The organism is Speluncibacter jeojiensis (assembly GCF_029589495.1).
In the GTDB taxonomy this organism is placed as follows: Bacteria; Actinomycetota; Actinomycetes; order Mycobacteriales; family Mycobacteriaceae; genus Speluncibacter; species Speluncibacter jeojiensis.
This window is the reverse complement of the sequence record NZ_JAAIVF010000003.1, coordinates 1-115,343: the sequence shown is the minus strand read 5'-3', so window position 1 is coordinate 115,343 and position 115,343 is coordinate 1. Positions and strand designations below refer to the sequence as shown.

Here is a 115,343-nt window from a genome sequence, read left to right as displayed (position 1 = left end):
AGCACCGCCAGCGACACCACCACACCCAGGCTCCGGGCGAGCGCGGCCCTGCCCGCCGGTACCGCCAGCACCAGCGCGGAACCGGCCAGCGGCACCAGCCACAACACGCTCAGCCACGGGAACCCGTTCATGACCACCCCACCAGGACGATGACCACGATCAGCGCGACGGCGCCGACGAACGTCGTCAACGCATACGACCGGACGAAACCGGTCTGCAGGCGGCGCATCGCGCTCGACGCGGCGGAGACGAAGGCGGCCAGCGCACTCACCGCACCGTCGATGCCCCGGTCGTCGACCTGCACCAGCGTACGGGTCAGCGCGCCGCCGCCGTGCACGAACATCGACTCGTTGACGGTGTCGCCGTACAGGTCCCGGCGGGCCGCGGTCGTGAGCGCCGACACCGGTTCCGGTGCGGTGACCGGGATCTCCCGGCGCGCGTACTGCCGGTAGGCGACCGCCACCCCGGCCAGCACGACCACCAGCGTGATCACCGACACCAGCCACGACGGCATGCCGCCCGAGTGCGGCGGCGGCGCGCCGACGACCGGTTCGAGCCAGCGCTCCAGCGACGACCCGAGGGCGAGCAGTCCGCCGGCGGCGATCGACCCGACCGCCAGCACGACCATCGGCGCGGTCATGACGGTGGGCGACTCGTGCGGGTGGGCCCGGGACTTCCAGCGCCGCTCGCCGAAGAACGTCATCAGCATCACCCGGCTCATGTAGTAGGCGGTCAGCCCGGCGCCGAGCACCGCGACGATCCCCAGCGCCGCCCCCTTGCCGTCGCCCGCGGCGAAACTCGCCTCGATGATCTTGTCCTTGGAGAAGAAGCCCGAGAACGGGGGGATCCCGATGATCGCCAGGTAGCCGAAACCGAACGTGGCGAACGTGATCGGCATGACCGTGCGCAGCCCGCCGTACCGCCGCATGTCCACCTCGTCGTCCATGGCGTGCATGATCGAGCCGGCCCCGAGGAACAGGCCGGCCTTGAAGAACCCGTGTGTGAGCAGATGCATGATCGCGAACACGTACCCGGCCGGGCCCAGGCCCGCGGCGAGCACCATGTAGCCGATCTGGCTGATCGTCGACGCGGCCAGCGCGCGTTTGATGTCGTCCTTCGCGCAGCCGATGATCGCGCCGAACAGCAGCGTGATCGCACCGACGATCGCGACCGCCAACCGCGCGCCGGGCGCGTGGTCGAAGATCGGGTTGGACCGGCAGATCAGATACACCCCGGCGGTGACCATCGTCGCGGCGTGGATCAGCGCCGAGACCGGCGTGGGACCCTCCATCGCGTCGCCGAGCCACGACTGCAGCGGCACCTGCGCCGACTTCGCGCACGCGGCGACCAGCAGCATCAACCCGATCGCGGTCGACGTGCCCTCACCGATGCGCGCGGCGGCCGGGAACACGTCCGCGAACGAGAGCGACCCGACCGTCCGGAACAGGATCATCATGGCGATCACCAGGCCGACGTCGCCGACCCGGTTGACCACGAACGCCTTCTTCGCCGCGGTCGCCGCGCTCGGCTTGTGCTGCCAGAACCCGATCAGCAGATAGGAGGCCAGCCCGACCCCCTCCCAGCCCAGATACAGGCCCAGGTAGTTGTCGGCGAGCACCAGCACGAGCATCGCGGCCAGGAACAGGTTGAGGTAGCCGAAGAACAGCCGCCGCTCCGGATCGGCGCTCATGTAGCCGATCGAGTACAGGTGGATCAGCGAGCCGACGCCGGTGATCAGCAGCACGAAGCACAGCGACAGCGGATCGAGCAGCAGACCGAAGTCGACCTGCAACCCGGCGACCGGCACCCAGCGGAAGCCGCCCACGTGCAGCACCCGGTCGTCGGCCGGCAGTCCCAGCAGGTGCACCAACAGCACCAGTCCGACCGCGAACGCGGCAATCGCGGCGGCGCAGCCGAGCAGATGCCCCCACCGGTTCGCCCGACGGCCGAGCAGCATCAGCACCGCGGCCCCGAACAGCGGCAGGGCCGGCACCGACCACAGCGCGGTGGTCATGTCAGTGCCTGAGCAGGTGGGCGTCGTCGACCGAGGCCGAGCGGCGGGCGCGGAAGATGGTGACGATGACGGCCAGTCCGACGACCACCTCGGCGGCGGCGACGACCATCGTGAAGAACGCGAACACCTGGCCGTCGAGGTTGCCGTGCATGCGCGCGAACGTCACGAACGAGAGGTTCACCGCGTTGAGCATCAGCTCGACGCACATGAACACGATGATGGCGTTGCGCCGCAGCAACACTCCGGCCCCACCGATCGTGAACAGCAGGGCCGACAGATACAGATAGTTCGCCGGGTTCATGCCGGTCCGCCCTCCGTTGTGGTCCCGTCGCCGCCGGAATCGCCCGGCTGCCCGTGCGCCTCGATGCGGTCGAGGAGGTCGTCTGGTGAGGAGATGCCGGCGGCTGTCGTGCCGGCACGGTAGACGGCGCTGACCGACATCGGTGCGAACGTGCCGTCGGGCAACCGCGCGGGCAAGTCGACCGCGTCGTGCCGGGCGTAGACGCCGGGCGTGGGCAGCGGTGTGACCTGCCGACCCTCGCGGAACCGCTGCTGGGACAGTTCGCGCTGGGTCTTGCGGCGCTCGAAGCGTTCCCGGTGCGCCAGCACCATCGAGCCGAGCGTCGCGGTGATCAACAGCGCGCCGGTCAGTTCGAACGCCCACACGTACCGAACGAAGATCAGGTCGGCGAGCCCGCCGACGTTGCCGTCGGGCGAGGCGTGGTTGGCGCCGTCGAGCCCGCGGAACCCGCCGACCGACGCCCGGCCGATGCCGCCGATCAGCAGGACCCCGAACCCGATCCCCGTCAACACCGCCGCCACCCGCTGCCCGCGCAGCGTCTCCACCAGCGACACACCGGAATCGACGCCGACGAGCATCAGCACGAACAGGAACAGCATCATCACCGCGCCGGTGTAGACGACGATCTGCACGACACCGAGGAACAGCGCGTCCTGCGCGATGTAGAACACGGCCAGGATGATCATGATCAGCGCCAGGAAGATCGCCGAGTGCACGGCCTTGCGCGCCCAGACCATCCCGATGGCGCCGGCCACGGCGACCGCGCCGAGCACGTAGAACTGCACGGCCTCGCCGGTGGAGGTGGTGGTCAGCGCGAGGTCGGCCGTCACCGCCCCGCCTCCCGTCCCGCGTCGCCGGGTGCCGGGCCGCTCGCCGGCGCGTCCTCGGGGATCGTGCCCCGGTAGTAGTCGCGCTCGGTGGTGCCCGGATACATCGGGTGCGGCGGCGCGATCATGCCCGGTTCCATCGGGGCGAGCAGTCGGTCCTTCTCGTAGATCAGATCCGCGCGGTTGTCGTCGGCGAGTTCGTAGTCGTTGGTCATCGTCAGCGCCCGGGTGGGGCACGCCTCGATGCACAGCCCGCACCCGATGCACCGCAGATAGTTGATCTGGTAGACGCGCCCGTACCGTTCGCCGGGCGAATAGCGCTCCTCCTCGGTGTTGTCGGCGCCCTCGACGTAGATCGCGTCGGCGGGGCACGCCCACGCGCACAACTCGCACCCGATGCACTTCTCGAGACCGTCCGGATAGCGGTTGAGCTGGTGACGGCCGTGATAGCGGGGGGCGGTGGGCCGCTTGTGCTCCGGATAGAACTCGGTGTTCGGTTTCTTGAACATCGTCGCGAAGGTCACACCGAAACCCGCGAGACGGTCGAGGAACTCAGGCATCTGCATCCTCCTTGGTGGCGCGCAGCGGAGGCACGGGGAAGCCGCCGGCCGTCGCATCGTCGTCGGTAAGACGTGGGGCGGTCGGGCGCTGCGCTTCGCGTGGGCGGCGGCCGCTGCGCAGCAGCAGCGCCAGCAGCACCAGGGATACGAGAACCCCGACGGCGATCAGGACCCCCGGGTGCACGTCGTGGCCACCGGTGCGCAGGCCCCGGTAGACGGCGACCAGCATCACCCACACGAGCGCGAACGGGATCAGCAGCTTCCAGCCGAGGTTCATGAACTGGTCGTAACGCAGCCGCGGCAGTGTGGCGCGCAACCACATGAACACGAACAGGAATCCCCAGACCTTGAGCGTGAACCACAGCACCGGCCACCAACCCGAGTTCGCGCCGGACCACAGGTTCAGCGGCCACGGGGCGTGCCAGCCGCCGAGGAACAGCGTCGTGGCCAACGCCGACACGGTGGTCATGTTCACGTATTCGGCGAGCATGAACATCGCGAACTTCAGCGACGAGTACTCGGTGTGGAAGCCGCCGACCAGTTCGCCCTCGGCCTCGGGCAGGTCGAACGGCGCGCGGTTGGTCTCGCCGACCATCGAGGTGACGTAGATGACGAACGACGGCAGCAGCAGGAACGCGAACCAGGTGCCGTACTGCGCCTTGACGATCCCCGAGGTGGCCATGGTGCCCGCCTCGAGGAACACCGCCGCGAACGTGAGCCCCATCGCGACCTCGTAGGAGATGACCTGCGCGGTCGAGCGCAACCCACCGAGCAGCGGGTACGTCGAGCCCGAGGCCCAGCCGGCCAGCACGATGCCGTACACGCCGATCGAGGTGACCGCCAGGATGTACAGCACCGCCACCGGCAGGTCGGTCAACTGCAGCGGCGTGTGGGTGCCGCCGACCGACACCAGCGGACCGAACGGGATGACCGCGAACGCCATGAACGCCGGCACGACAGCGATGATCGGGGCCAACAGATACACCGGACGGTCCACCCCGGTCGGCGTGATGCCCTCCTTGAGCGCCAGCTTGATGCCGTCCATCAGCGACTGCAGGATCCCGCGCGGACCCACTCGGTTCGGGCCGACCCGCATCTGCATGCGCGCGAGGATCTTCCGCTCGACATAGATCGCGACCAGCACCGTGAGCACCAGGTACACGAACACCGCCAGCGCCTTGACGATGACCAGCCACCACGGGTCGCGGCCGAACGCCGACAGGTCCGTGTACCCGGAGGCCGCTGTCGTTCGTGAGGTGATGAGCGGGTTCACGATTCGTCCACCCCCGCCCCGGACGAGAGCCGGACCACCGCGCCCGCGGTGACGCCAAGTTGCCGGTGCACCGCGCTGCCGCGGGAGTTCATCGGCAGCCACACGACCCGCTCCGGCATATCGGTCACCGCCAGCGGCAGCGTGACCGCACCCCGGCCGGTGCGGACCGTCACCGGATCACCCTCGGCGGCACGGATCTCCGCGGCGGTCGCGGCGGACAACCGGACCACCGGACGCCGCGCGGTGCCGGCCAGGTGCGGTTCGCCGTCCTGCAGGCTGCCCTCGTCGAGCAGCATCCGCCACGCCGCCAGCCGCGCCTCACCGAAACCGGGGGCGGGCCGGGGCGCCGGAGGGGACACCGGCGCGGGGGCGGCGCGCTCGCCCATCCAGGCGCCGAGGGTGCGCAGCTGCGCCCGCAGGCCCACCGGATCCGCGGGGCTGAACGGGACCCGCATCGCGCCGGCGAGCGCGGCGAGGACCCGATGGTCGGGCAGCGCGCCGGTGTCGGCCAGGGCGGCGCCGAAGACGCGGGCGCGGCCCTCCCAGTCGAGGAAGCTGCCCGATTTCTCCACCACCGGGGCGACGGGGAACACCACGTCGGCGCGGTCGGTCACCGCACTGTGCCGCAACTCGAGGCTCACCACGAACGGTGCCGCGTCCAGCGCCGCCAGCGCGGCGGCCGGATCGGGCAGGTCGTCCGGGTCCAGTCCGGCGACCACGAGCGCGTCGACGGCGCCGTCACGGGAGGCGCGCAGGATCGCGGCGGTGTCCCGCCCGGGGGTGGTCGGCACGTCCGCACCCCACACGCCCGCGACGTGGCGGCGGGCCTGCTCGTCGTCGACCGGGTGACCACCGGGCAGCAGGTTCGGCAGCGCCCCCGCCTCCAGCGCCCCGCGCTCACCGGCCCGGCGCGGAATCCACGCGACCCGGGCCCCGGTGGCGTCCGCGAGCCGCGCCGCGGCGCTCATCCCACCGGGGACCGCCGCGAGCCGCTCACCGACGAGGATCACCGCGCCCGGGCGCCGCAACTCCTCGGAATCGGCCAACGCGTCGAGCGCGTCCGGTTCGCCACCCGGCTCGGTGACCACCACCTCCGCGTCCAGCCGGACACTGCCGCGACTGGCGAACGGCGCGATCGTGCGCACCCGCACCCCGCGGCTGCGCACACCCTTGCGCAGCCGCAGGAACACGATCGGCGACTCCTCCTCGGGTTCGAACCCGACGAGCAGCACGACGGGCGCGCACTCGAGGTCGCGGTACGAGGCCGTGACGCCGCGGCCGGCGACACGGTCGGCCAGGAACTGTGCCTCCTCGGCCGAATGCGCACGGGCCCGGAAGTCGATGTCGTTGGTGTGCAACCCGATCCGCGCGAACTTCGCATACGCATAGGCGTCCTCGACGGTGAGCCGTCCACCGGTCAGCACCGCCGGTGCGGCCGCCGCGGCCAGGCCCTGGGCGGCCTCGGACAACGCCTCCGACCACGAGACCGCGACCAGTGTGCCGTCGCGGCGCACCATCGGCGCGGTGATCCGGTCGGGCGCGGTCGCATAGGTGAAGGCCCAACGGCCCTTGTCGCAGTTCCACTCCTCGTTGACGTCCGCGTCCTCGCCCGCGAGCCGGCGCAGCACCGCGCCGCGGCGGTGATCGGTGCGCTGCGCGCAACCGGACGCGCAGTGCTCGCACACGCTCGGCGACGAGACCAGATCGAAGGGGCGGGCCCGGAACCGGTAGGTGGCGCCCGTCAACGCGCCGACCGGGCAGATCTGCACGGTGTTGCCGGAGAAGTACGACTCGAACGGTTCGGACGCGTAGATACCCACCTGCTGGAGGGCGCCGCGTTCGAGCATGTCGATGAACGGATCTCCCGCGATCTGCTGCGAGAACCGGGTGCACCGGGCGCACAGGATGCAGCGCTCGCGGTCGAGCAGCACCTCGGCGGAGATGTTGATCGGCTTCGGATAGGTCCGCTTGACGTCGGTGAAACGGGTTTCGCCCTGGCCGTTGGACATCGCCTGGTTCTGCAGCGGGCATTCGCCGCCCTTGTCGCACATCGGGCAGTCCAGCGGGTGGTTGATCAGCAGGAACTCCATCACCCCGCGCTGCGCCTTCTCGGCGACCGGTGAACTGGCCTGGGTGTGCACCACCATGTCGTCGGCGACGGCCATCGTGCACGAGGCGACCGGCTTGCGTTGGCCGTCGACCTCGACCAGGCACTGCCGGCACGCCCCGGCCGGGTCGAGTAGGGGATGGTCGCAGAAGCGGGGGATGGCCCGGCCGATCATCTCGGCCGCCCGGATGATCAAGGTGCCCTTCGGCACGTCGAGTTCGACGCCGTCGATCGTCACGTGCACGGTGTCCGTGCCACGGCTGTCCGGCCCGCCGCCGGGCTCGCCACCGGTCACTGCGCCCATGCTCCGGCACCTCCGTTCGGCATCGACGCGATCGGGTCGAACGGGCAGCCCTGCGGTGTCAGGTGCGCGCGGTACTCGTCGACGAAATGCTCGAGCGAGGACGTGATCGGGCTGGTCGCCCCGTCACCGAGCGCGCAGAACACCCGCCCGAACATGTTGTCGGCGATGTCGAGGAGCTTGTCGAGATCCGCCTCGGTGCCGTCGCCGCGTTCGAGCCGGTCGAAGATCTGCACCAGCCAGTAGGTGCCCTCACGGCACGGCGTGCACTTGCCGCACGACTCGTGCGCATAGAACCGCGTCCAGCGCGAGACGGCCCGCACCACGCAGGTGGTCTCGTCGAAGATCTGCAGCGCCTTGGTGCCCAGCATCGACCCTGCGGCTGCGACACCCTCGTAGTCCAGCGGCACGTCCAGATGTGCGTCGGTGAGGATCGGCGTCGACGAGCCGCCGGGCGTCCAGAACTTCAGCCGGTGACCCGCACGCACCCCGCCGGCGTAGTCGAGCAACTCGCGCAGCGTGATTCCCAGCGGCGCCTCGTACTGTCCGGGACGCTGCACGTGCCCGGACAACGAATAGATCGTGAACCCCGGCGACTTCTCGGTGCCCATCGACCGGAACCAGTCGACCCCGGCCCGCAGGATCGCCGGGACACTCGCGATCGACTCGACGTTGTTGACCACCGTCGGGCAGGCGTACAGGCCCTCGGTGGCGGGAAACGGCGGGCGCAGCCGGGGCTGGCCGCGTCGGCCCTCCAGCGAGTCGAGCAGCGCGGTCTCCTCGCCGCAGATGTAGGCGCCCGCGCCCGCGTGGACGATCAGTTCCAGGTCGAACCCGGAGCCGCAGACGTTCGCGCCGAGATACCCGGCGGCGTAGGCCTCGGCGACCGCGGCCTGCAGTCGTCGCAGCACCGGGACCACCTCGCCGCGCACGTAGATGAACGCGTGGTGGCAGCCGATGGCGTACGCGGTGATGATCGCCCCCTCGACGAGGGTGTGCGGGCTGGCGAACATCAGCGGAATGTCCTTGCAGGTACCCGGTTCCGACTCGTCGGCGTTGACGACCAGATAGTGCGGTTTGGGGTGCTCCGGGTCGAGCGGCGGCAGGAACGACCATTTGGTGCCGGTCGGGAAGCCTGCGCCGCCGCGGCCGCGCAGCCCCGCGTCCTTGACCGCCCCGACCACCTCCTCGGCGGACATCGCCAACGCCGCGCGCAACCCCCGATAGCCGCCCCGGCCCAGGTACGACGCGAGCGTCCAGCACTGCGGGTCGTCCCAGTTGCGGGTCAGCACGGGGGTCAGCGGCATGTCAGCTCCCTTCCCGATCCGGCCCGGCCTCCGCTGGGCCGGAAGCGGCTGCCTCGGGCTCGTCGGGAGCGGCCATGCCGCGTTCACGGGCGACGCGCAACCCCACCCGCGTGGCCTCGCCGCCGCCCCCGCCGCCGTCGAGTGCGCCGGGACGGTCGTCGGGGAAGCCCGCGAGGATCCGCGCCGTCTGTCGGAACGTGCACGGCGGCGCCCCGCGGGTGGGGATCACCTGCTCGCCCGAACGCAACGCGTCGACGAGTTCGCGTGCGGACAGCGGGGTCTGGTTGTCGAAGAACTCCCAGTTGACCATGATGACCGGCGCGAAGTCGCAGGCCGCGTTGCACTCGAGGTGATCGAGCGTGACCGTGCCGTCGGTGGTGGTCTGCCCGGGTTCGACCCCGAGGTGCTCGCGCAGCGTGTCGAGGATCGCGTCGCCGCCCAGGACCGCGCACAGCGTGTTGGTGCACACGCCCACGTAGTAGTCGCCGGTCGGCTCGCGCCGGTACATCGTGTAGAACGTGGCGACGGCGGCCACCTCGGCGCCGCTGAGGCCGAGTTGCGCTGCGCAGAAGTCGATCCCCGCGGGTGTGAGGTAGCCGTCCTCCGCCTGCACCAGGTGCAGCAGCGGGATCAGTGCGGACCTCGACTGCGGGTAGCGGGCCACGATCGCCGCGGCGTCGGCGCTGAGCCGTTCGAGCACCGCCGGCGGGTAGTCGGCGCGGGCGCCGGGGCGGACCAGCTGCGTCTGCTCGTCCGGTCCCGGCCCGAGGCTCAGGAAAACCGGGCCGTTACCGGACGACGGGGGGAGCGGGGGAGTGCTCATCGGTCGACACCCCCCATCACCGGGTCGATGCTCGCGACCGACGCGATCACGTCCGCGACCATGCCGCCCTCGCACATTGCGGCGACCGCCTGCAGATTCGTGAACGACGGGTCGCGGTAGTGCACGCGGTAGGGGCGGGTGCCGCCGTCGGAGACCATGTGCACGCCCACCTCGCCGCGCGGCGACTCGACCGGCACGTACACCTGACCGGCCGGCACCCGGAATCCCTCGGTGACGATCTTGAAGTGGTGGATCAGCGCCTCCATCGACTCGCCCATGATGTGCTTGATGTGCGCGGCGGAGTTGCCCTGACCGTCCGGGCCGAGCGCGAGCTGCGCGGGCCAGGCGATCTTCTTGTCGTCCACCATGACCGGGCCGGGCCGCAGCCGGTCCAGGCACTGCTCGGCGATCGAGATCGACTGCTTCATCTCCTCGACGCGGATGAGATAGCGGCTGTAACAGTCGCATCCGGTGCCGGTGGCCACCTCGAACTCGTAGTTCTCGTAGCCGCAGTACGGTTCGCTCTTGCGCAGGTCGTGGGGGAGCCCGGTCGCGCGCAGGATCGGCCCGGTGATGCCGAGGGCCATGCACCCGGTCAGGTCCAGATACCCGACACCCTCGGTGCGCGCCTTCCAGATCGGGTTCGCATCGAGCAGGTTCTCGATGTCACGGATCCGCTTGGGCAGCAGCGCCAGGACCTCGCGTGCCTTCTCGACCGCACCGTCCGGCAGGTCCGCCACCACCCCGCCGGGCCGGATGTAGCTGTGGTTCATCCGCAGCCCGGTGATCTGCTCGAACACCTCGAGGATCAGCTCGCGTTCGCGGAACCCGAACAGCATGGTGGTCAGCGCGCCCAGTTCCATGCCGCCGGTCGCCAGCGCGACCAGGTGCGAGGAGATGCGGTTGAGCTCCATCAGCAGCACACGGATGACGTTCGCGCGCTCCGGGATCTGGTCGGTGATGTCGAGCAGTTTCTCGACCGCGAGGCAGTAGGCGGCCTCGTTGAAGAACGGCGAGAGATAGTCCATCCGGGTGACGAACGTGACCCCCTGCGTCCAGCTTCGGTACTCGAGATTCTTCTCGATCCCGGTGTGCAGGTAGCCGATCCCGCAGCGCGCCTGGGTGACCGTCTCGCCCTCGATGTCGAGTACCAGGCGCAGCACGCCGTGGGTGGACGGGTGCTGCGGACCCATGTTCACCACGATGCGATCCTCGCCGGCCTCGGTGGCGTCGGCGACGATCCGGTCCCAGTCCTGGCCGGTGGCTGTGTACACGGCGGCGGGTTCGCTCATCGGTAGGCCCTGCGCTCGTCCGGAGCGGGGATCTGGGCGCCCTTGTACTCGACCGGGATCCCACCGAGCGGATAGTCCTTGCGCTGCGGGTGCCCCACCCAGTCGTCGGGCATCTGGATGCGGGTCAGCGCCGGATGCCCGTCGAAGATCAGGCCGAAGAAGTCGTAGGCCTCGCGCTCGTGCCAGTCGGTGGTGGGGTAGATCCCGTACAGCGACGGGACGTGCCGGTTGGCGTCCGGAACCGACACCTCGAGCGTCACCCGACGCCCCCACGTCAGCGACTGCAGAGGGTACACCGCGTGCAGTTCCCGTCCGGTGTCGTCCGGATAGTGCACCCCGCTCACGCCGTGGCACAGCTCGAAGCGCAGATCGTCCCGGTCGCGCAGGGTGCGGGCCACCAGCGGCAGCTGCTCCGCGGCGATGTGCAGCGTCAACTGGTCGCGGAAGACGACGACCTGCTCGACGGCGCGGTCGGCGGCGACGCCCGCGGCGTGCAGCCCCTCGATGAGCGCGTCGACGACCGCGTCGAAGTACCCGCCGTACGGTCGGGACGTGCTGTTCGGCAGTGCGATCGGGGCGACCAGACGCCCGTACCCGGAGGTGTCGCCGGTGCCGCTGACACCGAACATGCCGTGCTGGACCGAGATCTTCTCGGCGGCGTCGCGGTCGCGGCCCGGCTCGTCGGTCACCGGAGCAGCCCCTTGAACTCGATGGTCGGGCGGGAGGCGAGCGCCGCCTGTTCCGCCTCGCGGACGGCCTGTTCCCGGTTGGCGCCCAGCGGCATCTGCTGGATCTTCTCGTGCAGCATGAGGATCGCGTTGAGCAGCATCTCCGGGCGCGGGGGACAGCCGGGCAGGTAGATGTCGACGGGGACGACGTGGTCGACGCCCTGCAGCACCGCGTAGTTGTTGAACATGCCGCCGGAGGAGGCGCACACGCCCATGGCCAGCACCCACTTCGGCTCGACCATCTGGTCGTAGACCTGCCGTAGCACCGGGGCCATCTTCTGGCTGACCCGCCCTGCGACGATCATCAGGTCGGCCTGGCGTGGCGAGGCCCGGAATGCCTCCATCCCGAAGCGGGCGATGTCGAAGCGGCCGCCGACCGTGGACATCATCTCGATGGCGCAGCAGGCCAGGCCGAAGGTGGCCGGCCACAGCGAGCCCTTGCGCGCGTAGCCCGCGACCTCTTCGACCGTGGTCAAAAGAAAGCCGCTGGGCAGCTTCTCCTCGAGACCCATGTCCGAGTCCTATCACTTTCCCGCACGTGGCGGATTGCTTTCGCGGACAACGTGACCGGTCGCCGCCGGCGTCAGTCCCAACTCAGACCGCCGCGGCGCCACTCGTAGGCGTACGCCACCGAGACGTTGAAGAGGAACAGTGCCATCGCGCCCACGCCGAACCAGCCGAGCGCGTCGAAGTGCACGGCCCACGGGTACAGGAAGACGATCTCGATGTCGAAGATGATGAACAGCATCGCGGTCAGGTAGTACTTCACGGGGAAGCGGCCGCGGCCGACCGGTTGCGGTGTCGGTTCGATGCCACACTCGTAGGCCTCGAGTTTCGCCCGGTTGTACCGGCGCGGGCCGACGAAAGTGGCAACCCCCACCGAGAACACCGCGAACGCGGCCGCGATCGCCCCGAGCACCAGGATCGGTACGTAAACGTTCATGGCGTCCTGAGTCCCTCCACGAGAGCGGATCCCGACACGGCGAAGTGTGACGCAGGCCTCACGGTACTCGGGGAGGGGAGCGCTGTGGGGCAGGCCCGCCGGACTTGCCGCGGCCGTGCCGACGGCGGAGGGGTGACGGCGGCGCGGGGGGCACGCAGGAGGGTGTGCGGCAGCCGAGGACGGGCACGGATGGCGTCCCGGTGTCGCCGTGCCGGTTCTTGAATCGGTGTCGGACGGAACGACGTATATTACCGAACTGTGGCCCGCTCGAATCTCGCCGAAGTGGGGCACAGGAAAAAGCCGCGTCGATCGGGGGCGGCGCTGTGTGTGGTGCGATCAGCTATTTGATGGCCAGTGGATTGGTCGGGGAGCCGAGTCCGCGACGGAACTTGATCGGCGGGGCGCTCAGGAAGAACGAGTAGCGGCCGTCGCGGGCGCAGTCGTCGGCGAGTTCCTCGAGGTCCAGGATCTCGCCGAGCGTCATGCCCATGTCGCGGATGAGCACCATGTGCACCGGCATCATCTCGCCGTCGATCTCGCCGGGGGACACCTCGACACCCCAGTTGTCCGAACACACCGCGGCGATGTCGTGGCGGTGCAACCAGTCGCAGCACGCCAGCCCCAGGCCGGGCTCGCCGGCCATGAACGCCGCGGCGTCGCCGTCATCGAGGAACTTCTTGCGCCAGCCGGTCCGGACCGCCACGATGTCGCCGGGCAGCACCGTCGTTCCCTGCTTCTCGCAGGCCGCGTCCAGGTCTTCTGGGGTGATGACCTCGCCCGGCATCATCCAGTCGACACCCCGGTGGCGGGCCACGTCGATGAGGACCCCACGCCCGGTGATCCCCTTGGCCTGCTTGTCGATCGCGCAATGCGTCGCGCCGTGCGGGGTGATCGACGAGGCGGGGAATCCGTTGTAGAGCAGGTCGTCGTAGTACACGTGCGCCAGCGCGTCCCATTGCGAGGCGCTCTGCAGCGGCATGAAGACGTAGTCGTCCGCATAGCGAAAGGCCCCGGGGAACCGCTGTCCCTCGCCGGTCTCGGAGACCAGCAGCTTCGGGTTCGTCCGGAACGGACCGCGCTGCGGGCCATCGGATCCGAACGGTATCCCGAGGTCGAACACCTGACCGCGCACGATCTCCTGCGCGGCCTGCGCGATCCGGTCGGGCGTGAGCAGGTTCGTCGTTCCCCGCTCGTCCTTCACCCCGTCGCGGTCCCATCGTCCCCAGTTGCTCAGCCGCTTGCCGATCTCCCGGAAGTCGGTCACTGTCGCCTCCTACCTCACCGTCGCACTCGTCGGGTGTCGCACGCGCTGTTGGCAGTTCATCAGGCCGCGCCTCGCTAGAGTGCGACGGGTGCCCATCAAACTCGAGAACGTCGGCATCGCGGTCCGCGATCTCGACGCGGCGATCGCGTTCTTCACCGACCTCGGGCTGTCCGTCGTCGGCCGTGACACCGTCAGCGGCGAGTGGACCGACACCGCCGTCGGGCTCGACGGCAACCATGCACGCATCGCCATGCTCGAGACGCCGGCCGGTGACGGTCGCCTCGAACTCTTCGAATACCTCCACCCCGATGCGATCGAGACGGCGCCTACGCTCCCCAACGAGATCGGCATGCACCGCGTCGCCTTCTCGGTCGACGACCTCGACGAGGCCCTGGCGATCGCCGCGCGGCACGGCTGCCACCCGCTGCGCGGTGTGGCGACCTATCGGGACGCCTACCGGCTCACCTACGTCCGCGGTCCCAGCGGCATCATCGTGATGCTCGCCGAGGAGCTGGGCAAGAGCTGACCGGGCGACGTTCCTCGGAAGGCCCGCTCATGCGTCCGGTTCGTCACCGTGCCCCGAATCGACGCGGCCGGTCGGAGCTGCCTCGGTCGCGGCCCAACTGCCGAGCAGTGTGAGCGCATCGGCGGTCGGCGTGCCGGCGGGAGCCGTGTAGACGAGCAGCGTGAGCCCCGGGCGCGACGGGAACTCCATCGCCTCGAAGTCGAGATCGAGGTCGCCGACCGTGGGGTGGTGGAGGCGTTTGCGGCCGGTGCGGTGGAAGCGGACGTTGTGGGCGGCCCACCGGGTGCGGAAATCCTCGCTGCGGGTGGACAGTTCCCCGATCAGTTCGGTGAGCTGCTTGTCGTACGGGTTGCGGCCGGCCTCCGAGCGAAGCATCGCCGCGATGTCGTCGGCGGCGCGCTCCCAGTCGGCATAGAAGTCGTGGGCGGCGGGGTCGAGGTAGATGAAGCGCGCGTTGTTGGCGGGGCGCCGCGGGTCGGCCAGGACCGGTGCGTAGAGGGCCCGCGCCATCCGGTTGGCCGCGAGCATGTCGTGGCGGGCATTGCGCACCCACGCCGGGGCGTCCGGAATCGCGTCGAGTACCTGCTGGATGCCGCTGGTGACGCCGGACGGCTTGGTTCGGCGTCGACGGGCCGGACTCGGTTGAGCCGCGCGGGCGAGGTCGAACAGATGAGTGCGTTCGGCCTCGTCGAGTCGGAGCGCGGAAGCGACGCCGTCGAGGACCGTATCGGAAGCGCCGGCCAGGTTGCCGCGTTCCATGCGCACGTAGTAGTCGATGCTGACGCCCGCGAGCAATGCCACCTCCTCGCGTCGAAGCCCTTTGACCCGACGGTTGCCGCCGTATGCCGGCAGACCCGCCTGATCAGGGGTGATGCGCTCACGCCGCGAGCGGAGGAACTCCCTGACCTGGTCTCGGTTGTCCATACCGTCCACCGTAGGTCGGCCGGTGGCGGGTCAGGGAGGTACTGGCGTTACCTGGAAGGGCAGACACTGCCGGAGGCCGGTGGCAGCGTCTTGACTGTCATCGGCACCCCTTGGACAACGAGAGGCTCTCATGCGAGCAACGTTCATGTACGGACCGGGCGACGTCCGCGTCATCCACGTTCCGGACCCGGTCGTCGAACATCGGACCGACGCGGTCATCCGGGTGGTCCGCGCGTGTATCTGCGGATCCGACCTGCACCCGTACCACTCGATGTCGGCCACATCGCAGGGCAGCTCGATGGGGCACGAATGCATCGGTGTCGTCGAAGACGTCGGCAGCGAGGTCGCCACGGTGCGCAAGGGCGACGTCGTCATCACGCCGTTCGCCTGGTCCGACGGCACCTGCGAGTTCTGTGCCGAAGGCCTGCAGACCTCGTGCCGCCACGGCGGGTTCTGGAATGCCGGCGGCGTCGGCGGTCTGCAGGCCGAGGCGGTCCGGGTTCCACTGGCGGACGGCACCCTCTTCCCGGTTCCGGTCGAGGAGGGCTCGCCGCTGATCCCGTCGCTGCTGACGCTTTCGGACGTGTACGGCACCGGATACCACGCCGCCATCAGAGGCGGCGTCAACCCGCAGACCACCGTGACGGTGATCGGCGACGGGGCCGTCGGGCTGATGGCCGTGCTCTCGGCCCGGCAACTCGGCGCCGAACGGATCATCCTGATGGGTCGCCACGCCGATCGCACGGATCTGGGGCGGGACTACGGGGCGACGGATGTCGTGGCCGAACGTGGGGAGGAGGGGATCGCCCGGGTGCGCGAGCTCACCGGCGGCGACGGGACCCACGTCGTGCTCGAGGCGGTCGGGCACATGCCCGCCTACACCCAGGCCGTCGGCGTGGTCAGGCCCGGTGGGGTGATCAGCCGTGTCGGCGTGCCGCAATACGAGGACGCGCCGGTCGGGTTCGCCGGGCTGTTCGGACCGAACATCACGCTGACCGGGGGACCGGCTCCGGTGCGGGCCTACATCGACACGCTGCTGCCCGGCGTGCTCGACGGGACCGTCGACCCCGGTCGGGTCTTCGACAGCGAAGTGCCGTTGGACGACGTCGCCCGCGGCTACGCCGACATGGACGCCCGACGTGCACTGAAGGTCCTCGTCCGGCCGTAGGTCACCATCGCACCCGCAACACCGTTCTGGCCCAGCACATCCCGAAAGGACCGACCATGGAATTGACCCCGATCACGGAATCGGCGAAGGGGCCTGCCGACAGGTTCACCGGCGACGTCTACATCACACCGATCTCGGCGCCGACGGCGCCGTCGTACCTGTCCGCGGGGATCGTTCACTTCGCCCCGGGAGCGCACACCAACTGGCACGTCCACCCGAACGGCCAGACCCTGCACGTGCTGGAGGGGATCGCGCTGGTCGGTACCCGGGACGGCACCGTGGTCGCCGCGCGCCCCGGCGAGACCGTCACCTGCGACCCCGACGTCGAGCACTGGCACGGGGCCACGTCCGGAACACTCGCCGTGCACATCGCAGCCGTCGTCGCGGGCGAGGGCCACGGCGGCACTGACTGGTTCGAAGCCGTCTCCGCCGAGGACTACGACGCCGCGCAGAGCGCTGTCCGCGGACGGCGCTGAACCGGCTTAGGGGAGAGCAGGTGCGGATCCGACTGCGCGGCCGGCAGGGGAGACCGGGTCGTCGCGGCCGCTGAGTGACGTGCCGGCGGCCGCGCGCGTTCTTCTCGCAGGTCCTGCGACGGCAAGTCCGTGCGGCCGCCGCGAGCGCACACCGGGTACAGAACTCTGGACCGTACGGAACATTGGGAAATGCCGAACCACTGTCCGTGGCGAAACAGGGCGCCACCCGACCAAAAGACCAAGCAGCACCGATCACGTGGGTGGCCGCGCCAATCGGCGGCTCATCACCGCAGCACGGCGACGACGGCCTCGGTCAGCCGAAAGGGGTCGATGGGGTGCGGCACCGCTGCCTCGGCCCGCGACCAGTGCGCGAGCCAGGCGTCGTCCGGCCGTCCGGTGAGCACGACGATCGGGGGACAGCGGCGGTACTCGTCCTTGAGCTGCTTGGCCACGCCCATGCCTCCGGCCGGCGTCGCCTCGCCGTCGAGAATGGCGAGATCGATGTCGCCGGAATCGATCCGGCGCAGCACCATGGGCGCCGTCGCCACCTCGAGGTACTCGAATGCGGGCAGATCGGGGTGTGGGCGCGTGCCCAGCGCCTGCAGCACCTGCTCGCGTGTGCGGCGGTTGTCGCTGTAGACGAGGACGCGCAGCGCGGGCATGTCGGTCACTGGCCGATGGTAAGCCGCGACGGCCCGCCCGCGGCGGGTAATCGACGGTGCTCAGGCGGTACGGTGGGGCGTGTCGACGCCCTCGAGCAGTGCGTAGACCGGGTTCTGTGCGGCGGCCGCTCGCGTCTCGCGGCCTGCGCCGGCGGTGTACCGCTGGGTGGTCGACATCGACTCGTGACCGAGCAGCCGCATGAGCGTGTACACGTTGACGTCGCTGTCGGCCAGCGAAGTGGCGAAGGTGTGCCGGAGTTGGTGCACCAGTGCGCCTTTCGCGCGCTGTCCGTTGATGCCGGCGCGGCGGTAGGCCCGTTCGACGCGATACTGGACGGTGCTGTGGGTGATCCGGGCTCCGTCGTGTCCGACGAACAGGGGATCGGTGGCCCGGAAGCGGCGCCAGGGGGAGTCCGTCGGCTTGGATCGGGGCCGTACGGAGCCGGGGAAGCGGACGACCCGCGAGACCAGGTACTCGGTGAGTGTGGCCACCAGTGCGGGCTCGGCGGTGAGCACGCGTTGCTTGTTGCCCTTGCCGTGCACGGTCACGGCCTTGACCTGCGCGCTGTCGTCGACATCGCGCAGGTCGCCGAGGTTCAGCGCCGTCAGCTCGGCGAGCCGGCACCCGGTGAGCAGTGCGGTGAGCACGATGGCGAGGTCGCGTTCCTGCCAGGCGCGGGCGTTGGCGTCGTCGGGTTCGCGCAGTGAGGACATCAGCCGGGTGATCGCGGCCGAGTCGAAGGACTTGGGCACCTGCTTGGGCATCTTGGGTCGCTGCACCGCGGACATCGGGTTCGCGACGATGCGGTCAGAGCTGAACAGGAACTCGCACAGCGCGTTCCAGGTGGACCAGCAGCGCCGGATAGAGGCCTCGCGGTGGGTGCGGGCGAACCCGGCGAAGGCCGAGCGCAGCGGGTCCTTGGCGATGATCTCGGTGGTCAGTTCCTCGATCGGAACGCCGGTGTCGGACGCGAGATTCGCCACGATCGCATCGAAGTCCTGACGGTATGCCTTGAGCGTGTGCGGCGAGGGCTTGGCGGTGCTCCGGTAGATCAGAAAATCACCGAAACACGCCTCGAGTCCGCCACCGGTCGCCACGTACGTCAAGCTACAGCGAGGTGCCGACAGCGGGTTCTTTCGCGGCGACCGGATGAGAGTCTGGTGGTGGGCGCCACTTGATCGGACACGGCGCCCGATGTGGGCGTCGGTACAGAGAGGCCTTCACGTGATCATCGCCCGCTCCGTCGCGTTGTATGTTCTTGCGGCGCTGTTCGAGATCGGCGGTGCGTGGCTGGTCTGGCAGGGTCTGCGCGAACACAGGGGATGGCTGTGGGTCGGTGGTGGCGTCGTCGCCCTCGGCTTGTACGGCTGTGTGGCCACGATGCAACCGGATGCCGAATTCGGTCGGATTCTGGCCGCCTACGGCGGCATCTTCGTCGCGGGGTCCATCCTCTGGGCGGCGGTGGCGGACGGATACCGGCCGGATCGTTTCGACGTCGTCGGGGCATTGATCTGCCTGGCGGGCATGGCGGTGATCATGTATGCGCCCCGGGGGTAGTGGGCAACGGGGGAGCAGGAGCCGACCGAAGGAGATGTGAGAAGGCTCGCCCGCGGTTACCGGCGAGCGGTGTAGTGGGGTAGGCCATCTGTACCCCGAGGTAGCGCCGATGGCGTGGTGACTCGGAGAGTCGTTGGCGGCAAACAGATCCCGCCGGGGTGGGGAAGCGTTTGTGTATCACCATAGATAATTGCGATTATCTCGCAAAAATTGACGCAGGAAAGGGGTTTCGCGGTCGGGAGAGGGGTTACCCGCCCGCCGAGAGCGGTTCCGGGTGGGCACACTCGCGGCGTGCCCACCCGGAACTCGTGCGTATCAGACCGATTCGGTCACACCGACGCGGCGTCGTTCAGACGCTCGAGCGTCCCTGTGGCGTCGAGATATTCCTGGACCCAGCGCTCGACCACGGCAGCGGTCTTCTCGACCTTGGTGAACTGCCCGACGACCTGCCCGACCGGGTTGAACGCGACGTCGACGCTCTGGTCCGGGTACTTGTGGGTCGCGGCGACCGCCATGCCGGACACCATGTATTGCAACGGCATTCCGAGCGGATCCGGGTTGTCCTCCTGGGCCCACGCCTCGGTCCACTCGTTGCGCAGCATGCGGCACGGCTTGCCGGTGAACGAGCGGCTGCGCACGGTGTCGCGGCTGGTCGCCTTGACGTAGGCGTCCTGCTGCACGGCGGTGTTCTGCGCCTCCTCGACCATCAGCCACTGCGAGCCGGACCAGGCGCCTTGGGCGCCCAGTGCGAGGGCCGCGGCGATCTGCTGGCCACTACCGATGCCGCCGGCGGCCAGCACAGGGACGGGCGCGACCTCCTTGACGACCTGCGGCCACAGCACGATCGAGCCGACCTCGCCGCAGTGTCCGCCGCCCTCGCCGCCCTGGGCGATGATGATGTCGACTCCCGCGTCGGCGTGCTTGCGTGCCTGATACGGCGACCCGCAGAGCGCCGCGACCTTGCGGCCGGCGGCATGGATGTGCTCGATCATGTCGGCAGGCGGCGTGCCCAGCGCGTTCGCGATGAGCGTGACCTTGGGGTGCTGCAACGCGACCTCGACCTGGGGGGTCGCGGTGGCCTCGGTCCAGCCGAGCAATTGCAACGCGTTCTGGTCGAGGTCGTCCGCGGGCAGGCCGTGGTCGGCGAGGATCTTGTGTGCGAAGTCGAGGTGCTGCTGCGGCACCATCGACTGCAGCATCTTCGTCAGGTCGTCGCCGGACATGTCCGAGTCCATGCCCTCGTACTTGTTCGGGATGACGATGTCGACGCCGTACGGGCGGTCGCCGATGTGCTCGTCGATCCAGTTCAGCTCGATCTCGAGCTCTTCGGGGGTGAAGCCGACTGCGCCGAGGACCCCGAAGCCGCCCGCCTTGCTCACTGCCACCACGACGTCGCGGCAGTGGGTGAAGGCGAAGATCGGGAACTCGATCCCGAGGTCGTCACAGAGCGGAGTGTGCATGCATGCTCCTGGTAGAGGGTGGCCAGAATGAAACACGTTCTAACTGGAACCTGTTCTATCCTGTGGTGCACCTCACATCAACAGCATGGGAAGAGTCGGCAGATGAAGGTGGATCTGACGGTCGTCGCCATCCCCGCGTACGTCGGGGCGATGATCGCCGAATACCGGTGGCAGCGTCGGCATCCGGTCGCCGAGGGCTCACGTGCGGGCGACTACGAGTTCAAGGACACCATGGCGAGCCTGTCCATGGGGCTGGGCAGCCTCGCGGCGCCGTTCGTGACGAAGGCGCTGCTCGGCCCGCTGGCCAGCCGCGGGCGCTATGCGAAGGCGGCGATGGCGGTTGCCGTCGGGACGGGGGCCGTCGCGACGGCGGCCGACGTCGTCCGACGGCACCGGCGTGGCGAGCTCGCCGATGCCGGGGTGGTGGACGGGGGTGCTTCCGCTCGCGCCGACTGTGCTGTGGCTGAGGATCTCCAGCCGTTGCCACCTGTGCTCGCGCGGATCGGCCGTGGCGCTGCGGTGGCTGCGGTGGCGACCTCGGCATTGGTCGTCGCCACCGAATGGGGCGCACGCACCGCCGGGGAGCGCCTGTTCGTGCGCACACCGCTCGACCTCGGTTCCGGGGTGGCGGCGGGTGCGGTGGCAATCCTCGGATGGGATTTCATCTACTACTGGAATCACCGCCTCGACCACGAGGTCCGATGGATGTGGGCTATGCACTCGGTGCATCACTCCAGTGAGCGGTACAACCTGTCGACGGCACTGCGTCAGCCGTGGGTCGAGGCGCTCACCCTGTATGTGCCGTACTCGTTGCTCGCGGTGCTGGGGGTGCGTCCCGCCATGATCGCCGACGCACGCGCCGTCAACCTGATCTATCAGTTCTGGATCCACACCGAGGCGATCCGCACGCTCGGGTGGTGGGAGAAGGTGCTGAACACGCCGTCGCACCATCGCGCCCATCACGGCGTGAACCGGGAGTACCTGGATCGTAATCACGGCAGCATCCTGATCGTCTGGGACAAGCTGTTCGGCACTTTCGAACCCGAAATGGCCCGGCCGGTCTACGGACTGACCAGCAACGTCGGCACGTTCAACCCGCTGAAGATCTTTGCCGCCGAATGGATCTCCATCGCAAGGGACGTCGCCGGCGCGGACACCTGGCGGGACCGATGGTCGTTTCTGCTGCGCGGACCAGGTTGGGCGTACGAGCACCGCGCGCCGGCACTCGGGTAGAGCGCTCAGGCGCCGGTCCGCCGGCAATATCGGGCCGTAATGTCATAATGTCGATTATCGGATCATTTGATATGTGCTGGCGCGGGTCTCGTTTGACGTTGTTCGGCGTCGACTCTGCGTCAATGTGATTCGCGGCCGTCGGTCGTTCGTCGGATCGCCGGTGTGCGACACGTGACGTCGTGTGCGTCGCCGGCGCGTCTGGCACGTCCGTTGTGGCACCTCCAACTCACACGGCGCTCGGGCCCTTGGGCGCCTGAGATCTGCGCCCCGGCAATCTTGTTGTCAATCGACCGTTTCGGCGCGAAATCCACACGGCCACTACCGCTCTCGACCTCCGGCCACACCACCTCAATACGTCACTGTGACGTTTTAATGGGTTGGCGGCGAGTCAGCCGACCAGCTCCGCCGGCGCCCACCTGGGCCATTCGGCCGCGCCGACCGGATCGCCGTCGACGTATCGCGCGACGATGCGTGTGACGTCGGGTGCGGTGTTGTCGTAGACGGTGGCGTGGTCCACACGCGCGATCGCGTCGGCGACCAGCGGCCACAACCGCTCGAAGCGGCCGCGGATCTTGTCCTCGGGCACCCGGTGCCCGCCTTCGATCACGCGTTCGGCGACGCGCGCGACCGACAGTTCGACCGGCACCAGTACCACGTGCAGCACGACCACGTAGCCCGCCCGGTGGGCGCGGTCGATGAGGCCGAGCTTCGACGGGTGCGAGAACACCGTCTCGGCGATGAACGACTCCCCCTGCGCGATGAGCGCGTCACGGATGGTCGCGGCGATGCGCGCGGCCTCGTAGGAGTGTTCCTCGGGCGCGTCCGGCCAGCGGTCCTTGGCGATGACGTCGGCGTTGACGAACAGGCTGCCGGGGAGCAGCGGCGCGAGGCGTTGGTCGATGAAGGTGGATTTGCCGGCGCCGTTCGGCCCGACGACGAGGTCGAGTCGTCTCACAGGACGATCTGGGTGCCGTCCGGCAGGTGCTTGACAACCCGGCCCTTCTCATCGAGCGAGATCGTCGCGCGGCCCTGTGCGGCGCGGTCGGCGGCGTGGTTGCCGGTGGCCAGCGATTCCTCGAGCTTGGCGGCGATCTCGGCGTTGAACACGACGCCCTCTTCGTCGGACAGTTCGCGCAGCGGCAGGCGCCCGGCGAGGGCGGCCTCGACGCGGCGGCGCGGCACCTTGCGCTGGCTGGACACCTCGCGGCCGACACGGGCCCAGTGTTCGAGCTGCTGGCGGGCCGAGCGGTTCTCGCGCTCCCCCTCAGTGGCGGCCGCGTCGACGAGATCCGAGGAGAACCGGGTCACCCTGTCTGCAACGTTCGTCATGACTCCTCCTCCGGCAGTCGCCACTGTCCCACCAGTGTAGCAATCTGCTACGCGCTGGTGGGGTCGGCGCCGACGTACCTCGCCAGGTGCTCGCCGGTGAGCGTGCTGCGGTCGTCGATCAGCGCCCGCGGCGTCCCCTCGAACACGACGCTGCCGCCGTCGTGGCCGGCGCCGGGGCCGAGGTCGATGATCCAGTCGGCGTGCGCCATGACCGCCTGGTGGTGCTCGATGACGATCACCGACTTGCCGGCGTCGACGAGCCGGTCGAGCAGTCCGAGCAGTTGTTCGACGTCGGCCAGGTGCAGGCCGGTCGTCGGCTCGTCGAGCACGTAGATCTCGCCCTTCTCGGCCATTGCGGTGGCGAGCTTGAGCCGCTGGCGCTCGCCGCCCGACAGCGTGGTCAGCGGCTGGCCGAGGCGTAGATAGCCGAGCCCGACATCGGCGAGCCGCTGCAGGATCTTGTGTGCCGCGGCGATCTTCGCGTCGCCGGTCGAGAAGAACTCCTCGGCCTCGGCCACCGACATGCCGAGCACCTCGCTGATGTTGCGCCCGCCGAGCGTGTACTCGAGGACCTCGGCCTGGAACCGTTTGCCGCCGCATTCCTCACACGTCGACTCCATCGTCGCCATCACGCCGAGGTCCGTGTAGATGACCCCGGCGCCGTTGCAGACGGGGCAGGCGCCCTCGGAGTTGGAGCTGAACAGGGCCGGCTTGACGCCGTTGGCCTTGGCGAACGCCTTGCGGATCGGGTCGAGCAGTCCGGTGTAGGTGGCCGGGTTGCTGCGCCGGGACCCCTTGATCGCGCCCTGGTCGATCGACACCACGCCGTCGCGGCCCGACACCGACCCGTGGATCAGCGAACTCTTGCCCGAGCCCGCGACCCCGGTGACCACGACCAGCACGCCCAGCGGGATGTCGACGTCGACGCCGCGCAGGTTGTGTGTGTCCGCCCCGCGCACCGCCAACTCTCCCGTCGGCGCGCGCACCTCGGATTTCACCGCGGCGCGGTCGTCGAGGTGCTTGCCGGTCAGGGTGCCGCTCGCGCGCAGGCCCTCGACGGTGCCCTCGAACATCACCTCGCCGCCGTCGGTCCCCGCGTGCGGGCCGAGGTCGACGACGTGGTCGGCGATCGCGATCGCCTCGGGCTTGTGCTCGACGACCAGGACGGTGTTGCCCTTGTCGCGCAGTTGCAGCAGCAGATCGTTCATCCGCGCGATGTCGTGCGGATGCAGGCCGATCGTCGGCTCGTCGAACACGTAGGTGACGTCGGTGAGCGACGACCCGAGGTGGCGGATCATCTTGGTGCGCTGCGCCTCTCCCCCGGACAACGTGCCGGCGGGCCGGTCCAGCGACAGATAGCCGAGGCCGATCTGGTCGAACGAGTCCAGCAAATGCTGCAGTCCCTTGAGCAGCGGCGCCACCGTTTCCAGGGCGACCCGTCCTCCTGTCACCGAAGGCTCATTCAGCCCACGCACCCATTGCGCCAGGTCGGTGATCTGCATCGAGCACAGGTCGGCGATGTTCTTGCCGTTGATCTTCGACGACAGTGCCGGGGCGGCGAGGCGGGTGCCGTCGCACTCGGGGCAGACCGAGAACGCGACCGCGCGCTCGACGAACGCACGGATGTGCGGCTGCAGCGCGTCGATGTCCTTGGACAGCATCGACTTCTGGATCTTCGGGATCAGCCCCTCATAGGTCAGGTTGATGCCGTCGACCTTGATCTTGGTGGGTTCCTTGTACAGCAGGTCGTGCAGTTGCTTCTTGGTGAACTTCGCGATCGGTTTGTCCGGGTCGAAGAAGCCGCTGCCGCGGTAGATCCGGCCGTACCAGCCGTCCATGCTGTAGCCGGGAATGGTCAGCGCACCCTCGTTGAGCGACTTGCTCGCGTCGTAGAGCGCGGTCAGGTCGAAGTCGGAGACCGAGCCCATGCCCTCACAGCGCGGGCACATACCGCCGAGCCGGTTGAACGTCGCCTTCTCCTTGACCGTCCTGTTGCCGCGTTCGACGGTGATCGCACCGGTTGCCGACACCGACGGCATGTTGAACGAGAAGGCGTTCGGCGAGCCGATGTGCGGGTCGCCGATGCGGCTGAACAGGATCCGCAGCATCGCGTTCGCGTCGGTGGCGGTGCCGACGGTCGAGCGCGGGTTCGCGCCCATCCGTTCCTGGTCGACGATGATCGCCGTGGTCAGCCCGTCGAGATAGTCGACGTCGGGCCGGGCGAGTGTCGGCATGAACCCCTGCACGAACGCGCTGTAGGTCTCGTTGATCAGCCGCTGGGACTCGGCCGCGATCGTCGCGAACACCAGCGAACTCTTGCCGGAGCCCGAGACGCCGGTGAACACCGTCAGGCGCCGCTTGGGCAGCTCCACGCTGATGTTCTTGAGGTTGTTCTCCCGCGCGCCGTGCACCCGGATCTTCTCGTGACTGTCGGCGGCGTGCCCGGTCGGCGCGGCGTCGGTCGTACTGGGCATGCTCATCTCGTTTCGTTCGGATCGGTGTGTGCGGCGGCGCGGTCAGCGGATCGCGCCGACCCCGGGGATCAGCGGCAGGTCGAGCGCGGTCACCCAGCCGGGTGGGAGGTCGGCCAGGGCGGGCACCGCGTTCAGCGCCCGCATGCCGGTGGCGAGGCAACCGGCGACCGCGGGTGCCCGGCCCGACCGGTCGGTGAAGCGGAAGGCGGTTTCCTGGCTGATCGACGGGGATCCCTCGATGTCCACGCGGTACACATCGTCCTGCGTGCCCGACGGCCACTCGGGCGCGGCATCACTGCCGATCCGGTTGACGTGTTCGAGGGTGATGACCTCGCGGCCGCGGTAGATACCGTTGATGGTGAACCGGATCGCCGCGACCTCGCCGGCCTTGACGACGCCCTTGACACTCTTGCGGTCCTGCGGGGTCACCCACTTCTCCCACGTCGTGGTGATGTCGTCGAGCTCGATGCCCGCCGCGTGCGCGATCATCGGCACGGTCGCGCCCCACGACATGATCAGGATGTCGGGATACTCGAGCAGCGCGGTGAACTCGGGCGGGCGGCCGATGCCCATCTCGTCCTCGTAGTCGCCCTCGTAGTCGGTGTAGTCGAGCAGCTCCGAGGCGCGCACCGACGTCACCTCCCCGCACAAACCCATGAGCGTCAACGGGAACAGGTCGTTCGCGAAGCCCGGGTCGATGCCGGTGGTGAAGCAGCGCGCACCGCCCTCCGCGCACGCGGCGGCGATCGGCTCGGTCCACACGGCGGGGATCTGCCGCATCGCCGGCCACACCCACGGGGTCATCGCGGTCGAGGCGACGTCGATGCCCGCACGCAGGAAGGCGGTGATCAGCGCGATGTTGGCGTCGGCGTACTTCGCGGTCGGGCCGAAGTGCACCAGCGCGTCCGGCCGCAGCGCGATCAGCGCGTCGACGTCGTCGGTGGCGATCACCCCGGTCGGCGCGATTCCGCAGATGTCGCCGGCGTCGCGGCCGACCTTGTCGGGGTTGCTCACCCCGACGCCGGCCAGTTCGAACGCCTGGCTCCGCACGATCTCGGCGATGACCATCTTCCCGACGACGCCGGTCCCCCACACCACGACCCGTTTGCTCACCGCGACAACTCCTTTGCGACCAGGAAGTGCTTCCGCTGACGATCAGCTCCCCAAGTTCTACGGCTCTCGGGGTGCTGAATCAAGGGCATCCCAGACGAATCCGTCGGGGTCCGTGAACGAGCCGCCGTCGGAGACGATGGTGATCCGGTGCGAACCCGTGCCGGCGGGGTCGGTGCCGGCGTCCTTGGCCAGCGCGGCGCGACCGAGCAGAGCCAGCGTGACCGCCGACTCCGGTGCGGTGAACTCGACATACTTGCGGCCGAAGCTCTTCGCCACGGACAGTCCGCGGTCGACGTAGAACGCCTTGGTGGCCTTGACATCGTCGACGCCGAGCAGCAACACCAGCGACTCGATGCGCCCGGTGGCCGGGCCGGTGTTCTTCTTCGACGAACTGGCGACCTTCCAGACCGCCCCGTCGGGGGCCTGCACGACGCCGCCGTAACCCCACAGAGACTTTTTCACCGGCGTGACGACGGTGGCGCCGGCGGACACGGCGGTGTCGACGAAGGCGTCGACGTCGTTGGGCTGGGCGACGACGATCGAGAGCGTGTACCCACGAAAGCCCGTCGACGGCACCTGGGCGGCGCGCACGGAGATGCGGTCGGCGACCCCGAGCGCCGCGTAGAACGCCTGCCCGGCGGCCGGGTCGTCCGCGTCGAGGACGACGGAGGTGATCACGGTGGACGTGGTGGTGGTCATGTCAGTGCTCCTCGTTGATGCGCAGCAGGTTTCCGGCAGGGTCGCGCACGGCGCAGTCGCGGATGCCGTACGGCTGGTCGATGGGTTCCTGGACGATGTCGGCGCCGGCGGCCTCGAGCTGCGCGAACGTCTTGTCCAGGTCCGGGGTGGCCAGGGTCAGGATCGCGTAGGTGCCCTTGGCCATCATCTCGGTGATCACGCGGCGCTCCTCGTCGGTGACGCCGGGGTCCGCGGCCGGCGGGTGCAGCACCAGCGAGACGCCGGGCTGGTCCGGGTGGCCGACGGTGATCCAGTACATGTCGTTGTAGCCGACCTCCTTGCGGACCTCGTAGCCGAGGAGGTCGCGGTAGAAGGCGAGCGTCGCATCGCGGTCGGTGTGTGGGAGGAAGGCGTTCGCAATGGTGATGTCCATGGCGACAACGCTAGGGACCGTCGGCGCTCGGCGCTTCTCGATTCCTGATCGGTCTGGTCACCTGCTTGACCACGCACGGCGGGATCCCGGCGGTCGAGTGTGCGGCCTCGCGCTTGTAGACGCTCGGCGGCATGCCGACCAGTTCGGTGAACCGGGTGCTGAACGTGCCCAGCGAGGAGAAGCCGACCGCGAAGCACACCTCCGTGACGCTCAGGTCGCCGCGCAGCAGCAGCGACATCGCCCGTTCGATCCGCCGCGTCATCAGGTACGAGTACGGCGATTCGCCGTAGGCCAGCCGGAACTGCCGGCTCAGGTGCCCGGCGGACATGTGCACACCGCGGGCGAGCGCCTCGACGTCCAGCGGCTGGGCGTGGTCGCGGTCGATCCGGTCGCGCACCTTGCGCAGCAGGGCGAGGTCGCGCAGGCGTTGCGACGTGGCGGGGGTGTCGGTCACCCATGCGATGCTGCCATCTCACCGGCGGTTCCGCGGCGCACACCGCGCGGCGGAACCGATCGACGCGATGCGCGTGGAATACTCCGCGCCACGCACGATGTGGCAGAACGGAATCGAAGACCCGGGAAGGTCGGCGAGGCGTGTGACCCTGTACGGCATCGACATCTCCAGCTACCAGGCGGGACTGAACCTCGCCGAGGTCAAGGCCGAGGGGTTCGACTTCGTGTTCGTCAAGGTGTCCGAGGGCAGCGGCTACGTGAACCCGACCTGGCCTGGGTTCCGGGACGCCGCGCGCGCCGCCGGCCTGATCCTGGCCGGGTACCACTACGTCACCGGCGACGATCCGGCCGCGCAGGCGAACAACCTGGTCAGCCATCTGGGCGACACGTCGATCCCGGTGATGCTCGACTTCGAGGCGAACTCCGGCGACATCGCGAACTTCTGGGCCGTCCTGAACGCGATCACCGCTGCGGGCGGGCACGTCGCGTTGTCGTACATCCCGCACTGGTATTGGCAGCAGATCGGCTCCCCCGACCTGTCCGCGGTGCCGGGGCTGGTCGCGTCGGACTACGTGTCCGGCACCGGCTACGCCAGCGACCTGTATCCGGGTGACCAGTCGGGCAACTGGTTCGCCTACGGCGGCGCCACACCGGTCGTGCTGCAGTTCACCGATGCCGCCCAGGTCGCCGGGCAGACCGTCGACGCCGACGCCTTCCGTGGCACCGCCGCACAGCTCCAGCAACTACTCACCCCGTCAGGAGACGACGTGACCCCCGCACAGGCGCAACAACTTCAGGACATCTGGGTGCAGCTGCTCGGGCCGAACGGCAGGGGCTGGCCCCAACTCGGCAACCGCACGCTCGTCGACGCGCTGGCGGTGGTGCTGACGCAGCTGACCGGGCAGGACCCGGCGGCGTTCGCCGGATGGCCGCAGACCGGCGGTCGCACCGACACCGACCTGATCGCGGCGATCGCCGCGGCGCTGAAGGTGCCGGGCACGTTCGACACCAAGGCCTGACGGGTCGTGGATCTCGAAAGGAAGCCGGTGCACCGCACAGTCCACACGCGTGATCTGTATTTCCCACGGATCCAACTCGGTGACCGCTTCGATCCGCAATGGTTGGCGGAGGGCAAGATCCTCGCCGTCTGCGGCCGGCAGGTCATCATCTGTACCGGGCTGACGTTCGGGCCCACGGACCTGTCGATTCAGGTTCTCGCCGATGGCGCGGCACCTGCAACGACCGTCGATCAGTGGGAAACGGTCGAGGAGGCCTCTGTCTGGCTGGACGCGCCCGTGCAACTCGTCCAGGTTCACGGCGAGGTCATCGAGGGTGTCCCCGAACTGGACGCGGTAACCACAGGCCTGCACCACGTCCGCGTCTATGCACGTGGTCGCGACCGCACCCGAGACGACGTCGCCTGCCACATCGAAATCGAACGAGCCGAAGCCCCGCGCGAACTGACGCTGATCGCCGATGGCGACAACGTGCGCATCCGTGATCTGTACTCGATCCAGCCCCGCCGACACTCGGACAGAACGCGGCACGCAAATCAAAAGCCCGATGCGGCGCGGCTGCCGCTCGCAGCCGCATGGCAGCAACTGGTCGATGCGTTGAGCGCTTGTGGTGCCCACACAACGCTGACGTCCATCGCTCCGCCCGTGTCCCCGCAACTCTTGGACGGGATACGCGACGGCTCAGGACTGAACTGGCCGCACCAACTCGCCGAGTTCTATGCCCTGCACGACGGCCTGCAGGAATGGACACAGCTGCTGCCCCAGCACGACGTTCTCTCGATCGCCGCCGCCGATCAGCTACGCCGGGAAACCTCGGCGATCTGGGGCGAGTTCGACGATCCCGCAACCTATGAGGGCGCCCAGGCAGGCGAGAGCACCGGAACGTTTCTGCCGCAATACTTTCCGATCGCCGAACGCGACGCCTACATCCTGTTCTGCGACACCCGGCCCGGACCACGACACGGCTGCATCAGCGAGCATCGGCGCGAGGACGCCGACATCCTCGCCCCGTACTGGGCATCACTCGCCCACATGGTCACCGACCTCGCCGACTCCATCACCAACGGCACACCGTTCATGACCGACTGGACACCGTCCGTCGAGGAAGGCCGATTGGTGTGGACCGACCAAGCCTGAAATGCGGGTCATTCAATCGCTGCGCTCATTCGCGGCTATTCGGCAGACAGTCCCTCTCGCGGCGCGTGCTTCGTCGAGGGTCTGACTCTGCCGCCCTGATTGCGGCAGAGTCACTCTCACGAATGCCGGGCCTGGAAGGTCACGTTTACGCAGGAACACCAACCAGAGCGACGACAGTAAACCTGGGGAGGTCGCGATGCTGAGCCAAGCGGTACCCGCGGGCGGTATGCGTTCGATGTTGCGTGGGCTTCCGGTGTTGAACGGCGCCGGCCCACCGTTCGACCCGTTGGCTACACCGGACAATCCGGTCGAGCTGTTCGTCGACTGGCTCCTGCTGGCGATCCGATCGAACGCCGTTGAGCCGCACACGATGACGCTGTCGACCGTAGACAACGACGGGCGGCCGTCAGCTCGGGTACTGATCCTGAAGGATGTCGACGCGTCGGGCTGGCACTTCGGGGTCAACGCGGACAGTCAGAAGGGCCGGGACCTGGCAGCCCGCCCGGTTGCGGCGTTGACGTTCTACTGGCCCGAGCTTGTTCGCCAGGTCCGCATCAGCGGCCCGGTGGTAGCGGATCCGGCGGAGGTGACCGGGGCGGACTTCCTCGCTCGGCCCACCGGTTCGAAAGCAATGGCACTGACCAGACGCCAGAGCCAGCCGTTCCTCGACCCGGCGGAACTCGACGCGGCGTTGGACCAGGCACGGTCCGAGCTGGACTCGTCGCCGAACGGAGTACCCGATGAGTGGGTGTCGTACGCCGTACGGCCCGAGCGAGTCGAGTTCTGGCAAGGCGACCCCACCCGGCGACACCAGCGCATCCGCTACGACGCGGTAGACCGATCCTGGACTCGAACCCGATTGTGGCCATGACCGTTCTCGGCACTGCGCACCAGCACGCAGACCCGGGCACCGTGAGCATCGAGCGAACGAGTGATACGAACCCACTGTCTGCTCACCCCTACCCCGGCGCGAGTGTCGACTGGACTCGGCCGGCTACGCGCAGACATCTCCACCTCGCAAGTGCGAGTGACAGAACGCCGATTTCGTCGAACAGGACAACTGCGGCGCCGGATGCCGGTGAGGCCGTAACCACAGCCGTTGACATGGTTGACGCAGCCAGGAACACTGAGGTTGACACAGTTGACGAGATAGGACGGTCTCGCATGAACACCCTGGTCGAGCAGGAACGCAAGCTCATGGACCTGCTCACCCGCCGTGTCCACAAGACGTTCGCCGACGCGCGCGCGGCCGGCGTTCCCGTCGAGGTCTTCGACGACGTCGAATCGATCGCCGCATCGATGGCCGCTGCACTGCCCGCCACACATGTCTACGACCAACTGGTGGGCCCGTTCTACGACACTTCCGGCCTGACCCGGTGGTGGGGAATCAGCCGCCAATCGGTCAACAAGTCCGTCGCCGCCGGCTCCGTGATCGCCTGCCGGCTAGACGACGGCCAGTGGGTCTACCCCACCTGGCAGTTCACAGCCGCCGCAACGGTCCATCCGCACCTGATCACCCTGTGGAAGGCGCTCCGCGGTGCCGCCGACCCGTGGACCTGTGCGGTATGGCTGCGCAGCCCGCAGGCCGAACTCGGTGACCGCAGCGTCGCGGACTGGGTCATCAGCGGCGAGCCTGTCGAGGCGGCCCTGGAACTCGCCCGCGCCGACGTGGCGCGGTGGAGCGCGTGAGCCGGGACTCCATCGCCCTGCGACCACCGGCCCGGCCGCTACAGAATTTCCCGAGCCACGCGCTCACCCCAGACCAGTCGCTCATCCGCGGACATCAGGTGGCGAACGGCCCGTGGTGGTTCTCCTCCTCCTCCGGCGGCGGCCGCTTCGACCTGACACCGCCACGGGGAACCTGTTACCTCGCATTCGACGAGGACACCGCAATCCGGGAGACGGTCGGCGAAGCCCTGGCCACAGCTGGGGTGATCAGCACGGACTTCGCCGCCACCCGGCGGCTGTCGACTCTGACCGTGCCGCATGCTCATCAGCTGGCCGACACCTGCACAGCCAAGGCAGCGGACTTCGGCCTGACGCGAGAGCTGACGTCCATGACGCCGTACGCTGTGCCGCAGGAGTGGGCCGCAGCCTTCGATGCCGCTACCTTCGCAGGGATTCTGTACCAGACCCGGTTCACCACCGGGCCGAACCCGAACGCGGTCGGCCTGTTCGGTGAGGCGGGAGAGGCTGACTGGCCGACCGACCCGAGTCCTGTGCCGTTGACCGCGGCCGCACTTCGCTGCGGCTTCACCGTCGCCGGTCCGCCCCGGTCGGTGCGCATCATCTCGCCACCCACGAACTGAGGTGGCATGAGAGAGTCCACAACTGTGATCAAGTCTGGAGCGCGTGTCCTCGCGGTGGGTGCCGCAGCTTTCGCCCTGATGGTGCCGGCGGCCGGAATCGCCGACGCCGGACCGAATTTCCGTGCGCCGGCACGGACGTTGAAGGTTGTCGCGGTCTCGGTCGGGGGCATGACGTATGCGGCGGTGACCAACGCGGTCGCCGGATACGTGTGCCGCAGTTGGCCGGAAGGCCCCTACGTCGGCGCCACGGACGAGTTCGGGCAGGTGATCGTCAGTCCGTTGGGTGCCGCAGTGGTCGTCCTGCCCGGATCCCGCACGCGCGAGGTGGGCTTCACCTGCGGCCCGCAGCACGGCCCCTTCACGGACACCGGCGACGCGCAGGTTTTCGTCGGAAGCTGACGGCCCGCGAATCGGCCGTCACACCGTGACACGACACGCCGTCTCGTCAGAGTCGGACAGGTCAGGGAACGAGGACCACTTTGCCGCGGTTGGCATGGGATTCGATGACGGAGTGGGCGGCCGATGTATCGGCCAGCGCGAACGTGGCATGTACGACCGGTCGTATCCTGCCTGCACCGAACAGCGCCCAGGGTTCTTGGCGCCACGCCTCGTAGAGCTCGGGCCGGCGCAACGCAATGCGCGCCATCTGGAACCCGATCACCGACTTGGCGCCCACCAGCAGATCGTAGGCATTGACGGTGCCGCCGCCGGAACTGTAGGCGACCAACCGACCGCCGGCATCGAGCGCGGCGACGGAGGGGCCGAGCAGATCGCCGTAGTCATGGCCGAAGCACAATCCGGTGACCCGGTCACCGACTGCGAAACCGTCGACGCCCTCACCCGAACCCACCTCACCGGCAACCTCGCCACCCAGCGGCGCCGGCCCGGATCCCTCGCGAACCTTGCGCACGACCGGCAACGTCACCCCGATCGCCTCAGTGCGGACCACCAACTCTCCGACCCCAGCGGTGGGCTCCGGCACCTGTTCGAGGAACAACACCTCCGGACCGCCGTTACGCCGATATCGAACACGCCGCACCCCAACCCCTTCCCTCGATGTGGACCGAAGCCTGGAAGCCGGAGCAGACATCGGTCCAACAGATCTCCGGCGAGCCGAAAACACCCAGCGGGTCACGTGAACCGGACGGGCCCGAACCACCGCCACTGGACGAAGATCATCCGGGGAGGCGGGGCCGATCTGCGAGGAGTCCTGTGTGTCATGGACCCGCCTCGACGACACAGCAGCGCACCTCCGACGTCTTATGATCGAACCGGACGCAAGAGCCGATCGATCGGAGCTGTTCCATGCAGATCTCGGAGGTATTGCGGAACAAGGGTTCGGCGGTCGCCACGGTCGACCCGGACATTTCGGTCAGTGAGCTGGTGGGCGACCTGGCGCGCCACAACGTCGGCGCGGTGGTGGTGGTCGACAACGACGCGGTCATCGGCATCATCTCCGAGCGCGACGTGGTGCGTCAGTTGCACGAGCGTGGTCCGGAACTGTTGTGCGCGCGGGTCGGCGACATCATGTCGAAGACCGTCTTCATCTGTGCTCCCGAGGACACCATCGACAGCCTGGCGTTGACGATGACCGAACGGCGGATCCGGCATCTGCCGGTGCTGGACGCGGGGAAACTGGTCGGGATCGTCAGCATCGGCGACATAGTCAAGAGCAGGATCACCGAGCTGCAGATCGAACGCGACCAGCTCGAGTCGTACATCGAGCAGGGCTGACCCCGTTCTCAGTCGAGTCCGCTGTGCGCCACGGCGACGAAGGTGCGCACGCCGTACATCAGCGCGCGCTCGTCGAGCGTGAACGACGGCTGGTGCAGGTCCTCCCGGCGGTCGACCCCGTTCCACACGCCGAGCCGGCCCATCGCCCCCGGCACGTGCTCGAGGTACCACGCAAAGTCCTCGCCGCCGCTGGACTGCGACGCCTCCACCAGGTTGTCGTACCCGACCACCGCGCCGATCGCCTCGCGCAGGTCCTCGGTGCACCCGGGCTCGTTGACGACCGGCGGCACCCCCTGCTGATACGACAGCTCGTGGCGCACGCCGTACGGCGCCAGTAGTTGCCCGATGGTGTGCGCCACCAACGGTTCGAGCGTCGCCCACGTCTCGTGCGACGCGCTGCGCAGCGTCCCCACCAACTCCCCCGACTCGGGCACCGAGTTGCCGACCTGCCCGGCTGCGACCTTGCCCCAGGTCAGAATTGTCGCGGTGCGCGCGTCGAGCCGGCGGTCGAGCACCGACGCCAACCCGGTGACCAGCACCGCCGCCGCGTGGATGAGGTCGCCGGTCAGGTGCGGGCGGGCGGTGTGCCCGCCGGCCGACCACAGCCGCACCGTCACCGCGGCGTTCGACGAGGTGATCGGCCCCTCGCGGGTGGCCAGCTTGCCGACCTCCAGGTGCGGATCACAGTGCAGCGCAAAGATCTTCGCCACCCCGTCGAGCGCGCCCGCCGCGATGGTGTCGAGCGACCCGCCCGGGGTGGTCTCCTCGGCCGGCTGGAACACCAACCGGACCCGATGCGGTGGCGGGTCCCCCACCAGCATCGCGGCCGCACCCATCAGCATCGCGGTGTGCGCGTCGTGGCCGCACGCGTGGCACACGCCCGGCACGGTCGATGCATAGGGCAGCCCGGTGGCCTCGGACAGCGGCAGCGCATCGAGGTCGGCCCGCAGCGCGACCGCGCGGTCGGTGTCCGCGCCGAGATCGCACCACAGCCCGGCGCCACCCGGCTGGAGCACCGGCGACAGGCCCAGTCCGCGCAGATGCTCGGCGACCACCGCCGTGGTGCGCCGCTCCTCGAACGACAGTTCCGGGTGCGCGTGCAGGTCGCGGCGCCACGCCACGACCTGGGCCTCGCCGACCCCGGCCGTGGTGGCGGTCGACTCGCCGACGGACGTGAGGCCTCGGTGGCGCCGATGCGTGGTCGCCGCTGCGCCGGGCGCCGGTGCGGGCCGCTCCGGGGCGGGCTCGTCCGCCGGCACCGACTGCGGGCGGCCGGCAGTTTCGGAGACCAGCAGGTCCACCACGTCGGTGAGCCTGCCGCGGCGCAGCAGCGCGCGCCGCTGACGGGCCGCCGAACTGCCGTCCTGCAGCGCCCGCTCGCACAGTTCGGTCGTCAGGTCCCAGTCACCGGTGTCCTCGAGTTCGGGCCGCAGCAGGTTCACCAGCGCCTCGACCATCTCGCCGGCCGGACGCGGCACCGCGCGCTCGACGTCGACGAGTTCGTGCTCGAGGCCCGACCGCGCGGCCCGCCACAGCGCCGCCCGGGCGAGCGTCGGCGCGATCGGGGGCGGCGGCACCCCGGCGCGCAGCCGGGTGACCTCGTGCTCGACGAGCGCCCGGAACAGCGTGGCGATCAACGTCACCGAGTCGACCCGCGGGCAGCTGTCGCAGACCCGCAACTCCAGCGTCGGGCAGTGCACGGACGGTCGCACGTCGAAGTACACCATGCCCGGATCGCTGATCACCCCGCTCGAGACCAGGTCGTCGATCAGCGCGGTGTACTCGGCCGCGGTGCTGACCTGGGCGGCAGGGCCGGTGCTCGGCCAGCGCGGCCACACCAGCGCCCGCACGCTCGCATAGCCGGTGTCGGTGCCGTCGGACCAGAACGGCGAGCTCGCGCTCAGGGCCAGGAAGATCGGCAGATACGGCACGACGCGGCCGGCGACCAGCACAGCCTCGTCCGGGTCCGGCAGGTTGACGTGGATCTGGGTGCCGCAGATCAACTGTTCGCGCGCCAGCAACTGGTACTCGGCCAACATGTGGCGGTAGCGGGGCGACCCGGTGACCTCCAACTCGGTGGGCAAGGCCAGCGGCATCGCACCCGCCGCCGCGACCCCCACCCCGAGCTCGGCGGCGGTGTCCACCAGAAGCGTGCGATTGGCGACGAGATCGGCTCGCAAAGAAGACAAGTCGTCGAACACGCCGCCGTTGACCTCGACCACGCAGCGCTGCAGCTCGGCCACGAACCGATCGTCGGGAAGACGGGCCAGTAACTCGTGCGCGCGAGGGGTCAACCGGCGGGTCTTGACGTCGATGAGCTGGAACTCTTCCTCGACTCCGACCTTGCGGCGGCCGTTCACCCACTCAGCGTAGCGCTGGTGGGACACAATGGTGATCAGTCGTAGTCCTGTCGGTCCTTCTCGGAAGGGGCGTGCCCATCATGTGTCGGCTCTTCGCACTGTCGGCCGCCCCGAGACGTGTCCACGCGACGTTCTGGCTGCTCGAGGCACCGGACAGTCTCGCGCAGCAGAGCCGGCGCGAGCCCGACGGCACGGGCCTGGGCACCTTCACGCCCGAGGGCGAACCGCTGGTGGAGAAGCAGCCGTTGGCCGCCTATGCCGACCGCCGGTTCGCCGAGGAGGCGAAGGATCGCGAGTCGATGACCTTCCTCGCGCACATCCGCTACGCCTCCACCGGTGCGGTCGAGCCGCGCAACACCCACCCGTTCGAACAACACGGCCGGCTGTTCGCGCACAACGGTGTCATCGCGGACCTCCCCACGCTCGACGACGAACTCGGCGAATACCGGTCGATGGTGCACGGCGACACCGACTCCGAACGACTGTTCGCGTTGATCACCAAGCGGATCGACGCGAACGACGGCGATGTCGGTGCCGGCATCGCGGCCGCCGCGAGCTGGGTGGCCGACACGATCCCGGTGTTCTCGCTGAACCTCATTGTCACCACGGCAACCGAGATGTGGGCGCTGCGCTACCCGGACACGCACGGACTCTTCGTGCTTCCCCGTGTTCCCGGCGGGCCGCACGGCGACCGCCATCTGGACCAGGCCAGCACCGCCGGGCGGATCCGCGCCCGGTCGGGGCCGCTGTCGAGCCGCGGCGCGGTCGTCGTCGCGAGCGAGCGGATGGACGAGGACCCGGACTGGCGTGAGGTGCGCTCGGGCGAACTGCTGCACGTCGACTCCCACCGCAAGCTGACCTCGACGATGATCCTCGACCGGCCCCCGCGCCGCCGCATGACGCTCGACGACCTCGGCGACCGCGCCGCCGCCTCGCAGACGGCGGTCTGATACCCCGACAACCGCGGGCGAGCTCGCTACCCGAGCGACCGGGCGCGGGCAGCGACGTCATCCGGCACCTCACCGGTCGCGTCGTTGTCCGGCACCGGAGCGGAAGAGGCCAACTGCAGCGGGATGTGTCCCCCCCAAGTTCCCGTGGCAACATCCTCCGGCTCGTCCCCCGGTCCGCCGCCGCGGGCTTTCACCGATGCCTCGCGCATCGGTATGGCGACGACGGCGGTCGCGGCCAGTTCCTTTCGGGTCGACCGGCGCAGGGTTGCCGTGCGGCCGGGGATCATGTGGTCGACGACCAGCTCGAGGGCGTGGTCCTTCTCTGCCGGGTCGTCGACCAGGCGGCCCGCGCCGAGGATCACCGCCGAGCGGTAGTTCATCGAGTGGTGGAACGCCGACCGGCCCACCACCAGGCCGTCCAGCATCGTGACCGTGGCACACAGCTGTGCGCCGGGCGAGGCGACCAGCCAACGCGCGGCCACCGATCCGTGGACGTAGAGGGATCCGCCGTCGTCCGGACCCGAGGGATCGAACCCGAATGCGGTGGGGAGCACCAGCGGGTGGTCCGGCAGCGTGATGCCCAGATGGCAGACGAACGCATCGGCGAGGAGGGCGTACAGCTCGGCCCGGTCCTCCACCGCCCGGCGGCGGCCGCGGCCCAGTGTCGTCCGAGCGGTCGGTGAGAGCGTTTCCATGGCATCATGATCCCGCGTGAGTGGCCCGGTGACCCGGGCCAATTGTCGACGACCTGAACAGGCCACATGAGCATCCTCACCGTGACGTTGGACCGGCATGCGGCGATCCCTCTCGGCGTGCAACTCGCCGACCGCATCCGCGGGTTGATCACGGATGCCACGTTGGGGACCGGCGACCGCCTGCCCAGCACCCGCGCGCTCGCAACCGAACTGGGCGTCAGTCGCAGCGTCGCCGAGCAGGCCTATGATCAGCTGCTCGCCGAGGGCTGGGTGCAGGCGCGTCGGGGATCGGGGACCTTTGTGGCCGCGACGGCGCAGCGCACCGGGACGTCTCGCCGCCGCACCGAACGGACCTCCCACGCGCCGGATCTGGTCCGGCTCGACAGCGGCACACCGTGGATCGACCCACGGCATCAGACCGGTTGGCGCCGCGCCTGGCGTCAGGTCTCGACACTGACCCCGCCGGCTGGCTACCCCGACCACCGAGGGGTGGCGGAGCTGCGCCGGGCACTGGCCGACCGGCTTCGCCGTACCCGCGGCCTGTCCTGCGATCCCGACCACGTTGTGCTCACCTCCGGAGCCACCGACGGACTGCGGCACCTGCTGTCGGTCATCGTGCCCGGGTCGGTCGCCGTGGAGGACCCCGGCTACCGCGCCGCCGTGCGCGTTGCCGAGAGCATGGGACGCACCGTCGTGGACGTCCCGGTTTCGCCGAACGGCCTTGACGTGACGGCGATCCCGCCCGGTGTCGCGGCGGTCTACGTCACCCCCGCGCATCAGCACCCCACCGGAATCGCCATGCCGGCGGCCGCTCGCGTCACACTCCTCGAACACGCCCGCCACCACGACTTCTTCATCGTCGAGGACGACTACGACTCCGAGTTCCGCTACGACGTCGCGCCACCGCCCGCGTTGACCGCGCTCGATCCCGACCGGGGCATCTACCTGGGCACCGCGTCGAAGTCGGTGTCCCCGGGGCTGCGCCTGGGCTGGCTCGTGGCCCCGCAGGAGATCGTCGAGCGCATCGACGAACTACGTCGACGCACCCACGACCTCCCTTCCTGGCCCACCCAGCAGGCCTATCTCGCGATGCTGCGCGACGGTCACGTCGACCGGCTGATCCGCTCGGCCCGCAAGGTGTATGCCGCACGCGGTGCGACGATCCAGAAGGCCGTACCAGGACTGCTCACCGGTCCGGTGGCGGGGATGTACGTGACCATCGAACTCTCCGCCGATCAGGCGAACGCCGCCGTAAGAGCAACGCGGGCTGCCGGACTCGAACTGCCCAGGCTCTCCGACTACACCCGCACCCAGCAACGGCATGGCGTGGTGTTCGGCTTCGGCGGGATCAGCGACGAGCAATTCGAACAGGCGCTCGGCGCGATCGTCTCGGCCGTGCGATAGCGATCTGCGCTGCGGCGCGCAGCTCACCCGTCGCGGTCACCCTCGCCCAGCCGCTCGCGGGCGTGCCGGCCTCCGAGTTTCGCGACGGCGTCGGTGAATCCCGAGTCGAAGAACAGGTAGCTGAGCAGGTTCCCGTGGTCGTCGGGGTCGCCGCCGATGAGACGTTCGAGGATCCACATCGACGGGCTGCGCAGCCCGCCGAGCCCGCCGTACCGCCGATGGAACTCGGCGTCGGCGAGCGCGGAGATGTCGCCGCGTTCCCCGGCGGCCGGCCCGGCGAAGATCACCTCGACGGCGCGGGAGGCTGCTCCCGGTTCGAGCCCCGCATTCCACTCCTCGAGTCGGTGCAGGTCCTCGATCATGCGGTCGGCCATCAGCACCCGCAGCGAGAGCGCCGCCACCGCATACACATCGGGTTCGATCGCGTCGCCGGGCGGCTCGCCCCGGGTGCGGCGGTGCGCACGCGGCGGCGGGGACGTCGTGGAGGTCATCGGCTGGGTCGCGACCACACCGAGCCGGGTGCAGCCGAGTGAGAGCGCGGGTTTGAGCGGGGTGTTCAGCCGCAGTCCGCCGTCGACGTACCAGCCGGCCCAGCGCGCCGGTTCGGTGACCCGCACGGGCCGGAACAGCAGTGGCACCGCCGCGGAGGCCATCACGTGTTCGACGGTCAGCCGGGTCTCGACGTAGGTGATGTTGCGGCCGACGTCATTGGGCGGCAGAGCGACCGCATCGTTCTTCTCCACGAATACGACCGTGCCGCCGGTGACCGTCGAGGTGGTGGCCACCGCGACCGCGTCGACCCGGCCGGCGTCGATGTTCTCGTGCAACGACTCCAGCGGCAGCCACTCGGTCAACCGGGACCGCAGCCGCTCGGTGTCGAGCAGGCTCGGCAACCGCACCGGAAGCCCCGCCAGCTGGCCCAGGTAGCCCAGTCCGGTCTCGAGGCCGCTGGCCAACCCGAACACGTCCCGCAGTTGCACCGCCGACCAGGTTTCGACGAGTTGTTCGGCAGCCTGGAACGGCGGCAGGTGCGCCATGCCGCCGAGCCCGACCACGTTCAGGGCGCCCGCACTGGTGCCGACGAGCACGGTAGGGGCGGGCCCGGTGCGGCTCATCCACGGCAACAGCACCGACAGTGCCCCAGCCTCATAGGCGCCGCGCGCACCCGCGCCGGCGACCACCAATCCCGCACGGCCGCGAACCACAGCTCACCTCCCCGCCCCTCGGAGGTTACGTCGAAACCCCGTTTACGAGTAGTTGGACAGCGTGTTGAGCAGCGTGGTCGCCAGGGACTCGATCTTCGCGATGTCCTCGGGCGTCAGCGTCGACTGGCCGTCGTCGTCCTGCCCCTGGCTGGGGGCCTGCTGCTCGGCGGGTGCGGCCTGGGGCTGCGGTGCAGCGTTCTGGTCGGGGGTGCTCTGGTCCGGCGAGGTCGTCGTCGTGGTGGCGTCGGACTGCGGGCTGGTCACCCCCGGCGAGTTGATGTAGTCGGCGAACGACCCGAGCGAGGTGTTGTACTTGTTCAGGTCGACGTTGCCCTGCACGCCCGGCAGGTGCCCGGAGTCGGTGTACTGCCAGAACGTCCAGTTCTTCCAGCCGCCGGGCAGCGCGCCCGGTTGGTTCTGGCCGTTGTAGTCGGCGATCCACAGCGGATAGTTGGCGAAGTCGGTGGTATTGGCCATCTGATTGCGCCAGAAGCTCTGATAGGTGTAGATGATCGGCGTCTTACCGGTCAGCGACTGGACCGCGTCCAGGTACTGGTGCAGCCACGATTTCAACTGCGCCGGCGACTGGCCCTTGGCGTCCTCGAAATCGATCACCGGCGGCAGGTCCATCGGCCCGTGCTGGCCGAAGGTCATCGCCGAGAAGAACGCCGCCTGCGGTGCGGCCGGAAGCGTGACGTCGGCGTAGTGATAGGTGCCGGTGGCCACGCCCGACGCGCGCATGGCGAGCACGTCCGGGACGAAGAACGGGTTGACGTAGTCGAGGCCCTCGGTGGCCTTGACCATGGCGAAGCTCTGCCCGGCCGCCTTGACGGCGCCCCAGTTGATGAGTGACCCGCCGGGGTGCTGCCAGGAAGAAACGTCGGGACCGGTGACCGCGGCCGCGTGGGTGGCGCCGGCACCGGTGAGCACGACGGCGGCGGCCAGCGCGGCCAGGACCGTGCTGCGGCGCCGCATTCTCGGCCGCGGTGCCGCGACCCGGTGCCGTCCGGCATACGGCACCCCGAAACGCTGCCGACCGGAGTCGTGTCTTCCATATCCGCTGCGCATCAGCATCCCCGATTGCTTGACGATCAACGACCGGATCATGATCATTCAGGGACTATAAGCGATGAAGTCGATCACCGCGCAGGAAACAGCGGGTGCCGAACTCGCTTGGACGCCAAGCCGACACCGTAAAATGCGGCGTCGGGACGCATCATCACCGACCGCCGAACGAGGTACTGGGCCATGGCGATACTCGGGCAAATGCTGCGCAATCGGCGCGCCGGCGAGGGCCGGTTGGCGTGGAATCTGCCGGGGTTCGCCGGCCCGGATTCGGTGAGGTTGCGCAGCAGCGACTTCGAGCTCGAGGGCGTCCTCTCCCGGGCGCACGCGGGTCGTCGCGCGGGCGGCGAGAACCTGTCACCCGCTCTGTCGTGGACCGCGGCCCCGGGTCGGACAGCCCAGTGGCTGTTGGTGATCCAGGACGTCGACTCCCCCACGCGGCTGCCCTTCGTGCACTGCGTCGCCCTGCTCGACGCCGACCGTGTCCAGCTGGCGCGCGGCGCCCTGGGTGCGGACACCGCCCCGGCCGGTGTGCGGGTGCTGCGTTCGGGCATGGGACGCGGGTATGTGGGTCCCATGCCGATCAGGGGGCACGGCCCCCACCGCTACGTCTTTCAGATCTTCGCGCTGGCCGAGCCACTGCGGGCTGCCGACGGCGGTGTGGACCTCGAGAGCGCCCGCGCCAAGACCGTGCTGGCCGGTGTCCGCGGTCCGGTGCTGGGCCGCGGCCGGCTCGACGGCTTCTACACGCGCTGAAAGCACTTCCTGCGGCCACCTGAGGGCGGCCGCAGGAAGTGGCGGTTGTCGCGTCGCGTTCGGCTATGCGGCCGGAGAGGTTGCGGTGGGCGAGGTTCCCGAGGAGCCGGAAGCTGAGCCACTGGCGAACTGCAGGATGGTCGTGAAGGCGGTCAGCAGGCTTGTGAATTCGGTGGATGACATGGAAAGCCCTCGTGTCGTCGGGTCGGGAAGCTTGCCGCGGCCGGCCGGGGTCCTGTCCCGGGTGCCGGTTCGATCGGCCGTCCGGCGAAACCTGGGCAACCCCGGACACCACGAAGGTAGGGACGCGGCGGCGGCCGGCGCCGCCTTCTTGATGCCTTCTTGATGCCGTACGACTCCTTCTTGACGTGGCGTGATCCGTGTGGATCGCCATCTGCGCAGGTCAGCCGGTGCTACCGTCGTTTCGGGCCGCTTTCGCGGCGATCGCCACGAAAGCTCGCGTCGAGGAGAGCTGGTGGGTGCTCATGCCGGTTTGTCGGGCTGCGGGGCGGTCGTTGGCGAGTGGGACGTTGTTCGTAGCACTGATCTCGGCGCTGTGCACGGCGGTGGGTGCCGCACCGGCCGGGGCCGCCCCACCGGATCTGCAGGCGGTGACCGCCGGCATGGTCGACATCAACTCGGTGCTGGGCGGTAGCCAGTTCGGGAAACTGGCGGGCACCGGCATCGTGCTCAGCTCGGGTGGCGAGGTGCTGACGAACTATCACGTCGTCGAGGACTCGGTCAGCATGACGGCCACCGACCTCGGCAACGGTGCGACCTATCCGGCGCGGGTGGTGGGCGTCGACCGCAAACGCGACATCGCGGTGGTGCAGTTGGTCGGCGCCTCGGGGCTGCCGACGCCGCCGTTCGGCGATTCGACGTCCGTCCGCGTGGGCGATCACGTCGTCGGCCTGGGAAATGCCGGTGGTCGCGGTGGTCCACCGCGACCGGCGCCGGGCGTGGTCGCCGCACTCGACCAGTCGCTGCCGATCATGGACACGACCAGCGGCGGATTCGAGTACCTGCACGGGCTGATCCAGGTCAGCGCCGACATCCAGGCCGGTGACTCCGGTGGGCCGCTGGTCGACGCGGACGGCAGGATCGTCGGCATGGACACCGCAGCGATGCCCGACCCGGCCGGCGTGCAGGGCTACGCGATCCCGATCACCAGCGCGCTGCAGACGGTCGACCAGATAGGCAGCGCGGCGGCGCAGCCGGTCGGGTGAGCGGTCGTCGACCCTGGTCGCGACCGGTCCAGCGGTACTAGACTGGAACCGTGGACTGTGGGGGCAGTGAACGCCGGGGAACGGAATTCTCGGCGACCATGTCTTTTCAGGGCGTGACGGGAGGCACTGAGATGACCACGGCAGATGACGTGCGCGCAATCCAGCAACGAGTGGCCCTGTGCAGGGCCCGGATCTACGGCGGGTACGGACCCGGTGCGGACGAGGCCACCTTCGACAGGTGGACCCGGGACCGATCGGTGTTCGCCGGGCAACCGGTCGTCGAGCGGCTCAGCGAGTTCGCCCGGCGCACTGCCGCGGAGAAGGCGGGCGGCACGCCCGCGGTCGCCGAGGATGCGGCCGCGGCACGCGACAGCGTCAGATCGCGTACCTGACGCGCCACCGTGCGCCCGAGCGCAACCCGACGGGCAGTTCGCCCTCGGGTTGCAGGCCCAGCGCGTCCAATCGGTCGAACCGGGCGTCCGAACCAGTGACGGCACCAGCGTCGCCCCGGTTCCCTGCACGGTCAGATGCCGGCCGAGTTCGAGTAGAACTGCTGGTCCTCGCGCCAGCCGCCCTGCCCCATCCCGACGTGGCTGTAGTCGGCGACGAACTCGATCCCCCGCACCCACTTGACCATCTTGAAGCCGAGCTGAGACTCGCACCGCAGCCGCACCGGCGCCCCGTGCTCGATCGGCAGCGGTCCCCCGTTCATGTCGACGGCCAGGATCGTCTGCGGTTTGCTCGCCAACCACAGCGGGATGCTGCCGTAGAAGTGGCCGTAGCGTCCCTCGGCCTCGGTCAGCCCCTTGTCGTCGAAGGCATAGAAGACGGCGACCTTCGCCTCGTCCTCGGGCTCGACCAGGTCGATGATCGTGCTCACGGGGATGCCACCCCACTTGCCGATGGACGTCCAGCCCTGGATGCAGTTGTGTTTGGCGATGTAGGCGACCGTGCCCAGCGCGCGCAGATCGGCCACCGACAGCGACACCGGGTGCTTGACCAGGCCGCCCACGTCGAGCCGGTAGTCACGGAACTCGTGGCGCGCCATCTCCTCGTACGCGGGATCCGTGGGCGGATAGCCGTTGACGCGGTGGTACGGGGAGATGTCGGCGTCGGTGTACTGCTGGCGCGAACTGAACGACCGGCTCAGCACACGCTGCGGCGGATCGACCATCAGCCCGGTCAGGTGTTGCACCAGCCGGCGTCGGCGCAGCGACACGATGGACAGCGGCACCTGGATGGCGAAGATGACGAACAGGATCGTCAACCCGAGGGCGAGGCCCAAGGTGGTGTCCTTCTGGCCGCTGCCGAGGACGATCCTGGTGAGTTGGCTGGGCAGCCCGTGCAGGATGACCATCAGCACGTGCACGACGACGAACATGCCGAAGAAGCACATGCCGAGGAAGTGCACGCTGCGCGCGCCCTGCTTGCCGCCGAAAAGCTTTCCGTACCAGGGGAACCGACCGATCACGGCCGGCGACATGGCTGCCCCGGCGAGGATCATCAGCGGCGACACCACGAAGATCACGGTGAAGTACATGAGCTTCTGCGCCGGATTGAACGGCTGACCGGCGATCGGCTGGCCCAACTCGAAGTGCAGATACGTGCCGATCTGGCGGATCGCGTCGGGAATGATCGACCAGTGGTCCGGGATCAGGTAGTGCCAGTACCCGGTCGCGAACACCATGGCGACGTACACGGCGCCGGTGGCGATCCAGAACTGCAGCGTCATGAAGTGCCAGTGCCGGCCCAGGCCCAGGTTCTTACGGCCCGGGAGCGCGATCACCGGATTCCACGACTCCTCCTCGTCGAGCGAGGACCAGGGTCTGCGCGGTTCGGAGGAGAACACCTTCTTGGACAGGCGAAGCCATTCGCGTCCCGGCGGACAGTCGTCACGCCAATAGAACTTCGGAAACGCCGACAGGATCTCGATGCCGCTACGGGCCATCATGATCATGAACAGCACGTTCAACCAATGGGTCACCACGACCCACATAGGGTAAAACCCCGGCATGGCGCACCCCCCGCGCTCAGGCACTTGTGGGATTCAGTTTACGCCGCGGTCAATCCCGTATCCGGTGACAGAAATTCCCGAGTGCAGGCGCGCGCGTCACAGCGGATCGAAGCCGGTCACCTTCCACCGGTTGCCGTCGCGGATGAGCGAGACGCGCACGCGGCTGTCGGCGACCGTCGGTGCGGGCTGGGCCGCGGTGGTGGTGAGCTGGTCGACGAACAGCAGCACCTGGGCGTGGTCGGTGTCGGCGCTGATGACCCCGGCGTGCGCGACCGTCGCCTTGGTGTCGATGCCCTGGGCCTTCGCCGCCGGCGCGATCGTCCGGTCCGCCAGCGTCTTGTAGCGGCTCGCGAACGACCCGGCCAAACCGGCCTGCGCGGCGGCGAGGTCGTGGTCGACCGTTTGGCCCGAGTAGGTCAGCATCTGTTCGACGACGGTCGTCGCGGCGGCGACCGCGTCGCTCCTTGCCTCCTGAGCCGCCGCGGCGTGGCCACGCGCCTGCCACAGCAGAGCCGACGCCGTGACCAGCCCGACCGCGAGGCACACCACCAGGAGTCCTCCGATCCGCTGCGGTGTCGGCACAAGGCGCGCCGTCACGAGACGAACTCCAGCCGGGTCAGCTTCGCCGCGCCGCCGTCGCGGGTGACGGTCACCAGCAGCCGCACGTTGCGGTCCTGCGCCGCGCCGCCCGACGTGGACACATGGGTGCGGGCGGCGACGAGCACGACCGCCGAATCCTCTGTCTGGCTTTCGATGCCGATGGCCGGCACCTCCCCGGTCGAGGTGACGTGGGACTGCTGCAGCGCCCGCACATAGTTGTCGAGTTGCGCGGACATCGCGGTGCGGAACTCCCCCGCGCTCGCGTCGACGAACCGCTGCGCGTCGGCGCGGGCCGATCCCGCGTCGATGTCGAGGATCGCCAGCACGCTCTGCCTCGCGGTCGACTCTGCTTGCCGCGCAAAGGCTTCCCGCCGGTCGTCGGCGCGATGACCGACTGTAAGCACGGTGGTCGCGGCGGCCAGGGCGAGCAGCACGGCCGCCGCAAGTGTGCGGAGCATCCAGCGCCGCCGAAGCACCCGCCGGACCGTCACTTGGTCAGCAGCGACGGCCATGCCGGTGCCCTCCCGTCGGGGGGTGTGTCGACCCGATAGGTCTTGCCGTCGGGTCCCACGTAGGTCCCGTCGGCCGGGTTGTAGCCGGTGGTGCCCACCGCCGGTGCCGGATCGATCTCGTCGGGCGCGTTGGTGCCGGCGGCGGTGTACGGCTTGTCGCTCGCGCATTCCTGCGGGGTGGGCGCGCGTTTGCCGGGCACCGCCAGGCAGGGCAGGTTGCGGCTGCCGCGCACCGCGAACTTCGAGTCGCGCGGCACCTTGCAGTACAGGTCGGAGGGGGTGTCGGGGATCGAGAAGTCCGTGGGACTGCGGCGCGCGGAGGCCGGCAGGTAGCCGGTGGTGCAGGCCGCGGGATCGTTGGCCTCCATGACGAAGTCGACGGCGGCGGCGCCGTCGGGCGCCCCCGTCTGCACCACCGTCGTCTGCGCGGCCTCGAGCGGCGGCAGCAGCAGCATGATCTGCTCGATCGCCGGGTTGTAGGTCAGCAGCACCTGCCCGACGCTGGTCAGGTTCTTCAGCAGCACGGGCAGTGTCGGCTGCACCTGGGCCAGCAGGTCCTGTGCCGATTGTGCCGTCGCCGGGCCGCTCTGTAGTAGCGACTGCACGTGCGGGTCGGCGGCCTGGACCTGCCCGGTGATGTCGGCCAGGCCCGACACCCAGGTGCGGATCTCGCTGCTGGTGACCGCCTGGTCATCGAGCAGCGGGCCGAGCCGCTGGACCAGGTCCCGGGTCGGTTCGGCGGCATCGGAGGTCTGGTTCACGAACGAAACCGTCGAGTCGAGCAGCTTCGACATCGCGGGCGCCTGCCCGCCGAACGCGCGGAACGACTCGTCGATGACCTCGCGGAGCCGGTCCTGCGGCACCGAGTCCAGCAGTGTCTGCGCGCGGTCGAGCAGTGGCCCGATCGCGGTGGGCAGCGCGGTGGCCGGCACCGTCAGGACCTCGCCGTCGTGCAGGTAGGGACCGGCGGTCGAGCTCGGCAGCAGGTCCACGTACTGTTCGCCGATCGCGGACATGCTGCGCACCCGCACCTGCACCGAGCGGGGGATCTTCGTCGAGCTGCGTAGCCGCAGCGTCGCGCGCACCCCGTCGGGGACGACCGACACGGCGCTGACCTGACCGACGTTGATGCCGCGGTAGGTGACGTTCGAGAAGCGGTACAGCCCACCGGAAGCCGGCAGGTTCAAGGTGACCGTGTAGTTGCCGATGCCCAGCGCCGCCGGGACCTTGACGTAGTCCACCCCGACCAGCGCCATGCCGACGATCGCGAGCACTGCGAACACCGCCAGTTGCGCGCGGACGAACCTGGTGAGCATCATCGGGCGCCTCCGGTGTGCAGGGGTGCGAGCAGCGGGTCGACCGGAGTCCCGGTCGGCGCCGTGGGACCCGCGGGTGCCACGGCCGGGGTGGCGCCCGGCGCGGGCGTACCCAGCGGGGTGCCGTAGGCCAGTCCGGCACGCAGCCGGGGCACGGTCAGGTCCAGGACCGCCCACAGGTTCGTGTAGTCGCCGCGCATGGCGTTGTCGATGGTGACCTGCGGGAACGGGAAGGTGGTGATGGTGCCGAGGTTGTTGATCAGCGAGTCTCCGGTGGCGGCCACCTGGGTCAAGGTGGTGCGCAGGCTCGTGAGGTTCTTCTCGAGGTCGGACCGGGTGGCGTGGACCAATTGGGTTCCGGTGTCGCTGAACCCCGTCAGCGCCTGCATGGCCCGGGTGAAGTCGGACCGCTCGTCGTCCAGGGTCTGCAGCGCGGTGGGCATCGTGTCGAGGGCCCGGGTGAGGGTGTCGTTCTCGCCGGCGACCTCCCCGGCGAAGCGGTGCAGGTTGTCGATCGTCGCGACGACCGCCGTGCGCTGTCGGTCGAGAGTTCCGGCGAGCTGGTCGATCTGGGTGAGCAGGTCGCGGATCTGCCGGTCGTTGCCGCCGAACGCGTTGTTGAGTTCGGTGGTGATGGACTGGACCTGGCCCAGTCCCCCGCCGTCGAGGACGACCGCCAGCGCCGAGAGGGTCTGCTCGGTGGTCGGATAGGCGCCCGCCCGTGCGAGCGGGATGACGCTCCCTGCGGACAGGCGTCCCCGCGCGGGGGCGTCGGTCGGCGGCGCCAGTTCGAGGTGCTGAGAGCCGAGCAGGCTGGTCTGCCCGATCGTCGCGACGGCGTCGGCGGGCAGGTCGACGCCGGGGCCGAGCGTGACGGTGAGCTTTGCGTGCCACCCCTCGGTCTGGATCTTCGACACGCTGCCGACGGTGACGTCGTCGACCATGACCGGGGAGTTCTGGGTGATCGACGAGACGTCCGGCATCTCGACGGTCACCTGGAAGCTGCCGGCGCCGTGGCCGCTGGTTCCGGGCAGCGGCAGCGAGTTCACGCCGTCCCACTGACACCCGGCGGTCGCCGCCGCCACCGCCAGCACCGTGGCCACGGCTGCCGTCGCCCGCGCCGCACCCCTCATCGGGTGCCCGCCTGCGGCGCCATCAGGTTCGAGAGCCCGTGCGCCGGTGGCGATCCCGACGGGCCGGACAGTCCGGGCACGCTGTCGACGGTCTGGCCCGGGCCGACGCCGCGCCCGGTGGTCGGGTTGATGGTGATGTCCGGGTAGTTCATCACCACCGTGCGCAGCAGCGGGCCGAGGTACTGCGCGCACAGCGCCGCGCCCTGGTCTGCGGAGGCCTGCGCGAGCCCGGCGATGGCGCCGCACACGAAGTTCACCGGATTGCCGAAGTTCTGCAGCGCCGGCATGCCCACGAACGACCCCTGGGCCGGGTGATAGATGTCGTAGTAGTTGACCAACGCGGTCGGCGCGATGTGCAGCACCTTCTCGATCGCCGGTTCCTTCTGCGCGAGAATCGATGTCGCGTCGGCGAGGCGCTGCACCTGCTCGGTCAGGCCCTGGCGGTTCTGGTCGACGAAACGTCGGATGTCGCCGGCCGCGCCGTCGAGGTCGGTCAGGGCCTGGGTCAGTTGGTCGTGGCCGTCGGTGAGCACGTCGGTGACCGAGGCGAGCCGGCCCTGGAACTGCACGATCTGCTCGTTGCTGGCCGACAGGGCGGCCGCGAATGCCTGCAGGTTACGGACGATGTCGAACAGGTCGCCGCCGCCCTTCGACAGGGTGGCCATGGTCGCGGAGAGCGCGTCGATGCTGCCGCGCAGGGTCGCCCCGTTGCCGTGCACGGCGGTGCCCGCCGCGTCGAGGAACCGCCCGAAGGTGCCCTGCGGATCGCCGGCGTGCGGGCTCATCGCGTCGACGAGCCGGGACAGTTCGGTTTTGACCTGGTCCCATTCCACCGGCACCGCGGTCCGGTCGAGTCCGATCGTCGTGCCCGCGGCCAGCGCCGGTCCCCCGGTGTACGCGGGGGTGAGCTGGACGAACCGGGAGGCGACCAGGTTCTGCGCGATGATCACCGCCTTGGCGCCGGCCGGGACGTGGGTGCTCCGGTCCAGACGCATCGTCACCCGGGTGCGGTCGCCGTCGGGCGCGATGCCGGTGATCGACCCGACCTTCACGCCGACCACCCGGACGTCGTCTCCCTTGTAGATGCCGGTGGCCGAGGTGAATTCGGCGGTGATCGTGTACGTCTGCAGCCGGACCGCGACGAGGTAGCCGCTCACCCCGAGCGCGACGAGCACCACGGCGAGGGCGATCTGGGCGAGGTTGCGGCGGGTGATCCTCATTTCGGCCCCTCGATGGTCGGGATCGGCAGCGGCGCGGGCGGCAGCCCGAACACGGCGTTCATCAGCGGCTGCGAGTACTGCGCGGGAATCAGGTTCTGGATGTAGGCGTAGAAGTACGGCCCGCTCGCGACCGTGTCGGCGAGGGTGCCGGCGTAGGTGCCCAGCCCGTCGAGCCCGGCACTGATGTTGTCGCGGTTCTTCTGCAGGATCGACACGACGGTGTTGAGTTTGGTCAGCACCGGACCCATCTGCGCCTCGTTGTCGTGCACCACGCCGCTGAGTTGTTTCGCCACCGCGTCGACGTTCGAGATGAGTTGCGAGAGCGCCATCTTGCGGGTGTTGAGTTCGCCGACCAGATCGTTGCCGTCGACGAGCAGCGCATTGACCCGCGAGCCGCGGGCCCCGAGCGTCTTGCTGACGCTGTTGGCCTCGCGCAGCAACGTCAGCAGCGCCTGGTTGCGGGTGTTGATGGTGTCCGAGATCCGCTTGAGCCCGTCGAGGGCGGGCGCGAGTTGCGGCGCCCCGGCCTGCAGTACCGACGACACCGCGTCGAGGCTCTGCGAGACGGTGTCCAGGTTCATGCCCCGCACGTCGGTGGTCAGGTCGCCCAGCGCCGAGGTGAGCGAATAGGCCGATCGGGTGTGTGCCAACGGGATCGTCGACCCGGCTGTGAGGGTGCCGGTGGTGCCGGGGTCGAGCACGATGGACCGTTTGCCGAGCAGCGAGGTCGTCTCGATCTTCGCGGAGGTGTCCGCGCCGAGGAGCACCTTCTCGTAGACGGTGAACGCGACACGTGCCCGGCCGCCGGACACCCGCATCGACTCGACCTTGCCGACGACCATGCCGGACACCTCGACGTCGTCGCCGCTCGCCAGTCCGCTCGCGTCGTCGAAGACCGCGGCGTAGGGCAGCGTGTGCTCGACGAACCACAGCCGGCCGAACTGCATGGCCGCGAGCACGACCAGCACGCTGAGCGTGATGCCGATGATCCCGGCCCGCACGGCCCCTCGCCCGGTCATCCGTCCTACCGCGGCCATGCGCACCTGCCCGTCTTCTGGTCGATCAGGTTCGCGGTGACCGGCCGTCCGTCCGCACCGGTGACCTTGATCTGCAGCCCGCACAGGTAGAAGTTGAAGAAGGATCCGTACGCGCCGGTGCGGACGAGCTTGCGGTAGTTGCCCGGCATGCGCTGGAGCAGCCCGTCGAACTCGTCGCGATGGTTCACGACCGGGGTCAGGGATGCGTCGAGTTGCCCGAGGGTGCCGGCGATGTCGGGGCGGGTCGCGGTGAGCAGGCCGGCGAAGCTGGCGGTGGCGCCGTCGATGCTGGTGACCGCCTGGCCGAGGATGCCGCGGTCCGCGGCCAGGCCGCTGACCAGTTGCTGCAGGGTGGTCAGGGTGGCGTCGAATTGGTCGCCCTTGGCGGAGATGGTGCCGAGGGCGGTGTCGAGGTTGTCGATGACCTGGCCGATGACCTGGTCGCGGTCTGCCAGCGTCGAGGTGACCGAGCCGATGCGGCGCAGCAGTTCGGCCACGGTCCCGCCCTGCCCCTGGAAGATCGTCAGCAGCGAGGAGGTCAGCCTGTTGATCTGGTCGGAGTCGAGCGCCTGGAACAGTGGCCGGAACCCGCCCAGGAGTGCGTCGAGGTTCAGCGCCGGGACGGTGCGGTCGGGTCCGAGGGTGGCGCCGTCGGCGAGCGGCGTCCCGACCGTGTCCCCCTGCTGCAGTTCGAGATAGCGGTCGCCGACGAGGTTCTGATAGCGCACGACCGCGCGGGTGGTGGTGGTCAGCGGCTGGCCCTTGTCCACCGCGAACCGCACGTGCACCCGGTGCCGGCGGTCCATCTCGACCGACCCGACCGACCCGACCGGCACCCCAGCGAGGCGGACCTTGTCGCCGGCGCGCAGCCCGGACACGTCGACGAACACGGCCGTGTATTCGTCACGCCCGCCGCCGTGGAACGGGTGGAACACGGCGACCAGCGCGGCGTTGACGACCAGCATGCACACCACGAAGACGGTGAACTTGACGGCGTTCGGCCGCGGCCGCCTGCGACGGGGGCTGCTCACTTGCCCGCCCTCGCGCGCAGCGCGGCGGGGTCGACCGGCACCCCGAACAGGTACGACATCAGGTCGGCGGCGCTGGGCGCGTTGACCTTCGGGCCCTGGTTGTCGGGGGCGAGCGGGTTGACCCCGGTGTCGGTGACCAGATACTTGGCGTGCTGATCTGCGGAGATGTCCGGCAGGCCCATACAGTGCGGTCCGCCGGTGGCCGCGACCTTGGGCAGGTCCTGCGGGTACCGGTACGACTGCGCCCCCATCAGCAGCCCGAACGACATCTTCACCCCCGGTTGTGCGCTGTAGGCGTCGTGCCCGATCCGGCTGCTCGCGTCGAGGCCCTTGAACAGGCACGGGATCCCCGGCGAGTATTCGGCGAGCAGCCCGGTGGTCGGGCGCAGCACGTCGAGCACCGTGGTCAACCCGGCGCTGTTGTCGCCGAGCAGGTCCCGTCCGGTGTTCGCCAGCCCGACGGTGTTGAGCAGCAGCAGGTCCAGATTCTTCGACTGCTCGATGACGGTGCGCCCGAGTGCGGTGGCGTTCGCGGCCGTGTGCATCAGGTTCGGGGCGACGTCCGCGTAGGTCGCGGTCACCGGCGCGAGGGCGGCGAGATCGTGTTCGAGGGCGGGTCCGGCCGAGTTCAGTTGCCGCAACGTCTGATCGGCGCGGTCGAGCGCCGTGCCGAGTGCGGCGCCGCGCCCGGTGAGCGTGGTGGCGATCGCGGACAGGGTGGCGTCGAGCTTGTGCGGTTCGACGGTGTCGAGGACCGCGGTCAGGCGCTGGAAGACGCTGTTCAGTTCGACGGTCACGTTCGAGGCGCGCACGACGGAGCCGTCCGTGAGTCGTGCGGGGCTCGGCGACGGCGGGTCCTCGAACTCGACGTCCTTGGCGCCGAACACTGTCGGGGAGGCGATGTCTACGCGCGCGTTCGACGCGATGGTGCCCAGCGCCGCCGGGTCGACGCGGAGCACCAGTTCGGCCTCGTCGTCGCCGAGGAGCCGGATCGAGCCGACCTTTCCGATGGTGACTCCGCGCAGCTTGACCCTCGCCCCCGGATCCATCACGAGACCGGCGCGCTGCGAGATCACGGTGACGGTGGCGGCGGCGTGCAGCCCCCCGGTGTACGCGACCAGCGCGAGGCTCGCGGCGCCTGCCACCGCGGCGACCAGGCCGACGGCGGCGAGCTTGCGGACCCAGCCGGGCCGCTGTGGGTGATCGGAGATGGTCGGCATGCGCTCCCCCGTCAGCCCGCGAGGTTGAAGTTGCCGGTGTCGCCGTACACCGCGAGGGAGACCAGCATGGTCACGGTGACCACCGCGATCAGCGAGGTGCGCACCGCGTTGCCGACCGCCCGCCCCACCCCGGCGGGACCACCCGTCGCCGTGTAGCCGTAGTAGGTGTGGATCAGCATCACCAGCAGCGCCATCACGATGACCTGCAGGTACGACCACACCACGTCGGAGGGGATCAGGAACGTCGAGAAGTAGTGGTCGTACAGTCCCGGCGACTGGCCGAACACCCACACGGTCGTGGCGCGTCCGCCGACGAACGCGGCGAGCACGGCCAGCGAGTACAGCGGCACGATCGTGACCATGCCCGCGACCACCCGCGTGCTCACCACATACGGCAGCGCGCGGATCGCCATCGCCTCGAGCGCGTCGATCTCCTCGCTGATCCGCATGGCGCCGAGTTGCGCGGTGGATCCGGCGCCGAGGGTGGCGGACAGCCCGATGCCGGAGATCACCGGCACCGCGATGCGCACGTTGACGTAGGCGGAGAAGAAGCCGGCCAGTGACTGGACGCCGATGTTGCCGAGCGAGCTGAACCCCTGGATCGCGATGGTGCCGCCCGAGGACAGAGTGAGGAACCCGACGATCACGACGGTTCCGCCGATCAGCGCCAATGCGCCACTGCCCAAGCTGATCTCGGCGATCAGACGGATGATCTCGCGGCGGTAGCGGCGGATCGCGTACGGAATCGCCGACAGTGCCTCGACGAAGAACAGCGTCTCGTCGCCGAGCTCGTTCCACGATCGCGACGACCGGGCCGCCGCGCGCCGGGTGCGCAGCGCCCCCGCGCTCAGTGTTCCCCCGCTCAGTGACAGTGCCATCGGATCACCTCGCCGTCAGTTGCACGCCGGCCGCGGTGATCACGGTGTTGACGACGAACAGGGCCATGAACGAGTACACGACCGTCTCGTTGACGGCGTTGCCGACGCCCTTCGGTCCGCCGCGCACGCCGAGCCCCCGGTAGCAGGCGACCAGTCCGGCGATGATGCCGAACGAGAAGGCCTTCACCGCGGAGATCACCAGCTCGCGGAACCCGGTGAGCAGGGTCAACCCGTCGGCGAACGCGCCGGGGTTGACGTTCTGCAGGATCACCGAGAACAGGAAGCCGCCGAGGATGCCGATCATGCACACCAGCCCGTTGAGCAGCACCGCGACCACGGCGGAGGCGGCCACGCGGGGCACCGCCAGCCGCGAGGTCACGTCGATGCCGAGCACCTCCATGGCATCGATCTCCTCGCGCACGGTCCGTGAGCCGAGGTCGGCGCAGATGGCGGTGGCGCCGGCTCCCGCGACGATCAGCACGGTCACGACCGGTCCGACCTGGGTGACCGATCCCAGGGCCGCGCCGGCGCCGCTGAGGTCCGCGGCGCCGATCTCGCGCAGCAGGATGTTGAGCACGAAACTGACCAGCACGGTCATCGGGACGGCCACCAGGACGGTCGGCAGCAACGACACCCGCGCCAGGAACCAGGCCTGGTCGACGAACTCGCCGACCTGGAACCGTTTGGTCACCGACGCGACCGCGACGTCCCGGCACAGTGCGAAGAACTCCCCGACCGCGCGCAGCGCGGGTGCCGGCGAGGGCACCATCCATCCGGAGTCGCCGGCGGAGCTGCGCCGCGGCACCCGCGCCGCGTCGAACGGCTCCTCGATCATTTTGTCGCTCAACGTCGACCGTCCTCGGAAATGGGATCCAAAGGTCAAGGCGCGCTGGATATTTGCGCGCAACGCACAGATGTCTATGGCGAGGCCGTAGACCGTGTGGACAACTGTCTGGACAGTACTATGGTTGCGCGCTGCGGGCGGGAATTCGCCCGATACTCACCTCTCGGTGACGGCGACTCGATCGGTGCCCGCGACGAAGGCCGCCGCATGGGTCTCGACGTGCCGCTGCGCCCACCGGAAGTCGGGCTTGCCGCTGGGGGTCCGCTCGACCCGGTCGGTCACCCACACGCTGCGCGGGATCTTGTAGCCCGCCAGGCAACCACGCAGATGAACCTCGAGCGAGGCGAAATCGACGACCGCCCCGTGGCGCGGCTGGACCACCGCGGCCACCCGGTGCCCCCAGCGTTCGTCCGGGACGCCCAGCACCACCGCGTCGTAGACGGCGGGATGCGACTTGACCGCGGACTCGACCTCTTCGGTGAAGACCTTCTCGCCGCCGGTGTTGATGACCATGTTCCCGCGGCCGAGCAGCGTGACCGACCCGTCGTCCTCGACGCGGGCGCGGTCTCCGGTGACCACCACCCGCATCCCGTCGACCTCACGGAACAGTTCCGCCGTCTTGACCGGGTCGTTGTAGTAGCCGAGCGGGATGTTCCCGCTCTTGGCGAGCCGGCCCTCACCGCCGCCCGGCGCGATCGGCCGATCCGCGTCGTCGAGGACCAGCGTCCCCCGGCCCGCGCCGACCCGCGGTCCGCCGGGCTGCCGAACGCCCTTGGCGGCGAAGCCGATTCCCCCGAAACCGGTCTCGGACGAGCCCACGGAGTCCGAGACGACGAGGTTCTCGAACTCCTCGAGGAACGCGTCCTTGAGGGCGGTGGAGAACAGCGCGGCGCCGGAGGCGACCGCCACCAGCCCGGTGGTGTCCGGCCGGGTGCGGCGGTAGGACTCGATCAGCGGACGGCCCATCGCGTCGCCGGTGATCACGAGCACGTGCGGGTGCTGCTGCTGCACAACCTCCCACACCCGCTCCGCGTCGAACCGCGGTTCGAGGACGACGGTGTTGCCGGAGAACAGCGCGGTCAACGTCGGCATCAGTGCCGAGGTGTGCATCAGCGTGGGCAGGATGAACCAGCGCATCGGCTCACCGACGGCGCCGGTGCGGGACTGTTGGTGCTCGTCCTCGACCGCGGTGCCGGTGTAGAAGTCGATGCCGCCGCCGAGGACCCGCCACAGGTCCTCCTGCCGCCACATCACGCCCTTGGGCCGTCCGGTGGTGCCGCCGGTGTAGATCAGCACCAGGTCGTCGGTGCTGCGCGGACCGAAATCACGAGTGGCGGTCAGGGATCCCAGATCCAGGTCGTCGACGACGATCACATGGTCGAGCACCGGCGCGTCCGCGGCCGCCGACAGCGCCGCGCCCGCATACTCGCGGTGACACAGCACCGCCCGCATGTCCGCGTTCCCGTACAGGTACGCCAATTCGTCTGCGGTGTAGCGGAAGTTGACGGTGATCGGCACGGCCCGGATCTTGAGGACCGCGAGGATCGAGGCCATCGTCTCCACGGAATTGTGCATCTGGATCCCGACGTGGGTGCCCGGACCCAACCCGAGTTCGGTGAGCCTGTAAGCCGTCCGGTTCGCCTGCTCGTCGAGTTCCCGGTAGCTCACGCTCCGGTCCCCGCAGATCAGCGCGGTGCGCTCCGGCATCGCGTCGACCGAGTGCTCGAACAGGTCGGCAAGGTTGTACGGCATTCCACGTCCTCACTGGGGCTGAACCCTGAACTGGGCCTGACTGATCTGTGTACCGATTACTGCGGCCTAGAGCACGGTGAGCGGCAACGGGATCCCCCGGTCCGCGAAGACGAACCCGGCGCCGCTGCTCACCTTCGCGATCGCCACCTCGACACACTCGGGCGCCGGCTCCGCTGTGGTGACGACCGCGACGGTCAGTGCCTCGGCGGTATCGGCGACCACCTCGCACGCGAAGCGCGGGTTGACGCCGCGCACCAGCGCGTCGAGCGGTTCGAGATGTTCCGCGTCGACGAGCGCCGGCCAGCCGCCGTCACGGTGCGCCGGCCCGGACCGCGCAAGAGTGAGGGTGAGCCGGGCGGTGTCACCTCCTCCGTCTCTGCTGCCGTCGATAGTGCGGGCAACGTACTGCACGGGCGAGAGCAGTGGGTGCACCGAGAGCACCCCGGCGAGTCCCGCGAGATCGTCGGGCAGCCGCAGCGCGGCCCGGATCCGCTGCGCGGTCAGGCCGGCGATCCCGGTCAGCTGCTTGCGGGTGATCTCCAGTGCCGACTGTTCGTCGGTGCGTTTGCGCACCGCCAGCAGGAAGCCGAGCGCGAGCAGATGATGCTGCAGACACACCTCCTCGGCGATCCGCACCAGCGCCGAGTGGGAGAAGTCGGCGAACCGCAGGTCCGACAGCAGCGGCCCCGCATAGTCGTCGGCGCCGCCGCTCCCGGTCTCGATCGTGCTGAGCCGCACGGCGACCGCCTCGGTGCGGCCGAGGATCTGCGTGTGCTCCGGGACGACCGGCGGCACGTTCGCCGGGTCGATCGTCACCGTCCACGCGCAGTGCGGGCGCCGACCGGCCGGTTCGCGGGGCGGGCGGTGGATCGGCCGGCACTGGGCGTGCGGGTTGGTGGCGATCGCGGTGGCGTCGAACGTCGGATCCTCGATGTCGTGGCACATCGCGGTCACGTAGGCCTCACCCATCGGTTCGACGTCCATCAGTGCGCCGCAGTGATCCAGCCAGAACTCGCCGTGGTCGCGGTCGTCGACCCGGAAGCGGAAGTCCATGAACTGCGGCGGCGCACCGATGTCGAGCTGCAGGCCTTTGAAGATCGTCGCGACGTCGTCGCCGGTGTAGCCCAGCGCGCGCTGCATCCGGCGCGTGTACCAGGGGCTCGCCGCCTGCCACTCCTCGATGGCGACCTCGGTCATGCCGGTGCGGCCGAACGGCACGATCAGGTGCGCCATCCCGGACCGGTCGATCAGCTGACCGGCGAGCAGCAGTTCGGGCACCAGTGTCGCCAGGTCGGCTCGGGACAGTGCGGCGAACGAGCCCGCCACCGTGATCCGATCGGCGCGCGCGGTCACCACAGCGGGACCGGCGACGTGCCGGCGGGGTACCAGCCGCCCAGCTCCTTGCCGCTGACGGCACGCTGGATGCGTCCCTTCATCCCGTCCGACAGCGCGTTGTCGGTGATCATCTCCAGGAACAGGTGCGAGACGTTCCCGAAGTCGAAGAAGTCGCGCTGCCAGGACCATTGGAAGTCACCGCCGTAGCGGAACCAGCTGCCGCCGATGCCGTGCACGCTGTAGTGCGAGCCGTCCGGTCGGGTCGAGTCGGCCACCTGCTTCCACATGCCGATCACGTCGCCGCTGCGCTCGTCGACGACGAACTTCTGGTACGGATACTCCCAGCCCTCGAGTCCCTGCATCTCCTGACCGAGCGCCAGTTCGCGGATCTCGTCGCGGCCGACGGCCATGAAGTCCTGCTCCGGGCCGTAGTTCCAGCCGTAGGTGGCGTCCTCGGTGTACATCTGCGCCAGCGGGCGCCAGTCCCGTTCGGCTTCGGCTCTCTTGTTCGCGTCGATCCAGCGGCTGATCATCTCGTCCAGCTCGGCGCGGTCGAACGGGGCCATCTGTTCTCCTTGAAATAGGTTGGAGCAGATCAGGTTTCGTCGATCAGGAAGGGCTTTCGGTCAGGCGGGGTCGCCGATGACGCGAAGTGCCTGGGTGGGGCAGTACTGCACAGCCGACTCGGCTGCGCCGCGCAGCCGCTCCGGCACGGCATCCATCAGGATCTCCACCTGGCCGCGGTCGGGCACCGCGAACACCTCCGGTGCCTCGAGCGCGCACATGGCGTGCCCCTGGCACAGATCCAGGTCTGCTTCGACTCTCATGCTTCGCTCCTCGGGTACTGGGGCTGCTCGGGTGTTCGAGTTGTCAGGCCGATCGCCGGCGGTAGCGGACCGCGCACGGCTGCGCCAGCTGCACGACCATCTTCGAGTGGTCGTTACGATAGCTGTCCGACGGCTGGACCATCTCGAATTCGTAGTCGCGCAGCAGAATCGAGAAGATGGCCTTGAGCTGCATGAGTGCGAACGCGGCGCCCACGCAGCGGTGCCGGCCGGCGCCGAAGGGTATCCACGTCCAGCGGTTGACGAGGTCTTCCTGGTTCGGGTCGATGTAGCGGCCGGGATCGAAGGAGTCCGGGTTCGGGAAGCATTCGGGGATCCGGTTGGAGATCGCCGGGGTGGCCGCGACCAGATCACCCTGCTCGATGCGGTGTCCGGCGACCTCGAAATCGTCGCGGGCCACCCGCAGCAGCAGGATCAGTGGCGGGTGCAGCCGCAGGGTCTCCTTGAGCACCGCCTCGAGCACAGGGATCTGACGCAGCGCATGGAAACTCACCTGCTCGCCGTCCGCGTAGAGCGTGTCGAGTTCGGCGGTGACCTTCGCCAGGTACTCGGGGTGGCGCAGCAGTTCGATCAGCGCCCACGCGGCCGTGCCGGAGGTGGTGTGGTGCCCGGCGAACATCAGCGAGATGAAGATGCCGGTGATCTCGTCGGCGCTGAACCGCGGGGCGCCCGCCTCGTCCGGGATCGACACCAGCACGTCGAGCATGTCGCGGTCCTGTTTGCCCTGCGGCGGATTCGCGATGCGCCCGTTCATGATCTGTTGCACCAGCTCGACCAGGCCCGTGCGGGCCTCGTCGCGGCGGCGGAAGCTCTCGATCGGCGCGTACGGGTCGACGAACGCGAGCGCGTCGGTGCCCTTCTCGAGGTCGTGGTAGAGCGAGGAGAACCGGCCGTCGAGTTGATCGCGGAACTTTTTGCCGATCAGGCACGCCGAGGACGTGTAGATGGTCAGCTCCGCGAAGAACTCGAGCAGGTCGATCTCGCCCTCGTCGCCCCAGCCGGCGATCATGTCCTGCACCTCGCGGTCGATGGTCGCCGCGTGGCCCTTCATGTGCTCACCGCGCAACGCTGTGTTGTGCAGCATCTCCTTGCGTCGCTCCGGGCTGGCGTCGAACACCACGCCGTCGCCGAAGATCGGCTTCATGAACGGGTAGGCGGCCTGCTGGTCGAGGTCCTCGTCCGCGGCGCGGAAGAAGAACTCGTTGGCCTCGGAGCCGGAGAGCAGCACCACCTGCCGGTCGGCGAGCCGGAAGGCGCCGACGTCGCCGCATTCGTCGCGGACGCGGCGCATCAGCGCTATCGGGTCGGTGCGCAGTTCTTCGAGGTGTCCGTGCTCGTGCTCGCCGCCGGAGACCCGGCGGGGTGTGGTCAGCGTGGCCATGTGCGGTCCTCTCCGACCGTGCGGTCGGTGGGTGGGATCAGGATTCGGGTGTTACCTCGGTGTTCGTGTCGCGGTGTGCTGCGGCGTTCGGGTCGAGCGTGAGATTCGGGTCGAGCGGCGCCTCGGGTTGCACTTCGGTGAGCACCAGGTGGGTGCCGCGCGGCGCCGACACGACGGCCGCGACGGCCGAGGCGATCGAGGAGGCACGCAGGAAGTACGGGTGCCGGGCGAAGCCCCACTTCGCCCAGTCCTGCAGCAGCGGGCCGACGACCTCCGGCGAGGCGGTCATGCCGGCCCCGGTCTGGGTCGGTCCCGGACGTACGACGCTCGCGCGCACCCCGCTGCCCTCGAGTTCCATGCGCATCTGGCGCACCAGCGCCTCGAGTCCGGTCTTGGCGGCCACATAGGCGCCCATGCGCGGACGGGCGATGTCGGCGCAGTCCGAGCCGATGACGACGAAGTCGCCCCGCCGGCGGTCGATCATGTGCGGGATCACCCGGTGCGCGAGCCGCTGGGTGCCGCCGAGGTGCACGCTCACCTGGAACGCGAAGCGGTCGGGATCCATCTCGTGCACCTGGGCGAAGTCCATGTCCCCGGCGCCCGAGAGCACGATCTCCGCCGGGCCCAGCGCGTGCTCCGCGGCGGTGACGAACTCGTCGACAGACTCGGTCGAGGAGACGTCGAGCCGGTGCGCGAACGCCTCTCCCCCGGCGGTGCGGATCTTGTCGGCGAGCGCCTCGCATTCGTCGACGCGGCGGGCGCCGAGCGCGACGGGGTGGCCGAGTTCGGCGAGCGCAAGCGCGGTGGCCATCCCGATGCCCGACGACGCGCCGCTGATCAGCGCGGGGCGGCGGCCCGGTTGCGGTGCGAACCTAGGCATCGGCGACAACCTCCACGGGCATTGCCGCAAATCCGCGGACGTTGGTCGAGTGCACCCGCTCGCAGCGGTCGAGGTCGACGGTGAAGTCCGACACCCGGCGGGCGAACTCCTCGAGCACCACGTTGGCCTCGAGCCGGGCCAGGTGCGCGCCCAGGCAGAAGTGCGTGCCGCGGCCGAAGCTGGCGATCTTCTGCGCGCTGTCGCGGCCGAGCCGGAAGGTGTCCGGGTCATCGAACACGTCGACGTCGCGGTTCGCCGAGGCGACCAGCAGCAGCACCTTGTCGCCGTCCGCGATCGTGCGGCCGTGCAGGTGGACGTCCGCGGCGGCGGTGCGCACGATGATCTGGCTGGAGGTGTCGTAGCGCAGCGTCTCCTCAACCCAGTCCGAGGTGCGTGCGGGGTCGCGCAGCACGGGGGCGATCTCGCCGGGGTTGCGGGCCCCCCAGTGCAGCGCGTTGCCCAGGAGCTTGGTCGTCGTCTCGTTGCCGGCGACGACCATGAGGAACATGAACCCGAGGATCTCCTCGTCGGCGAGCCGGTCGCCGTCGATCTCGGCCTCCAGCAGTTGCGATGGCAGGTCGTCCCCCGGCTGCGTGCGGCGCTGGGCGATCAGGTCCGCGTAGTACGTCAACAGGCTGATCGAGGCCTCCATGGCGGGCACCGGGACGTCGAGCACGCCGTCCTCACGGTGCACGACCAGGTCGGCGAGCCGCCGCACCTCGGCGCGGTCGGCCGCCGGGACGCCGAGCATCTCGGAGATCACGTCCATCGGAAGCTTTCCGGCGACGTCGGCGATCCAGTCGAACTCGCCTGCCGCGACGGCGGGTTCGAGGTGTTCGAGGGTCAACTCGGTGATGCGCCCGCGCAGCCCGGCCACCATGCGCGGCGTGAAACTCTTGGACACCAGTTGACGCATCCGCAGGTGCCGCGGGTCGTCCATCGCGAGGAACGACATCACCCGGTGGGCGTGCGGACCGTACGCGGCCGGGTCGAGGGAGACGCCGTTCGCGCTGGAGAAGCGGGCGCTGTCCTTGAACGCGGCCAGCACGTCGGCGTGCCGCGAGATGGCCCAGAAACCCAGGTCGTCGTTGCGGTAGAGCGGCGCCTCCTCACGCAGACGCCGATACGTCGGGTACGGATCGTCGTGGAACGCATAGTCGTACGGATCGAAGCTGAGTTGCTCGTGCGACCCGACGAACGCCGAGGTCTGGGGCATGTGTCACTCCAATAACAGTCTGGCGGCGGCTTCCATCCGGTCCGCGAGCTTTTCGTAGGTGCCGTAACCCATGCCGGCACGCACCAGGGCGCCGGCGTACAGCAGTTCCAGGGCCTCGATGCGGTCGGGATCGGCGGCCTCGCCCAGCGCGGTGGTCAGCCGGCGGCGGATGTCCAGGCCGATCCGGGCCCTCAGATGTTCGACGTCGGGGTCGCGGCCGAGCAGTGCGCTGGTGACGCCGCCGGCGAGTTCCGGCTCGTCGGCAACCAGCAGTGCGACCCCCCGCAGCACGGCCACGGCCCGGTCGACCGGCTCGGCAGTGCTCGCCTCGGGCTGCGGCGAGGCCGCAAGCCGACGCCAGAACACCTCTGCCACAAGGTGTTCCTTCGACGAGAAGTAGGTGTAGGCGGTGGCCGGTGCGACGCCGGCCCGCGCCGCGACCATCCGGACCGTCAGGCCGGCGAACCCCTCCTCGCCGAGCACCTCGACCGCCGCACGGGTCAACCGGTCGACGGTGTCGGCCTGGCGCTCGGTCAGCCGTCGGCGGGTAGACTCGAGATTCGCCTTACTGGACATGTGTCTGGACATTACTACGGGAGTCGGGGCCGCGGCAATGAAATCCGCGGGCGATTCGGGCCGGATCGTGCAGTGGCGCATCAGCTGCTCCCGGAACGGGAACGCGTTCGGTAGTGTGACGAGCGTCACCTGGCGGTGGTTTTGCCGATCGTGGCACGGTGTGCGGACACCGTGCTCGGCCCCCAGTCGCGACAAAGGCGTTCTCGGAACGGATTTCGGCCGGGCGCATGCGACCGGCACGACTACCGCGCGGTGGAGTCGGGCGGCCGGCAGGCCGTCGGACCGGAACACGTTCTCGCCCTCGATTCACCCTCCGATCGGTAGATCCGACCGGACATCCTGGAGGTGGAAATCATGACGCAAGACCAACAGGCTCCCGCCGGGAGCACGACCGGTTGCCCGGCCCTGCCGCCGGGATTCGACTTCACCGACCCCGACCTGCTCGCGCAGGGTCTGCCGATCCGGGAGTTCGCGGAACTGCGCCGGACCGCACCGATCTGGTGGAACGAGCAGGCCCCCGGCAAGGGCGGCGGATTCCACGACGGCGGTTACTGGGTGCTGAGTCGGCACGAGGACGTCCGCGCCGTCTCCAAGGACGGAGAACGCTTCTCCACCAACGAGAACGGCGTGATCATGCGCTTCGACGAGGGCATCACGGCCGACGAGCTCGCGGTGACCAAGGCGCTGCTGATCAACCACGACGCCCCCGAGCACACCCGCCTGCGCAACCTGGTGTCGAAGACCTTCACCCCCCGCGCGGTCCACGGCCTCGAGAGCCGGCTTGCCGACGCCGCCGAGAAGATCGTCCGGCGCGCGGCCGAGCAGGGCTCGGGCGATTTCGTCCACGACATCGCCGTCGACCTGCCGCTGCAGGCGATCGCCGATCTGCTCGGCGTACCGGAGGTGGACCGGGAGAAGCTGTTCAACTGGTCGAACTCGATGATGAACTACGACGATCCGGAGTTCACCGAGGACCCGCAACTCTCCGCCGCGGAGATCCTCGGCTACGCGTACAACATGGCCGACGATCGGATGAAATGTCCGGCCGAGGACATCGTGACCACGCTCGTGCACGCGGACATCGACGGCGAGAAACTCGACCAGGTCGAGTTCGGCTACTTCGTCATCCTGCTCACCGTGGCCGGCAACGAGACCACCCGCAACGCGATGACCCACGGCATGAACGCCTTCCTCGACCATCCGGACCAGTGGGAGCTGTTCAAGCGCGGCCGGCCGGCCACCGCCGTCGACGAGATCGTCCGCTGGGCGACGCCGGTCAACTGCTTCCAGCGCACCGCGCTGACCGACCTCGAACTCGGCGGTGTGCCGATCGCGAAGGGGCAGCGCGTGGGCATGTTCTACGGCTCGGCGAACTACGACGAGGAGGTCTTCGACGACCCGTTCAGGTTCGACGTCCTGCGCGATCCGAACCCGCACGTCGGGTTCGGCGGATCGGGCCCGCACTACTGCATCGGCGCCAACCTCGCGCGGATGGAGATCGCGCTGATGTTCAACGCGATCGCCGACATCGTCCCCGACATCACCAAAACCGGTGAGCCGGTCCGGCTGCGGCACGGCTGGATCAACGGGATCAAGGAGCTGCCGGTCGACTACGGCACCGTCTGAACGAGATTCGCCGGGATGCTGGCCCGTACGGCCGCGGTGAACTATAGTCCAGACAGCTGTCCAGAAATCTTGTGCGAACCGATCGGAGATTCCGCATGTCCCTTCGTCCCGTCGACAGTTCCGCACTGTTGATCGACGGCAAGCTCGTCCCCGGCTCGGGCGGGACCTTCGCGGTTACCGATCCGGCCACCGAAGAAGTCCTGGGCCGGGCCGCCGACGGGACTGCCGCGGACATGGACGCTGCAATCGACGCCGCCCGCCGGGCGTTCGACGGCACCGACTGGTCCCGGGACCACGCCTTCCGCGCGCGGTGCCTGCGCCAACTGCGCGACGCGCTGCTCGGCCACGTCGACGAGCTGCGCGAGCTGACCATGGCCGAGGTCGGCGCGCCGCGGTTCCTGACCGCCGGCGCGCAGCTCGAGGGTCCGGTGAACGACCTGGGGTACTTCGCCGATCTCGCCGAATCCTATTCCTGGGAAACGGATCTGGGCACGGCGACGCCGATGGGCATCCCCACCCGGCGGAGCCTGCACAAGGAGGCGGTCGGTGTCGTCGGCGCGATCACGCCGTGGAATTTCCCACACCAGATCAACTTCGCCAAGCTGGGCCCAGCGCTCGCGGCCGGCAACACCGTCGTGCTCAAGCCGGCGCCCGACACTCCCTGGGCGGCGGCGCTGGTGGGCAAGGTGATCGCCGAGGAGACCGACATCCCGGCGGGCGTGATCAACATCGTCACCTCCACCGATCACGGGCTCGGCGCCCAGCTGGCCGAGGATCCGCGCGTCGACCTGATCTCGTTCACCGGATCCACCGCCACCGGCCGGTCGGTGATGGCAGCGGCCGCACAGACGCTCAAGAAGGTCTTCCTCGAACTCGGCGGCAAGTCCGCCTTCATCGTGCTCGACGACGCGGACCTGGCCACCGCCTGTTCGATCGCCGCGTTCACCGTCTGCACTCACGCCGGGCAGGGCTGTGCGATCACCACCCGCCTGCTCGTACCCCGCGAGCGCTATGACGAGGCCGTACGCGTCACCGCGAACGCACTGTCGGGCATCACCGTCGGCGACCCGCGCGAGCGGGGCACCGTGTGCGGCCCACTGATCTCCGCGAAGCAGCGCGACCGGGTCGAGTCCTACCTGCGCCTGGCCGTCGAGGAGGGCGGGACCATCGAGTGCGGCGGCGGACGGCCGGAAGGGCTCGACCGCGGCTTCTTCGTCTCCCCCACGCTGATTTCCGGGGTGGGCAACGACGCGCGGGTCGTACAGGAGGAGATCTTCGGACCGGTGCTGGTCATCCTGCCGTTCGACGGCGACGAGGACGCCATCCGCATCGCCAACGACTCGCCCTACGGACTGTCCGGCGCCGTGTGGGGTACCGACCCCGAGCGCGTAGCCCGCGTCGTCGCCGGTGTGCGCACCGGCACGCTCGGCGTCAACGGCGGCATCTGGTATTCGGCCGACGCCCCGTTCGGCGGCTACAAGCAGTCCGGCATCGGCCGTGAGATGGGCGTGGCCGGCTTCGAGGAGTACCTCGAGACCAAGGTCGTCGCCTATCCGGCGACCTGACCTACGTGGCACCCCTGCAATCAGAATCTCTCGAAAGGACAACACGATGGGACGCTTCGACGGACGCACCGCGATCGTCACCGGCGCCGCCCGCGGCATCGGCGAAGGCTACGCCAGAGCGCTCGCCGCCGACGGCGCGAACGTGGTCGTCGCCGACCTCAACGCCGAACTCGGCGAGCAGGTCGCCAAGCAGATCGTCGCCGACGGCGGCACCGCGGTCTTCCAGCAGGTCGACGTCGCCGACGGCGCCTCCGCGCAGGCGTTGGCCGATGCCGCGATCGACCGTTTCGGCAGCATCGAGCACCTGGTCAACAACGCGGCGATCTACGGCGGCATGAAGATTGACTCGCTGCTGACCGTCGACTGGGAGTACTACCGCCGGTTCATGTCCGTGAACATGGACGGCGCCCTGCAGGTGTGTAGGGCGGTGGTCCCGCACATGCGCGCCAACGGCGGCTCGATCGTCAACCAGTCCTCCACCGCAGCCTGGACGTACTCGAACTATTACGGGCTTGCGAAGGCCGGCATCAACAGCCTGACCCAGCAGCTGGCAACCGAGCTGGGCTGGTCGAAGATCCGGATCAATGCGATCGCACCGGGCCCGATCGACACCGAGGCCACCCGCACCTCCACCCCGCAGGCGATCGTCGCCGACATGGTCAAGCGGATCCCTCTGCAGCGCATGGGAACACCCGAGGACCTGACCGGCCTGTGCCTGTTCCTGCTCTCCGACGAGGCGAGCTGGATCACCGGACAGATCTTCAACGTCGACGGCGGGCAGGTGTACCGCTCGTGACCCAGACTGCTGTGACGCTCGGTTACATCGGCCTGGGCAACATGGGAGCGCCGATGGCCACGCGGTTGCTCGACTGGCCGGGTGGCTTGACCGTGTGCGACACCCGGCCCGAGGCGCTCGAGCCGTTCACCGCGGCGGGTGCGACCGCCGCGGCCACCCCCGCGGCAGTCGCAGAACGGGCCTCGGTCATCTCGGTGACGGTCCTCGACGACGCGCAGGTGCGCGACGTGGTCACCGGCGCCGACGGCATCCTGTCCACCGCGGCGCCGGGCACCGTCGTCGCGGTGCACTCGACGATCTCCGACACCACCGCCGTCGAGCTCGCGACCCTCTGCGCCGGCGCGGGCATCCACCTGATCGACGCCCCCATCAGCGGCGGTGCGCCCGGAGCGCAGCAGGGGCGGCTGGCGGTGATGATCGGCGGGCCCGAGGAGGCGTTCCAGACGGTGCGCGAACCGTTCGCCCGGTTCGCCGAACTGGTCGTGCACGCCGGCGGTGTCGGCGCGGGTACCCGGATGAAGCTGGCGCGCAACCTGTTGCACTTCATCTCGTTCACCGCGGCCACGGAGGCACAGCGGCTCGCCGAGGCCGCGGGCATCGACATCCGTGCGCTCGGCAAGGTCGTGCGGCACACCGACGCGATCACCGGCGGGGCGGGCGCGATCATGCTGCGCGACACCACCGCCCCGGTCGCCGAGTCCGACGGCTGGTTCTCGATCCTCGGCCACGTCCGCAACCTCGGCGAGAAAGATCTGTCGCTCGCCCTCGACCTGGGCGACCGCCTCGACGTCGACCTGCCGCTGGCCGCGATCGCCCTCGAGCGGCTGGGAGCCGGACTCGGCGTCGGCCCGGGCACGATCGCCGACACCACCACGAAGGAGCGAGCATGAGCGACAACGGATCCGAGATCACCGAGACCCGCAGGCGCGGCGTGGAGATGATGAACCAGGTGTACGGCTGGGAGATGCCGGCCAACGTGCCCGGCGACTTTTTCGCGGTCACCGCCGATCATCTCTTCGCCGACATCTGGAACCGGCCGGGCCTGTCCGTACGCGACCGGCGGCTGCTGCTGCTCGGCGCGATCACCGCGCAGGGCCAGACCGATGTCGCGAAGATCCAGATCAACGCCGCGCTGGGGAACGAGGAGCTGACCGAGCAGCAGGTCGAGGAGGCGGCGATCTTCCTGTGCCACTACGTCGGCTGGCCGCTGGCGACCGGGATCAACAACGCCCTGATCGCGGTGAAGTCGGAACGTCGCAGGGCCGCCAAGGGGAAGTGAGGCGCGGGCGGGTCGGTCGTCGTGGCCGATCGCGGCAGTTGCCGTCGCCGAGTTGTCGGTAGCTCCTGGGACGATCACCCCATGTGTGTTTCCGCGACCCTCGACGGTCGGTAGTCCGGCCGTGTTCCGACTCCTTGACAGTGTGGCGGGCCTCGCCGCAATCGTCATCGCCGTGATCCTGTTCGTCCTGTACCGCGTGATCGGTGCGTTCACCCGATACCTCGGCAACCACCCTGATCCCCGGGTCCGGTTGAGGAGGAAGAGGGGCACGGCGTGGGTGCTGGCCGCGGGATTCGGGCTCGGGTTCCTCGCAGCCCTGTCTGAGCGACATGGTGCGTTGGCCGCGGTGTCCATCATCCTGTGTTCGGTTGCGGCCCAGTGGCTGGTCAATGATGCGCTGCGCCGGCGCCGCGTGAAACGTGCCGCCGGAACGGGCCGAGCTCACCGGTAGATCGCCGCGTCCCGTGACGAGTACGGACTCGGGGACCGCCGCGTCGTCTTGAGCGATGGCCCGCAGGCCGCGGGCGAGGATGGCTCCGGTGTGCCCAACGGGTTCATCATTGCCAACGGCAAGAACTTCGCCGCGTGGCCGTGGTCGACCGGATCGTTGCGCCGCAAGCTCGCTCGCTTCGACATGGAGAACCACACCACGGTCGGTACCCGGTCAAGAGCGCTGCCGCCGCAACTGTCAGCCGGGTATCGGTGCCGACTCCCCCCGCGGATCGAGCACGTCCGCAGCATGAGCGCCCGCGCCAGGGTGGTCGCCGTGCTGACACGGCTCTTCATCCGCCCCGTGCTCGCTTGGCGGCCGTTGACCCCGCGTGCCATGCGGGTCTTCCCGCTGATCGACATGTTCTCTCGTCTGGTCCCGCACACTTGTAGAACGGCGCTTCGTACCAGACGTCGATGCCGACGAAGACCCGGCCGTCCGGTTGTGGTGACGCACCACCACAACCGGACGGCCGGTCCCCGCCGAGCGGCCCCCATCAGGCCGGCGGACCCGAGTGATCACGAATGTCGGCTCGCCCACCTCCTGAAGCGCCTCCGCGCGGTATGTCGCGGACCGGCCGCGCGTCGCGAGATGGAATCAGCGACGTCCGACAGTTTTCCTGCACTTCCGTCCCGATTACTGCGACGGAACGGCAGCGCCCTGCGCCAACCCGAGCTTCGCCGACAGGCGATCCAGGTACGCGAGCACCTCGTCCTCGGGCTTGTCGGGCAGCCCGTAGACGACCTCGGTGACGCCGAGCTCGGCCCAGCGCCCCAGTCGGTCCAGGTCGGGCTTGCGGTCCAGCACCACGATGGTCGGCGCGCCCTCACGGCCAGCCGCCGCCCACGTGTCCTGCAACGCGCGCACGCGGTCGTCGATGTCCTGCTCGATCGGCGTGGTGATCCAGCCATCGGCGGACCGGGCGATCCAGGCGAAGTTCTTGTCGGTGCCCGCGGCGCCGACAAGAACCGGGATGTGTGGCTGGGCAGGCTTCGGGTATGCCCAGCTCGGCCCGAACTGCACGAACTCCCCCGAATACGAGGCCTCCTCCTCGGTCCACAGCGCGCTCATCGCCTCGAGGTATTCGCGCAGCATGGTGCGCCGGCGCCCCGCCGGCACGCCGTGATCGGTCAGTTCGTCGATGTTCCAGCCGTATCCGACGCCGAGGACGACCCGACCGCGGCTCAGGTGGTCGAGCGAGGCGATGGTCTTGGCGAGCGTGATCGGATCGTGCTCGACCGGCAGGGCCACCGCCGTCCCCAACGCGATCGAATCCGTCACCGCCGCAGCCATACCCAGTGCCACCCACGGGTCGAGGGTGCGCAGGTACCGGTCGTCGGGCAGCGAGGCGTCGCCGGTCCCCGGGTGCGCGGCGTCGCGGCGCACCGGGATGTGGGTGTGCTCGGGCACGTAGAACGAACTGAAGCCGCGGTCCTCTGCGGCGCGCGCGGCGACCGCGGGCGCGATGCCGCGGTCACTCGTGAACAGGGTGATGCCGAACTTCACGGATTCTCCTCGGTGTTGGTGGTGTAGCGATGCTGCCCCCGCCGGCGTTGTCGCCGATCCTCACGCTCCCCCGCCGTCACTCGACGCGCGCGGTCACGGACGCACACGCCGAGATCAGCGCCGGGGCGAAGACGTCGGGGCGGAACGGTCCGGCCGCGTGACCGGCGGGGATCTCGTACACCGCGCTGTCGCGGATCTGTCCCGCCAGCCAGCGCTGCCGCCGGACGGGGATCAGCCGGTCCTGCGCGGTGACGACGAACGCGGTGGGCATGTCGAGGCGGCTGGCCCAAGAACTCGAGTCGAACTGGCCGATCACCGCGGTCGCCCGGCTGATCGCCCCCGCGCCGGTCTGCAGGAACTGGGCCTTCACCCAGGCGTTCGCATCCCCGTTCGGGGCCGGCGACTCGCCGGGCTGTGCCCCGGGGCCGGCGCGCAGGGCGTTCACACTGCGCGCGAAGGCGTCGAGCACCATCCGTTCCCGCGGCCGGCGGCGGAACGTGGGCGCCGCCGCGGCGAGGACCAGGCCGGCGGTGCGGTCGGGATGCAGGTGGCCGACCAGCTGCGCCACCAGCGAGCCCATGGAGTATCCGACGGGGATGAATCTGTCGATGCCCAGGGCGTCCGCGACCGCGACGACGTCGTCTGCGCAGTCCTCGAGGGTGAATCGCGGTGAGCGGATCCCCCGCCCGTGCCAGCGCTGGTCGAACACCACCACGTGGTGGTGTTCGACCAGCGACGGCAGCGCCGGATACCAGTTGAGCAGTCCGGTACAGGCGAGGCCGTGCAGCAGCAGCAGCGGCGGGCCGCCGCGCTCCCCCGTCTCGGTGACGAACGTGCTGCCCCGCCCGGGGAGGGTCACCATCGCGCCCGGCGGCAACTCGCCGACCTCCGGGAACCGCACGAGACGAGAACGGGTCGAGGTCCGCGTCGTCATGTGAACGCCCCCGTCACGACCGGGATCCTGTCATCGCATGCCTCCTCAACCACGCCGCCCTCCGCAGCGTCGACCAGGTCGCCAGACTATCGTCTGGACAGGTGTATGGGAAGTGTTCCCGACCCGGCGGCGGGGTGTGGATTGTTTCAATTGCACGCCCGCACAGGAGAACTTCGGGAATCGCCACACAATTGATCAAACCGCGAGGAGTCCGTGCCCGCAGCGCTTAGGTTCGATCGTGGGTCGCCGAGAGATGCACGGTCGACCGGACGGCGCCGGGAGGTCGATGTGAACGCGGTCGCGGATGCGATGGGACTTGCCGGTCGAGGGCTGGACGCGGCACGAGGCGGGCCCGCCGTCGCGGCCTCGGTGATCGCCGGGGTGTGCGGCGCACCTACCGCGCTGCTGCTCCGCGCCCGTCAGATCGCTGCACTGCTCGACCGGCTCGGCGGTGCGCTCGACGACCTGTCCGAGCTCGTCGGGACGACCCGGCGGATCACCGCGCAGCTCGACGTGTTGTCGGAGACCGCGCTCAACCTCGGCGACTGTGCGGGCGAGATCTCGCGGGACGCGGTGGCCATCGTCGATGCGCTCGACCACGTCGAACGGCTCGCGGCGTTCGTGGACCGGATCCCCGGGGGACGGCGCCGTGCCGTCCAGCATCAGATCGCGTCCCGTCAGCCCTCGGCCGGCGCCATCCGCATCGCCGCGTCGGGCACGCGTCGCTGACGGCGGCGACATCGGGGCGCTTCGTTCGCGGCCCGTAATTCGGGCGCCGATCGCGGTTTTCGCACCCGTGATCCGCGCGGGTCCGGGAGGATGGTCGGGGTCGGGCACAAATGCGGCCCGGCAGACGTTCACCAAGTGTTCACGTCCGGTTGAATGCAACGATCAGGAGTGCGACATGGCGACTGATTATGACGCGCGACGGCACCCGGAGCGGGACGAGTCCGCGTCGGAGAACTCCTTGGGCAACCTGGCCATCCGTAAGGACGAGGCCTCCTCGGCCCTGGCGGACGTCGACGAGGGCGAGATCAACGAGTCGATCGATCTGCCCGGCGCCGACCTTTCCGGCGAGGAACTCAGCGTCCGCGTGATCCCCAAGCAGGCCGACGAGTTCACCTGCTCGGAATGCTTCCTCGTGCACCACCGGAGCCAGCTCGCGACGATGGTCGACGGCCGTCCGGTGTGCCGCGACTGCGCGGCGTGACGGCCCTCGTACACCGATCGACGACTCTGTGCCCGAACGGACCCGCGGCAGCGGTTCGGCGATGTAGCGTCTGAACCACTGTGTGACGGGGAGTTTGGGGTAATTCGCTTATGGGTTCTGAGTCGACATCGGCACGACGGGCACTGAAGGTGTGCACCTTCATGATCGCGGCGATCACTCCGTGCGGGTTGATCGCCGCGGCGGGTTCCGGGGGGAACTCCGGTTCACAGGAGGCGGACGCTCCGCGGGTCGTGATCGCGGACCTCGCCGCCTCCGGCGCGCCCGGGACGCAGCAGGCCCGGCCCCTCACCCCAGCGGCTCTTCCGCCCGCGCCGACTCCTCCGGCCGCTCCGGCTCAGTCGATGCCCGCGCTCGGTGCGCCGGCGCTGCTGACCGGACCGGCACCCGTGGGCCTGCGGGCCATCCCGGTCCTCGCGATGGCCGCGTACCAGAGCGCGGCGGACCGGATGAACTCCGCCGACCCGAACTGTCACATCACGGCGGCGCTGCTCGCCGGCATCGGCAAGGTCGAGTCCGACCACGGCGACGGTGGCCGGTTCGATCTGCACGGCAATACGCTCAACCCGATCCTCGGGCCGGTGCTCGACGGGCACCTGCCGGGCAACGAGGTCGTGCGCAACGCCGGCGGCGGCTTCGAGCGCGCCGTCGGGCCCATGCAGTTCATGCCGGCCACCTGGGCGAAGTACGGTGCAGACGGCAACGGCGACGGAAAGATCGACCCGAACAACATCTTCGACGCCAGCTACGGGGCCGCGCGCCTGCTGTGCTCGTCGGGCAAGAACCTCGCGGTGCCCAGCAACGAGTTCGCGGCGATCTTGTCCTACAACCATTCCGCTGCCTATGCGCAGACCGTGCTGGCCTGGGCGACGGCGTACTCGCTCGGTGTGGATGCCATGCCGATGGCCTCGCTGCCGTCGTTGATCGACGCCGCCGACTACTCCGACCCGTCGAGCGGTCTGACCGGCGTCCAACCGGTGGACAACCTCTCACTTCCGACCCCGCCGCCGGCCGCTCCGCCTGCTCCCGCCCCAGCTCCGGTTCCGACGGCCCCCGCGCTTCCGGGATTACCTGCCATTCCGGGGCTGCCGGCCACACCGGGCCTGCCGATCGGCCTGGGATCGTCCACGTTGCCGCCGCTGCCGTGCCTGATCTTCTGCCCGCCGCCGGCAGCGAGCGCGCCGCCCGCGCTGCCCCCGCTGCCGGTGATCACGTTGCCGCCGCTGCCGTGCCTGATCTTCTGCCCGCCGCCGGTCAAGCCCGGTGAGCCCGCCGCGGACCCGAAGACTGCGGGCGCCGATCCGAAGGTTCCGGGGGTCACGCCGGCACCGGCACGACTCGAGCCCGCGGCCGTCCCCGGGCCGGCCGGCGGCACTGCCCCCTCGCCGCTGCCGGCAGCCGCGCAGAGCCGGCACGGAGCCGCCTGAGCGCTTCGACTGTGGCGCGCGGCACGCCGGCCGGGGATATGATGGCCCGCGCAGCCACGCGCGCCGGCAAACGGTCGTCGCATTCGCGAGTCGCCGAACTCGTGAACGCACGAACCGGGCGGGAGTGTTCGCCCGGCCGCACCTTCCCGCCCGAGATCATGAGGTTTGCCGATGTCCGAGATCACCCAGGCGCGTTCCGGTTCCGGTGCCGCGGACGAACCCGCGCGCAATGGTGAGCCGCGGCTCTCGCGGGAACTGTCCAACCGGCACATCCAGCTGATCGCCATCGGCGGGGCGATCGGCACCGGACTGTTCATGGGCTCGGGCAAGACGATCTCGCTCGCCGGGCCGTCGGTGATCTTCGTGTACATGATCATCGGCGCGATGCTGTTCTTCGTCATGCGGGCGATGGGTGAGCTGCTGCTGTCGAACCTGAACTACAAGTCCTTCGCGGACTTCGCGGCCGACCTGCTCGGCCCGTGGGCGGGGTTCTTCACCGGCTGGACCTACTGGTTCTGTTGGATCGTCACCGGCATCGCCGACGTGGTGGCCATCTCCGGGTACGTCAACTACTGGTGGCACGGGGCACCGCTGTGGATCCCCGCGCTCGGCGCCGTAGTGCTGCTGGTCGTGTTGAACCTGCCCACGGTCAAGGCCTTCGGCGAGACCGAATTCTGGTTCGCACTGATCAAGATCGTCGCCATCGTCGCGCTGGTCGTCGTCGGTCTGGTGATGATCTTCAGCCACTTCACCGCCCCGGGGGGTGCGGTTGCGCAGTTCTCCAACATGTGGAACGACGGCGGCTTCTTCCCGACCGGGCCGATGGGCTTCGTCGCGGGCTTCCAGATCGCCACCTTCGCGTTCGTCGGCATCGAACTGGTCGGCACCGCGGCCGCCGAGACCAAGAGCCCCGAGAAGAACCTGCCGAAGGCCATCAACTCGATCCCGGTGCGCGTCGCCCTGTTCTACGTCGTCGCGCTCATCGTGATCATCTCGGTGACACCGTGGCGCGAGATCAGCGCCGACCACAGCCCGTTCGTCGCGATGTTCTCGCTCGCCGGGCTCGGCATCGCTGCCTCGGTGATCAACTTCGTCGTGCTGACGTCGGCCACGTCGTCGGCGAACTCGGGCATCTACTCGACCTCCCGCATGGTGTACGGCCTGGCGCACGAGGGTGACGCGCCGCGGCTGTTCGGACGATTGACGTCGCGGCGGGTGCCGGCCAACGCGCTGCTGTTGTCCGGGCTGTTCCTGCTCACCGGCGTCGTGATGGTCGCCGCGGGCAGCTCGATCATCGAGGCGTTCACGATCGTCACGACCATCTCGTCGCTGTGCTTCATGTTCGTGTGGTCGATCATCTTGATCAGCTACCTGGTGTACCGCCGCCGGCGTCCGGAGCTGCACGAGGCGTCGACCTACAAGATGCCCGGCGGGGTCGTCATGTGCTACGTGGTGCTGGCCTTCTTCGTCTTCCTGATCTGGGCCTTCACCCAGAAGCACGACACCCTCCAGGCGCTGCTGGTGACGCCGGTGTGGTTCGTGGTCCTCGGCATCGCGTGGGCCGTGGTCCGGCGTCGGCCCAGCCACGTCGCCCGCCTGGAGGCGTTCCGCACGCAGCTCACCCGGTAGCCGTCGGTCATCGTCCGGGATCCGGCCGCGCGTTCGCGCCACACGCGGCCGGATCCGGTGGACGATGGAACCATGGCGGAGAGGTTCGCCGGCTGGGTGACCGACCCGGCGGGGGCGCTGCGGGAGATCGCGTTCTGGCTCGAACGTGCCCGCGCGGACGGCTACCGGATCAATGCGTATCGGCGGGCCGCCGACGTCCTCGACGGACTCGGCGACCGCGAGATCGAGAAGTGCGCGGCGACGGGCGGTTGGGACGCACTGCCGGGCATCGGCGCGAAGACGGCGGCGGTGATCCGCGAATCAGCGGAATCGGTGCCCGCTTACCTGACGCAACTGCGATCGGACGCGGAGCCGATCTCCGGCGGCGGCGATCTGCGTGACCGGCTGCGCGGCGACCTGCACACCCACACGGACTGGTCCGACGGCGGCAGCCCGCTCGACGAGATGATGGCCACCGCCGAGCGGCTGGGTCACAGCTACTGTGCGGTCACCGATCACTCGCCTCGCCTGACCATCGCCCACGGGCTCTCGCCGGAACGACTGCGCACCCAGCTCGGCGTGATCGCCGAACTCGGCGAGCGCGTGGCGCCGATGCGCGTGCTCACCGGCATCGAGGTCGACATCTGCGACGACGGTTCGCTGGATCAGGACGAGGATCTGCTCGCCGAGCTCGACGTCGTCGTCGCCAGTGTGCACTCCCACCTGCGCGACGATCGGGCCACGATGACCCGCCGCATGGTCGCCGCGGTACGCAACCCGCACGTGGACGTACTCGGTCACTGCACCGGACGGCTGGTGCAGGGTGCGCGCGGAACCCGCCCCGAGTCCACCTTCGACGCGCAGAAGGTGTTCCGGGCGTGTCGGGACCACGACACCGCCGTCGAGATCAACTGCCGTCCCGAGCGCCGCGACCCGCCGGGCCGCCTGCTCGAGCTCGCCTGCGCCGAGGGCTGCCTGTTCGCGATCGACACCGACGCACACGCGCCCGGTCAGCTGGACTGGCTCGGGTACGGCTGCGAGCGTGCCCAGGAGCACGGGATCGAGCCCGAGCGGGTGATCAACACCTGGTCGCTCGATGAGCTGCTCGACTGGACCGCGCCCGTATAGAACACGTTCCAGAGCGGTCGCCTACCACGGATCAGGACAGGGGCGATCCGGCCCGCAGTCGTCCGACCGCGGCCATGGCCCTGAGCAATTCGAGATAGCGGACCACGCCGGCGTCGTCGGCCTTGCGGCCCTGCTCCACCCAGTGCCCGAAGGTGGGGTTGTCGACGTCGATCGTCGCGGTTGCGTGCAGTTCCTTGAGCATGACCATCCCCGACTCAATGTGTGCAGTGCTGTGAACGAATGCCTGTACCGAGACGGCACGTTAAGTGAACCTGTTATAGAAACTAGGCGGTTCGCCGGAACTGTGGGCTAACGCACAGGCTGGACGGCGGTGCAGGGCCGCGGTCAGCGCAGCCGTTCGGCCTCGCGGGCGAGCCGCACCGCGCGGTGGGACAACACCAGTAGCTCCGCGGTGCCGGCACCTTCACCGATCGCGGTGGCCACGTCCTCGGCGGCGCAGCGCGCCTCATAGGAGCGGTCGGCGAGCGAGACGGTCTCGGCGGAGGTCAACACGGTGGCGTCCGGCGCGATCGCGGTGCCCTTGACCGCATTGCGCTGCTCGTACGCACGCTGGCGGCACGACTGCCGGCAGTAGCGGCGGCGACGCCCCAACTCGGTGTCGGTGAATTCGCGGCCGCACCAGGCACACGCCTCGGGTCGTCTCGCCATGAGCACCGACCCTACTGTCTCGGATCGTGGCCGCTAGGATGGACCGGCTGGATCGGCGCGCCCGCGCGGGCGGGAACTGTCGACCGTCCCCCTGCGTTATCCATGCAGACGCGTTTTCGAGAAGACGCTCCGCTGCCGGGGGCATGCGGGTACCTGACGAAGTGAAAGGACACTGACCATGGCAGATCGAGTTCTTCGAGGCAGCCGACTCGGTTCGGTCAGCTACGAGACCGATCGTGATCACGATCTGGCGCCGCGTCGGATGGCTCGCTACCGCTGCGACAACGGTGAAGAGTTCGACGTCCCGTTCGCCGACGATGCGGAGATCCCGGGCACCTGGATGTGCCGCAACGGGCTCGAGGGCACCCTGCTCGAGGGTGCCGCACCCGAGGTGAAGAAGGGCAAGCCGCCGCGCACGCACTGGGACATGCTGCTCGAGCGTCGTTCGCTCGAGGACCTCGAGGTGCTGCTCAACGAGCGGTTGGACCTTCTCAAGGCCAAGCGTCGCGGCGCCTGACCGCACATCGACAGCTGCCGAAGCCGCCCCGGGCCGTGTGCCCGGGGCGGCTTCGTGTCGTACGGATGATCATTTCCGGACGCGGTCCTCGCCGCCGTGAGAGCATTGAGTGACAGTCGGGTAGCACCAGACCCCGGCGGTCGTGTCGACTCGGTGATCGGAGTCGGCGGGCCGTCGAGGTCGACACCAGTGGCGGCCTCGGCCGCGGCCTGAGGGGGACTGTCCAGTGAGCAGACCGACCCAACAGCGCACTCCGGATGCCCGCGGCATCGGCGCCGAACGACAACTCGAGTCGCTGCGCGCAGATCTGGATCGCCTCGATGATCGCCTGCTCGACATCGTGCGGGACCGAATCGAACTGTGTACCAGAATCGCCCTGGTCAAACGTGCACACGCGATTCCGATGCTGCAGCCCGGGCGCATGGCCGCGGTCCACGAGCACGCCGAACACTATGCCCGCGAACACCATCTCTCCCCGGAGTTCCTCGACGAGCTGTACCGGTTGGTGATCGACGAGGCGTGTCGCGTGGAGGACGAGGTGATCGCCGGCCAGGACGGGGCCCGGCGCACCGGGCCGCCCGGACCGCTCGATGCGGAGCGACGTCGCGGTGCGAGGTGATCGATGCCCACTCGGACGCTGCTCATCGACAATTACGACTCGTTCACCTACAACCTGTTCGATCTGCTCACCCGGGTGAACGGCCGGACACCCACCGTCGCCGCCAACGACATCGACTGGGACGACGTCGATCTGCGCCGGTTCGACAACGTCGTCATCTCCCCCGGCCCCGGCCGGCCCGACCGTGCCCGTGACTTCGGCATCAGCGCACGGGTTCTGGCCGACGGCGTCCTGCCGGTGCTCGGCGTCTGCCTCGGCCACCAGGGCCTGTGTCAGGCCTTCGGCGCCGACGTCGTCCGGGCGCCGATCCCCATGCACGGCCGCACCTCGCCGATCTCCCATGTGGGCGAGGACCTTTTCTCCGGACTGCCCTCCCCGTTCTCCGCGGTCCGTTACCACTCGTTGATGGCCGACCGGGTGCCCGACGATCTGGAGTTGACCGCGTGGACCGAGGACGGGCTGGTGATGGGCGTGCGGCACCGCACCCGGTTGCTGTGGGGCGTGCAGTTCCACCCCGAATCGATCAGCACCGAGTACGGCGCCGATCTGCTGGCGAACTTCCGCGCGCTCTCGCTCAACGGCGGTCGGTCGCTGCGCCGTCAGGCCGTGCTCGCACCTCCGGGCCAGACCGCACCGCACACGGTGTCTGCGGCGCCGCCGCGGCCGCGCTCGCAGACACCGCCGCGCTACGTCGTCGAAACCGAGCCGATCGACCGGAGACTGAACCCCGAGATGGTGTTCGAGGCACTCTTCGGCGGGTCCGCGCGCGCGTTCTGGCTCGACGGGACCTCTGCGGCGGAGGCCGACGAGCGCATCAGTGTTCTCGGCGACTGCTCGGGGCCGCGCGCCGAGTTCGTCACCTATGACATAGCTGCGCAACGGGTCTCCGTCGAACGTGCGGGGCGACCAACGGAGCACGTGCCCGGCCGGTTCTTCGACTACCTCGCCGCGCAGCTCTCGGCGCGGGCCGTCGAGCCCGTCGCCGATCTGCCGGGCGGCTTCGCCCTGGGCTATGTCGGCTACCTGGGCTACGAACTCAAGGGCGACGCCGGAGCCCGGGTGGTGCACCGTTCGACCGAACCCGATGCCGCCATGGTGTTCGCCGACCGTGCGGTCATCATCGACCACGTGTCCGGGCTGTGTCATCTCGCCTGCCTGTCCGAACGTGCGGGTGACCCGGAGTCACGGCGTTGGCTCACCGACACCGCCGCCATACTCGTCGAGCTCGACGAGTACCCGGAGCGGCACCGCCCCGCGCCGGCGCTGCCGCTGCTCCGCAACGGTGAGGACGTGCGGATCCGGCTGCGGCACGGTCCGCAGGACTATCTGCGACTGATCGGTGACTGCCTCGACGAGATCAGTTCCGGCGAGTCGTACGAGGTGTGCCTGACCAACATGGCGACGGTCAGCCAGTCGCTGGATCCGGTGAGCACCTTCGGGGTGCTCCGCCGGCTCAGCCCCACCCCGTACAACGCGCTGCTGAACTTCGGTGAGACGGCGGTGATGAGCGCCTCGCCGGAACGCTTCTTGAAGATCGACCGGCACCGCGTGGTCGAGTCGAAGCCGATCAAGGGCACCCGTCCGCGGGGCGCGACCCCCGAGGCTGACGAATTCCTCCATGCGGAACTGGAGGCCAGCGAGAAGGACCGCGCGGAGAACCTGATGATCGTCGACCTGGTGCGCAACGACCTGTCGCGGGTGTGTGAGCCGGGGTCCGTGCACGTGCATCGGCTCTTCGACGTGGAGACGTATTCAGCCGTGCACCAACTTGTCTCGACGGTCCGCGGGCGCCTCGAGGAGGGCCGGTCCGCGATCGACTGCGTGCGCGCGTCCTTCCCCGGAGGGTCGATGACCGGCGCGCCGAAGCTGCGCACGATGGAGATCATCGACCGGCTCGAGCAGGGCCCGCGCGGCGTGTACTCGGGCGCCATCGGCTACTTCTCGCTCACCGGCACCGCGGACCTGTCGATCGTGATCCGCACCCTGGTCGCCGCGGCCGGTGAGGTCCGGTTCGGGATCGGCGGGGCGATCGTCGCACTGTCGGACCCGGCGGACGAACTCGAGGAGACGTTCGTGAAGGCGGTCGCGATGCGGCGCGCGCTGGCCGAGGTCGCCGATCCGGAGCGGACGGCGCAGCGGTGACCGGCGATCGGGTTGTGGTCGCCGGCGGCGGCGCGGTCGGGCAGTGGGTGGCGGCGATGATGCGCGCCGCCGGGGATGCCGTCGTCGTGACCGACCCGGACAACGCCGCCGCACAGTTGCATTCGGACATCACCGGACCGGACGCGCCGCTGCGCGATGCCCTGCGCGCCGCCGACACGGTGGTGCTCGCGGTACCCGCGCAGGCGGCGCTCGCGGCGATCCCGGTGCTGGCCCCGGATCTTCGCGACGGCGCGCTGCTCGTCGAGACGCTGTCGGTGAAGGCGCAGGCCGCGCGGGCTGTCGCCGCCGCGGGAGGCCGCTGGCAGGCTCTCGGGATCAACCCGCTCTTCTCCCCCGATCTGGAGCCGCGGGGACGGCCGGTCGCCACGGTCGGTCACCGCTCAGGGCCGCGCACGGAGGACTTCCTGGAGTTGCTGGGCAGGCAAGGCTGCCGTGTCGTGCCGGTCGAGGCCGACGCCCACGACCGTCTGTCGGCGGCGACCCAGGCGCTGGTGCACGCGGCGGTACTCACGTTCGGGCTGGCATTGTCGGATCTGGCACAGTCCGATCCAGGGCTGTCTCCGGAGTTGCTCGAGGCGGCCGCCACTCCCCCGGCCGCGACCGCCATGGCGCTGCTGGCGCGCATCGGCGGCGGCACACCCGAGGTGTATTGGGATGTGCAGTCGGGCAATCCGCACGGCGCGGCGGTGCGCAAGCTGCTCGGCGCGGCGGCGGCCCGGATCGGGTCGGTCGTCGACAACGGAACCGAGGGCGACTTCGCGGACCTGATGCAGCAGGCCACCGCGGGACTCGGCGAGCGCCTCGGCGACCACCGGGCCACCGCCCTACGGTTGTTCACCGTATTGTCCGGTCCATGACCCTCCGTGCGGAACCCACGCTGATCGCACATGCGGCGCCACCGCACCCACGCGGCGTGGTACTGGTGTTGCCCGGCGGGAAGGTGTTCAGCACGAAGAAATCCCGCCCATGGCAGCTGGCGAACCTGCGCATGGCGGACTTCGCCCGCCGCATCGCGCGCGACGACCGGAGCGTCGCGGTCTACCGGGTGCGCTATCGACGGCGCGGCTGGAACGCTCCCCCGCGGGAGGCGTTGCGCGACGCACAGTGGGCGCTCGACCGGATCCGCACACTCCACCCCGCTGCGCCGCTCGTACTGGTCGGCCACTCGATGGGCGGACGTGTCGCCGCGCACCTGGCGACCGGCGACGGGGTCGTCGCGGTGGCAGCGCTGGCCCCGTGGTGGCCGGACAACGACAGCGCCGGCATCCCGGAGCACTGCCGGTTGCTGGTCATCCACGGCGACAACGACACCTGGACCGATCCGGCGGCGTCGCGTCGCCAGGTGGCACGATGCCGGAGCAGGGGCATGGACGCCACCTGGGCGTCCGTGCGCGGCGGCCACTTCATGGCGACCGACGCCGCGGTCTGGCACGACGGCACCTGCGCCTTCATCCGCCGGTCAGTCGACGGGGCGGAGAAGGCACCACCGCAACAGGGCTAGCGTGCACGTACGGACGTGAGAGTGCACATCCGTGCCGAACGCGCGGAGTTGGTGGCACTGTTGCGCACGTTGAGCAACGACCAGTGGTCGATGCAATCGCTGTGCGGGCGGTGGTCGGTGCGCGATGGACTCCGTCTCGATGCCGCGGTATCTCCTTGCGGCACTGCGGCATCTGTCGGCAGGCCGGGTCAACGAACGCTACGTCGCCGCCCGCTGCGGTGTGCTCCTTCTACCCTCCGGCCAGGAACGCAACCATCTCGGCGGCCAGTTCGGGTGCGGCAAGCGCACTCCCGTGATCGCCCGGCACGCGGACGAACCGGGCATGCGGCAGGAGGGCTGCCAACTGGTCGGCGTCGTCGCGTTCGTCCCGATCCCCGATCGCGACGAGCGTCGGCACGTCGATGCGGCGCAGGGCGGGCTCGGGAGTCGGGACCAGCGAGTCGAGCACGCCCAGCATCGCCCGGGGATCGCCCCCAGTCCGTGAGATCATCTGCGCCTGTCGCGCCTCGGGCGAGTCCGGTTCGATCGTGGCGCCGTCGACGATGGCGGTGAGCGCGCGATGATTTGCCCCGCCCTGCTGCGGTCCACTGATCTTCGCCAGCCCCTGACCGGCGACGATGGCACGGCCCGGCCGAGCGCCCCGGGCCAGCATGCGCACCACGATCCGTGCGCCGAGCGAGTACCCCGCCAGGTCGTAGTCCCCGTCGCCGAGCCCCAGGTGCGCGATGAGCGCAAACCCGTCGTCCGCGAGGACGTCCGGCGAAAACCGCGGGGATCCGTTGGTCGCCGCGCTGTCGCCGGATCCGCGCGAGTCCGGAGCGAGGACGCGATGGCCGCGTGCGGCGAGTGCGCGGGCCGGGCCGTAGTCGAGCAGGCGAGAGCCCTGCCCGCCGAAACCGGGCAGGAAGATCAGCGGCCGGCCGGCCCCGGTCTCGTGCCAGGCGAGCTCGGTACCGTCGCGGCCGGTGAACCGTCGAGTAGCCATGGTGCGTAGCACAATAGCCTGCCCGCCTCGTGACTTCGTGGGATTTCCCCCGGTATCCGGACGGAATCGCACAGACTCAGTACGACAAGAAGTGCCCATCAGGAGATTCCCATGAAGCGGCTCTTGACCATCGTTGCGCTCGCCGGCGCTCTCGCGACCGGCGGCGCATGTTCGAGCACCTCCCCGTCACCTGCCTCCACCACGACACCGGCGGCAACGACGACCGCCGCACCCACCACGCACAACACCCCGGCGCCGGAAACGACCAGCGGAGATACGGGCAGCGGCGACCACACTGCGCCGTCACCGGCACCGAATCCGCCGCCGAATCCCACCCCGGGGAACCAGGGAGACCGCGGCGCCGACGGGTCCACGGGCAACAATCTGTCCGAGCAATACTGCGCGCAGAACCAGGACCCGGGCTGCCCGGCCGGCAGTTATGTCGGGCCGAACGCGATCCCCGATCCCGACGGCGACGGGTCGTATGTCCCCTGCGAGGGCACGATCTGCACCAACCCGAATCACGGCGCCGGCACCGATCCCAACGAGAACGGCGGCGACAGCAGCCTTTCCACCACCGGCAACACCTCGGGCGGGGACACGCAGGGCCGGGTGGCGGGCGCCCCGTGCGACGACGGCGCCGGGACCTGGGTGCATCTCGAGGGTGGGAACGCCGCCCACTACGGGACCGAGTGGCTCTGCCGGCACTGAACCGGCGCAACCAAAGCCGCCCGGCTCAGTCGTTCTCGACCTCGAAGTCCCAGGAGACCACGATGTCCCTGCCGTTCGGGGCCCAGCGCATCAGGCCCTCGCCGGTGGGCAGGACCGCACGCACCTGGAAGCTCACGGTCCGACCGGGTTCCAGCGCTGCGGGCGGGGCGGGCCGACCGACCACTTCGGCCACGGGATACACGTGGCCGAAGTGATCGAGCGCGGTGAAGCCGGCCGGGTCGATCGGGGTGGGCGCGCCGGCGTTGCCGAGTGTCACCGTCCAGGTGCAGGTGGTGGCCGGCGACTGAAAGGGCAGGCCCTCGCCGGGCACCTCCGGACCGGTGACCTGCGCGGTGACCGTTCCCTCGCCCAACTGCACCGTCACGACCTCGCCCTCGCCGACCAGTGCCGGCCGCAGCGCACTGGCGGTCACCGGGGCATCATGATGCGCGGCAACCGCATTCAGGTAGGCCGGCAATACCCCATAGGTGTCGGCCGCGGAGCCCGGGGCGGCACACCCGGCGAGCAGCGCAGCCCCGCAGACACCGAGGCCGACCGCCGACGCGCCACGGCTGCTCACCGGGGCCCGCGCCGGCCGGCGGCGGTGAACACGTCCGGCCCGAACGGCGCCAGTCCGGGTTGAGCGGCGAAACCGAGGTGGCCGCGGCCGTCCCGTCCGCCCGAGACGGTGCTGTCGCCGGGCAGCGGGGCGTGGTCGTGTCCGGCGCCGACCCCGAAGACGTCCTCCATCGTGCGCAGCCAGCTGTAGTGGTTGTAGTAGGTGGTGCTGACCGTGCCTGGCGTGATCAGCGGGCTGATGAGCACGCTCCCGGTCACGCCGCCGCCGGGCGTCGGGTCGTCGGCGTCGTAGAGCGGATCGGCGGTCTCGCCGGGCGTGAGGTGCCCCGGTGCCCCTTCGCCGCTGAGGGTGAGCGTGGTGACCGGACCGGTGGGCGTCACCGGGTTACCGGCCGCGTCGACGAGTTGGAACGAGCCGTCGGTGACCGGGTCGGATCCGGTCTTTGCCGGTAGCGGTCCGGTGTCGCTGACGGTGCCCACAAACGTGTTCGGCGGGATCGGTCCGGCCGCGCCCGGTCCGGTCCTGTCGGCGGTGTCGGTGACGATGCGGCCGGTGTCGTCGGCGAGGATCTTCCGGTCCTGGACGAACGATGACGTCGTTCCCGCGGTGACGGTGTCGGTACGCGGCCCGGGACTGTCACCGGAGCCGCCGCGCACGATCCCGGGCACGCAGTCGTCCGGCGACTGCGCCACGGCACAGGCCGGGGGCCGGTCGATGAAGGCGTTGTTGCCCGGCCCGGGATAGAGCTGGCGGCCCCCCGCGTCGGCGCCGAGCGTCGAGTTGGGTCCGGTCGGCTCCCAGGCTACGTTTCTGCCGAACAAGTTCTCTCCCGCCGCGTCGGCGGCGATACCGCTGGTCGCGTCCGCGCGGTCACCACGGGTCGGCCCGTAGGCATCGGCGTTGTTGAAACTGTTGCCGGAGTAGGTGAACGGCGGCGTGCCCTCGTCGAAGGTGACATCGATCAGGCCGCCGTCCTCGAACGCCGGGGACTTCTCGATCATCGGGATGTAGTACTCGAGGAACTTGTCTGCGGCGTACAGGCCGCCGATGTGGTTGCGCGGCGTGGTCACCTCCGGATCCGGGTTCGGCTGCTGATAGACGGGCTCCCCGTCGGCTCCGAACGCCCCGGAGAGGTTGTTGCCCCTGCACACCGCGTCGTGCGCATCGCTGCAGTTGTTCGGCGTGATCCAGCTGAATGCCGGCGTGGTCGACGCGTGCTGCAGATCGTGGAACAGTCCGCCCGCCGCGCTGTCGAGGTTGGCGACGTGCGCAACGTCGCAGTCGTTGCCGCCCTGGACCGGGGTGGTCAGCCCGGGTGCCGTCGTCCCGTCGGGCCCGACGGTACCGGTGATGCTGTGGAACCACGGGAACGGGAAGTGCTTGGCGACGTACTGGTCGTTGGGCTGGGCGCCGGTGAGGCTGGTCACGCCCGCGGGCAGCGGGTGCTGCGCGGTCGCGCTCATGTAGGTCGGGTTCGTGGTCGGGTTGTTCTCCGCGGTTCCCGGTCCGCCGCACACCGCGTCCTCGCGGCCGGGTTGGTCGCGGAGGTCCTGTGCGTAGCCCTTCCAGGTCTTGCCGGCGGCGTCGAGCTGGTTGAACAGTGTCGGCGCGGCGGTGGGATAGGTGCAGCCGTTGGCGCCGTTCGGTGCGTTCGCGCCGCTGGGCTGCGCGGCGTTCGCCGCCGAGGCGACCTGGCCGCGGTTCGGGCCGGACCGCACGACCGTGGCGTTGCTGCCGAAGTCGAAGTCCTTGACACTGCAGTCGGATTGGGTGTCCTCCTGCGGCGCCTGGCCGGACACCATCGACAGGTAGTTGTCCTGGCTGGAGTGCCCGGTGCCGTAGTAGTTCTTGAGCAGCGCACCCTGGGCGGGCAACGTCTTCCACAGATAGCTGTTCTGGTTGAGGCCGGTGAATGTCGCGTCGTACGACTTGTTCTCCAGGATGATCAGCCAGACGTGCTTGATCTGCCCCCGCTTCAGCCCGGTGCTCGAGATGACGGCGCCCTGGCTCGAACCGCCCGGCACCCCCACGCTGCCGACCGCCCCGCTCGCGGTGGCCGTCGCGGCGGTGACCCCGCCGATGAGGACCGCCGCGCCCAGACCCGCCAGGAATGCACTTCCGCCGCCGCGTCGATCGCCCCTGAGTCGCATGTAGGTTGTCTAACGAATAAATTCCACGCGGCGATGGTGATCCCGCGACGCCCCGGCGAACGTGCAGTGAACGGCGGGTTTGCGCCGCCACGGATGGCAGGATCGGCCCATGGCTGTCACCTTGAACCTCGTCGGCGACCGCGCGGCCGACGCATTGTTGTCCTCGGACCCGTTCGCCCTGCTCGTGGGTATGTTGCTCGACCAGCAGGTGCCGATGGAGACCGCGTTCGCGGGGCCGAAGAAGTTGCAGGACAGGCTCGGCGGCCTCGACGTGCACGCGATCGCGGAGATGAACCCGGACGAGTTCGTCGCCGTGTGCGCGCAGACCCCGGCGGTGCACCGGTTCCCGAAGTCGATGGGCGAGCGCATCCAGACCCTGTCCCGCCACCTCGTCGAGCAGTACGACGGTGATGTCTCGGCCCTCTGGACCACCGGCGATCCCGACGGCAAGACCGTTCTCAAGCGGCTCAAGGCATTGCCCGGTTACGGCGATCAGAAGGCCCGGATCTTCCTGGCGCTGCTCGGCAAGCAACTCGGCGTGCAGCCGACGGGATGGCGCCAGGCGGCCGGCGACTACGGGCAGGACGGGTCCCGCCGGTCGATCGCGGATGTCGTCGACAAGCAGACTCTGCTCGAGGTGCGCGAGTTCAAGCAGGCCGCCAAGGCCGCCGCGAAAGCGGCAAAGCGCAAGTGATCCACCGGAACTCTTCTCAACCGCAGTAATTCACCGTATGGTGAATTACGCGATTCGAGGAGGCCCTGATGCGCGCGATGATCGTCAAGGAGTTCCGCGAACTCAGGCGCGACCGGCGCACGATGGGCATGCTGGTGGGTCTGCCGTTGTTGCTGCTCATCGTGTTCGGCTTCGCGGCGAACTTCACCGTGTCCGAACTCCGGGTGGGCGTCTTCGGCCCGCAGGCGGCAGGGGTCGAGCAGGCGATCGAGTCCAACCCGGAGGCATCGGACGTCCTGCACGTGGCCACCGTCGACCCGGCGGGCACCGACGCCACCGCGCGCGACTATCTGCGGGACGCCAAGGCCGACCTGGTGTTCGTCGCCGATTCGCCGCGGCCGATGGTCTACATCGACGGGTCGGACCTGTTCGCCGCGCAGTCGGCGAAGGTGGCGGTAGCCCGGATGGGTGATCGGATCCAGTCCCAGGTGCTGTTCAACCCCTACCTGAAGACCTCGTGGGTGATGGTCCCCGCGATCATCGGGCTGATCCTGACGTTCATCGGCACGATCATCACCAGCATCGGCTTGGTCAAGGAACGTGAATCCGGCACGCTCGAACAGCTTGCGGTGATGCCGTTCTCGCCGGCGGCGGTGATCCTCGGCAAGATCATCCCCTACTTCCTGCTGGCCGCGCTCGACATGATCGTGGTGACGCTGCTCGGGATGTGGATCTTCGGGGTCCCGTTCAACGGCAATGTCGCGATCTTCGCGCTCGGCGCGGCGATCTTCCTGTTCGCGGTGCTGGGACTGGGCGTGTTCATCTCGACGGTCTCGAAGACCACAGGCCAGGCGATCCAGGGCGCGCTGATGGTGCTGTTGCCGCAGATTCTGTTGTCGGGCATGATCTTTCCACTGGCGTCGATGGCCGCAGGGGTTCGCTGGATCGGCTACATCCTGCCGCTGACCTATTTCACCAAGATCTCCCAGGGGGTCATGCTCCGCGCCGCCGACTGGTCGACGATGTGGATCCCGCTGGTGGTGCTCACGGTCATGGCCGTGCTGATCTTCGGCGCCGCCGTCATCCGACTGACCCGCACCATCGCCCCGGCACGCCCACACACGTCAGCAGTCCCCACCGCGCCGGCAGCGGTGGCCGAGCCGTGACCGGCCGACAGATGGCCCGTCCAGACGACATCGACTGGGGTGCAGTCGATGTCACCGTCAGATTCGGGGGCATCGCAGCGTTGACCAACGTCACCATCGATCTGCCACCCGGTCAGGTCACCGCGGTCGTCGGCGGCGACGGCGCCGGCAAGACCACCCTTCTCGGGGCGCTCGCCGGCAGGGTCCCCGTCGGTACGGGCACGGTCACGATGCCCGACCGTCGCCGCGTCGGGGTTCAGCCGAGCACCTCGGGCGTCTGGGGCGACCTGTCGGTGGACGAGAACGTCGACTTCGTCGCCGAGGCCTACTCGATCCCCCGGGATTCCCTCGCCGAACGCCGTGCACGATTGCTCTCTCGCGCCGGACTCGACCACGTCGGCGGTCGGCTCGGCGCGCAACTATCCGGCGGCATGCGCCAGAAACTGGGGTTCTGCCTGGCGATGCTGCCCGACCCCGAGGTGCTGCTGCTCGACGAGCCGAGCACCGGGGTGGACCCGGTCAGCCGGGTGCAGCTGTGGCAGCTGATCGCCGAGGCTGCGGCCGGCGGCGCCGCGGTGCTGCTGCTGACCACCTACCTCGACGAGGCGCAGCGGGCTCACCGGGTGCTGGTACTCGACGAGGGCCACACCCTCGGCTTCGGCAGCCCCGACGACATCGTTTCCTCGCTGCCCGGCGCGATCACGTCGTCGGGGACCCGCCCCGACGGGGTCGATGCGCACCGGTGCTGGCGGCGGGGAACGGACTTCCGCATCTGGCGGCCGAACGAGGTGGCGAGTTCCTCTCCTGGCGACGTCGATCTCGAGGATGCGGTGATCGCACTGATGCTCGCCCGTGAGGAGGCGCGCCGTGACTGAGCCCGCCGCCGTCGACGTGCAGGGCGTGTGGAAGCGATTCGGGAAGTTCACCGCGGTCGCCGACATGTCGCTGACCGTGCGCCCCGGCGAGATCGTCGGGCTGATCGGTGCGAACGGCGCCGGCAAGACCACGCTGATCCGGATGATCCTCGGACTCGAGGCGGCGAACGTCGGCACCCTCGCCGTCTTCGGCGGGCCTCCGTCGCGGCAGACCCGGCGCCGGCTCGGCTACATGCCGCAGGGCCTCGGGCTGTACCGGGAGCTGTCGGTCCGCGAGAACGTCGACTTCGTCGCCGAGGCGTTCGACGTGGACGGTCCGCCGCTGCCCGATGCGCTCGCCGCGGTGGCCACCCGCCAGGTGGGCGCGCTCCCCCTCGGATTGCAGCGACGACTCGCCTTCCACTGCGCGCTGTTGCACAGACCCGAACTGATCGTCCTCGACGAGCCCACCTCGGGCGTCGACCCACTGGCCCGCACCCGGCTGTGGGACACCATCCATGACCAGGCCGAGACGGGCTGCGGGGTGCTGGTCACCACGCACTACATGGAGGAGGCCCGCCAGTGCACCCGCCTGGTGATCATGTCGCGAGGTCGCCTGGTCGCCCGCGGCAGCGTCGACGACATCATCGGCGACGAGCGGGCGGTCGCGGTGCACACCGACAACTGGGCCGGCGCGCTGACCGCGCTGACCGCGGCCGGGCTCCCGGTCACTCTCGCGGGCCGTTCGGTGCGGGTCGCCGGCGCCGTGGCCGCGCGGGTGCAGGAGGCACTCGCCGCCGCGGCGATCCCGGCGGCGACGACCGCGGTGCCGGCGACGCTCGAGGAGAAGCTCGTGCTGATCGAACAGACCGCCCGGCAGGAGGCGCCGACCTGATGGCCGGCAAGCGCCGTGCCGGACGCCGCCCCGGCCACCAGCCCACCCGCGAACTCATCCTCGCCGCCGCCCGCGAGGCGTTCGCGAGGCGCGGATACGACGCCACGTCGGTCCGCGAGATCGCCGCCGCCGCGGACGTCGACCCCGCGCTGGTGCACCACTACTTCGGAACCAAGGAGAAGCTGTTCCTGGAGACGGTGAGCATCCCGTTCGACCCGCGCCAGTACATCCATCTCGTCGTCGAGGGCCCCCGCGAGGAACTCGCCGAGCGGTTGCTGACCACCGCGCTGGGCGTGTGGGATTCGCCGTCCGGGCTCGCTGCGGGCGCACTGTTGCGCGGATCCCTGACTCACCAGACGGGCTCGGAACTGTTGCGTGAGTTCCTGCTCAAACGCGCGCTCGAACCGCTGTGCGGGGCGATCGAACCCGACCCCGTCCTCGCGAAGTGGCGGATGAACCTCGTCGCCACCCAGCTGATGGGGCTGGCGATGATGCGCTACGTGCTCGCGATGGAACCCCTCGCCTCCGCGTCCCCCGAGCAGATCGTCGACGCGATCGGACCGAACCTGCAGCGGTACCTGACCGGCGATCTGCACGGGGCGTGAGCCTGCTATCCCGGCAGGTCGGCGATCGCCATCACGGCGACGGCCGCCGCCCCGACTCCGAGAATGACCGACACCACCCGCGAGGCCACCGGCAGCACCGCCTGCACCCGCTCGAGCAGTCGGCGCCCCGTCTCTTCCGGGCACAGTGCGAGCGCAACCGTCAACGTGGTGACCGGCAGGAGCGCGACCAGCACGAACACGGTGGACAGGGCAAGGCGGGTCGCGGTGCCGTCGTGGGCCATCACGGCGATCGCGGCGTAGAACGGCGCGGACGTGAGGGACTGGATCCCCCAGGTGACCAAACCGATCACGTACGCGGCGGCCGGCCGCACCTTGCGGTGCACCGGCAGCGACATCGGCGGCTTGCGGAACCCCTGCACCGCCATGGCCATCACCCCGAGCGCGATCACCAGCACGATCGCCGTGACGAGCGGCCGGGGAAACGAATCCAGTACCCGGTGCACGAGTCGGAGGATGACCGTGAACGAGAACGCCAACGTCAGCGTCAGTCCGCACACCCCGCCGATCACGAAGGGGGCGGCGGTGCGCACGTAGGCCGCGCGCGACCCGCTCGACAGCCACACATAGGCGATGGCGAGCAGCGCCAGTACATTGACCGAGTCGACCGCGGCGAGCGGGATGATTGACAGAAGCGAGTTCATCACCAGCGATTGTGCCCTGCGGAACCCGGAGGTGAGACATGGGCGCGGCGTTCGGCGCCCGGTTCGCCGGGGCGTCCGCGAACGTGGTCGGGTCGGGACCCAACGGCCTCGCAGCGGCGGTCGTGCTGGCGCGCGCGGGAGTCGCCGTGACGGTGTTCGAGGCTGCAGACGAGATCGGCGGCGGCACCCGCACCAGCGCGACCGCGCTGCCGGGGTTGCTGGTCGACCACTGCTCGGCCACGCACCCGCTCGCCGTCGGCTCGCCGCTGCTGACCGCGCTCGATCTAGGCCGCTACGGGCTGCGCTGGCGGCTCCCTTCCGTCGACTGTGTGCACCCCCTGGACGGCGGCAACGCCGGGGTGCTGCACCGTTCGGTCGCCGAGACCGCGGCCGGGCTCGGCGCCGACGGCGACCGCTGGCGGCTGCTGTTCGAGCGCCCGTCGGCACAGTTCGATCTGCTGTCCGGGGACATCATGGGTCCGCTGCTGCGGGTGCCGCACCGTCCGCTCGCGCTCGCTCGGTTCGGTGCCCCCACACTGCTGCCGGCCGCCGTGCTCGCGCGACTGTTCCGCACCGAGCGGGCGAGGGCGCTGTTCGCGGGTGTGGCCGCGCACGCTTTCCGGCCGCTGCATCTGCCCCTCACGTCGGCGATCGGCCTGGGCATCCTGACCGGCGGGCACCGGCACGGCTGGGCCGTCGCCGAGGGCGGTTCGCGCGCGATCACCGACGCGCTGGCCGCGCTGCTCGCCGACCTCGGCGGTCGTGTCGTCACCGGCACCCGCATCGATACGGCCGCGCAACTGCCGCAGTCCGAGGTCACGCTGTTCGATCTGGCGCCGGAGTCGGTCGCCGCGATCCTCGGCGACCGACTCCCCCGTCGGATTCGCCGCGCCTACACCGCCTTCCGGCGCGGGCCCGGGGCGTTCAAGGTGGACTTCGCCGTCGAGCGCGGGGTGCCGTGGACCGACCCGGACGCCCGCCGCGCCGGGACCGTGCACCTCGGTGGCACCTTCCGTGAGCTTGCGGCCGCCGAACGCGACGTCCACGCCGGGCGCATGCCGCAGCGACCGTTCGTGCTCGTCGGTCAGCAGTACCTGGCCGACCCGACCCGGTCGGCGGGCGACGTTCATCCGCTGTGGACGTACGCGCACGTGCCGAACGGCTACGCCGGCGACGCCACGGAGGCGATCGTCGCGCAGATCGAACGGTTCGCCCCCGGATTCCGCGACCGCATCGTCGGCCGAGCCGTCCGGTCCACCGCCGAGGTGGCACGCGACAACCCGAACTTCGCCGGCGGCGACATCCTCACCGGGTCGAAGGACCTGCGGCAGACGATATTCGGCCCGCGCGTCACGCTGTCACCGTACCGGGTCGGTGTCCCGGGACTGTTCCTGTGCTCGGCCGCCACCCCGCCCGGCCCTGGTGCCCACGGCATGTGCGGAGTCGGTGCCGCCGACGCCGCGCTCGAGTACCTCACCCGGATCTGATGCAGGCTCCGCTTCCGCGGTCGTCGGGCTGCGGAAGGCCGCTGCGAGGGTGGCCGGGATCTCCCGGCGGTGCACGAGCAACGCGGCCAGCGCGATGACGCCGTAGACGGCGGTGAGGAACAACCGGCCCTCGGTGGAGGTGATCGGGAACTGGACGGCGAACAACAGCAGCAGCGCCCAGGCGGCCTTACGCCCGAACCGCAGCGACAGGATCAACGCGACACCCATCATCGTCTGCGCGGCGGTCAGCAGCATCTCCTCGACCTGCCGCGCATCGAGCGGCAGCGCCGGGCCGCCGCCGCCGACCATGTACGCGATCGGTAGCGAACCGACCAGCAGCGTCCACTGGTTGACCTTCGACGAGATCAGCGCAGCGATCGCGAGGGTACCCTTGCCGCGGGCGGCGAACAGGATCGCGATGATGAACTCGGGCGCCTCCGAGGCGAGCGGGGCCAGCCACTGCACCAGCAGGAACTGATCGATGCCCAGTTGGGTGCCGGCGTCGATGAGACTGTTCGCGAACGGCTCGGCGCAGACGAGGATGACCACCGCGGCCACCACGAACAGCGCCAGCACGGTCACGCGGCGGGCCCGGCGCGGCAGCGCGCCGAGCGCGGCGGCCGCACCGATCAGCTCCGGCTCCTCGACCTCGCCGCGGGTGAGCTTGAACAGATAGAAGCCGAACCAGGCAAGCAGGATCACACCGAAGACGAGATGGATCTCGCCGGTCGCGGGCATGACGAACGCGAGCACGCCGGCGATCAGCAGGAACCCGAGCTCGACCCGGTTGCCGGCGTCGAGCACCAGTGACCGGACCGGTTTGCCGGTGGTCTTGGTCGCGACGGCGGCGGCGACCAGCACGACCAGCGGCCAGCCCACGCCCATCAGCAACCGGTTCGACCCGGTCATGTTGGCTGCGGCGTACGCGGTGTAGGTGGGGTCGTGGCCCGCGACGTAGGCGTAGTAGAGGTCGACGGCGTACTCGGGGAGCACCGCGATCAGGGCCAGCGCGGCGATGGCGAGGCCACCGGAGACGTCGACCTGCGCGGCCTCGGCCGCCCAGGCCAGCACGAAGCTGGCCGCCACCACCGCGGCCCCGTACAGAACAAGGGAGAGAACAGGGTTCGGGTGCAGTCCACCGATGCGGACTACCAGTGCCGGCAGCATGAACACGGCGGTGAGCAGCAGCGGTCGCGCCAACCGTCCGGCTGGATGCGTGCGGTCGCGCGTCATCGTCAGGGGCCTTTCCGGGATCAGGGCAGCGAGGCGGTCGGTGAGGTGACCCTCGCCTTCGCGGCACGACGCTATCCCCCGGCAGAAATCCCGTCAAAACCGGGTGAACTGCGAATTCGCCTGTCCGACAATGCGAATTCATTCAACCGTCACGGTCCAACCCTTGTGGACGGAACCCCTTCCGAGATTGTTCGCCGCACCGAACTCGGAAGCAGGAAGCGCTGTTCCCGGCAGCGCGAACAGCTGACTGCGCCTGGCCTTTCCCGTCCGATACTGTCGTCCGACAGCCACTCGAAAGGACCATACGAGCCCGTGACCGCATTGATCCGGGGCGCCAACACCGTCATCGCCGAGGCCTCCACGACTGTTGCCGTCACCGGGACCGCGCCCGGCAGCGTCGACCTGTTCGCGTTCCAACTCGACGAGAACCGCAAGGTGCGCAGCGACGCTGACCTCGTGTTCTTCAACAACCCCGCTTCCGCCGACGGAAGCGTCAACCTCGCCGCGGACGGGCGGGTCCATCTCGATCTGCGCGCGATACCGGCCGGCGTCGAGATGATCGCGATCGCAGTGTCCGCCGATGAGTCTGCGCCGGGCCCACTCTCGTCGGTGCCGGGTCTCGCCGTGACACTCACCCAACGTGGTGGCAACGTGATCACCGCCGCCGTCGAGGGGCTGACGACCGAGCGTTCAGCGGTGCTGCTCGAGGTCTATCGGCGTGGCGGAGCATGGAAAGCCCGCAACGTTTCCGCCGGCTGGAACGGCGGACTCGTCGCGCTGGTTACCGAGCACGGTGTCGCCGTCGACAACACGCGGACGCAGGAGGCACCCGTGGGCGCGCCGGCGCCCGCACCTCGATCCACGCCGCCCGCCGGCCGTGACGCGGCGACCGTCGACGCGGACGGGGTCCGCACGGTTCCCGCGGAGGCGAAGCTCTCGCTCGAGAAGCGGCAGAAACTCGACCTGCGGAAGAAGGCGGTTGCGAAGGTCCTGCTGACCAAGGGCGCGCGGGACCATGTCGGGCGGGTCATCCTGGTGATCGACAAGACGGGCTCGATGCGCCGCCGCTACTCTGCCGGCGAGGTCCAGGAGATCGTGCGACGCATGGTGCCGGTGGCCACCCAACTCGACTCCGACGGACAACTCGAGGCATACCTGTACGGCGTCGGGTTCGCCAAGCTGCCCGATGTGACCGTCGACGGTGCTGACGAGTGGATCGACGAGTACGTCCACCTGCACGGTCGTCATGGCGGCATCGACTACGACAGGCAAATCGGCGGCGTCAACGACGAGATTCCGATCATGGCCGAGGTGATCGCAAGTCTGGACCGCAACACCACAGTCCCGACGCTGGTGTTGTTCTTCACCGACGGCGGCTTCAACAAGCGGGCCGCAATCGAGAAGCTGATGCGAAGCGCCTCGTCGCGGCCGGCGTTCTGGCAATTCATCGGCATCGGACGCAGCGGCTTCGGTGTCCTCGAGAAGCTCGACACCCTGTCCGGGCGCACCGTCGACAACGCGGGCTTCTTCTCCGTCGACAACGTCGACAGCCTGTCGGACAGCAAGTTGTACCAACTGCTGCTGTCCGAATACCCGGACTGGTTGCGGGCGGCGCGGGCCGCGAACGTACTGCGCTGATCTCGCCGCGGTCGGCGACGCACAAGGTTGGAGCAGTGCGTCGCCGACCGGGGGCCGCCTTCTCGACGTTGACGCCGTAGTCGCGGGTATGCCCGACAACCCGGGCATACCCGCGACCCCATCGGTGATGAAGACGTCAACCGATGACGCGGCGATCTCGACGCTCAGGCTCCGTGCATCACCGGGACGAAGTCCGCCTCATCCTCACCCGTCTTCTCGGGCGCGGCCAACCGTCCGGTCGTGATCAGCACGCTGGCGATGGCGGCGGCGAGGACGAGTGCGCCGACGGCCCACCAGATCCCGATCGAGAAGCCGTGCACCATCGCGTGCAGTTTCACCGATTCCGCGGCCGTCGACGAGGTGATCAGGTGCGCGTGGGCAACGACGTAGGCGGTCGTCGCGGAGGTGGCGATGGTGTTGAGCAGCGCGGTGCCGATCGCGCCGCCGATCTGCTGTGAGGTGTTCACCATGGCCGAGGCGACGCCGGCATCGCGGTGCTCCACGTCGTGGGTGGCAAGGCTCATCGCCGGCATGAACGTGGTGCCCATTCCCAGGCCCATCAGGAACAGCCCCGGCAGCACGATCTCCGCGTACGACGAGTCGACCTTGATCTGGGACATGATCACCAGCCCGATCGCGGCGGTCAGCAAGCCCGGCACCATCAGCAGCCGCGGCGGCACCCGCACCGCCAACCGCGCGCCGATCTGGGTGGAGCCGATCATCATGCCGACCACCATCGGCAGGAACGCCACGCCCGCGACAACCGGGCTGTAGCCCAACACGACCTGCAGGTAGAACGTCATGAACAGGAACACCCCGAACATTCCGATCACCGCCAAACCGATCGCCAGGTACGCGCCGCCGCGGTTCCGGTTGCGCACCACCCGAAGTGGCAGCAGCGGTTCGGCCGCGCGAGTCTGCCAGAAGGCGAAGCCCGACAAGAGCACCACCGCGGCGACCAGGCAGGCGACGGTCCAGGTGTCGGACCAGCCGTCGGTCGACGCGCGGCCGAACCCGTAGACGATCGCGGCCAGGCCGGAACTCGCCATCAGCACGCCCGGAACGTCGAGGCGTCCACTGTGCTTGCCGCCGGCCGGTTCTCGGATCTCGAAGACCGCGCCGATGACCGCGATCACGGCGAAGGCGACGTTGATGTAAAGCGTCCACCGCCAGTTCAGGTACTCGGTCAGCAGTCCGCCGAGCACCAACCCGATTGCTGCGCCGCCACCGGAGATCGCCCCGTACACACCGAACGCCTTCGCGCGCTCGCGGGCGTCGGTGAAGGTGACGGTCAGCAGTGAGAGTGCGGCCGGCGCCAGCAGCGCGCCGAACACACCCTGCAGGCCGCGGGCCGCCATCAGCATGCCGGTGTTGACGGCGGCGCCACCGAGCGCCGAGGCGGCGGCGAAGCCGACCAGTCCGGTGATGAAGGCCTTGCGGCGGCCCCACATGTCGGAGACCCGGCCGCCGACCAGCAGCAGCCCGCCGAACGCGAGCGCATAGGCGGTGATCACCCACTGCCGGTTCGCATCCGAGAACCCGAGATCGGCCTGTGCGTGCGGGAGTGCGATGTTGACGACGGTGCCGTCGAGCACGACCATCAGCTGCGCGAGGCAGATGAAGATCAACGCTCGCCAGCGGCGCGGATCCGGCGGTGTCTGTGGTTGGGTCATGGCGAGTTCACCTAACGGTTCGTTCGAATGGTGAGATTGAGATCGATTGCAGTGGTGAATGATTCGACTGATCGGCCCTGCAGATCCGGACGCGCCCCCGCGCGCCCGTGTGATCAGCGACCGCGTTGGCCGCGACGGAACGCGGCGGCCTCGGAGGGCGCGACCTCCGCGGCAAGCGTCTCGAGTTCTTTCTGGTCGAGCGGGGTGCCGTCGAGCGTTCCGCGCCCGGGGTTGCGCAGGCCGTCGAGCACGATGCCGAGGTATCGGCGTGCCGCCCGGTCGGCCAGTTCTGTCCCACCCCATCCGGCGCGGGCGAGGATCACTGTGGCGATCAGTAGATCGCCGGCCTCGACGTCCGACCGCAACTGGCCGGCTGACTTGGCCCGGTCCACGAGGCCGGTGAGGACCCCGAAGACCTGGTGCCGACGTTCCTGCAGTTCGGTCGACCCGTGGATGCGGCCTCCCATGAACTGGGACAGGTAGCGCTTGGCCCCGACCGATGCGGCCATGAAGTACATCAGCGACTCGAGACCCGCCCACGGATCGGGTTCCTCGTCCGCCTGGCGGGCGGCGCGTTCGGCCCGGTCGAAGTGGTCGAGCAGCAGCGCGTCGACCAGCGCCTCCTTCGTGGGGAAGTGCCGGTACACGGTGCCCATGCCCAATTCCGCCAGCGCGGCGATGTCGGACATCTGGGCGTCCACCCCGTGCTGCGAGAACGCCCGATCCGCCGCGCGCAGGATCGCGTCACGGTTACGCCGGGCGTCGGCCCGCATCGGCGGCCTCGACGGTTCGGCGGAATCGGTCACGACACTCACGGTAGACCTCTGCGCGGATAACCGGAACCATTGTTCAGGTCGATGTAACCCGAATCACCCCATTGCGTTTTCAGGTATCTACCAGGAACTTCACGGACTGCGGGCGCTCGCGGTGCCGCAGTGGAATTGGCCGACAGCGAGGGTCTCGACGCCGTCTCCATGCGCCGCGTCGCATCAGCCCTGGGAACCGGCGCCTCCTCGCTGTACCGCTATGTGGCCACTCGCGACGATCTGCTCGAGATGATGACCGACAGCACTGCCGGTGAGTACGACCTGCCCGATCCGAGTGGCAACTGGCAGGCCGACCTGCTCGTCGTCGCCCGCCAGGCCCGCCACATCATGCGTCGCCACCCGTGGTTGCCCGCCCTGGTCATCGGGCGTCCCACCCTCGGGCCACACGGGGCCGACCTGCTCGAGCACGTCCTTGACGTACTCGCCGACCACCCGACCCATCCCGCCCGCAAGCTCGAGGCATTCGCACTGATCAACGGCTTGACCGCACTGTTCGTCCAGAACGGGGTAGCCGTAGTACTTGGGAAATTTCGGGCGGATATGGCTGAGCGTGAGGACTGCTGCGCATCTTCCGTTGAGCCGCAGCGGTTTTGGTGAGACCGGCCCTCGTGCACTGCGGTCACCTGCCTGGTCAGCGCGGTGGTGCGGGCGCAGGATGCTCGGGGCAGCGCAGTGACGGCTCGAGCTGCCATCTGGCTCGGCGGAGCCAACGCTGCACTGAAGGTGCGAGGTCGGCGCTGGCGCTGGTGCTGGAGTCGGTGACGATGGGTCCGTCCCCGCATACGGCGCATGCGATGTCGTGGGCGGTGCCGGCGGGCTGACACCGGCGGCAGTGGTGCGCGGCGACGACCTCACCGGTGCGTTCGGGGTCGGCTTCGAGCCAGGTCACCGACAGGTCCGCTCGTTGGCCGATGGCCTCGGCGCGCGTGGCCGGCTCGTGCCCGCACGACGGACACGCCAGCGCGGACCTCGCGTTGACGATCACCTCCGGCTGGCCGGCCACGCCGGGCCGGTCCGTGGAGCCACCCTGCCGCGCAGCGGCTTTCCCGCCCGTGGGGGCGGACTGCACGGTCTTGTTCAGGTGCCCGTACAAGGTGGTGCGCCGCACGCCGATCAGGTCGGCGATCTGGGCGACGGTGTGTTCGCCGGCGTCGTAGAGGCGTTGGGCGAGAGCAATCTGGTCACCGGTGAGTTTGGGTGGGCGTCCGCCCTTGCGGCCGCGGGCGCGGGCGGCGGCGAGTCCGTCGCGGGTGTTGGCCACGGTGATCTCAGGTTGGAGTTCGGCGAGCACGGAGAGCATCCCGAACATCGCCCGGCCTTCGGCGGTGGCGGTGTCGATGCCCTGCTCGAGCACCCGCAACCCGACGCCCTTCTCGCGAAGCTGGGCGCCGAGCGTGATCAGGTGCAGCACCGATCTGCCGAGCCGGTCGAGTCGGGTGATCACCAGCTGGTCGTCCTCGCGCAGCAGCGCGAGGACCAGGTCCAGTTGCGGGCGGGAGCTTTTCGCGCCGGACGCGTGATCGACGTGAATGTTCTCGACGCTCACCCCGGCCCGCCGCAGCGCGTCGACCTGGTGGTCCGGGTTCTGCTCCGCGGTCGAGACCCGCGCATAACCGATCAACACCTGTCGCCAATATCCCAAGCGGACGGTTTACCGACGTTGATTCTCGACGCGCCTTGTCGACGCTCTTGTCCTGGGTGAACGCGCTTCGGTTCGAGTTTGTCGAGAATCGATCGATTACCGACGACCGATGACGGCCACCGTATGCCAAACTGCGTCCAACGGGCCGCCTCCGGATCGTTGGCAGGGACCCCCTCAAACACGTTCGCGATCACCTTGGACTGAATCAGATCCCACCGGAAGCCTGTAATAGGCGCTGCAGACGAGCGGCGTCTCCCGCGTCGACAGCCTCGTTACCTAACCGTTAGCCCGTACATTGGGAATTAGCTGCTCATTTACTGTGATTGTGCTGTGAACTGCGTCAGCGCAGTTTCACAGTGAAGGAGATCACACAGTTGACACACTCCCCAGGTCGGCGATGGGTTAGACATCGCCGAGTCTTGACAACACTTTTCGTTGCCGTGCTGGCCAGCGGGCTGATGTCCGAAGGCGCCGCGACAGCGACACCCTCGACGAACCCGACCAGCACGACCACCCCGGCCCCAGCAACGACAGAGGCTGCACCAACGACGGAGATGCCCTCGTCATCACCTACGGCCCTACCGAGTGCAGCTGCCACCAGCGCCCGAGCGACCGCCACACGGCCGACGTCGGAAGATGCGCCGGCGACCAACACAAGATCCGTACCACGCGCAGCCGACCCAAGCGGCTCAGTCGCTGGCACCGCGGCGCCAGCGGACCAGGCACAGACGACGTCGGTGCCGACGACCCAGGCGACCCCGTCTGCGCCAGTCACCGCGAACCTCGCCCCGCAGGTGAAGAAGAAGCCTGCCGGCAAGTGGCATCCCACGGAGAATCCGAAGGCCACGATCGTGCCGGGCCAGATGCGCTCGGACCGCGAGGAGATCCCCGAGGGCTTCACCAAGGCCGACGCCGACAAGGCTGAAACCATGGAGGCCCGACTGCAAACGTCCACCACCCGTGCGGGTGTATCCCCGCTGGTCGCGCCGGGCTGCCAGGCGTACTGGCCGGCACCGTACGAGGTGTGCGGGGCGATCAAGGACAAGTACAACTCGCTCGGTGGGCCGAACAGCTTCCTGAAGTATCCGATCAGCGCCGAGCTGACCAACCCCGGAAACACCGGCAAGCGCAGCGAATTCATGGTCGGACCCATCTACTGGTCCGCCGCCACCGGTGCGCACCCGATCGTGAACTCCTTCATGACCAAATGGGGATCGCTCGGTTGGGAGGGCGGCTACCTCAGGTACCCGACGACCGACGAGATCGTCAACCCGGACGGGGTCGGCCGACGACAGGAGTTCCAGGGCGGGGCGATCTACTGGCATCCGGTCTCGACCGTCAACGGCGCCGCGATCGGCGGCGCCATCCGCGACAAATGGAACACCGTCCAGGCCGAACGCCCAGGTAGCCTGCTCGGATACCCGACGTCAGACGAGACCGTTCTGCCAGATGGTCAGGGAAGGATGAACCGGTTCGAACGCGGCGTCATCTACTGGTCGCCAGCGACCGGCGCACATCCAGTGGCCGAACCGGTACTGGGTCAATGGGCGTCCGCGGGGTACGAGGCTAGTGGCTTCGGATACCCCATCGAAGGCGCGATGGCGGAGCCAGGTAGCAGCGTTCGGCAGAAATTCCAGAACGGATCGATTTACACGCCGGGAACCCATGTCCCGGTCGGCGGTGGGCTTTCGCTGACCTACGGTGTTCCGACGAACAACGTTCTACAGGCGGGCGCTCTTCCGGATGGGATCTCCTACACCGGACCCGGATATCGACTAACTCTAAGAGTTGGACCATATGCGACGCTTTCGCTAGCTGAATTGGAAATCCAGAATTCTCAAGCGCCCACCGAGTTCCGACTCGTCTTCGGACTTCCCGGAGGATTCAGCCTCAATAGGGCGGAAAGGAGCGTAGAGATTCGAAACTCGACAGGAGGGGTCGTAGGTGACATCCAAAATCCAGTCGCGTTTGACGCTAACCTGAATGGCGTTCAACCCCAGATCTCCGTTTCGGGAAACCAGGTTACTTACCGGTTCGGTCAGGCGGTAGCGCTTCCCGTGAACGCCGTTCACCTCGTCGCAAGCGACTCTAACAAGCAGTACAACCCCTATTATAGGATCGGTGCCCAGGTCTCACTACGATGCAGTCTCGAGTCATTTGACTGCTCCCGCTCTGTTCGTGCCTGGTTTGATTCTAAGAAGCATTCCGAGATTCACTACCCGGATCGTCTGGATTCCAATGGCACGGCGATCTACTACAACGACAGATTGGACGCAGACCGTCACTGCATGTGGCAAGCCATGACTACCGAGGCGTCGAACGCTGCCTTCGCTCAGCGCCTCGGCGACGCGCATGAGGAGGACGGAGAGCACACTGATCCGCCTCAGTCCCCGGGAGCCATGGAGATGGACCAGTACAACAACATCACCGGTCGGGCAGTCGGGTTACGACATGAAAAGGACGTCACCGGAATCATCGTCGAGTGCAACTCCTATGCGGACTCGGTGCGGATTGCGACACCAGATCAATTTGGCACGAACACAGCAGAGAACGACCTTGTCGCACTTAGTGGGCCATAGTCAAATGGGAACAAATAAACTCAAACTTTGGCCAGCAATGGAGGTGGATGGTGCTCCAGAACGGTAACAACGAACGACATCGAACGTCTCTGCTCGGCCTCGGCGTCGCACTCGCCGCGGTTCCGTTCCTCCTACTGCTCGCTGGTGTGCGTTACGACTGGTGGCAGTACCCGAAACCTGCCGTCGTCATAGTCGAACCAGCCACTGTGGGTTTGGCGATCCTTGGCCTCGCCACTGTCGGGGTGGTTTGGGCCTTCCGGTCCTTCGGTTACTGGAAAAGGGAAAGACGACTGCCGTGGGGCGCGGGGCTTGCTCCTTTGGCCGTGGCAGCGACGGCACTCATTTTCGTGCTGGTGCCGACGCCGGCAGTTCGCGGGTTCGACCAGGCCCACTACGAGATGGAGAGACTCGCGACGTCGATGCTGCGGGATCACACGCAACGCGTCGGCCCCACCGAGATCGACGGAATTGAGTTCTCCAGTGTCTATATCGAGGAGGACAATTGCGTTTACTTCGTTGACAGCAAGCGGTCCGCGTTAACGAAAATCGGATGGGTTTACACAGCGGATTGCAACCACAGTCCGGCATGGTTCGGACGGCTCGATAAAGTCGCCGACAACTGGTACTCGTTTGAGCAGGGAACCTAGCTAGGTAACAGCCATCAGGATGGGCCGCGGAAGCCTGATTGCGCGAACCCCCCAGTCTTTGGTGCGCCCTGGCCCTGGCGTGGGAAACGCGGGGCCAGGGTCCTTGGGGCGTAGATCACACCACTGTTCTTGCTCCGGGAAGCGTTCGTAGCCCCGGACGAGGCGGTGGACGTGCAAGGGGCCTGCAAGGGTGCGTTCGCCAACCCCACTGGCGAGGCGGGACCACGGCCTGCCCGGCGTGTCCGGGCGCGGGGACGGCCTTGAGTCTTGATGGTCGGGTACAAGAAGGCTCTCATCAGAAGAGGGTGTCGGTGACGCGGAGGGGTCGGTGGCCGGTGGGGCCGAGGGCGGCGAGTTCGCCTTCGATGTCGACGTCGATGGAGCCGAAGAAGTTGATGTTTTCGCTGTGCGCCGGGGAGATGTGGGCGAGCACGTCGTCGTCGATCCGCCGGCCGGTGCGGCGTAGCTGCTCGACCGCGAGCCCGTAGTACTCGGTGGTCCAGGTCACCACCGCGTTGGTGACCAGCGTCAGGCACCACGCCTGCTCGGTTTGCTGCTCGAGGTGCCGGCCGCGGAGGGTGCCTTCGTGGGCGTAGAGCAGGTCCCGTTTGAGCGCGTGCAGGGATTCGCCCTTGTTCAGCTGCCGGCTGATCTTGCGCCGGTACGCCACATCCGAGAGGTACCGGGCGGCGTAGATCGTCCGGCGCAGCGCCCCGTATTCCTTGAGCGCCCCGGCCAGCGCGTTCTGCCGGGTTGAGGCGGAAAGTTTGCCGACGAGCAGCGAGGCGGTGGCGTGCCCGAACTTCAGCGAGCCAGCCAACCGGAGCAGATCGTCCCAGTGCGCGGCGATCAGATCCAGGTTGGCCCGCCGGGTCAGCAGCGGCCCGGCCAGCGGAAACACCGCGTCCACGTCCGATTTTGGGCCGGTCCGGTACAGGGTGATCTTCCCGAGGTCCCGGATCCGCGGCGAGAGTTGCAGACCGAGCAGGTCGAACAGGGCGAAGTTGACCAGCGTCACCCCGTGCGTGTCGGTGGCGTGTTCGGTGATCGGGATGTCGGTGGCGTTGCCGAGGATCTCGTCGAGCACGTAGTGCGCCTCGCGTTTGGTGGCCACGATGATCTTCGTGCCGTAGATGGTGTGCTGGTCGGTCACGTGCGTGTATGTCGACAGTCCCTCGTGGGCGAAGTACCTGCTCAACGCCCGCGCGGTGACAGACTTGCCGCGGGTGGGGAACCGCTGCCCATCGCTCGAGGACACGGTGCCGGACCCGAAGACTGGGGTCAGCGGCAGTTTCCGGTGATAGCCGATCAGCGCCAGGTTCGCCGCACGCAGCGTTTCCTCGCGCACATACCATTCGGCGGTCCAGACCAGGATGTTGTAGGAGATGCCGCACGCGTCGGCCATGCGGGTCAGGCCGAGGTTCGTCGCCTGCGCGAGCAGCACCGCGATCAGGTTCCGTTTCAGCTCCGGTGTGCGGGTGTGTTTGCCGCCGGCGTGGGTGAAGCAGTCCAGCAGCCCGGTGTGCTGGTCCATCTCGATCAGCAGCGACACGATCGGCGCGAACGGCAGCATCTCGGTCAGCTCCGCCTTGAGCGTCTCCGCCTCGGTCGGGATGGTTTCCGCCGGCAGCGGGGAGATCACCAGCTCGCCACGCTCGTCGAGACGGACCAGACCGTCGCCCGCGGCCAGGGCCTGCTCCAATTCGCCGAGCGCCGTGTGCAGCTCGTCCTGCACGCCGGCCAGGGCTAGGGCGGCGTCGGCGGGTTTGCCGACCAGTCGGCAGAACTCGGCTCGCTGGTCGGCCCACTGCTCGCAGGTGAGCAGGTAGGCGGCGGGGTCGGCGTAGCGGCGCGACCCGGGCACCCACACATCCCCCGAACGCAGCGCGTCCCGCAGGGCAAGCAGCACACACAACTCCCAGTAGTGCCGGTAGGCGCTTGTGTTCCCGGATTTGGTCGCATCGGCGAGGTAGCCGCGCCAGCGGGCCGGGACGAACCCGGCCGGGGCATCGGCGGGGACCTTGCGGGCGCCGGTGGCATTGAGTTGCCGCAGGATCGCCACCGCCGCAAGGAGTTCGTTCGCGGCGGTGCCGCCGGCGAACGCCACGGCCTCGAGGACGTGTGGGGTGAACTGCCGCAGGTAACTGTAGGAGCCGTCCAGTGAGGCGAGGTGGCCGTGATCGCGCGGCAGCCGCGGCAAGGCGGTCGACCGCGCGGCCCGCAGCCGCTGCCATCCGATCGTCTCGCCGCGGATCAGAGCGCCGACCTGCTCGTCCGGCACCGCCGGGTCCGCGGCGATGGCCAAGATCGCATCCAGCAGCACCTGCCGGTCCTCCCCGGCCTTGGCGCGTTCGGCCAACGCTTCGCTCATCTTGTGTCCGGCCTTGCTCTCACGCGCCGAGACCGCCTGGTCGAACAACACGATGACCTCGTCGAGGACCTCGGTCGCCGACTGCGCCACCAGCGTCAACAGGATCGGATACCGCCGCTCGGGTTCGCGCCGCGCCAACGCCTGCCCGGTCAGGCGCCGCCCGATCGTGGCCAGGAATCGGCGCCGCTCGGCCGGCAGCACCGACAGATCCAGGGTGTGCGCGCCCATCGCGCGCAGGAACTCCAGCTTCCCGACCTCGGCCTTCACCGCCGCCGCCGAGGCCTCCACCGGCCCCTTGCCCAGCCACCGCAGCCGGGTCATCCCGATCTCGGGATCGACCTCGAGCAGCCCATCCAACGCCGCACAGCGTTCGTCGGTGAACTCGTGGGCGAGCCGGTCGAAGGTTTCACGCCGTGCGATCTCTCGGGCGTGCCCGACCCGTTTGACCACGATCACCGGACCCGGCCGGATCACCTTCGCCGAGATCAGGTACTCACAGGCCAGCCGGAACAGCAGGGTCGGCGAGTCGTGTTCCATTGCCCGCGCCAACAAGAACTCGTCGAGTTCCTTGAGCTCCAACGTCGTCGGCGCCCGCCACCCGAGATACCTTGCCGCCAGCCGCAGATGCTCGGTGCGGGTCTTCGCGCGCCGACCATACGACCTGATCTCGCCGGGATCGATCCGAAGCTGTTCGGCCAGCCGCGCCACCGCCGCCGGCGGCGCGCAGGCCACGTCATCGGGAACGAACCCGAGCCAGGGCAGGCTGCACAGTGCGACGGCAAGCCCCAGCCGGTCCGCGGGCCCGCGGCCCCGGCCCGGGTCGACGAACGCCATGTCTGCCGGGGTCAACGTGAAGAACCGGAACAGTTCCTCGCGGCCGATGTCCGGGAACTGCCGCAGGGCTTCCAACTCTGCGTCGGTGTATACCTCGGCAACCACCAGCACCTCCGGCCTGAGCACGAATCCCCAGCCCAGCAGGCTACTTGGCCATATCCGCCCGAAATTTCCCGAGTACTACGGCGACCCCAGAACGAAACGACAGCTGCCGGTGACGGCACCGCACGGCAATCGGCTTATCTTCGCCACATCGCTGCCGCCGGAACCCATCCCCGCATCGCCGACCTGCTCGCCGCGGCCCGACACTCCCCCGAACCCGCCGACCAGTTCGACACCGTGCTCACGCGCGCCCTGACCGGTGTGTTGAGCTGACCGTCACCGCACTCCACACCCGCGGCGACGGGCAGCCGCGATCACTCCCGCGATCTCACTGCGGACGCGCGGGATGCCGCGAGATGACGTGCCCGGAACCGTTGAACTGCCGGTCCGGATGCGAGAGGTAGGTCTCGAGGACTTCGCCGACCGCGGCGAGCGAGCCGGGCTCGATCATCTGGTTGTGCTCGCAGTCGATGTCGTATTCGTGGATGCCGCCCGCCACGACCGGCTCCCATTCGTCGACGGAATGGTGGTGGGCCTGCGCCGGCGCGTCGTGGTCGGGCCGCGCCGCCGCGAAGAACACCATGTTGCCGCCGAACGAGCTGGGGTGGAAGTGGTGCATCAACCGCGTCGCCCCGGTGAAGCCGTTGCTGATCCGCTGCAGGTGCTCGGCGGTGAGCCCGATGTCCTGACCGAACCGCTCGGTGAGCAACGCCGCCGCGCCGGCGTAGGTGAGCTGCTCGTGGCCGGCGCCGTCCTGCTCCGCCTCGAGGCCGAGTCCGGTCAGCAACTCCTCGACGGTCAGCACCGTGTCGTCCGCTGACTCCTCCTCGGTCAGCGGGTAGCTGTCCATGACCGCGAGGGTTTCGACCTGTTCGCCGGTCTCCGCGACCGCGACCGCCATTGCGTGGGCGATGGTGCCTCCGAGCGACCATCCGAGCAGGTGATACGGCCCGTGCGGTTGGATCTCCCGCATCCGCGCCACGTAGTACCGGGCCAGTTCGTCGAGCGATTCGAACTGCGGCCCGCCGCTGAGCAACGGCAGCTGCAGCCCGTACACCGGGCGGTCGGGCTCGAGATGCTGCACCAGCCCGGAGTAGCCCCAGGCCAGTCCGATTCCGGGGTGCACGCAGAACAGCGGCGGCTTCGATCCGCCGGCGCGCAGCGGCACCACCTGGGCCAGGGCCTCGGCGATACCGTTGGCGGCGAGCTCCGCCGGCGTCATCTCGGCGCCCATCAGGTCGGCGATCCGCCGCGCCACTCCGGCCGGGCTCGGATCGAGGAACAGCATCTGCAGCGGGATCTGCTTGCCCAGCCGGGCATCCAGTTCGCGGACCACCCGGGTCGCGATCAGCGAGTTGCCGCCCAGGTCGAAGAAGCTGTCGTCGATGCTGACCCGCTCGAGCCCGAGCACCGAGGCGTACACGCCGGCGACGACCTCCTCGATCGGGTTGGTCGGCGCGTGGAAGTCGGTCGACTTGCGGTCGAACCGAGGCGCCGGCAGCGCCGCCCGGTCCAGCTTGCCCACCGGGGTCAGCGGGATCTCGTCGAGCAGCATGATCGAGGACGGCACCATGTGCGCGGGCAGCAGCGCGGCGGCGTGGCTGCGCAGCTCCGCCGGTTCCACCGTGGTGCCCTCGGTCGGCAGGATGTACGACGCGAGCATCGCGTCCCCGGACGGCCCCGTGTGCCCGATCGTCGCGGCGAACGCCACCGCCGGATGCGTCGCGAGCGCCTCGTCGATCTCCCCCGGCTCGATACGGAAGCCGCGCACCTTGACCTGGAAGTCGCTGCGGCCGATGAACTCCAGCACCAGCCGGTCGTCGTCGCGGACCCAGCGCACGACGTCGCCGGTGCGGTACATCCGCTCCCCCGGGTCGCCGAACGGGTAGGCGACGAACCGGTCGGCGGTCAGCCCGGGCCGGCCGTGATAGCCGCGGGCCAGCGCCGGCCCCGCCAGGTACAGCTCGCCCGGCACACCCACCGGAACCGGGTGCAGGCGCGTGTCCAGCACGACCACGGTGAATCCCGTTGCCGGGCCGCCGATGCTGACCGGTTCCCCCGGCACCAGCTGCGGGCTCACGCTCGCCTCGATGGTGCTCTCGGTGGGGCCGTAGCAGTTGAGCATCCGCCGGCCCGCCGCCCAGCGCGCGGTCAGCTCCGGCGGGCAGGCCTCGCCGGCGACCACCAGCACCCGGATCGTCGAGGCGCCCTTCTCGTCGATGGACGCCAACGCGGTCGGGGTGATGAACGCGTGGCTGACCTGCTGTTCGCGCAGCAGCGTGGTCAGTTCGGTGCCGCCGTAGATCGTGGGCGGCACGACCACCACGGTCGCGCCGGCGGAGAACGCCATCGTCAGCTCGAACACCGAGGCGTCGAAGCTGGGTGAGGCGAAATGCGAGATCCGCGAGGCCGTGTCGAGCCGGAACTGCCCGAGCTCCTCGGCCCGCAGGTTCGCCAGACCGCGGTGGGTCACCATGACGCCCTTGGGCCTACCGGTCGATCCGGACGTGTAGATCAGGTACGCCGGGTGGTCCAGCCGCAGGGGCCGGATCCGATCGGCGTCGGTGACCGGATCCGGCGAGGCCGCCGCCATTTCCGCGGACAGCCCGGCACCGTCCACACCCATGGCCTCGAGCAGCATCCAGGGCACCGACTGCGGCAGCGTGCCGAGCCGGTCCGGGGTGGTCAGCCCCAGGTGCGTCCCGGAGTCGCCGAGCATGTGCTGGATCCGGTCGGCCGGATAGTTCGGGTCCACCGGCAGATAGGCGGCGCCGGTCTTGGCGACCGCCCACACCGACAGCACCGACTCGAGCGAACGCGGCAGCGCCAGCGCCACGAACGATTCGGGTCCGATGCCGCGCCCGATGAGGATGCGCGCCAACCGGTTCGACAGCTCGTCGAGGCGGCGATAGTCGATGACGGTGTCGCCGTAGACGAGTGCCGCACCGTCGGGGTTCAGCTCGACCGCGTGCGCCAGCAGGTCGGGCCACAGCCGCGCGGTGACCGCGTCGGGCCCGACCGCCGGCGCGGTGTCGGCGCGCTCGTCGCCCACCAGCAGATCGACGTCGCCGACCGGGGCGTGCGGAGATTCGGTGACGGTGTCCACGACCCGGACGAACCGCTCGGCGACCTCGGCGACCGTGTCGGCGTCGAACAGGTCGGTCGCGTACACCAGCGAACCGGTGATGCCCTCGGGTGCGCCCTGCTCGTCGAACCGTTCGCACAGCAGGAACTCCAGGTCGACCTTCGCCACGTCCATCCCCGGGTCGACGCCCTCGACGGTCAGTTCGGGCAGCGACAGCCGCGGCTGCTCGGTGTTCTGGAACTCGAGCGAGACCTGGAACAGCGGCGAATAGGAGGTGGATCGGGACGGGTTGAGCACCTCGACGAGCCGCTCGAACGGCACATCCGCGTGCGCGAACGCAGCCAGGTCGACCTCGCGCACCTGGGCGAGCAGGTCGAGGAACGACGCCCCGGTGTCGACGCGGCTGCGCAGGACCAGCGTGTTGACGAACATGCCGACCAGGTCGTCGAGTTCGGCCTCGCCGCGCCCGGAGATCGGCGTGCCCAGTGGCACGTCGTCGGTGCCGGCCAACCGGCCGAGCAGCACCGACAGCGCCGTGTGCACCGCCATGAACATGCTCGAATTGTGCTGTCGGGCCAGCGCGGTCAAACGCGCATGCGCGTCGGCGCCGATCTCGAAGCGGACCTGGTCGCCGCGCATGCTGCGCTGGGCCGGCCGGGGACGGTCGGTGGGCAGCTGCAGCACGTCGGGCAGACCGGCCAGGTGCTTGGTCCAGTATTCGAGTTGTCGGGCCAGGATGCTGCCGGCGTCCTCGGCGTTGCCCAGCAGCTGCTGCTGCCAGAGCGTGTAATCGATGTACTGCACGGCCAGCGGGCTCCACTCGGGAGCGTGTCCGGTCGTGCGCGACTGGTATGCGACGACGACGTCACGGGCCAGCGGTGTCATCGAGAACCCGTCCGCGCAGATATGGTGGACCACCAGTACCAGCACGTGTTCGTCGGGGCCGAGGCGCAGCAGCTCTGCATCCAGCGGAACCTGCTGTGCGACATCGAATCCGGTGGACGCGACCGCGGTGATGCGGGCGATCAGGTCGTCGTGTCCGGACACCGGGACCGGCACGATGTCGGGCAGGGCGTCGCGGGTGTCCAGAACCTCCTGGGTGGGCATGCGGTCGACCATCGGGAACCGCGTGCGCAGCGTCTCGTGGCGCTCGAGGACGTCGGCGAACGCGGCGCGCAGCGCCTGCAGGTCCAGGGCGCCCGTCAACCGCACCACGAGCGGGATGTTGTAGGCCGCCGAGCTGGTGTCGAACTGGTTGATGAACCACATCCGCTGTTGGGCCAGCGACACCGGCACGTGCGCGGGCCGCGGGTAGCGGGTCAGCGCGGGCCGGGATACCCCGGGCGTGCCCTCGCGGGCGATGCGGGTGGCCATCTCGTGCACGGTCGGCGACTCGAACAGTGCGCGCACGCCGAGGTCGAGGTCCAGGACCGCGTTGACACGGGCGATCACCCGGGTGGCGACCAGCGAGTTCCCGCCGAGGTCGAAGAAGCTGTCGTTGGCGCCGACCCGGTCCAGGCCCAGCACCGTGGCGAAGACCTCCGCGACGGCCTGCTCGATCGGCCCGTCCGGCGCCCGGTAGGCCGCGCCCTGGGTGTGGAACTCCGGTGCCGGCAGCGCGCGGCGGTCGAGCTTGCCGACCGGGTTCAGCGGGATCGCGTCGAGCACGGTCACCGAGGCGGGGACCATGTGCGCGGGCAGCCGATCGGCCAGGTAGTCGAGCAACTCGCGCTCGCGGACGGTGGCGCCCGTCGCCGGCATCACGTAGGACGCCAGTACGGTGTCGCCGGACGGGCCCGCGACGCCGAGCGTGGCGGCGAAGGTGACGTCGTCATGGTCGGTGAGTATCGCGTCGACCTCGCCGAGTTCGATCCGGAAGCCGCGGATCTTCACCTGGAAATCGCTGCGCCCCAGATACTCGATGGAGTAGTCGGTCTGCCCCACCGGGTCCGGGCCGTCGGGGTTGAGCACCCAGCGCACCACGTCACCGGTGCGGTACATCCGCTCCCCCGGTTCGCCGAACGGGTCGGCGACGAATCGCTCGGCGGTCAAACCGCGGCGCTCGTGGTAGCCACGGGCCAGCCCGACCCCGGCGAGGTACAGCTCCCCGGGCACGCCGGCCGGGACCGGCTGCAAACGGTTGTCCAGCACCAGTTCCCGGGTACCGCGGATCGGTCCGCCGATGTCGAGCCGACCGCCGGCGGCCAACGGCTCGCTCATGTTGGTCATCACTGTCGTCTCGGTGGGTCCGTAGACGTTCGACAACCGCCGACCGGGAGCCCAGCGGGTGGCCAGGTCCGGCTGGCAGGCCTCGCCGCCGACCAGCACGTCCTGGAAGTCGGGCAGGCCGTCGAGTTCGGGTGCGGTCGGGTCGATGGAGGCGAGTGCCGCGGTGGTGATGAAGGCGTGGGTGACCTTCTCGCGCTGGATCAGCCGGGCGAGTTCGGCGCCGCCGTAGATGGTCGGCGGCACGATCACCATGGTGGCGCCCGAACCGAAGGCCTGCAAGTACTCGAACAGCGAGCCGTCGAAGCTCGGGGTCGCGAAGTGCAGGGTGCGTGAGCCGGCCGTGGCGCCGTAGCGGTCGCGCTGCTCGGTCGCGAAGCTGTCCAGTCCGCGGTGGGTGACGACGACACCCTTGGGGGTGCCGGTCGAGCCGGAGGTGTAGACGACGTAGGCGATGTTGTCCAGGCGGACCGGCCCGCGCCGATCAACGTCGGTGACCGGCGCGGGATCGGCCAGCGCGCAGGCCATCTCGAACTCCGGGTCGTCCAGCGCAAGCCACCGGATCGACGTCGACAGCTTGTCCAGGTGCGGCGACACCGTCACCCCCAGCCGGACCCCGGAGTCGGTGAGCATGTGTTCGATGCGCTCGGCCGGGTAGGTGGGGTCGACCGGTACGAAGGCCGCGCCGGTCTTCGCGATCGCCCAGGTGGACAGCACGGATTCGATGGAGCGCGGGATACCGAGCGCCACGAACGTCTCGGGGCCGACACCGGTCTCGATCAGGACGCGGGCGATCCGGTTGGACCATTCGTCGAGTTCGCGGTAGCTCACACGCTGGTCCTCGAACATCAACGCGACCCGATCCGCGTTCTCGGCGGCGGTGGCGGCGAACAGGTCCGGCAGGCTGCGCACCGACCGGCCGAGCCGGCCGCGGACCGGCGCCAAGTCACGCCACTCGCTGTCGGAGAGCAGGCTCAGCCGTGCCAGCGGCGTGTCGACGTCGGCGGCGATGGCCTGCAGGACCCGCACGACCCGCTCCCCGATGAGGCGGGCGTCGTCGGCGTCGAAGATGTCGGGCAGGTACTTCAGCTTCAACCGCAGCGCGGTGTCGGTGGAGGCAACCAGGCTCAGCGGATAGTGGGCGGCGTCGCTGCCGTGCACGTCGACGACGTGCATCCCGGCGATGTCGGTCTCCTCGGTCAGGCCGGCGCGGTCGACGGGGTACGACTCGAACACCGTCAACGTGTCGAACGTCGCCGCCGCACCCACCTGCTGCTGAATCTCCGTCAACCCCAGATAATGATGATCCAGCAACCCCGCCTGCTCAGACTGCACCCGCTCGAGCAACTCCCCCAACGACTCCGAACGATCCAACACCACCCGCACCGGCAACGTGTTGATGAACAACCCCACCATCGACTCGATCCCCGCAATCTCCGGCGGACGACCCGACACCGTCGCCCCGAACACCACATCCTCACGAGACGTCAACTCCCCCAAAACGATCCCCCACGCCACCTGCACCATCGTGTTCACGGTCAGGTCGCGGGCGCGCGCGATCTCGCGCAGCGTGTCGCTCTCGTCCTCGCCGAGGGACAACTGCAGGTCCGTCGACAGCACCGAGTGCGTGCGGGCGCGGGCCTCGGGGACCAGGCGGGTCGGTTCGACGAGGCCCTCGAGTGCGGCGTCCCACGCGATCAGCGAGGCCCGCGGGTCCCGGCCGGCGAGCCAGGCCAGGTAGTCCCGGTACGAGCGGGTCCGCGGCAGCACCGCGGCGTCGCCGTCGGTGGCGTAGAGCACCAGCAGGTCCCGCAGCACCAGCGGCGTGGACCAGCCGTCGAGCAGGATGTGATGGTTCGTCATCGTCAGCAGGTAGCGGTCGACCGCGGTGCGCAGCAGCAGGAACCGCAGCAGCGGCGCGCATTCCATGTCGAAGCGCTGCGCACGGTCCTCGGTGAGGATGCGCTCGACCCGCTCGTCGACGGCGTCCGCCGCGGTGCCGCGCAGGTCCATCTCCGTCCAGGGGGCGGCGACCTGCTCGTGCACGACCTGGACCGATTCGCCCTCGTCGTCGTGCACGAACGAGGTGCGCAGGTTCGGGTAGCGGTCCAGCAGTGCCTGTGCGGCGCGGCGCAGACGGTCCGCGTCGACCGTGCCGTGCAGTTCCAGTCCGATCTGCACCATGTACGAGTCGGCACTGGCCACGCCGAGCTCGTCGCGCTCGGCCGCGGTGGCCTCGGACGCGAACCGCTCCGCCATCATCGCGTGGAAGAGCAGCCCGTCCTGCAGCGGCGAGAGCGGCCAGATGTCGGTCAGGTCCGGGTACCGCTGCTCGAGGCTTTCGATGGCGCCCTGTTCCAGGCCGACGAGGTCGAGGTCCGACGGGGTGAAGCCGCGTGCCCCGGAGCGCTCGACATGAGCGGTGATCGCGGTCAACGCCAGTCGCCACTGCTCGGCCCGGCCTGCCACTTCCGCGTCCGACAGGACCCCGGCCGGGAACGTCCAGGTGGCCTCCAGCTGCGGTCCGGCGTCGGTCAGTCGGGTGACCGCGTTGACGTCCAGGGCGACCGCGACGGGCAGATCGGGTGCGGTGGCGTCGCCGAAGCGCGGGCCGCCGTCCGTGTCCGGGGTCGGGGCGTCGACCGGCAGCCAGGGCTGGTCGGCGCCGCCGCCCGCGGAGCCGAGTCGGCCGAGGTAGTTGAAGCTGACCTGCGGGGTCGGCAACTGCGCCAACTCGGCGCTCGCGGTCGGCTCCAGATAACGCAGCATCCCATACCCGATGCCGTTGTCCGGCGCCGCCAGCAACTGC

At 69.3% G+C, this 115,343-nt stretch carries 104 protein-coding genes and 3 pseudogenes (1 of these 107 running past the window's edge); 44 read left to right on the top strand and 63 right to left on the bottom strand.

The annotated features are described in order from the left end of the window. The 14 genes and pseudogenes from G4X40_RS11370 to G4X40_RS11305 all read right to left on the bottom strand — a co-directional run. On the bottom strand, positions 1 to 131 hold the 5' portion of the coding sequence (locus G4X40_RS11370) for an NADH-quinone oxidoreductase subunit M (protein ID WP_277832583.1). It extends 1,492 nt beyond the left edge of the window; the window shows 131 of its 1,623 coding nt (coding positions 1-131); its start codon is at positions 129 to 131; its stop codon lies off the left edge, out of view. Continuing rightward, positions 128 to 2,014: an NADH-quinone oxidoreductase subunit L gene (gene nuoL / locus G4X40_RS11365; protein WP_277832581.1), complete on the bottom strand. Its 1,887-nt coding sequence runs from the start codon at positions 2,012 to 2,014 to the stop codon at positions 128 to 130. The genes G4X40_RS11370 and nuoL overlap by 4 nt, the downstream gene beginning before the upstream one ends. Before the next feature lies 1 nt (position 2,015). Further along, complete coding sequence (gene nuoK / locus G4X40_RS11360; protein WP_277832579.1) at positions 2,016 to 2,315, bottom strand: NADH-quinone oxidoreductase subunit NuoK; 300 nt, start codon at positions 2,313 to 2,315, stop codon at positions 2,016 to 2,018. Further along, complete coding sequence (locus G4X40_RS11355) at positions 2,312 to 3,145, bottom strand: NADH-quinone oxidoreductase subunit J (RefSeq protein ID WP_277832578.1); 834 nt, start codon at positions 3,143 to 3,145, stop codon at positions 2,312 to 2,314. The genes nuoK and G4X40_RS11355 overlap by 4 nt, the downstream gene beginning before the upstream one ends. After that, the gene (gene nuoI, locus G4X40_RS11350) at positions 3,142 to 3,702 is read right to left on the bottom strand and encodes an NADH-quinone oxidoreductase subunit NuoI (protein WP_277832576.1); all 561 of its coding nucleotides are present in this window, start codon (positions 3,700 to 3,702) and stop codon (positions 3,142 to 3,144) included. Before nuoI ends, G4X40_RS11355 begins: the two co-directional genes overlap by 4 nt. Positions 3,703 to 3,724: 22 nt before the next feature. Next, positions 3,725 to 4,963: pseudogene (gene nuoH / locus G4X40_RS11345) on the bottom strand (NADH-quinone oxidoreductase subunit NuoH); the annotation flags it as partial. An 8-nt stretch (positions 4,964 to 4,971) separates the two neighbouring features. Further along, complete coding sequence (locus tag G4X40_RS11340) at positions 4,972 to 7,386, bottom strand: NADH-quinone oxidoreductase subunit G (protein ID WP_277832575.1); 2,415 nt, start codon at positions 7,384 to 7,386, stop codon at positions 4,972 to 4,974. Further along, positions 7,374 to 8,690, bottom strand: coding sequence for an NADH-quinone oxidoreductase subunit NuoF (nuoF, locus tag G4X40_RS11335; protein WP_277832574.1), 1,317 nt, complete (start codon positions 8,688 to 8,690; stop codon positions 7,374 to 7,376). The genes G4X40_RS11340 and nuoF overlap by 13 nt, the downstream gene beginning before the upstream one ends. A 1-nt stretch (position 8,691) precedes the next feature. Then, a complete protein-coding gene (nuoE, locus tag G4X40_RS11330) occupies positions 8,692 to 9,513 on the bottom strand; it encodes an NADH-quinone oxidoreductase subunit NuoE (protein ID WP_277832573.1) in 822 nt (273 codons plus the stop codon). Further along, positions 9,510 to 10,805, bottom strand: coding sequence for an NADH dehydrogenase (quinone) subunit D (nuoD, locus tag G4X40_RS11325; RefSeq protein WP_277832572.1), 1,296 nt, complete (start codon positions 10,803 to 10,805; stop codon positions 9,510 to 9,512). Before nuoD ends, nuoE begins: the two co-directional genes overlap by 4 nt. After that, positions 10,802 to 11,494 (bottom strand): NADH-quinone oxidoreductase subunit C, encoded by a 693-nt coding sequence (locus G4X40_RS11320; RefSeq protein ID WP_277832570.1) that lies wholly within the window; start codon positions 11,492 to 11,494, stop codon positions 10,802 to 10,804. Before G4X40_RS11320 ends, nuoD begins: the two co-directional genes overlap by 4 nt. After that, positions 11,491 to 12,045: a NuoB/complex I 20 kDa subunit family protein gene (locus G4X40_RS11315; protein WP_277832569.1), complete on the bottom strand. Its 555-nt coding sequence runs from the start codon at positions 12,043 to 12,045 to the stop codon at positions 11,491 to 11,493. The genes G4X40_RS11320 and G4X40_RS11315 overlap by 4 nt, the downstream gene beginning before the upstream one ends. Positions 12,046 to 12,116: 71 nt before the next feature. Next, the gene (locus G4X40_RS11310; protein ID WP_277832568.1) at positions 12,117 to 12,476 is read right to left on the bottom strand and encodes an NADH-quinone oxidoreductase subunit A; all 360 of its coding nucleotides are present in this window, start codon (positions 12,474 to 12,476) and stop codon (positions 12,117 to 12,119) included. Positions 12,477 to 12,816: 340 nt separating this feature from the next. Continuing rightward, on the bottom strand, positions 12,817 to 13,740 hold the full coding sequence (locus G4X40_RS11305) for a cyclase family protein (RefSeq protein ID WP_277832567.1): 924 nt from the start codon (positions 13,738 to 13,740) through the stop codon (positions 12,817 to 12,819). Between the two features lie 88 nt (positions 13,741 to 13,828). Between G4X40_RS11305 and G4X40_RS11300 the strand changes: the two genes are divergently transcribed. Next, the gene (locus G4X40_RS11300) at positions 13,829 to 14,266 is read left to right on the top strand and encodes a VOC family protein (RefSeq protein WP_277832566.1); all 438 of its coding nucleotides are present in this window, start codon (positions 13,829 to 13,831) and stop codon (positions 14,264 to 14,266) included. A gap of 27 nt (positions 14,267 to 14,293) precedes the next feature. On the opposite strand, the gene G4X40_RS11295 is transcribed toward G4X40_RS11300, so the two are convergent. Next, on the bottom strand, positions 14,294 to 15,190 hold the full coding sequence (locus tag G4X40_RS11295) for a helix-turn-helix domain-containing protein (protein WP_277832565.1): 897 nt from the start codon (positions 15,188 to 15,190) through the stop codon (positions 14,294 to 14,296). Positions 15,191 to 15,320: 130 nt separating this feature from the next. Here G4X40_RS11295 and G4X40_RS11290 point away from each other — a divergent pair, with 130 nt between their 5' ends. Both G4X40_RS11290 and G4X40_RS11285 read left to right on the top strand, forming a co-directional pair. Further along, entirely contained in the window at positions 15,321 to 16,358 is a 1,038-nt protein-coding gene (locus G4X40_RS11290) for a zinc-binding dehydrogenase (protein ID WP_277832564.1), read from the top strand. Between the two features lie 56 nt (positions 16,359 to 16,414). Beyond that, positions 16,415 to 16,834, top strand: a complete 420-nt coding sequence (locus G4X40_RS11285; RefSeq protein ID WP_277832563.1) for a cupin domain-containing protein — start codon at positions 16,415 to 16,417, stop codon at positions 16,832 to 16,834. 284 nt (positions 16,835 to 17,118) lie between these two features. On the opposite strand, the gene G4X40_RS11280 is transcribed toward G4X40_RS11285, so the two are convergent. Then, positions 17,119 to 17,496 carry an Rv3143 family two-component system response regulator gene (locus G4X40_RS11280; RefSeq protein WP_277833059.1) on the bottom strand — a complete coding sequence of 126 codons (378 nt, stop codon included), beginning with the start codon at positions 17,494 to 17,496 and terminating at the stop codon, positions 17,119 to 17,121. A gap of 60 nt (positions 17,497 to 17,556) precedes the next feature. Continuing rightward, positions 17,557 to 18,594 (bottom strand): tyrosine-type recombinase/integrase, encoded by a 1,038-nt coding sequence (locus G4X40_RS11275; protein WP_277832561.1) that lies wholly within the window; start codon positions 18,592 to 18,594, stop codon positions 17,557 to 17,559. Between the two features lie 127 nt (positions 18,595 to 18,721). Between G4X40_RS11275 and G4X40_RS11270 the strand changes: the two genes are divergently transcribed. Then, a complete protein-coding gene (locus G4X40_RS11270) occupies positions 18,722 to 19,054 on the top strand; it encodes a YnfA family protein (protein WP_277832560.1) in 333 nt (110 codons plus the stop codon). Positions 19,055 to 19,383: 329 nt separating this feature from the next. On the opposite strand, the gene G4X40_RS11265 is transcribed toward G4X40_RS11270, so the two are convergent. Continuing rightward, on the bottom strand, positions 19,384 to 20,514 hold the full coding sequence (locus G4X40_RS11265; protein WP_277832559.1) for a nitronate monooxygenase: 1,131 nt from the start codon (positions 20,512 to 20,514) through the stop codon (positions 19,384 to 19,386). Between the two features lie 102 nt (positions 20,515 to 20,616). On the opposite strand from G4X40_RS11265, the gene G4X40_RS11260 reads away from it, so the two are divergent. Further along, a complete protein-coding gene (locus G4X40_RS11260; RefSeq protein ID WP_277832558.1) occupies positions 20,617 to 21,747 on the top strand; it encodes a sterol desaturase family protein in 1,131 nt (376 codons plus the stop codon). Between the two features lie 388 nt (positions 21,748 to 22,135). Here the strand turns inward: G4X40_RS11260 and G4X40_RS11255 are convergent, their stop codons facing one another. The 7 genes from G4X40_RS11255 to G4X40_RS11225 are packed head-to-tail and all read right to left on the bottom strand — an operon-like array spanning position 22,136 to position 28,228. Next, positions 22,136 to 22,702, bottom strand: a complete 567-nt coding sequence (locus G4X40_RS11255; protein WP_277832557.1) for a zeta toxin family protein — start codon at positions 22,700 to 22,702, stop codon at positions 22,136 to 22,138. Further along, positions 22,699 to 23,076: a TA system antitoxin ParD family protein gene (locus G4X40_RS11250; protein ID WP_277832555.1), complete on the bottom strand. Its 378-nt coding sequence runs from the start codon at positions 23,074 to 23,076 to the stop codon at positions 22,699 to 22,701. Before G4X40_RS11250 ends, G4X40_RS11255 begins: the two co-directional genes overlap by 4 nt. 47 nt (positions 23,077 to 23,123) lie before the next feature. Then, on the bottom strand, positions 23,124 to 25,550 hold the full coding sequence (locus G4X40_RS11245; RefSeq protein WP_277832553.1) for an excinuclease ABC subunit UvrA: 2,427 nt from the start codon (positions 25,548 to 25,550) through the stop codon (positions 23,124 to 23,126). Positions 25,551 to 25,592: 42 nt separating this feature from the next. Further along, on the bottom strand, positions 25,593 to 26,663 hold the full coding sequence (locus G4X40_RS11240) for an NAD(P)H-dependent amine dehydrogenase family protein (RefSeq protein ID WP_277832551.1): 1,071 nt from the start codon (positions 26,661 to 26,663) through the stop codon (positions 25,593 to 25,595). 57 nt (positions 26,664 to 26,720) lie between these two features. Further along, positions 26,721 to 27,362: a VOC family protein gene (locus G4X40_RS11235; RefSeq protein ID WP_277832549.1), complete on the bottom strand. Its 642-nt coding sequence runs from the start codon at positions 27,360 to 27,362 to the stop codon at positions 26,721 to 26,723. Between the two features lies 1 nt (position 27,363). After that, complete coding sequence (locus G4X40_RS11230) at positions 27,364 to 27,774, bottom strand: VOC family protein (RefSeq protein ID WP_277832547.1); 411 nt, start codon at positions 27,772 to 27,774, stop codon at positions 27,364 to 27,366. A gap of 10 nt (positions 27,775 to 27,784) precedes the next feature. Further along, positions 27,785 to 28,228: a helix-turn-helix transcriptional regulator gene (locus G4X40_RS11225; RefSeq protein ID WP_277832545.1), complete on the bottom strand. Its 444-nt coding sequence runs from the start codon at positions 28,226 to 28,228 to the stop codon at positions 27,785 to 27,787. A gap of 142 nt (positions 28,229 to 28,370) precedes the next feature. Between G4X40_RS11225 and G4X40_RS11220 the strand changes: the two genes are divergently transcribed. The 6 genes from G4X40_RS11220 (at position 28,371) to G4X40_RS11195 (ending at position 33,088) form a co-directional block, all read left to right on the top strand. Beyond that, entirely contained in the window at positions 28,371 to 29,246 is an 876-nt protein-coding gene (locus G4X40_RS11220) for a glycoside hydrolase family 25 protein (protein WP_277832543.1), read from the top strand. A 6-nt stretch (positions 29,247 to 29,252) separates the two neighbouring features. Continuing rightward, a complete protein-coding gene (locus tag G4X40_RS11215) occupies positions 29,253 to 30,380 on the top strand; it encodes an SMI1/KNR4 family protein (RefSeq protein WP_277832542.1) in 1,128 nt (375 codons plus the stop codon). A 196-nt stretch (positions 30,381 to 30,576) separates the two neighbouring features. Then, positions 30,577 to 31,251, top strand: coding sequence for a pyridoxine/pyridoxamine 5'-phosphate oxidase (locus G4X40_RS11210; RefSeq protein WP_277832541.1), 675 nt, complete (start codon positions 30,577 to 30,579; stop codon positions 31,249 to 31,251). A 293-nt stretch (positions 31,252 to 31,544) separates the two neighbouring features. After that, positions 31,545 to 32,069: a hypothetical protein gene (locus G4X40_RS11205; protein ID WP_277832539.1), complete on the top strand. Its 525-nt coding sequence runs from the start codon at positions 31,545 to 31,547 to the stop codon at positions 32,067 to 32,069. Continuing rightward, positions 32,066 to 32,689 carry an RES family NAD+ phosphorylase gene (locus G4X40_RS11200; RefSeq protein ID WP_277832538.1) on the top strand — a complete coding sequence of 208 codons (624 nt, stop codon included), beginning with the start codon at positions 32,066 to 32,068 and terminating at the stop codon, positions 32,687 to 32,689. The genes G4X40_RS11205 and G4X40_RS11200 overlap by 4 nt, the downstream gene beginning before the upstream one ends. Positions 32,690 to 32,713: 24 nt before the next feature. Continuing rightward, positions 32,714 to 33,088 (top strand): hypothetical protein, encoded by a 375-nt coding sequence (locus G4X40_RS11195; protein WP_277832537.1) that lies wholly within the window; start codon positions 32,714 to 32,716, stop codon positions 33,086 to 33,088. Between the two features lie 61 nt (positions 33,089 to 33,149). Here the strand turns inward: G4X40_RS11195 and G4X40_RS11190 are convergent, their stop codons facing one another. Then, positions 33,150 to 33,779: a zinc-binding dehydrogenase gene (locus G4X40_RS11190; RefSeq protein ID WP_408642196.1), complete on the bottom strand. Its 630-nt coding sequence runs from the start codon at positions 33,777 to 33,779 to the stop codon at positions 33,150 to 33,152. Positions 33,780 to 33,994: 215 nt separating this feature from the next. On the opposite strand from G4X40_RS11190, the gene G4X40_RS11185 reads away from it, so the two are divergent. Beyond that, entirely contained in the window at positions 33,995 to 34,423 is a 429-nt protein-coding gene (locus G4X40_RS11185; protein ID WP_277832535.1) for a CBS domain-containing protein, read from the top strand. A gap of 8 nt (positions 34,424 to 34,431) precedes the next feature. On the opposite strand, the gene G4X40_RS11180 is transcribed toward G4X40_RS11185, so the two are convergent. After that, positions 34,432 to 36,783: a glutamate--cysteine ligase gene (locus G4X40_RS11180; protein ID WP_277832534.1), complete on the bottom strand. Its 2,352-nt coding sequence runs from the start codon at positions 36,781 to 36,783 to the stop codon at positions 34,432 to 34,434. An 80-nt stretch (positions 36,784 to 36,863) separates the two neighbouring features. Between G4X40_RS11180 and G4X40_RS11175 the strand changes: the two genes are divergently transcribed. Further along, complete coding sequence (locus G4X40_RS11175) at positions 36,864 to 37,733, top strand: class II glutamine amidotransferase (RefSeq protein ID WP_277833057.1); 870 nt, start codon at positions 36,864 to 36,866, stop codon at positions 37,731 to 37,733. 26 nt (positions 37,734 to 37,759) lie between these two features. On the opposite strand, the gene G4X40_RS11170 is transcribed toward G4X40_RS11175, so the two are convergent. Next, positions 37,760 to 38,428 carry a pyridoxamine 5'-phosphate oxidase family protein gene (locus G4X40_RS11170; protein WP_277832533.1) on the bottom strand — a complete coding sequence of 223 codons (669 nt, stop codon included), beginning with the start codon at positions 38,426 to 38,428 and terminating at the stop codon, positions 37,760 to 37,762. Between the two features lie 66 nt (positions 38,429 to 38,494). Between G4X40_RS11170 and pdxR the strand changes: the two genes are divergently transcribed. Continuing rightward, positions 38,495 to 39,832: a MocR-like pyridoxine biosynthesis transcription factor PdxR gene (pdxR, locus tag G4X40_RS11165; RefSeq protein WP_277832532.1), complete on the top strand. Its 1,338-nt coding sequence runs from the start codon at positions 38,495 to 38,497 to the stop codon at positions 39,830 to 39,832. A 23-nt stretch (positions 39,833 to 39,855) separates the two neighbouring features. On the opposite strand, the gene G4X40_RS11160 is transcribed toward pdxR, so the two are convergent. Together G4X40_RS11160 and G4X40_RS11155 are read right to left on the bottom strand one after the other, a co-directional pair. Further along, on the bottom strand, positions 39,856 to 41,037 hold the full coding sequence (locus G4X40_RS11160) for a patatin-like phospholipase family protein (protein WP_277832530.1): 1,182 nt from the start codon (positions 41,035 to 41,037) through the stop codon (positions 39,856 to 39,858). A gap of 270 nt (positions 41,038 to 41,307) precedes the next feature. Then, positions 41,308 to 42,012 (bottom strand): annotated as a pseudogene (locus G4X40_RS11155) (glycoside hydrolase family 25 protein); the annotation flags it as partial. A 291-nt stretch (positions 42,013 to 42,303) separates the two neighbouring features. On the opposite strand from G4X40_RS11155, the gene G4X40_RS11150 reads away from it, so the two are divergent. The 3 genes from G4X40_RS11150 to G4X40_RS11140 all read left to right on the top strand — a co-directional run bounded on the left by G4X40_RS11150 (position 42,304) and on the right by G4X40_RS11140 (position 44,476). Further along, complete coding sequence (locus tag G4X40_RS11150; RefSeq protein WP_277832528.1) at positions 42,304 to 42,858, top strand: YbhB/YbcL family Raf kinase inhibitor-like protein; 555 nt, start codon at positions 42,304 to 42,306, stop codon at positions 42,856 to 42,858. 530 nt (positions 42,859 to 43,388) lie between these two features. Next, a complete protein-coding gene (locus G4X40_RS11145) occupies positions 43,389 to 44,084 on the top strand; it encodes a S1C family serine protease (RefSeq protein ID WP_277832527.1) in 696 nt (231 codons plus the stop codon). Between the two features lie 131 nt (positions 44,085 to 44,215). After that, positions 44,216 to 44,476: a hypothetical protein gene (locus tag G4X40_RS11140; protein ID WP_277832525.1), complete on the top strand. Its 261-nt coding sequence runs from the start codon at positions 44,216 to 44,218 to the stop codon at positions 44,474 to 44,476. Between the two features lie 131 nt (positions 44,477 to 44,607). On the opposite strand, the gene G4X40_RS11135 is transcribed toward G4X40_RS11140, so the two are convergent. The 19 genes from G4X40_RS11135 to G4X40_RS11045 all read right to left on the bottom strand — a co-directional run bounded on the left by G4X40_RS11135 (position 44,608) and on the right by G4X40_RS11045 (position 63,874). Beyond that, a complete protein-coding gene (locus tag G4X40_RS11135) occupies positions 44,608 to 46,080 on the bottom strand; it encodes a molybdopterin-dependent oxidoreductase (RefSeq protein WP_277832523.1) in 1,473 nt (490 codons plus the stop codon). A 114-nt stretch (positions 46,081 to 46,194) separates the two neighbouring features. After that, positions 46,195 to 46,695: a hypothetical protein gene (locus G4X40_RS11130; protein ID WP_277832522.1), complete on the bottom strand. Its 501-nt coding sequence runs from the start codon at positions 46,693 to 46,695 to the stop codon at positions 46,195 to 46,197. Next, the gene (locus G4X40_RS11125) at positions 46,692 to 47,156 is read right to left on the bottom strand and encodes a hypothetical protein (protein ID WP_277832521.1); all 465 of its coding nucleotides are present in this window, start codon (positions 47,154 to 47,156) and stop codon (positions 46,692 to 46,694) included. The genes G4X40_RS11130 and G4X40_RS11125 overlap by 4 nt, the downstream gene beginning before the upstream one ends. A 29-nt stretch (positions 47,157 to 47,185) precedes the next feature. After that, the gene (locus G4X40_RS11120; RefSeq protein WP_277832520.1) at positions 47,186 to 48,529 is read right to left on the bottom strand and encodes an MCE family protein; all 1,344 of its coding nucleotides are present in this window, start codon (positions 48,527 to 48,529) and stop codon (positions 47,186 to 47,188) included. Then, positions 48,526 to 49,659 (bottom strand): MCE family protein, encoded by a 1,134-nt coding sequence (locus G4X40_RS11115; RefSeq protein ID WP_277832518.1) that lies wholly within the window; start codon positions 49,657 to 49,659, stop codon positions 48,526 to 48,528. Before G4X40_RS11115 ends, G4X40_RS11120 begins: the two co-directional genes overlap by 4 nt. Further along, positions 49,656 to 50,879, bottom strand: a complete 1,224-nt coding sequence (locus G4X40_RS11110) for an MCE family protein (protein ID WP_277832516.1) — start codon at positions 50,877 to 50,879, stop codon at positions 49,656 to 49,658. Before G4X40_RS11110 ends, G4X40_RS11115 begins: the two co-directional genes overlap by 4 nt. Continuing rightward, the gene (locus G4X40_RS11105) at positions 50,876 to 51,898 is read right to left on the bottom strand and encodes an MCE family protein (protein WP_277832515.1); all 1,023 of its coding nucleotides are present in this window, start codon (positions 51,896 to 51,898) and stop codon (positions 50,876 to 50,878) included. The genes G4X40_RS11110 and G4X40_RS11105 overlap by 4 nt, the downstream gene beginning before the upstream one ends. A 5-nt stretch (positions 51,899 to 51,903) precedes the next feature. Continuing rightward, positions 51,904 to 52,947, bottom strand: a complete 1,044-nt coding sequence (locus G4X40_RS11100; RefSeq protein ID WP_277832513.1) for an MCE family protein — start codon at positions 52,945 to 52,947, stop codon at positions 51,904 to 51,906. After that, positions 52,944 to 54,167, bottom strand: coding sequence for an MCE family protein (locus G4X40_RS11095; RefSeq protein WP_277832511.1), 1,224 nt, complete (start codon positions 54,165 to 54,167; stop codon positions 52,944 to 52,946). Before G4X40_RS11095 ends, G4X40_RS11100 begins: the two co-directional genes overlap by 4 nt. Positions 54,168 to 54,178: 11 nt before the next feature. Then, positions 54,179 to 55,045 carry an ABC transporter permease gene (locus G4X40_RS11090; RefSeq protein WP_277832509.1) on the bottom strand — a complete coding sequence of 289 codons (867 nt, stop codon included), beginning with the start codon at positions 55,043 to 55,045 and terminating at the stop codon, positions 54,179 to 54,181. Between the two features lie 4 nt (positions 55,046 to 55,049). Further along, entirely contained in the window at positions 55,050 to 55,814 is a 765-nt protein-coding gene (locus G4X40_RS11085) for an MlaE family ABC transporter permease (RefSeq protein ID WP_277833056.1), read from the bottom strand. 231 nt (positions 55,815 to 56,045) lie between these two features. Further along, positions 56,046 to 57,641, bottom strand: coding sequence for an acyl-CoA synthetase (locus tag G4X40_RS11080; RefSeq protein ID WP_277832507.1), 1,596 nt, complete (start codon positions 57,639 to 57,641; stop codon positions 56,046 to 56,048). A gap of 66 nt (positions 57,642 to 57,707) precedes the next feature. Next, on the bottom strand, positions 57,708 to 58,973 hold the full coding sequence (locus G4X40_RS11075) for a hypothetical protein (RefSeq protein ID WP_277833055.1): 1,266 nt from the start codon (positions 58,971 to 58,973) through the stop codon (positions 57,708 to 57,710). A 17-nt stretch (positions 58,974 to 58,990) separates the two neighbouring features. Then, entirely contained in the window at positions 58,991 to 59,542 is a 552-nt protein-coding gene (locus G4X40_RS11070; RefSeq protein WP_277832505.1) for a nuclear transport factor 2 family protein, read from the bottom strand. Positions 59,543 to 59,602: 60 nt separating this feature from the next. Further along, positions 59,603 to 59,803 (bottom strand): ferredoxin, encoded by a 201-nt coding sequence (locus tag G4X40_RS11065; protein WP_277832503.1) that lies wholly within the window; start codon positions 59,801 to 59,803, stop codon positions 59,603 to 59,605. A gap of 43 nt (positions 59,804 to 59,846) precedes the next feature. Continuing rightward, positions 59,847 to 61,202 carry a cytochrome P450 gene (locus G4X40_RS11060; protein ID WP_277832501.1) on the bottom strand — a complete coding sequence of 452 codons (1,356 nt, stop codon included), beginning with the start codon at positions 61,200 to 61,202 and terminating at the stop codon, positions 59,847 to 59,849. A 37-nt stretch (positions 61,203 to 61,239) separates the two neighbouring features. Further along, positions 61,240 to 62,082: an SDR family oxidoreductase gene (locus tag G4X40_RS11055; protein ID WP_277832499.1), complete on the bottom strand. Its 843-nt coding sequence runs from the start codon at positions 62,080 to 62,082 to the stop codon at positions 61,240 to 61,242. Then, positions 62,075 to 63,298, bottom strand: coding sequence for a cytochrome P450 (locus tag G4X40_RS11050; RefSeq protein WP_277832497.1), 1,224 nt, complete (start codon positions 63,296 to 63,298; stop codon positions 62,075 to 62,077). Before G4X40_RS11050 ends, G4X40_RS11055 begins: the two co-directional genes overlap by 8 nt. A 3-nt stretch (positions 63,299 to 63,301) precedes the next feature. After that, positions 63,302 to 63,874 carry a TetR/AcrR family transcriptional regulator gene (locus G4X40_RS11045; RefSeq protein ID WP_277832495.1) on the bottom strand — a complete coding sequence of 191 codons (573 nt, stop codon included), beginning with the start codon at positions 63,872 to 63,874 and terminating at the stop codon, positions 63,302 to 63,304. Positions 63,875 to 64,228: 354 nt separating this feature from the next. Between G4X40_RS11045 and G4X40_RS11040 the strand changes: the two genes are divergently transcribed. The 6 genes from G4X40_RS11040 (at position 64,229) to G4X40_RS11015 (ending at position 69,591) form a co-directional block, all read left to right on the top strand. After that, positions 64,229 to 65,500: a cytochrome P450 gene (locus G4X40_RS11040; RefSeq protein ID WP_277832493.1), complete on the top strand. Its 1,272-nt coding sequence runs from the start codon at positions 64,229 to 64,231 to the stop codon at positions 65,498 to 65,500. A 95-nt stretch (positions 65,501 to 65,595) separates the two neighbouring features. After that, the gene (locus tag G4X40_RS11035; protein WP_277832491.1) at positions 65,596 to 67,065 is read left to right on the top strand and encodes an aldehyde dehydrogenase; all 1,470 of its coding nucleotides are present in this window, start codon (positions 65,596 to 65,598) and stop codon (positions 67,063 to 67,065) included. 46 nt (positions 67,066 to 67,111) lie between these two features. Next, the gene (locus tag G4X40_RS11030; RefSeq protein WP_277832489.1) at positions 67,112 to 67,861 is read left to right on the top strand and encodes an SDR family oxidoreductase; all 750 of its coding nucleotides are present in this window, start codon (positions 67,112 to 67,114) and stop codon (positions 67,859 to 67,861) included. Then, entirely contained in the window at positions 67,858 to 68,751 is an 894-nt protein-coding gene (locus tag G4X40_RS11025; protein ID WP_277832487.1) for an NAD(P)-dependent oxidoreductase, read from the top strand. The genes G4X40_RS11030 and G4X40_RS11025 overlap by 4 nt, the downstream gene beginning before the upstream one ends. Beyond that, entirely contained in the window at positions 68,748 to 69,140 is a 393-nt protein-coding gene (locus G4X40_RS11020; protein ID WP_277832485.1) for a carboxymuconolactone decarboxylase family protein, read from the top strand. The genes G4X40_RS11025 and G4X40_RS11020 overlap by 4 nt, the downstream gene beginning before the upstream one ends. Positions 69,141 to 69,261: 121 nt before the next feature. Next, positions 69,262 to 69,591, top strand: coding sequence for a hypothetical protein (locus tag G4X40_RS11015; protein WP_277832483.1), 330 nt, complete (start codon positions 69,262 to 69,264; stop codon positions 69,589 to 69,591). A 675-nt stretch (positions 69,592 to 70,266) separates the two neighbouring features. Here the strand turns inward: G4X40_RS11015 and G4X40_RS11010 are convergent. After that, positions 70,267 to 71,136, bottom strand: a complete 870-nt coding sequence (locus tag G4X40_RS11010) for an LLM class F420-dependent oxidoreductase (protein WP_277832481.1) — start codon at positions 71,134 to 71,136, stop codon at positions 70,267 to 70,269. A gap of 76 nt (positions 71,137 to 71,212) precedes the next feature. After that, on the bottom strand, positions 71,213 to 72,070 hold the full coding sequence (locus G4X40_RS11005) for an alpha/beta fold hydrolase (protein ID WP_277832480.1): 858 nt from the start codon (positions 72,068 to 72,070) through the stop codon (positions 71,213 to 71,215). Between the two features lie 288 nt (positions 72,071 to 72,358). Between G4X40_RS11005 and G4X40_RS11000 the strand changes: the two genes are divergently transcribed. The 5 genes from G4X40_RS11000 to G4X40_RS10980 all read left to right on the top strand — a co-directional run bounded on the left by G4X40_RS11000 (position 72,359) and on the right by G4X40_RS10980 (position 77,461). After that, positions 72,359 to 72,799 carry a hypothetical protein gene (locus G4X40_RS11000; RefSeq protein WP_277832477.1) on the top strand — a complete coding sequence of 147 codons (441 nt, stop codon included), beginning with the start codon at positions 72,359 to 72,361 and terminating at the stop codon, positions 72,797 to 72,799. 175 nt (positions 72,800 to 72,974) lie between these two features. Further along, positions 72,975 to 73,280, top strand: coding sequence for a DUF4193 domain-containing protein (locus G4X40_RS10995; protein ID WP_277832475.1), 306 nt, complete (start codon positions 72,975 to 72,977; stop codon positions 73,278 to 73,280). Between the two features lie 161 nt (positions 73,281 to 73,441). Beyond that, positions 73,442 to 74,725 (top strand): lytic transglycosylase domain-containing protein, encoded by a 1,284-nt coding sequence (locus tag G4X40_RS10990; protein ID WP_277832473.1) that lies wholly within the window; start codon positions 73,442 to 73,444, stop codon positions 74,723 to 74,725. Between the two features lie 171 nt (positions 74,726 to 74,896). After that, positions 74,897 to 76,354, top strand: a complete 1,458-nt coding sequence (gene cycA / locus G4X40_RS10985; RefSeq protein WP_277832471.1) for a D-serine/D-alanine/glycine transporter — start codon at positions 74,897 to 74,899, stop codon at positions 76,352 to 76,354. Positions 76,355 to 76,426: 72 nt separating this feature from the next. Then, positions 76,427 to 77,461: a PHP domain-containing protein gene (locus tag G4X40_RS10980; RefSeq protein WP_277832469.1), complete on the top strand. Its 1,035-nt coding sequence runs from the start codon at positions 76,427 to 76,429 to the stop codon at positions 77,459 to 77,461. Positions 77,462 to 77,492: 31 nt separating this feature from the next. Here the strand turns inward: G4X40_RS10980 and G4X40_RS10975 are convergent, their stop codons facing one another. Then, positions 77,493 to 77,669: a hypothetical protein gene (locus tag G4X40_RS10975; protein WP_277832468.1), complete on the bottom strand. Its 177-nt coding sequence runs from the start codon at positions 77,667 to 77,669 to the stop codon at positions 77,493 to 77,495. 137 nt (positions 77,670 to 77,806) lie between these two features. Next, positions 77,807 to 78,130, bottom strand: coding sequence for a hypothetical protein (locus tag G4X40_RS10970; RefSeq protein ID WP_277832466.1), 324 nt, complete (start codon positions 78,128 to 78,130; stop codon positions 77,807 to 77,809). A gap of 178 nt (positions 78,131 to 78,308) precedes the next feature. Here G4X40_RS10970 and G4X40_RS10965 point away from each other — a divergent pair, with 178 nt between their 5' ends. From G4X40_RS10965 to G4X40_RS10945, 5 genes are all read left to right on the top strand, one after another. After that, on the top strand, positions 78,309 to 78,647 hold the full coding sequence (locus G4X40_RS10965) for an RNA polymerase-binding protein RbpA (RefSeq protein WP_277832463.1): 339 nt from the start codon (positions 78,309 to 78,311) through the stop codon (positions 78,645 to 78,647). Between the two features lie 226 nt (positions 78,648 to 78,873). Continuing rightward, positions 78,874 to 79,266, top strand: coding sequence for a chorismate mutase family protein (locus tag G4X40_RS10960; RefSeq protein WP_277832461.1), 393 nt, complete (start codon positions 78,874 to 78,876; stop codon positions 79,264 to 79,266). Positions 79,267 to 79,269: 3 nt separating this feature from the next. Continuing rightward, positions 79,270 to 81,408, top strand: a complete 2,139-nt coding sequence (gene pabB, locus G4X40_RS10955) for an aminodeoxychorismate synthase component I (protein ID WP_277832459.1) — start codon at positions 79,270 to 79,272, stop codon at positions 81,406 to 81,408. Next, positions 81,405 to 82,286: a prephenate dehydrogenase/arogenate dehydrogenase family protein gene (locus G4X40_RS10950; protein ID WP_277832457.1), complete on the top strand. Its 882-nt coding sequence runs from the start codon at positions 81,405 to 81,407 to the stop codon at positions 82,284 to 82,286. The genes pabB and G4X40_RS10950 overlap by 4 nt, the downstream gene beginning before the upstream one ends. Further along, a complete protein-coding gene (locus tag G4X40_RS10945) occupies positions 82,283 to 82,930 on the top strand; it encodes a dienelactone hydrolase family protein (RefSeq protein WP_277832455.1) in 648 nt (215 codons plus the stop codon). The genes G4X40_RS10950 and G4X40_RS10945 overlap by 4 nt, the downstream gene beginning before the upstream one ends. Before the next feature lie 229 nt (positions 82,931 to 83,159). Here G4X40_RS10945 and G4X40_RS10940 read toward each other — a convergent pair whose 3' ends face one another. Next, a complete protein-coding gene (locus G4X40_RS10940; RefSeq protein WP_277832453.1) occupies positions 83,160 to 83,915 on the bottom strand; it encodes an alpha/beta fold hydrolase in 756 nt (251 codons plus the stop codon). Between the two features lie 111 nt (positions 83,916 to 84,026). Here G4X40_RS10940 and G4X40_RS10935 point away from each other — a divergent pair, with 111 nt between their 5' ends. Beyond that, a complete protein-coding gene (locus tag G4X40_RS10935; RefSeq protein WP_277832451.1) occupies positions 84,027 to 84,626 on the top strand; it encodes a hypothetical protein in 600 nt (199 codons plus the stop codon). A gap of 25 nt (positions 84,627 to 84,651) precedes the next feature. Here G4X40_RS10935 and G4X40_RS10930 read toward each other — a convergent pair whose 3' ends face one another. Together G4X40_RS10930 and G4X40_RS10925 are read right to left on the bottom strand one after the other, a co-directional pair. Then, positions 84,652 to 85,206 carry a hypothetical protein gene (locus G4X40_RS10930; RefSeq protein ID WP_277832449.1) on the bottom strand — a complete coding sequence of 185 codons (555 nt, stop codon included), beginning with the start codon at positions 85,204 to 85,206 and terminating at the stop codon, positions 84,652 to 84,654. Next, entirely contained in the window at positions 85,203 to 87,356 is a 2,154-nt protein-coding gene (locus G4X40_RS10925; RefSeq protein WP_277832447.1) for an alkaline phosphatase family protein, read from the bottom strand. Before G4X40_RS10925 ends, G4X40_RS10930 begins: the two co-directional genes overlap by 4 nt. A 109-nt stretch (positions 87,357 to 87,465) precedes the next feature. Between G4X40_RS10925 and G4X40_RS10920 the strand changes: the two genes are divergently transcribed. The 5 genes from G4X40_RS10920 to G4X40_RS10900 all read left to right on the top strand — a co-directional run bounded on the left by G4X40_RS10920 (position 87,466) and on the right by G4X40_RS10900 (position 91,528). Then, complete coding sequence (locus tag G4X40_RS10920; protein WP_277832445.1) at positions 87,466 to 88,050, top strand: HhH-GPD-type base excision DNA repair protein; 585 nt, start codon at positions 87,466 to 87,468, stop codon at positions 88,048 to 88,050. Between the two features lie 77 nt (positions 88,051 to 88,127). Beyond that, entirely contained in the window at positions 88,128 to 89,195 is a 1,068-nt protein-coding gene (locus G4X40_RS10915; protein ID WP_408642195.1) for an ABC transporter permease, read from the top strand. Next, positions 89,192 to 90,049 carry an ABC transporter ATP-binding protein gene (locus G4X40_RS10910; protein WP_277832441.1) on the top strand — a complete coding sequence of 286 codons (858 nt, stop codon included), beginning with the start codon at positions 89,192 to 89,194 and terminating at the stop codon, positions 90,047 to 90,049. Before G4X40_RS10915 ends, G4X40_RS10910 begins: the two co-directional genes overlap by 4 nt. A gap of 64 nt (positions 90,050 to 90,113) precedes the next feature. Beyond that, on the top strand, positions 90,114 to 90,923 hold the full coding sequence (locus G4X40_RS10905) for an ABC transporter ATP-binding protein (RefSeq protein ID WP_277833054.1): 810 nt from the start codon (positions 90,114 to 90,116) through the stop codon (positions 90,921 to 90,923). Further along, positions 90,923 to 91,528 carry a TetR/AcrR family transcriptional regulator gene (locus tag G4X40_RS10900; RefSeq protein ID WP_277832439.1) on the top strand — a complete coding sequence of 202 codons (606 nt, stop codon included), beginning with the start codon at positions 90,923 to 90,925 and terminating at the stop codon, positions 91,526 to 91,528. The genes G4X40_RS10905 and G4X40_RS10900 overlap by 1 nt, the downstream gene beginning before the upstream one ends. Before the next feature lie 5 nt (positions 91,529 to 91,533). On the opposite strand, the gene G4X40_RS10895 is transcribed toward G4X40_RS10900, so the two are convergent. Further along, positions 91,534 to 92,190, bottom strand: a complete 657-nt coding sequence (locus G4X40_RS10895; RefSeq protein WP_277832438.1) for a hypothetical protein — start codon at positions 92,188 to 92,190, stop codon at positions 91,534 to 91,536. Positions 92,191 to 92,228: 38 nt separating this feature from the next. On the opposite strand from G4X40_RS10895, the gene G4X40_RS10890 reads away from it, so the two are divergent. Beyond that, a complete protein-coding gene (locus tag G4X40_RS10890) occupies positions 92,229 to 93,677 on the top strand; it encodes a phytoene desaturase family protein (RefSeq protein WP_277832436.1) in 1,449 nt (482 codons plus the stop codon). 12 nt (positions 93,678 to 93,689) lie between these two features. On the opposite strand, the pseudogene G4X40_RS10885 reads toward G4X40_RS10890, so the two are convergent. Further along, positions 93,690 to 94,910, bottom strand: a pseudogene (locus G4X40_RS10885) (sodium:proton exchanger); the annotation flags it as partial. Between the two features lie 312 nt (positions 94,911 to 95,222). On the opposite strand from G4X40_RS10885, the gene G4X40_RS10880 reads away from it, so the two are divergent. After that, a complete protein-coding gene (locus tag G4X40_RS10880; RefSeq protein ID WP_277832435.1) occupies positions 95,223 to 96,548 on the top strand; it encodes a VWA domain-containing protein in 1,326 nt (441 codons plus the stop codon). A gap of 164 nt (positions 96,549 to 96,712) precedes the next feature. Here G4X40_RS10880 and G4X40_RS10875 read toward each other — a convergent pair whose 3' ends face one another. Both G4X40_RS10875 and G4X40_RS10870 read right to left on the bottom strand, forming a co-directional pair. After that, the gene (locus G4X40_RS10875) at positions 96,713 to 98,221 is read right to left on the bottom strand and encodes an MFS transporter (RefSeq protein ID WP_277832433.1); all 1,509 of its coding nucleotides are present in this window, start codon (positions 98,219 to 98,221) and stop codon (positions 96,713 to 96,715) included. A gap of 113 nt (positions 98,222 to 98,334) precedes the next feature. Then, entirely contained in the window at positions 98,335 to 99,027 is a 693-nt protein-coding gene (locus G4X40_RS10870) for a TetR/AcrR family transcriptional regulator (RefSeq protein WP_277832431.1), read from the bottom strand. A 129-nt stretch (positions 99,028 to 99,156) separates the two neighbouring features. Between G4X40_RS10870 and G4X40_RS10865 the strand changes: the two genes are divergently transcribed. Further along, positions 99,157 to 99,645 carry a TetR/AcrR family transcriptional regulator gene (locus tag G4X40_RS10865; RefSeq protein WP_277832429.1) on the top strand — a complete coding sequence of 163 codons (489 nt, stop codon included), beginning with the start codon at positions 99,157 to 99,159 and terminating at the stop codon, positions 99,643 to 99,645. 34 nt (positions 99,646 to 99,679) lie between these two features. Here G4X40_RS10865 and G4X40_RS10860 read toward each other — a convergent pair whose 3' ends face one another. After that, positions 99,680 to 100,690 (bottom strand): recombinase family protein, encoded by a 1,011-nt coding sequence (locus G4X40_RS10860; protein WP_332520715.1) that lies wholly within the window; start codon positions 100,688 to 100,690, stop codon positions 99,680 to 99,682. 737 nt (positions 100,691 to 101,427) lie between these two features. On the opposite strand from G4X40_RS10860, the gene G4X40_RS10855 reads away from it, so the two are divergent. Both G4X40_RS10855 and G4X40_RS10850 read left to right on the top strand, forming a co-directional pair. Next, the gene (locus G4X40_RS10855) at positions 101,428 to 103,269 is read left to right on the top strand and encodes an LGFP repeat-containing protein (RefSeq protein ID WP_277832428.1); all 1,842 of its coding nucleotides are present in this window, start codon (positions 101,428 to 101,430) and stop codon (positions 103,267 to 103,269) included. Between the two features lie 47 nt (positions 103,270 to 103,316). Then, positions 103,317 to 103,916 (top strand): hypothetical protein, encoded by a 600-nt coding sequence (locus G4X40_RS10850; protein ID WP_277832427.1) that lies wholly within the window; start codon positions 103,317 to 103,319, stop codon positions 103,914 to 103,916. A gap of 295 nt (positions 103,917 to 104,211) precedes the next feature. Here G4X40_RS10850 and G4X40_RS10845 read toward each other — a convergent pair whose 3' ends face one another. Continuing rightward, positions 104,212 to 107,226 carry a Tn3 family transposase gene (locus G4X40_RS10845; RefSeq protein WP_332844337.1) on the bottom strand — a complete coding sequence of 1,005 codons (3,015 nt, stop codon included), beginning with the start codon at positions 107,224 to 107,226 and terminating at the stop codon, positions 104,212 to 104,214. Positions 107,227 to 107,551: 325 nt separating this feature from the next. Further along, positions 107,552 to 115,343, bottom strand: a 7,792-nt coding sequence (locus tag G4X40_RS10840; RefSeq protein WP_277832425.1) for an amino acid adenylation domain-containing protein, incomplete at its 5' end; no start/stop codon positions are given.

Coding starts and splice junctions, on each gene's coding strand:
- G4X40_RS10915 (WP_408642195.1), top strand. CDS start 88,128: ATGATCGTCAAGGAGTTCCGCGAACTCAGGCGCGACCGGCGCACGATG.
- G4X40_RS11050 (WP_277832497.1), bottom strand. CDS start 63,298: ATGCCCCAGACCTCGGCGTTCGTCGGGTCGCACGAGCAACTCAGCTTC.
- G4X40_RS11120 (WP_277832520.1), bottom strand. CDS start 48,529: ATGATGCTCACCAGGTTCGTCCGCGCGCAACTGGCGGTGTTCGCAGTG.
- G4X40_RS11125 (WP_277832521.1), bottom strand. CDS start 47,156: ATGCTCCGCACACTTGCGGCGGCCGTGCTGCTCGCCCTGGCCGCCGCG.
- G4X40_RS11295 (WP_277832565.1), bottom strand. CDS start 15,190: ATGGACAACCGAGACCAGGTCAGGGAGTTCCTCCGCTCGCGGCGTGAG.
- G4X40_RS10980 (WP_277832469.1), top strand. CDS start 76,427: ATGGCGGAGAGGTTCGCCGGCTGGGTGACCGACCCGGCGGGGGCGCTG.
- G4X40_RS10940 (WP_277832453.1), bottom strand. CDS start 83,915: ATGGCTACTCGACGGTTCACCGGCCGCGACGGTACCGAGCTCGCCTGG.
- nuoI (WP_277832576.1), bottom strand. CDS start 3,702: ATGCCTGAGTTCCTCGACCGTCTCGCGGGTTTCGGTGTGACCTTCGCG.
- pabB (WP_277832459.1), top strand. CDS start 79,270: ATGCCCACTCGGACGCTGCTCATCGACAATTACGACTCGTTCACCTAC.
- G4X40_RS11030 (WP_277832489.1), top strand. CDS start 67,112: ATGGGACGCTTCGACGGACGCACCGCGATCGTCACCGGCGCCGCCCGC.
- G4X40_RS11035 (WP_277832491.1), top strand. CDS start 65,596: ATGTCCCTTCGTCCCGTCGACAGTTCCGCACTGTTGATCGACGGCAAG.
- G4X40_RS11045 (WP_277832495.1), bottom strand. CDS start 63,874: ATGTCCAGTAAGGCGAATCTCGAGTCTACCCGCCGACGGCTGACCGAG.
- pdxR (WP_277832532.1), top strand. CDS start 38,495: ATGAGCATCCTCACCGTGACGTTGGACCGGCATGCGGCGATCCCTCTC.
- G4X40_RS11055 (WP_277832499.1), bottom strand. CDS start 62,082: ATGCCTAGGTTCGCACCGCAACCGGGCCGCCGCCCCGCGCTGATCAGC.
- G4X40_RS11290 (WP_277832564.1), top strand. CDS start 15,321: ATGCGAGCAACGTTCATGTACGGACCGGGCGACGTCCGCGTCATCCAC.
- G4X40_RS11150 (WP_277832528.1), top strand. CDS start 42,304: ATGCTGCGCAATCGGCGCGCCGGCGAGGGCCGGTTGGCGTGGAATCTG.
- nuoD (WP_277832572.1), bottom strand. CDS start 10,805: ATGAGCGAACCCGCCGCCGTGTACACAGCCACCGGCCAGGACTGGGAC.
- G4X40_RS10925 (WP_277832447.1), bottom strand. CDS start 87,356: ATGCGACTCAGGGGCGATCGACGCGGCGGCGGAAGTGCATTCCTGGCG.
- nuoK (WP_277832579.1), bottom strand. CDS start 2,315: ATGAACCCGGCGAACTATCTGTATCTGTCGGCCCTGCTGTTCACGATC.
- nuoE (WP_277832573.1), bottom strand. CDS start 9,513: ATGAGCACTCCCCCGCTCCCCCCGTCGTCCGGTAACGGCCCGGTTTTC.
- G4X40_RS11065 (WP_277832503.1), bottom strand. CDS start 59,803: ATGAGAGTCGAAGCAGACCTGGATCTGTGCCAGGGGCACGCCATGTGC.
- G4X40_RS10875 (WP_277832433.1), bottom strand. CDS start 98,221: ATGACCCAACCACAGACACCGCCGGATCCGCGCCGCTGGCGAGCGTTG.
- G4X40_RS10890 (WP_277832436.1), top strand. CDS start 92,229: ATGGGCGCGGCGTTCGGCGCCCGGTTCGCCGGGGCGTCCGCGAACGTG.
- G4X40_RS11040 (WP_277832493.1), top strand. CDS start 64,229: ATGACGCAAGACCAACAGGCTCCCGCCGGGAGCACGACCGGTTGCCCG.
- G4X40_RS11115 (WP_277832518.1), bottom strand. CDS start 49,659: ATGAGGGGTGCGGCGCGGGCGACGGCAGCCGTGGCCACGGTGCTGGCG.
- G4X40_RS10920 (WP_277832445.1), top strand. CDS start 87,466: ATGGCTGTCACCTTGAACCTCGTCGGCGACCGCGCGGCCGACGCATTG.
- G4X40_RS11285 (WP_277832563.1), top strand. CDS start 16,415: ATGGAATTGACCCCGATCACGGAATCGGCGAAGGGGCCTGCCGACAGG.
- G4X40_RS11340 (WP_277832575.1), bottom strand. CDS start 7,386: ATGGGCGCAGTGACCGGTGGCGAGCCCGGCGGCGGGCCGGACAGCCGT.
- cycA (WP_277832471.1), top strand. CDS start 74,897: ATGTCCGAGATCACCCAGGCGCGTTCCGGTTCCGGTGCCGCGGACGAA.
- G4X40_RS11235 (WP_277832549.1), bottom strand. CDS start 27,362: ATGACCACCACCACGTCCACCGTGATCACCTCCGTCGTCCTCGACGCG.
- G4X40_RS11265 (WP_277832559.1), bottom strand. CDS start 20,514: ATGCACACTCCGCTCTGTGACGACCTCGGGATCGAGTTCCCGATCTTC.
- G4X40_RS11135 (WP_277832523.1), bottom strand. CDS start 46,080: ATGTGGGTCGTGGTGACCCATTGGTTGAACGTGCTGTTCATGATCATG.
- G4X40_RS10995 (WP_277832475.1), top strand. CDS start 72,975: ATGGCGACTGATTATGACGCGCGACGGCACCCGGAGCGGGACGAGTCC.
- G4X40_RS11230 (WP_277832547.1), bottom strand. CDS start 27,774: ATGGACATCACCATTGCGAACGCCTTCCTCCCACACACCGACCGCGAT.
- G4X40_RS11080 (WP_277832507.1), bottom strand. CDS start 57,641: ATGCCGTACAACCTTGCCGACCTGTTCGAGCACTCGGTCGACGCGATG.
- G4X40_RS11280 (WP_277833059.1), bottom strand. CDS start 17,496: ATGCCCGCGCTGCGCGTCCTCGTCTACAGCGACAACCGCCGCACACGC.
- G4X40_RS11185 (WP_277832535.1), top strand. CDS start 33,995: ATGCAGATCTCGGAGGTATTGCGGAACAAGGGTTCGGCGGTCGCCACG.
- G4X40_RS11060 (WP_277832501.1), bottom strand. CDS start 61,202: ATGGCCACGCTGACCACACCCCGCCGGGTCTCCGGCGGCGAGCACGAG.
- G4X40_RS11105 (WP_277832515.1), bottom strand. CDS start 51,898: ATGACCGGGCGAGGGGCCGTGCGGGCCGGGATCATCGGCATCACGCTC.
- nuoF (WP_277832574.1), bottom strand. CDS start 8,690: ATGCCGCTGACCCCCGTGCTGACCCGCAACTGGGACGACCCGCAGTGC.
- G4X40_RS11170 (WP_277832533.1), bottom strand. CDS start 38,428: ATGGAAACGCTCTCACCGACCGCTCGGACGACACTGGGCCGCGGCCGC.
- G4X40_RS11315 (WP_277832569.1), bottom strand. CDS start 12,045: ATGGGTCTCGAGGAGAAGCTGCCCAGCGGCTTTCTTTTGACCACGGTC.
- G4X40_RS11245 (WP_277832553.1), bottom strand. CDS start 25,550: ATGCCCAGTACGACCGACGCCGCGCCGACCGGGCACGCCGCCGACAGT.
- G4X40_RS10900 (WP_277832439.1), top strand. CDS start 90,923: ATGGCCGGCAAGCGCCGTGCCGGACGCCGCCCCGGCCACCAGCCCACC.
- G4X40_RS11310 (WP_277832568.1), bottom strand. CDS start 12,476: ATGAACGTTTACGTACCGATCCTGGTGCTCGGGGCGATCGCGGCCGCG.
- G4X40_RS11210 (WP_277832541.1), top strand. CDS start 30,577: ATGCTGAGCCAAGCGGTACCCGCGGGCGGTATGCGTTCGATGTTGCGT.
- G4X40_RS11085 (WP_277833056.1), bottom strand. CDS start 55,814: ATGGTGCCCTCGCCGGCACCCGCGCTGCGCGCGGTCGGGGAGTTCTTC.
- G4X40_RS10935 (WP_277832451.1), top strand. CDS start 84,027: ATGAAGCGGCTCTTGACCATCGTTGCGCTCGCCGGCGCTCTCGCGACC.
- G4X40_RS10895 (WP_277832438.1), bottom strand. CDS start 92,190: ATGAACTCGCTTCTGTCAATCATCCCGCTCGCCGCGGTCGACTCGGTC.
- G4X40_RS10970 (WP_277832466.1), bottom strand. CDS start 78,130: ATGGCGAGACGACCCGAGGCGTGTGCCTGGTGCGGCCGCGAATTCACC.
- G4X40_RS11175 (WP_277833057.1), top strand. CDS start 36,864: ATGTGTCGGCTCTTCGCACTGTCGGCCGCCCCGAGACGTGTCCACGCG.
- G4X40_RS11005 (WP_277832480.1), bottom strand. CDS start 72,070: ATGACGACGCGGACCTCGACCCGTTCTCGTCTCGTGCGGTTCCCGGAG.
- G4X40_RS10965 (WP_277832463.1), top strand. CDS start 78,309: ATGGCAGATCGAGTTCTTCGAGGCAGCCGACTCGGTTCGGTCAGCTAC.
- G4X40_RS11205 (WP_277832539.1), top strand. CDS start 31,545: ATGAACACCCTGGTCGAGCAGGAACGCAAGCTCATGGACCTGCTCACC.
- G4X40_RS11190 (WP_408642196.1), bottom strand. CDS start 33,779: ATGTCTGCTCCGGCTTCCAGGCTTCGGTCCACATCGAGGGAAGGGGTT.
- G4X40_RS10975 (WP_277832468.1), bottom strand. CDS start 77,669: ATGGTCATGCTCAAGGAACTGCACGCAACCGCGACGATCGACGTCGAC.
- G4X40_RS11090 (WP_277832509.1), bottom strand. CDS start 55,045: ATGGCACTGTCACTGAGCGGGGGAACACTGAGCGCGGGGGCGCTGCGC.
- G4X40_RS10990 (WP_277832473.1), top strand. CDS start 73,442: ATGATCGCGGCGATCACTCCGTGCGGGTTGATCGCCGCGGCGGGTTCC.
- G4X40_RS11020 (WP_277832485.1), top strand. CDS start 68,748: ATGAGCGACAACGGATCCGAGATCACCGAGACCCGCAGGCGCGGCGTG.
- G4X40_RS11110 (WP_277832516.1), bottom strand. CDS start 50,879: ATGAGGATCACCCGCCGCAACCTCGCCCAGATCGCCCTCGCCGTGGTG.
- G4X40_RS10945 (WP_277832455.1), top strand. CDS start 82,283: ATGACCCTCCGTGCGGAACCCACGCTGATCGCACATGCGGCGCCACCG.
- G4X40_RS10850 (WP_277832427.1), top strand. CDS start 103,317: ATGGTGCTCCAGAACGGTAACAACGAACGACATCGAACGTCTCTGCTC.
- G4X40_RS11095 (WP_277832511.1), bottom strand. CDS start 54,167: ATGCCGACCATCTCCGATCACCCACAGCGGCCCGGCTGGGTCCGCAAG.
- G4X40_RS11260 (WP_277832558.1), top strand. CDS start 20,617: ATGAAGGTGGATCTGACGGTCGTCGCCATCCCCGCGTACGTCGGGGCG.
- G4X40_RS10905 (WP_277833054.1), top strand. CDS start 90,114: ATGTCGCTGACCGTGCGCCCCGGCGAGATCGTCGGGCTGATCGGTGCG.
- nuoL (WP_277832581.1), bottom strand. CDS start 2,014: ATGACCACCGCGCTGTGGTCGGTGCCGGCCCTGCCGCTGTTCGGGGCC.
- G4X40_RS11070 (WP_277832505.1), bottom strand. CDS start 59,542: ATGGCCCCGTTCGACCGCGCCGAGCTGGACGAGATGATCAGCCGCTGG.
- G4X40_RS11140 (WP_277832525.1), top strand. CDS start 44,216: ATGACCACGGCAGATGACGTGCGCGCAATCCAGCAACGAGTGGCCCTG.
- G4X40_RS11250 (WP_277832555.1), bottom strand. CDS start 23,076: ATGACGAACGTTGCAGACAGGGTGACCCGGTTCTCCTCGGATCTCGTC.